Origin of the sequence: Myxococcus sp. AS-1-15 (assembly GCF_020037055.1) — a bacterium.
Taxonomy (GTDB): Bacteria; Myxococcota; Myxococcia; order Myxococcales; family Myxococcaceae; genus Myxococcus; species Myxococcus fulvus.
The window spans coordinates 793,760-907,107 of sequence record NZ_JAIQDF010000002.1; the positions used below are offsets into that span (position 1 = coordinate 793,760).

General features: G+C 70.6%; 96 protein-coding genes (2 of these 96 running past the window's edge). 61 read left to right on the plus strand and 35 right to left on the minus strand.

Annotation, left to right across the window (positions count from 1 at the left end):
- Positions 1 to 255 carry the 3' portion of a hypothetical protein gene (locus K8625_RS09010; RefSeq protein WP_223782431.1) on the plus strand. 9 nt of this gene lie to the left of the window's left edge, so only the last 255 of its 264 coding nucleotides appear in the window; the start codon falls outside the window, past its left edge; its stop codon occupies positions 253 to 255.
- Between the two features lie 3 nt (positions 256 to 258).
- Here the strand turns inward: K8625_RS09010 and K8625_RS09015 are convergent, their stop codons facing one another.
- Positions 259 to 807 (minus strand): ECF-type sigma factor, encoded by a 549-nt coding sequence (locus K8625_RS09015; protein WP_223782432.1) that lies wholly within the window; start codon positions 805 to 807, stop codon positions 259 to 261.
- 492 nt (positions 808 to 1,299) lie between these two features.
- Here K8625_RS09015 and K8625_RS09020 point away from each other — a divergent pair, with 492 nt between their 5' ends.
- Positions 1,300 to 3,381, plus strand: a complete 2,082-nt coding sequence (locus K8625_RS09020; protein ID WP_370640387.1) for a methyl-accepting chemotaxis protein — start codon at positions 1,300 to 1,302, stop codon at positions 3,379 to 3,381.
- 55 nt (positions 3,382 to 3,436) lie between these two features.
- Here K8625_RS09020 and K8625_RS09025 read toward each other — a convergent pair whose 3' ends face one another.
- Together K8625_RS09025 and K8625_RS09030 are read right to left on the minus strand one after the other, a co-directional pair.
- Positions 3,437 to 3,736 (minus strand): hypothetical protein, encoded by a 300-nt coding sequence (locus K8625_RS09025; RefSeq protein WP_223749321.1) that lies wholly within the window; start codon positions 3,734 to 3,736, stop codon positions 3,437 to 3,439.
- Positions 3,737 to 3,793: 57 nt separating this feature from the next.
- Positions 3,794 to 4,093 (minus strand): hypothetical protein, encoded by a 300-nt coding sequence (locus tag K8625_RS09030; protein WP_223749322.1) that lies wholly within the window; start codon positions 4,091 to 4,093, stop codon positions 3,794 to 3,796.
- Between the two features lie 255 nt (positions 4,094 to 4,348).
- Here K8625_RS09030 and K8625_RS09035 point away from each other — a divergent pair, with 255 nt between their 5' ends.
- The 7 genes from K8625_RS09035 (at position 4,349) to K8625_RS09065 (ending at position 10,754) form a co-directional block, all read left to right on the plus strand.
- Positions 4,349 to 5,284, plus strand: coding sequence for a 4-hydroxyproline epimerase (locus K8625_RS09035; protein WP_223782433.1), 936 nt, complete (start codon positions 4,349 to 4,351; stop codon positions 5,282 to 5,284).
- The gene (locus K8625_RS09040; protein ID WP_223782434.1) at positions 5,281 to 6,417 is read left to right on the plus strand and encodes an FAD-binding oxidoreductase; all 1,137 of its coding nucleotides are present in this window, start codon (positions 5,281 to 5,283) and stop codon (positions 6,415 to 6,417) included. Before K8625_RS09035 ends, K8625_RS09040 begins: the two co-directional genes overlap by 4 nt.
- Complete coding sequence (locus K8625_RS09045; protein ID WP_223749325.1) at positions 6,410 to 6,559, plus strand: hypothetical protein; 150 nt, start codon at positions 6,410 to 6,412, stop codon at positions 6,557 to 6,559. Before K8625_RS09040 ends, K8625_RS09045 begins: the two co-directional genes overlap by 8 nt.
- Entirely contained in the window at positions 6,552 to 6,821 is a 270-nt protein-coding gene (locus K8625_RS09050; protein ID WP_223749326.1) for a (2Fe-2S)-binding protein, read from the plus strand. The genes K8625_RS09045 and K8625_RS09050 overlap by 8 nt, the downstream gene beginning before the upstream one ends.
- A 110-nt stretch (positions 6,822 to 6,931) precedes the next feature.
- Positions 6,932 to 8,212: an FAD/NAD(P)-binding oxidoreductase gene (locus tag K8625_RS09055; protein ID WP_223782435.1), complete on the plus strand. Its 1,281-nt coding sequence runs from the start codon at positions 6,932 to 6,934 to the stop codon at positions 8,210 to 8,212.
- On the plus strand, positions 8,209 to 9,099 hold the full coding sequence (locus tag K8625_RS09060; protein WP_223782436.1) for a dihydrodipicolinate synthase family protein: 891 nt from the start codon (positions 8,209 to 8,211) through the stop codon (positions 9,097 to 9,099). The genes K8625_RS09055 and K8625_RS09060 overlap by 4 nt, the downstream gene beginning before the upstream one ends.
- 80 nt (positions 9,100 to 9,179) lie before the next feature.
- The gene (locus K8625_RS09065) at positions 9,180 to 10,754 is read left to right on the plus strand and encodes an aldehyde dehydrogenase (NADP(+)) (protein ID WP_223782437.1); all 1,575 of its coding nucleotides are present in this window, start codon (positions 9,180 to 9,182) and stop codon (positions 10,752 to 10,754) included.
- 47 nt (positions 10,755 to 10,801) lie between these two features.
- On the opposite strand, the gene K8625_RS09070 is transcribed toward K8625_RS09065, so the two are convergent.
- The gene (locus K8625_RS09070; RefSeq protein ID WP_223782438.1) at positions 10,802 to 13,039 is read right to left on the minus strand and encodes a M9 family metallopeptidase; all 2,238 of its coding nucleotides are present in this window, start codon (positions 13,037 to 13,039) and stop codon (positions 10,802 to 10,804) included.
- A gap of 135 nt (positions 13,040 to 13,174) precedes the next feature.
- Here K8625_RS09070 and K8625_RS09075 point away from each other — a divergent pair, with 135 nt between their 5' ends.
- Together K8625_RS09075 and K8625_RS09080 are read left to right on the plus strand one after the other, a co-directional pair.
- The gene (locus K8625_RS09075) at positions 13,175 to 13,975 is read left to right on the plus strand and encodes an AraC family transcriptional regulator (RefSeq protein ID WP_223782439.1); all 801 of its coding nucleotides are present in this window, start codon (positions 13,175 to 13,177) and stop codon (positions 13,973 to 13,975) included.
- A gap of 54 nt (positions 13,976 to 14,029) precedes the next feature.
- Positions 14,030 to 14,263 (plus strand): hypothetical protein, encoded by a 234-nt coding sequence (locus tag K8625_RS09080; RefSeq protein WP_223749332.1) that lies wholly within the window; start codon positions 14,030 to 14,032, stop codon positions 14,261 to 14,263.
- Between the two features lie 49 nt (positions 14,264 to 14,312).
- Here K8625_RS09080 and K8625_RS09085 read toward each other — a convergent pair whose 3' ends face one another.
- Positions 14,313 to 14,570, minus strand: coding sequence for a hypothetical protein (locus K8625_RS09085; protein WP_223782440.1), 258 nt, complete (start codon positions 14,568 to 14,570; stop codon positions 14,313 to 14,315).
- Between the two features lie 312 nt (positions 14,571 to 14,882).
- Between K8625_RS09085 and K8625_RS09090 the strand changes: the two genes are divergently transcribed.
- The 3 genes from K8625_RS09090 (at position 14,883) to K8625_RS09100 (ending at position 19,530) form a co-directional block, all read left to right on the plus strand.
- Complete coding sequence (locus tag K8625_RS09090; RefSeq protein WP_223782441.1) at positions 14,883 to 18,014, plus strand: PAS domain-containing protein; 3,132 nt, start codon at positions 14,883 to 14,885, stop codon at positions 18,012 to 18,014.
- Positions 18,011 to 19,147: a HAMP domain-containing sensor histidine kinase gene (locus tag K8625_RS09095; protein WP_223749335.1), complete on the plus strand. Its 1,137-nt coding sequence runs from the start codon at positions 18,011 to 18,013 to the stop codon at positions 19,145 to 19,147. The genes K8625_RS09090 and K8625_RS09095 overlap by 4 nt, the downstream gene beginning before the upstream one ends.
- A 167-nt stretch (positions 19,148 to 19,314) precedes the next feature.
- Entirely contained in the window at positions 19,315 to 19,530 is a 216-nt protein-coding gene (locus tag K8625_RS09100; protein ID WP_223749336.1) for a hypothetical protein, read from the plus strand.
- Between the two features lie 9 nt (positions 19,531 to 19,539).
- Here K8625_RS09100 and K8625_RS09105 read toward each other — a convergent pair whose 3' ends face one another.
- The 3 genes from K8625_RS09105 to K8625_RS09115 form a co-directional block, all read right to left on the minus strand.
- On the minus strand, positions 19,540 to 20,328 hold the full coding sequence (locus K8625_RS09105) for an FRG domain-containing protein (protein ID WP_141332834.1): 789 nt from the start codon (positions 20,326 to 20,328) through the stop codon (positions 19,540 to 19,542).
- A gap of 78 nt (positions 20,329 to 20,406) precedes the next feature.
- Positions 20,407 to 20,826, minus strand: coding sequence for a response regulator (locus tag K8625_RS09110; protein WP_223782442.1), 420 nt, complete (start codon positions 20,824 to 20,826; stop codon positions 20,407 to 20,409).
- 156 nt (positions 20,827 to 20,982) lie between these two features.
- Positions 20,983 to 21,219, minus strand: coding sequence for a hypothetical protein (locus tag K8625_RS09115; RefSeq protein ID WP_046710939.1), 237 nt, complete (start codon positions 21,217 to 21,219; stop codon positions 20,983 to 20,985).
- Positions 21,220 to 21,480: 261 nt separating this feature from the next.
- Between K8625_RS09115 and traC the strand changes: the two genes are divergently transcribed.
- A complete protein-coding gene (gene traC / locus K8625_RS09120) occupies positions 21,481 to 23,292 on the plus strand; it encodes an outer membrane exchange accessory lipoprotein TraC (protein WP_223782443.1) in 1,812 nt (603 codons plus the stop codon).
- A 312-nt stretch (positions 23,293 to 23,604) separates the two neighbouring features.
- A complete protein-coding gene (locus tag K8625_RS09125) occupies positions 23,605 to 25,071 on the plus strand; it encodes a M57 family metalloprotease (RefSeq protein ID WP_223749340.1) in 1,467 nt (488 codons plus the stop codon).
- A 71-nt stretch (positions 25,072 to 25,142) separates the two neighbouring features.
- Here K8625_RS09125 and K8625_RS09130 read toward each other — a convergent pair whose 3' ends face one another.
- On the minus strand, positions 25,143 to 26,414 hold the full coding sequence (locus K8625_RS09130) for an MFS transporter (protein ID WP_223782444.1): 1,272 nt from the start codon (positions 26,412 to 26,414) through the stop codon (positions 25,143 to 25,145).
- Between the two features lie 818 nt (positions 26,415 to 27,232).
- Here K8625_RS09130 and K8625_RS09135 point away from each other — a divergent pair.
- From K8625_RS09135 to K8625_RS09150, 4 genes are all read left to right on the plus strand, one after another.
- A complete protein-coding gene (locus tag K8625_RS09135) occupies positions 27,233 to 28,138 on the plus strand; it encodes an AEC family transporter (protein WP_223782445.1) in 906 nt (301 codons plus the stop codon).
- Between the two features lie 161 nt (positions 28,139 to 28,299).
- Positions 28,300 to 29,100 carry a nucleotidyltransferase family protein gene (locus K8625_RS09140; RefSeq protein WP_223745876.1) on the plus strand — a complete coding sequence of 267 codons (801 nt, stop codon included), beginning with the start codon at positions 28,300 to 28,302 and terminating at the stop codon, positions 29,098 to 29,100.
- Positions 29,101 to 29,224: 124 nt separating this feature from the next.
- Complete coding sequence (locus tag K8625_RS09145) at positions 29,225 to 29,899, plus strand: hypothetical protein (protein WP_223745877.1); 675 nt, start codon at positions 29,225 to 29,227, stop codon at positions 29,897 to 29,899.
- 193 nt (positions 29,900 to 30,092) lie between these two features.
- The gene (locus K8625_RS09150) at positions 30,093 to 30,482 is read left to right on the plus strand and encodes a hypothetical protein (RefSeq protein ID WP_223782446.1); all 390 of its coding nucleotides are present in this window, start codon (positions 30,093 to 30,095) and stop codon (positions 30,480 to 30,482) included.
- A 57-nt stretch (positions 30,483 to 30,539) separates the two neighbouring features.
- On the opposite strand, the gene K8625_RS09155 is transcribed toward K8625_RS09150, so the two are convergent.
- Positions 30,540 to 30,749 (minus strand): hypothetical protein, encoded by a 210-nt coding sequence (locus K8625_RS09155; RefSeq protein ID WP_141332979.1) that lies wholly within the window; start codon positions 30,747 to 30,749, stop codon positions 30,540 to 30,542.
- Positions 30,750 to 30,979: 230 nt separating this feature from the next.
- Between K8625_RS09155 and K8625_RS09160 the strand changes: the two genes are divergently transcribed.
- Positions 30,980 to 31,174: a hypothetical protein gene (locus tag K8625_RS09160; RefSeq protein ID WP_046710946.1), complete on the plus strand. Its 195-nt coding sequence runs from the start codon at positions 30,980 to 30,982 to the stop codon at positions 31,172 to 31,174.
- An 83-nt stretch (positions 31,175 to 31,257) separates the two neighbouring features.
- The gene (locus K8625_RS09165) at positions 31,258 to 31,539 is read left to right on the plus strand and encodes a hypothetical protein (RefSeq protein WP_141332980.1); all 282 of its coding nucleotides are present in this window, start codon (positions 31,258 to 31,260) and stop codon (positions 31,537 to 31,539) included.
- Here K8625_RS09165 and K8625_RS09170 read toward each other — a convergent pair whose 3' ends face one another.
- Positions 31,540 to 32,733 carry a hypothetical protein gene (locus K8625_RS09170; protein WP_370640321.1) on the minus strand — a complete coding sequence of 398 codons (1,194 nt, stop codon included), beginning with the start codon at positions 32,731 to 32,733 and terminating at the stop codon, positions 31,540 to 31,542.
- Positions 32,734 to 32,840: 107 nt separating this feature from the next.
- Here K8625_RS09170 and K8625_RS09175 point away from each other — a divergent pair, with 107 nt between their 5' ends.
- The 6 genes from K8625_RS09175 (at position 32,841) to K8625_RS09200 (ending at position 44,733) form a co-directional block, all read left to right on the plus strand.
- Positions 32,841 to 35,939, plus strand: a complete 3,099-nt coding sequence (locus K8625_RS09175) for an MG2 domain-containing protein (RefSeq protein WP_223782447.1) — start codon at positions 32,841 to 32,843, stop codon at positions 35,937 to 35,939.
- Entirely contained in the window at positions 35,936 to 38,356 is a 2,421-nt protein-coding gene (locus tag K8625_RS09180) for an alpha-2-macroglobulin family protein (RefSeq protein WP_223782448.1), read from the plus strand. The genes K8625_RS09175 and K8625_RS09180 overlap by 4 nt, the downstream gene beginning before the upstream one ends.
- A gap of 210 nt (positions 38,357 to 38,566) precedes the next feature.
- Positions 38,567 to 39,601: a trypsin-like peptidase domain-containing protein gene (locus tag K8625_RS09185; RefSeq protein ID WP_223782449.1), complete on the plus strand. Its 1,035-nt coding sequence runs from the start codon at positions 38,567 to 38,569 to the stop codon at positions 39,599 to 39,601.
- Between the two features lie 48 nt (positions 39,602 to 39,649).
- Positions 39,650 to 42,223, plus strand: a complete 2,574-nt coding sequence (locus K8625_RS09190; RefSeq protein WP_223782450.1) for a hypothetical protein — start codon at positions 39,650 to 39,652, stop codon at positions 42,221 to 42,223.
- 305 nt (positions 42,224 to 42,528) lie between these two features.
- On the plus strand, positions 42,529 to 42,723 hold the full coding sequence (locus K8625_RS09195; RefSeq protein ID WP_223782451.1) for a hypothetical protein: 195 nt from the start codon (positions 42,529 to 42,531) through the stop codon (positions 42,721 to 42,723).
- Positions 42,724 to 43,134: 411 nt separating this feature from the next.
- A complete protein-coding gene (locus K8625_RS09200; RefSeq protein ID WP_223745884.1) occupies positions 43,135 to 44,733 on the plus strand; it encodes a DUF4041 domain-containing protein in 1,599 nt (532 codons plus the stop codon).
- Positions 44,734 to 44,749: 16 nt separating this feature from the next.
- On the opposite strand, the gene K8625_RS09205 is transcribed toward K8625_RS09200, so the two are convergent.
- Complete coding sequence (locus tag K8625_RS09205; RefSeq protein WP_255652781.1) at positions 44,750 to 45,976, minus strand: hypothetical protein; 1,227 nt, start codon at positions 45,974 to 45,976, stop codon at positions 44,750 to 44,752.
- Between the two features lie 160 nt (positions 45,977 to 46,136).
- Between K8625_RS09205 and K8625_RS09210 the strand changes: the two genes are divergently transcribed.
- On the plus strand, positions 46,137 to 46,445 hold the full coding sequence (locus tag K8625_RS09210) for a hypothetical protein (protein WP_223782452.1): 309 nt from the start codon (positions 46,137 to 46,139) through the stop codon (positions 46,443 to 46,445).
- A 54-nt stretch (positions 46,446 to 46,499) separates the two neighbouring features.
- Here the strand turns inward: K8625_RS09210 and K8625_RS09215 are convergent, their stop codons facing one another.
- On the minus strand, positions 46,500 to 47,312 hold the full coding sequence (locus K8625_RS09215; RefSeq protein WP_223782453.1) for an SDR family oxidoreductase: 813 nt from the start codon (positions 47,310 to 47,312) through the stop codon (positions 46,500 to 46,502).
- A gap of 156 nt (positions 47,313 to 47,468) precedes the next feature.
- On the opposite strand from K8625_RS09215, the gene K8625_RS09220 reads away from it, so the two are divergent.
- The 6 genes from K8625_RS09220 to K8625_RS09245 all read left to right on the plus strand — a co-directional run bounded on the left by K8625_RS09220 (position 47,469) and on the right by K8625_RS09245 (position 55,460).
- On the plus strand, positions 47,469 to 48,143 hold the full coding sequence (locus K8625_RS09220; RefSeq protein ID WP_046710965.1) for a MotA/TolQ/ExbB proton channel family protein: 675 nt from the start codon (positions 47,469 to 47,471) through the stop codon (positions 48,141 to 48,143).
- A 2-nt stretch (positions 48,144 to 48,145) separates the two neighbouring features.
- Positions 48,146 to 48,571 carry a biopolymer transporter ExbD gene (locus K8625_RS09225; RefSeq protein ID WP_141333083.1) on the plus strand — a complete coding sequence of 142 codons (426 nt, stop codon included), beginning with the start codon at positions 48,146 to 48,148 and terminating at the stop codon, positions 48,569 to 48,571.
- A 10-nt stretch (positions 48,572 to 48,581) separates the two neighbouring features.
- The gene (locus tag K8625_RS09230) at positions 48,582 to 49,373 is read left to right on the plus strand and encodes an energy transducer TonB (protein WP_223782454.1); all 792 of its coding nucleotides are present in this window, start codon (positions 48,582 to 48,584) and stop codon (positions 49,371 to 49,373) included.
- Between the two features lie 167 nt (positions 49,374 to 49,540).
- Positions 49,541 to 52,261, plus strand: a complete 2,721-nt coding sequence (locus tag K8625_RS09235) for a TonB-dependent receptor (RefSeq protein WP_223782455.1) — start codon at positions 49,541 to 49,543, stop codon at positions 52,259 to 52,261.
- Positions 52,262 to 52,263: 2 nt separating this feature from the next.
- Complete coding sequence (locus K8625_RS09240) at positions 52,264 to 53,190, plus strand: hypothetical protein (protein ID WP_223745889.1); 927 nt, start codon at positions 52,264 to 52,266, stop codon at positions 53,188 to 53,190.
- Positions 53,191 to 53,285: 95 nt separating this feature from the next.
- A complete protein-coding gene (locus K8625_RS09245) occupies positions 53,286 to 55,460 on the plus strand; it encodes an LA_2272 family surface repeat-containing protein (RefSeq protein ID WP_223782456.1) in 2,175 nt (724 codons plus the stop codon).
- Between the two features lie 6 nt (positions 55,461 to 55,466).
- Here K8625_RS09245 and K8625_RS09250 read toward each other — a convergent pair whose 3' ends face one another.
- From K8625_RS09250 to K8625_RS09260, 3 genes are all read right to left on the minus strand, one after another.
- Positions 55,467 to 56,042, minus strand: coding sequence for an imm11 family protein (locus K8625_RS09250; protein ID WP_223745891.1), 576 nt, complete (start codon positions 56,040 to 56,042; stop codon positions 55,467 to 55,469).
- Positions 56,043 to 56,064: 22 nt separating this feature from the next.
- The gene (locus tag K8625_RS09255; RefSeq protein WP_223782457.1) at positions 56,065 to 57,399 is read right to left on the minus strand and encodes an AHH domain-containing protein; all 1,335 of its coding nucleotides are present in this window, start codon (positions 57,397 to 57,399) and stop codon (positions 56,065 to 56,067) included.
- A gap of 105 nt (positions 57,400 to 57,504) precedes the next feature.
- Positions 57,505 to 58,284, minus strand: coding sequence for an alpha/beta fold hydrolase (locus K8625_RS09260; protein WP_223745893.1), 780 nt, complete (start codon positions 58,282 to 58,284; stop codon positions 57,505 to 57,507).
- Positions 58,285 to 58,381: 97 nt separating this feature from the next.
- On the opposite strand from K8625_RS09260, the gene K8625_RS09265 reads away from it, so the two are divergent.
- The 6 genes from K8625_RS09265 (at position 58,382) to K8625_RS09290 (ending at position 64,160) form a co-directional block, all read left to right on the plus strand.
- Entirely contained in the window at positions 58,382 to 58,882 is a 501-nt protein-coding gene (locus K8625_RS09265; RefSeq protein WP_223782458.1) for a nuclear transport factor 2 family protein, read from the plus strand.
- Between the two features lie 242 nt (positions 58,883 to 59,124).
- Positions 59,125 to 59,544: a type II secretion system protein GspG gene (locus K8625_RS09270; protein WP_223782459.1), complete on the plus strand. Its 420-nt coding sequence runs from the start codon at positions 59,125 to 59,127 to the stop codon at positions 59,542 to 59,544.
- A gap of 236 nt (positions 59,545 to 59,780) precedes the next feature.
- On the plus strand, positions 59,781 to 60,326 hold the full coding sequence (locus K8625_RS09275; RefSeq protein ID WP_223745896.1) for an HAD family phosphatase: 546 nt from the start codon (positions 59,781 to 59,783) through the stop codon (positions 60,324 to 60,326).
- Positions 60,323 to 62,473, plus strand: a complete 2,151-nt coding sequence (locus K8625_RS09280; protein WP_223745897.1) for a lysylphosphatidylglycerol synthase transmembrane domain-containing protein — start codon at positions 60,323 to 60,325, stop codon at positions 62,471 to 62,473. Before K8625_RS09275 ends, K8625_RS09280 begins: the two co-directional genes overlap by 4 nt.
- A gap of 25 nt (positions 62,474 to 62,498) precedes the next feature.
- Entirely contained in the window at positions 62,499 to 63,248 is a 750-nt protein-coding gene (locus tag K8625_RS09285; RefSeq protein WP_223745898.1) for an NTP transferase domain-containing protein, read from the plus strand.
- A gap of 69 nt (positions 63,249 to 63,317) precedes the next feature.
- Positions 63,318 to 64,160, plus strand: coding sequence for a glycosyltransferase family 2 protein (locus tag K8625_RS09290; protein ID WP_223782460.1), 843 nt, complete (start codon positions 63,318 to 63,320; stop codon positions 64,158 to 64,160).
- On the opposite strand, the gene K8625_RS09295 is transcribed toward K8625_RS09290, so the two are convergent.
- The 3 genes from K8625_RS09295 to K8625_RS09305 form a co-directional block, all read right to left on the minus strand.
- Positions 64,089 to 65,834, minus strand: a complete 1,746-nt coding sequence (locus tag K8625_RS09295; RefSeq protein ID WP_223782461.1) for a hypothetical protein — start codon at positions 65,832 to 65,834, stop codon at positions 64,089 to 64,091. The genes K8625_RS09290 and K8625_RS09295 overlap by 72 nt on opposite strands.
- A 218-nt stretch (positions 65,835 to 66,052) precedes the next feature.
- Positions 66,053 to 68,212, minus strand: a complete 2,160-nt coding sequence (locus K8625_RS09300) for a kelch repeat-containing protein (RefSeq protein WP_223782462.1) — start codon at positions 68,210 to 68,212, stop codon at positions 66,053 to 66,055.
- Positions 68,213 to 68,364: 152 nt separating this feature from the next.
- Entirely contained in the window at positions 68,365 to 68,868 is a 504-nt protein-coding gene (locus K8625_RS09305; RefSeq protein ID WP_223782463.1) for a hypothetical protein, read from the minus strand.
- Positions 68,869 to 69,087: 219 nt separating this feature from the next.
- On the opposite strand from K8625_RS09305, the gene K8625_RS09310 reads away from it, so the two are divergent.
- On the plus strand, positions 69,088 to 70,164 hold the full coding sequence (locus K8625_RS09310) for a leucine-rich repeat domain-containing protein (protein WP_223782464.1): 1,077 nt from the start codon (positions 69,088 to 69,090) through the stop codon (positions 70,162 to 70,164).
- A gap of 4 nt (positions 70,165 to 70,168) precedes the next feature.
- On the opposite strand, the gene K8625_RS09315 is transcribed toward K8625_RS09310, so the two are convergent.
- The 6 genes from K8625_RS09315 to K8625_RS09340 all read right to left on the minus strand — a co-directional run bounded on the left by K8625_RS09315 (position 70,169) and on the right by K8625_RS09340 (position 75,822).
- Positions 70,169 to 70,960 (minus strand): ceramidase, encoded by a 792-nt coding sequence (locus K8625_RS09315; RefSeq protein WP_223782465.1) that lies wholly within the window; start codon positions 70,958 to 70,960, stop codon positions 70,169 to 70,171.
- 28 nt (positions 70,961 to 70,988) lie between these two features.
- Positions 70,989 to 71,723, minus strand: coding sequence for an urease accessory protein UreG (gene ureG, locus K8625_RS09320; RefSeq protein WP_223745905.1), 735 nt, complete (start codon positions 71,721 to 71,723; stop codon positions 70,989 to 70,991).
- 12 nt (positions 71,724 to 71,735) lie between these two features.
- Complete coding sequence (locus K8625_RS09325) at positions 71,736 to 72,398, minus strand: urease accessory protein UreF (protein ID WP_223782466.1); 663 nt, start codon at positions 72,396 to 72,398, stop codon at positions 71,736 to 71,738.
- Positions 72,399 to 72,418: 20 nt separating this feature from the next.
- Positions 72,419 to 74,134, minus strand: a complete 1,716-nt coding sequence (gene ureC, locus K8625_RS09330) for an urease subunit alpha (protein ID WP_223782467.1) — start codon at positions 74,132 to 74,134, stop codon at positions 72,419 to 72,421.
- Positions 74,131 to 74,901, minus strand: a complete 771-nt coding sequence (gene ureA, locus K8625_RS09335; protein ID WP_223745908.1) for an urease subunit gamma — start codon at positions 74,899 to 74,901, stop codon at positions 74,131 to 74,133. Before ureA ends, ureC begins: the two co-directional genes overlap by 4 nt.
- Positions 74,902 to 74,985: 84 nt before the next feature.
- Positions 74,986 to 75,822 carry an urease accessory protein UreD gene (locus tag K8625_RS09340; protein ID WP_324289123.1) on the minus strand — a complete coding sequence of 279 codons (837 nt, stop codon included), beginning with the start codon at positions 75,820 to 75,822 and terminating at the stop codon, positions 74,986 to 74,988.
- 387 nt (positions 75,823 to 76,209) lie between these two features.
- Between K8625_RS09340 and K8625_RS09345 the strand changes: the two genes are divergently transcribed.
- From K8625_RS09345 to K8625_RS44410, 3 genes are all read left to right on the plus strand, one after another.
- Entirely contained in the window at positions 76,210 to 77,400 is a 1,191-nt protein-coding gene (locus K8625_RS09345) for a GTP-binding protein (protein ID WP_223782468.1), read from the plus strand.
- Positions 77,401 to 77,681: 281 nt separating this feature from the next.
- A complete protein-coding gene (locus K8625_RS09350) occupies positions 77,682 to 78,794 on the plus strand; it encodes a saccharopine dehydrogenase (protein ID WP_223745910.1) in 1,113 nt (370 codons plus the stop codon).
- Positions 78,791 to 79,450 (plus strand): TetR/AcrR family transcriptional regulator, encoded by a 660-nt coding sequence (locus K8625_RS44410; RefSeq protein WP_223782469.1) that lies wholly within the window; start codon positions 78,791 to 78,793, stop codon positions 79,448 to 79,450. The genes K8625_RS09350 and K8625_RS44410 overlap by 4 nt, the downstream gene beginning before the upstream one ends.
- Positions 79,451 to 79,460: 10 nt before the next feature.
- Here the strand turns inward: K8625_RS44410 and K8625_RS09360 are convergent, their stop codons facing one another.
- The 3 genes from K8625_RS09360 to K8625_RS09370 form a co-directional block, all read right to left on the minus strand.
- The gene (locus K8625_RS09360) at positions 79,461 to 79,817 is read right to left on the minus strand and encodes a PilZ domain-containing protein (protein WP_223745912.1); all 357 of its coding nucleotides are present in this window, start codon (positions 79,815 to 79,817) and stop codon (positions 79,461 to 79,463) included.
- Between the two features lie 84 nt (positions 79,818 to 79,901).
- Positions 79,902 to 80,594, minus strand: coding sequence for a zf-TFIIB domain-containing protein (locus K8625_RS43710; protein ID WP_255652663.1), 693 nt, complete (start codon positions 80,592 to 80,594; stop codon positions 79,902 to 79,904).
- 57 nt (positions 80,595 to 80,651) lie between these two features.
- Positions 80,652 to 82,073: a galactose oxidase-like domain-containing protein gene (locus K8625_RS09370; RefSeq protein ID WP_223782470.1), complete on the minus strand. Its 1,422-nt coding sequence runs from the start codon at positions 82,071 to 82,073 to the stop codon at positions 80,652 to 80,654.
- Positions 82,074 to 82,272: 199 nt separating this feature from the next.
- On the opposite strand from K8625_RS09370, the gene K8625_RS09375 reads away from it, so the two are divergent.
- Together K8625_RS09375 and K8625_RS09380 are read left to right on the plus strand one after the other, a co-directional pair.
- Positions 82,273 to 83,700, plus strand: a complete 1,428-nt coding sequence (locus K8625_RS09375; RefSeq protein ID WP_223782471.1) for an ELWxxDGT repeat protein — start codon at positions 82,273 to 82,275, stop codon at positions 83,698 to 83,700.
- A gap of 44 nt (positions 83,701 to 83,744) precedes the next feature.
- Positions 83,745 to 86,498, plus strand: a complete 2,754-nt coding sequence (locus K8625_RS09380; protein WP_223782472.1) for a hypothetical protein — start codon at positions 83,745 to 83,747, stop codon at positions 86,496 to 86,498.
- A gap of 4 nt (positions 86,499 to 86,502) precedes the next feature.
- Here K8625_RS09380 and K8625_RS09385 read toward each other — a convergent pair whose 3' ends face one another.
- Positions 86,503 to 87,276: a glucose 1-dehydrogenase gene (locus K8625_RS09385; protein ID WP_223745916.1), complete on the minus strand. Its 774-nt coding sequence runs from the start codon at positions 87,274 to 87,276 to the stop codon at positions 86,503 to 86,505.
- A gap of 29 nt (positions 87,277 to 87,305) precedes the next feature.
- Positions 87,306 to 88,292 carry a zinc-dependent alcohol dehydrogenase family protein gene (locus tag K8625_RS09390; RefSeq protein ID WP_223745917.1) on the minus strand — a complete coding sequence of 329 codons (987 nt, stop codon included), beginning with the start codon at positions 88,290 to 88,292 and terminating at the stop codon, positions 87,306 to 87,308.
- Between the two features lie 196 nt (positions 88,293 to 88,488).
- Between K8625_RS09390 and K8625_RS09395 the strand changes: the two genes are divergently transcribed.
- The gene (locus K8625_RS09395) at positions 88,489 to 89,586 is read left to right on the plus strand and encodes a lysylphosphatidylglycerol synthase domain-containing protein (protein WP_223782473.1); all 1,098 of its coding nucleotides are present in this window, start codon (positions 88,489 to 88,491) and stop codon (positions 89,584 to 89,586) included.
- Here the strand turns inward: K8625_RS09395 and K8625_RS09400 are convergent.
- On the minus strand, positions 89,519 to 91,732 hold the full coding sequence (locus tag K8625_RS09400) for a molybdopterin oxidoreductase family protein (RefSeq protein ID WP_223782474.1): 2,214 nt from the start codon (positions 91,730 to 91,732) through the stop codon (positions 89,519 to 89,521). The genes K8625_RS09395 and K8625_RS09400 overlap by 68 nt on opposite strands.
- A gap of 76 nt (positions 91,733 to 91,808) precedes the next feature.
- On the opposite strand from K8625_RS09400, the gene K8625_RS09405 reads away from it, so the two are divergent.
- The 9 genes from K8625_RS09405 (at position 91,809) to K8625_RS09445 (ending at position 103,374) form a co-directional block, all read left to right on the plus strand.
- Entirely contained in the window at positions 91,809 to 92,720 is a 912-nt protein-coding gene (locus K8625_RS09405) for a hypothetical protein (protein ID WP_223782475.1), read from the plus strand.
- 141 nt (positions 92,721 to 92,861) lie between these two features.
- Positions 92,862 to 93,869 carry a 3-oxoacyl-ACP synthase III family protein gene (locus K8625_RS09410; protein ID WP_223782476.1) on the plus strand — a complete coding sequence of 336 codons (1,008 nt, stop codon included), beginning with the start codon at positions 92,862 to 92,864 and terminating at the stop codon, positions 93,867 to 93,869.
- A 313-nt stretch (positions 93,870 to 94,182) separates the two neighbouring features.
- Complete coding sequence (locus K8625_RS09415; RefSeq protein ID WP_223745922.1) at positions 94,183 to 94,734, plus strand: chalcone isomerase family protein; 552 nt, start codon at positions 94,183 to 94,185, stop codon at positions 94,732 to 94,734.
- A 128-nt stretch (positions 94,735 to 94,862) separates the two neighbouring features.
- Positions 94,863 to 95,669 (plus strand): OmpA family protein, encoded by an 807-nt coding sequence (locus tag K8625_RS09420; protein ID WP_141327593.1) that lies wholly within the window; start codon positions 94,863 to 94,865, stop codon positions 95,667 to 95,669.
- 40 nt (positions 95,670 to 95,709) lie between these two features.
- Positions 95,710 to 98,331: a TonB-dependent receptor domain-containing protein gene (locus tag K8625_RS09425; protein WP_223782477.1), complete on the plus strand. Its 2,622-nt coding sequence runs from the start codon at positions 95,710 to 95,712 to the stop codon at positions 98,329 to 98,331.
- A 2-nt stretch (positions 98,332 to 98,333) separates the two neighbouring features.
- Entirely contained in the window at positions 98,334 to 99,203 is an 870-nt protein-coding gene (locus K8625_RS09430) for a hypothetical protein (protein WP_223782478.1), read from the plus strand.
- A 236-nt stretch (positions 99,204 to 99,439) separates the two neighbouring features.
- Complete coding sequence (locus K8625_RS09435; protein ID WP_223782479.1) at positions 99,440 to 101,707, plus strand: pyridoxal-dependent decarboxylase; 2,268 nt, start codon at positions 99,440 to 99,442, stop codon at positions 101,705 to 101,707.
- Between the two features lie 168 nt (positions 101,708 to 101,875).
- Entirely contained in the window at positions 101,876 to 102,304 is a 429-nt protein-coding gene (locus K8625_RS09440) for a hypothetical protein (protein WP_223782480.1), read from the plus strand.
- 113 nt (positions 102,305 to 102,417) lie between these two features.
- A complete protein-coding gene (locus K8625_RS09445; protein WP_223782481.1) occupies positions 102,418 to 103,374 on the plus strand; it encodes a hypothetical protein in 957 nt (318 codons plus the stop codon).
- Between the two features lie 6 nt (positions 103,375 to 103,380).
- Here K8625_RS09445 and K8625_RS09450 read toward each other — a convergent pair whose 3' ends face one another.
- Positions 103,381 to 104,634 (minus strand): Hsp70 family protein, encoded by a 1,254-nt coding sequence (locus tag K8625_RS09450; RefSeq protein ID WP_223782482.1) that lies wholly within the window; start codon positions 104,632 to 104,634, stop codon positions 103,381 to 103,383.
- Between the two features lie 165 nt (positions 104,635 to 104,799).
- On the opposite strand from K8625_RS09450, the gene K8625_RS09455 reads away from it, so the two are divergent.
- The 3 genes from K8625_RS09455 to K8625_RS09465 all read left to right on the plus strand — a co-directional run bounded on the left by K8625_RS09455 (position 104,800) and on the right by K8625_RS09465 (position 107,521).
- Positions 104,800 to 106,383: a hypothetical protein gene (locus tag K8625_RS09455; RefSeq protein WP_223782483.1), complete on the plus strand. Its 1,584-nt coding sequence runs from the start codon at positions 104,800 to 104,802 to the stop codon at positions 106,381 to 106,383.
- Positions 106,384 to 106,461: 78 nt separating this feature from the next.
- Entirely contained in the window at positions 106,462 to 106,821 is a 360-nt protein-coding gene (locus K8625_RS09460) for a tenascin-X (RefSeq protein WP_223782484.1), read from the plus strand.
- 118 nt (positions 106,822 to 106,939) lie between these two features.
- A complete protein-coding gene (locus tag K8625_RS09465) occupies positions 106,940 to 107,521 on the plus strand; it encodes a DUF4142 domain-containing protein (protein WP_223782485.1) in 582 nt (193 codons plus the stop codon).
- Between the two features lie 12 nt (positions 107,522 to 107,533).
- Here the strand turns inward: K8625_RS09465 and K8625_RS09470 are convergent, their stop codons facing one another.
- From K8625_RS09470 to K8625_RS09480, 3 genes are all read right to left on the minus strand, one after another.
- Positions 107,534 to 108,433, minus strand: a complete 900-nt coding sequence (locus K8625_RS09470) for a CHAD domain-containing protein (RefSeq protein ID WP_223782486.1) — start codon at positions 108,431 to 108,433, stop codon at positions 107,534 to 107,536.
- A 4-nt stretch (positions 108,434 to 108,437) separates the two neighbouring features.
- The gene (locus K8625_RS09475; RefSeq protein ID WP_223782487.1) at positions 108,438 to 108,977 is read right to left on the minus strand and encodes an inorganic diphosphatase; all 540 of its coding nucleotides are present in this window, start codon (positions 108,975 to 108,977) and stop codon (positions 108,438 to 108,440) included.
- Between the two features lie 89 nt (positions 108,978 to 109,066).
- Positions 109,067 to 109,756, minus strand: a complete 690-nt coding sequence (locus K8625_RS09480; RefSeq protein WP_223782488.1) for a hypothetical protein — start codon at positions 109,754 to 109,756, stop codon at positions 109,067 to 109,069.
- A 1,976-nt stretch (positions 109,757 to 111,732) separates the two neighbouring features.
- Between K8625_RS09480 and K8625_RS09485 the strand changes: the two genes are divergently transcribed.
- On the plus strand, positions 111,733 to 113,348 hold the 5' end (the start) of the coding sequence (locus K8625_RS09485) for an RHS repeat-associated core domain-containing protein (RefSeq protein WP_223782489.1). The gene runs 4,801 nt beyond the window's last position; only the first 1,616 of its 6,417 coding nucleotides appear in the window; its start codon is at positions 111,733 to 111,735; its stop codon lies beyond the right edge, outside the window.

The window sequence follows — 113,348 nt, forward strand, 5'->3', positions numbered from 1 at the left end:
ACCCGGATGTCGCGCGCGCCCAGGGTCCTCATGGCGCTGGTGTGGGTCGCCGTCTTCCTGCTGCTGCACCTGGCGGGAGGCCGGCAGTATGTCGGCGTGCTGTCGGGCACCCGCGTGGGGGGCGCGCCCGAGCTCGTCTTCGGGCTCCTGTACGCGCTCACGTGGTTCGGCGCCGTGCTGCTGGCGCCCATCCTGCTCCTGGCGGGCCTCGCGGACGCGGCGCTGCCCCGGCCGCCTTCGGCGAAGCGGCGCTGAGCCTCAGTGGCTCAAGCGCTCGGTCAGCCAGACGCGCACGTAGGACCAGTCCCGGCGCGCCGTCGCCTGGGACACCTCGAGCACCCCGGCCGTGTCGGGCAGGCTCAGGCCCGCGAAGTAGCGCAGCTCCACCAGCCGCGCGAGCCGGGGCTGGAAGGACTCCAGCTCCGACAGGGCCTCCTCCAGCTGGAGCACCTCCAGCTCGGCGCCCGCCGGCGCTTCGTCTCCCAGGTGACGCAGGCTCACCCGCTCGCGCCTCGCCGCGCGACGCAGGAGGAGCGGCGCCCGGGCCCGGTCCACCAGGACCTTGCGCATGGCGCGCGACGCGGCGCACAGGAAGCGGGGACGGGACTCCAGGGGGACGCCCGCCGCGAACAGCCGCGCCCAGGCCTCCTCCACCAGCCGCACGGGGTACTGGGGCGTGAGCTCGGACACCTCCGGCGAGAGCCTCCACTGGAGCTCCCGACAGGCCGCCGCCATCAGCGCATCCCGAGCGCCCGAGTCCTCTTCCCGCGCCCCTTCCAGCAACTCCGCCAGCTCCGCCGTGCTCATGTATCCCCCTCGGTCCTACCTGGACCGCCCCCGGAACCATCTCCGTGCTCCTTCTTAACGACGGATTAGCCGGAAATCCTTGAGCGGCCGGAAGTAACCCTCACCGGGCAACAATCCCACCCGGGCAGGTGGGGAGGCGGCCCGGACCGTTGACCCGCTCGGCGGAGGGCCTCTTCGGGGCCGGCGCCCCGATACAGCGTGTCGACATGAATACATGCATGACACAGCTCGCGGTTTGTTCGTGATTGGCTCGCGTGACGCGAGTTTGTTCCATGAAGACAGTGGAGCAGTGTTCCAAGTGTCGACGTCCGTCTCGAGCCTGCTCACACGCGGGGAAGGAGCAGACGGGCGGGGTGGGGTGGACCCGTTTACAGCGATGTCTCGAACACACGAGCATCGCCATACATGTCTTGGTCTCCTGTCTCGCAGCGCGTGTCGTCGTCGTGTCGTGTCTCGCGTCGCGGTCCTGCTGTTTGCAGAGGGCGTCACCGCGTGTCGCAATCCACGCGTTGGCTGGTGGTGCTGTGCTGGATGCTGGTGCTGGCGTGGAGCTCCGCGGCCCAGGCGCAGACACGCGCCGCGAGCGTCATGGAGTTGAAGGACGGGTGGCTCCATCACTGGGGAGACTCACCGCTGGGGCCGGACGGCGTGCCCACGTGGGCGAAGGAGCCCGACAAGGTCGACTGGAAGTCGATGGAGGCGCTGAAGGTCCCGCCGGGTCGGGAAGCGCACACGATGTTGTGGGTGAGCATCCCCGTGCCTCGAGGTGGATGGGGTGAGCCCGCGCTGATGCTGGGCTCGGTGACCAACGCGTACGAGGTCTATGTCGACGGCCAGCGTGTCTACGCGAACGGGAAGCTGAACCCGTCGGGGACCGAGGTGCGCGAGTCCATCTGGGCGCAGCTGATTCCGCTGCCCGCCTCCGCGCAGGGCTCGCGGGTGCTGCTGCGCATCCAGAGCAGCACGGCGGCCATGGGCGTGAGCCAGCACGCGCGGGTGGGGCCTCGCCACGAGCTGCTGGCGCGGGTGGTGCGCACGGGGCTGGGCTGTCTCGTCACCGGCAACCTGCTGCTGGTCATCGCGCAGGTGGCGCTGGGCATGTCGCTGCTGGGGCGGCAGCGGCGCATGTTGTTGGCGCTCGGCGTGTTCTCCGGCGGCGCGGGCGTGCTGCTCGTGGGCATGAGCGGGGTGGTGAGCGCGGTGTGGGGCGTGGAGCTGTCGCTGTGGCGCGCCACGTTCCTCGCGGCCTACTGCGTGCTGCCGGGGCTGGGCTGGTTCATCCAGGAGGGCATCCTGGAGGGGCGCGCGCGCTGGTTCAGCGCGGTGGTGTGGACGGTGACGGTGCTCGCCGCGCTGCAGGCCGTGGTGGCCATGGTGGACCTGGGGACGGCGAGCCGGCTGTTCCAGGTGCTCATGCTGTACTCCATCCCGGTCCTGCTGACGTACGTCATCGTCGCGGTGGTGGCCGCGCTCCGGGGCAACGTCGACGCGCGCATCTTCAGCGCGGGCCTGGGGGTGCTCACCCTGGTCCTGGTGGCGGCGATGCTGCCGCTGTTGGGCTGGGTGAAGATGGAGGGGATGTTCATCCACTGGGGCTTCCTCGCCTTCACCGCGTCGCTGGTGGGAATCGTGGCGCGGCGCTCCTCGCATGTGGTGCGCTCGCTGTCGTCGCACGCGAGCCAGCTGGAGGCGCGGCGCAAGGACGTGCGCGAGCTGGCCGAGGGCATGGGCACCGGCGCCGGGGAGCTGGCCACGGTGGCGCAGCAGCTGCGCACCTCGAGCGAGGAGCAGACGGACGGCATCGGACGTCAGGCGACGGCGCTCAAGGAGCTGGAGCAGACGGTGCAGGAGATTCGCCAGGGCTCGCTGGTGACGGCGGACAAGGCGCGTGTGCTGGCCGAGTCCATCGTCGCCGCGGAGGAGGCGGGGCGCGACGGCGGCGCGGCGCTGGACAAGACGCTGACGAACCTGGAGGCCATCCGCGAGGAGGTGTCGGAGATGGCGCGGCGCATCCTCGCGCTCGATGAGCGGACGCGGGAGATCGCGGGCATCGTCGACACGGTGAAGGGCCTGGCGGACCAGTCCAACATGCTCGCGGTGAACGCGGCCATCGAGGCGGCGCGCAGCGGCGAGCACGGCCGGGGCTTCAGCGTGGTGTCTCGCGAGGTGCGCAGCCTCGCGGACCAGTCCATCCTGGCCACCCAGCGCATCCGCGAGGTGCTGGAGGGTGTGAGCAGCAGCATGCGCGAGGCGGCGAAGATGAGCGAGCAGGGCGAGCAGCGCGTCCGGGTGAGCGTGGAGGCGGTGCGCGTCTCCGGCACGCAGCTGCGCAAGCTCGCGGGCATCATCGGCGACACGAGCAACAGCGTGCGGCAGATCTCGGCGGCCGTGTCACAGCAGGACGCGGGCACGTCGCAGATCGCCGTGGCCATCCAGGACATGTCGGAGCAGATGCAGCAGACGCTGCGGGTCGTCGAGGAGACGCGCAACGTGACGCGCTCGGTGCAGACGCTGGCGCAGAGCATGGCCGGCTCGGCGCGCAAGGCGCTCGAGTCCGGCACGCTGGGCAGCTGAGGGAGTGCGTCTCGTCCACGCTCCTCGCGGCGTGGACGAGAGGGAGGACGCGGCCTCAGTGGGCGGCTTCACCGCCGCCGCACAGGCCACTCCAGTAGTAGTAATAGGGCGTGGGCGTGGTGTCGCCCCAGGTCTGGATGACGCCGCGGCACTTGCAGATGACCACGCCGGTGGGCTCACCGCTCATCGAGGGGTCCGCGTAGTAGTAGTACTCCCAGGCCGTCGTGCCGTCGCAGACGTCGCTGGCGCTCCGGGACGTCCCGTCCTGGACCTGCTCCTCGCCGTCGTGAGCGACTCCACAGCCCGTGAGGACCGCGGCCGTCAGCATGACTCCCAGGAAGTTGCGTGGATGCATGTCGTGCTCCTTGAGGGGTGAGGAACAGATGCTATTCCATGACGGATGCCATCCGGCTTACGGCTCGATGGGGCCGGCGCAGAGCGGGTGGAAGGGGCCACACGCGAAGCGCTGGGTGCAGAATCCACCCCCCTGGGTGGGCCAGGCGTAGGCGACCGTCTCGGGGGCGCCGGGAGGGCAGTCGAGGGTGTGTGAGTCGACCCGGCACCAGTCCGCGGGGTCACACGTCCACGGGTCCGAGATGCGCTGGTGAGTGGACGTGTCCCGGGCCTGGGGACTCCCGGCATCGGAGTCCGGACCACAGGCCGTCAGGAAGAAGGCCACCACGACAACTCCACTTCGCTTCCGAAGGTTCATTGCGTGCTCCCTTTGCGTGAGGAGGCACAGCCTCGCCCGAAGGGCTGACACGCGGCCAGGGCCGTGAGGCGGGCGCCGTGGCCGGGTGCGTCACCCGGTGCCGAGGCCATGGCGCCGCGGGGCGGGAAAGGGGGGCTCCTCGCTCCCGGCGCATTTGCGTGTTTGCCACGCGGGTGTGGTCGAATCGCGCAAGAAACCGCGCTCCAGGACTCCTAGGGTTGCATCCGGGAGGTCCGGGTGGAGGGCTTGGTCCGCATGCGGCGCATTCGAGTCATCGACAGTCATACAGGGGGTGAGCCCACGCGGGTGGTGACGGAGGGGGGCCCGGAGCTGGGCACGGGCGACCTGGCGAGCTTGCGCGAGCGGTTCCGGGAGCGCTTCGACGACTTCCGCAAGGCCATCGTCTGTGAGCCCCGGGGCTCGGACGTCATGGTGGGCGCGCTGTTGTGCCCGCCCGTCAGCGCCTCGAGCGTCGCGGGCATCATCTTCTTCAACAACGTCGGCTACCTGGGCATGTGTGGCCATGGGACCATCGGCGTGGTGAAGACGCTGGAGCACCTGGGCCGCATCGGCCCCGGCGTGCACGCGCTGGAGACGCCCGTGGGCGTGGTGAAGGCCACCCTGCACCCGGACGGGAGCGTCAGCATCGCCAACGTGCCCAGCTACCGCTGGGCGCACGACGTGAAGGTGGACGTGCCCGGGCATGGCGAGGTGCACGGCGACATCGCGTGGGGCGGCAACTGGTTCTTCCTCTCGCGCGCGACGAACCCGCCGCTGGAGCTGGCGCGGGTGCCGGCGCTGCTCGCGTACACGTCCGCCATCAAGCAGGCGCTCGCGGACCAGGGCATCACGGGGGAGGGGGGCGCGGAGGTCGACCACGTGGAGCTGTATGCGCCGTCGCCGACGCCGGGCGTGGATGCGCGCAACTTCGTGCTGTGCCCGGGGCTCGCGTATGACCGTTCTCCGTGTGGCACGGGGACGAGCGCGAAGGTGGCGTGTCTGGCCGCGGAGGGCGCGCTCGCCGAGGGCGACACGTGGGTGCAGGAGAGCATCATCGGCAGCCGCTTCCAGGCGCGCTACGTGCGTGATGGCGAGCGTGTCCTGCCCACGATTACGGGCACGGCTTCTGTCAACGCGGAGGCCACGCTGCTGGTGGACCCGAAGGACCCGTTCGCGTGGGGCATCGGATGAGCGCCTTCGACTGCGTCATCGTCGGCGGTGGCATCGTCGGCGCGGCGCTCGCGGAGGCACTGTCCACCGAGGGGATGTCCGTGGCGCTCGTCGAGGCGCGCTCCATCGGCACCGCGACCACCGCGTGCGGGATGGGACACCTGGTCGCGATGGATGACAACGCGGCGGAGCTCGCGTTGACCGCGTACTCCGTGTCGCTCTGGCGGCAGCTCGCGCAGGGACTGCCGCGCACCGTGGAGTACGACGCGTGCGGCACCTTGTGGCTGGCGGCGGATGACGAGGAGATGGCGGCTGTCTCCGCGAAGGTCGCCAATTATCGCGCCGCGGGTGTTCGGGCCGAGGTGTTGGATGCGGCCGCGTTGTACGAGGCGGAGCCTGCGTTGGCCCCCGGGCTCGTCGGTGCGCTGCGGGTGCCGGATGACGCCGTGTTGTATCCGCCGGTGGCCGCGCGGACCTTCGCGCAGAGGGCGCAGGCGCGTGGGGCGAAGGTGATGACGGGATGTCCGGTCCGGGAGCTGCGGCCCGAGGGCGTCTTCCTGACGAACGGGGAGGTACTGAAGGCCGGGCGGGTGGTGCTCGCGGCGGGCGTGGCGAGTCCCTCGCTCTGTCCGGAGCTGCCCATCTCCCCGCGCAAGGGACACCTGCTCATCACGCGGCGCGGTGCTCCCGTGGTGCATCACCAGCTCGTGGAGCTGGGGTACCTGAAGAGCGCGCATGGCACGGATGGGGCGTCGGTCGCGTTCAATGCGCAGCCCCGGGTCACCGGGCAGTTGCTGCTCGGGTCGTCGCGGCAGCCCGGGGAGGCGAGCCGTGAGGTGGAAGCCGTCATCCTGGAGCGCATGCTGAAGCGCGCGGCGATGTTCCTCCCGGGACTCGATGGCTTGCAGGCGCTGCGCGTGTGGACGGGACTGCGTCCGGCGAGCCCGGATGGACTGCCGCTCTTGGGAGCGCATCCGGAGAAGCCGTGGCTGTGGCTGGCTTGTGGGCATGAGGGATTGGGCATCACCACCGCCACGGGGAGCGCGCGGCTGGTCGCGGACCAGATGCTCGGGCGTAAGAGCGCCATCGATGTGTCGGCGTACTCGCCCTCTCGCTTCCTGGGTGGGGCGACTCGCGAGGTGGCGCATGCGTGAGTGGGTGCCGCAGGGCGCCTCGACGGACGTGCGCCGCCCATGGATGGGCGCTTCGTCGCTCTACGCCGCCGGTGGGCTGATGCATGAGCAGGAGTCGCAAGGCTCCTGGAGGCCGCGTCGTCGCGAGGTGCCCCATGGGTGAGCCGTCGCGCAAGGCACCTGCCTCCGTCACGCTGCGTATCAACGGGCAAGCCGTCACCGTTCCCTCGGGCACCTCCGTGGCCGCGGCGCTCGCGATGACGGAGCGGTTCGTCAGCCGCGCGGACCTGGGTGGACGTCCTAGGGGCCCGCTGTGCGGCATGGGCGTGTGCTTCGAGTGTCGGGCCACCGTCGACGGCGTGTCCGAGGTCCTCACGTGCCTGACGCCGTGTCGTGACGACCTGGAGGTGGTGACCGATGGGTGAGGGATTCATGCCCGGAGTTGCGCGTGTCTCCTCCTCGTTGCCGAGTGGGTGCGAGGCTCGCCGTCTCCTGTGCGTCACGGCCCGCTGTGTGTCCGAACAGGAGGGCCCCGATGCGTGAGACGTGTGACGTCGTCATCGTCGGCGCGGGACCCGGTGGGCTCGCCGCCGCCTGTCATGCGGCTGAGGCGGGATTGAAGGTCCTGGTCCTCGATGCGCAGCCCGAGCCCGGTGGGCAGATCTGGCGCGGTGAGGCACGGACGGGGAAGAACCCGCTCGCGCGCAAGTGGCTCACGCGCTTCGCGGCCTCGGGTGCTCGCTTCCGTCCTGGCGCGCGGGTCATCGCCTCGCCCGAGCCCGGTGTGCTCCTGGTGGAGGAGGGCGCCTCTTCGTTCACCGTGCACCATGGCCGCGCCATCCTGGCCACGGGTGCACGTGAGCGCTTCCTCCCGTTCCCCGGCTGGACGCTCCCCGGTGTGCTCGGTGTCAGCGGTCTCCAGGTGCTCGTGAAGGACGGCCTGCCGATTCGCGGCAAGCGCGTGGTCCTCGCGGGCACCGGGCCGCTGCTCCTCGCCGCCGCCGCGACGATTCAGTCCCACGGCGGTGAGGTCCTCTCCATCGCCGAGCAGGCTCCCGCCGCGGACCACTGGCGCTTCGCGCTCCAGCTCTGGCGCCATCCCTCGAAGCTGCTCCAGGGCGCGGTGATGACCGCGAAGCTCATCAGCGTCCCCACGTCCACGGACGCGTGGGTGCTCGCCGCCGAGGGCACGGACCGCCTGGAGTCCGTGCGCCTGTCCGTGCGAGGCCACGAGGAGCACCTGCGCTGCGACTACCTGGGCGCGTCCTATGGCCTCGTGCCCAACCTGGAGCTGCCCCGGCTGCTGGGCTGCGAGGTCTCCCACGGCGCGGTCCTCGTGGACGACCGACTGGAGACCCGCGTCCCTCGCGTGCACGCCGTGGGCGAGCTGCTCGGCATCGGCGGTGTGGACCAGGCGCTCGTCACCGGCGAGCTCGCGGGCCTCGTCGCCGCGGACCGTCCCGTCCCCGAGTCTCTCACCCGTGCCTGGCGAGGCGTGCGCGACTTCTCCGTCCACCTCGCGCGGCACGACGCACCCCGCGAGGAGCTGCGCCGACTGGCCCGGCCCGACACCCTGCTGTGCCGCTGCGAAGACGTGCCCCTGTCCGCGCTGGAGGGCTGCACGAATCTGCGCGAGGCGCGCCTGTACGCCCGGCTGGGCATGGGCGCGTGTCAGGGGCGCACCTGCGGCCCCGCGGCGCAGACGCTCTTTGGTTGGTCGGGCGAGGACGTGCGCCCGCCCTGTCTCCCCGCGCGCATCGGCAGCCTGCGCCTTCCTCCTCCCGACGTTTCCCCTTCCCACACGAGCAAGTCATGAGCCTCTGGTCCGGTGTCCTCCCCGCCATCACCACCCCCTTCAACGCGGACCTGTCCGTCGACCACGGCGCGGTGCGCTCGCACGTGCAGTGGCTCATCTCCCAGGGCTGCACGGGCATCATCCCCTGCGGCTCGCTGGGCGAGGGCGCGACGCTGACCTCCGAGGAGAAGGCCTCGCTGATGCGCACGTGCGTGTCCGCGGTGAAGGCGCCCGTCATCCCCGGCATCGCCGCACTGTCCACCGCCGAGGCCGTGCGGCTGGCCCGCGCCGCCGAGGAGGCCGGGTGCGCCGGCCTCATGGTGCTGCCGCCGTATGTCTATTCGAGCGACTGGCGCGAGATGAAGGCGCACATGTCCACGGTCCTCCGCGCCACGAAGCTGCCGTGCCTGCTCTACAACAACCCGGTGGCCTACAAGACGGACTTCACGCCCGCGCAGCTGGCGGAGCTGGCCGCCGAGCACGACAACGCGGTCGCCGTGAAGGAGTCCTCCACCGATGCCCGCCGAGTCACCGGCATCCGCGCCCTGCTGGGTGACCGGCTGACCCTGGGCGTGGGCGTGGATGACTGCCTCGTCGAGGGCGTGGAGGCGGGCGCGCGCTTCTGGGTGGCCGGGCTGGTGAATGCCTTCCCCGCCGAGTCGGTGCGCCTGCTCGAGCTGTCCCTGGCCGGCAAGAAGGACGCTGCGTTCGCGCTGTACCGGTGGTTCCTGCCGCTGTTGCGCCTGGACACCGTCCCCAAGTTCGTCCAGCTCATCAAGCTGGTGCAGCAGGAGATGGGCTGGGGCCACGAGCGGGTGCGCGGGCCCCGGATGGAGCTGGTGGGCGCCGAGCGTGAGGAGTGCCTGCGCGTGCTGCGCGAGGCGTTGGCGAACCGCCCCGCGCTGTAGGGGCGAGTCGTGGTGTGACGTAGCCGAGGTCGAAGCTTCGAGGGGCACGGCCGTGTCCCTCCCCGACGTGAGGTAGTGGCATGAGCTGGATGGGATTGTCGTTGATTGGCGCCGGGCGCGGCGAGCCCGGTGGCGCGACGTTCACCGGATGGAACCCGGCGGAGGGCGTGGCGCTGGAGGTGCGCTTCCACGCCGCGCGGCCGCATGAGGTGGAGCGGGCGTGCTCGCTCGCGGCGGAGGCGGCGCCGTCGCTCGCGGCCCTGTCCTCGCGGCAGCGCGCGGTGTTCCTGGAGCACATCGCCGAGGCGCTCCTCGCGGCGGAGGCGGACTTCCTCGCGGTGACGCCGAAGGAGACGGGCCTGCCTCCCGCGCGCATCCAGGGGGAGCTGGGCCGCGCGGCGGGACAGTTCCGCCAGTTCGCGCGACTGCTGGAGGAGGGCAGCTGGGTGGACGCGCGCATCGACCACGCGCTGCCCGACAGGAAGCCCCTGCCGCGCGCGGACCTGCGCTCGATGCTGCGCCCGGTGGGACCGGTGGCGGTGTTCGGCGCGAGCAACTTCCCGCTCGCGTTCTCCGTGGCCGGAGGTGACACCGCGTCCGCGCTGGCCGCGGGCTGTCCCGTCGTGGCCAAGGCCCACCCCGCGCACCCGGCGACCTCGGAGCGCGCGGCTCTGGCCATCCGCGCCGCCGTGTCCGCGTGTGGCCTGCACGAAGGTGTGTTCTCGCTCCTGTTCGACGCGGGCACGGAGGTGGGCGCGGCGCTCGTGCGTCACCCGGCCATCCGCTCGGTGGGCTTCACGGGCTCGCGGCAGGGAGGACAGGCGTTGATGGCGCTGGCGGCCTCCCGTCCCCTGCCCATTCCCGTCTTCGCGGAGATGGGCTCCATCAATCCCATCTTCGTGTTGCCGGAGGCCCTAGCCGCGCGACCCGAGGCGATGGCGGACTCGCTGGCCGCGTCGATTCTCCAGGGGGCGGGACAGTTCTGCACCTCGCCCGGCCTGGTCGTGGCGGTGGAGGGTCCGGGGTACGAGGCCTTCCGCGCGCGGCTGGCGGAGAAGCTCGGGGCGGCGTCGCCCGCGCCCATGCTGACGCCGAACATCGCCGAGCGCTTCCGTGAGGGCGTCGGCCGGCTCGCGGCGCGCACGGACACCCGGACCTGTGTGCGGGGTGAGTCTCGGGCGGCGCTCGGGGCCGCGGCGCTGTTCGAGGCGCCGGCCACGGTGGTGCTCGCGGAGCACGCGCTGACCGAGGAGGTGTTCGGCAGCTGTGCGGTGCTGACGCCGGCGAAGGACGCGGCGGAGCTGGTGCGCGTGGCGTCCGGGCTGGAGGGACAGCTCACGGCGACGGTGTTGATGGACGCGGGGGACACGGCGGTGGCGGCGGAGCTGTTCCCCGTGCTGACGGACCGCGTGGGGCGCGTGCTGGTGAACGGGGTGCCCACGGGCGTGGAGGTCTGTCCGGCGATGGTGCACGGCGGGCCCTTCCCGGCCAGCTCGGATGGGCGTTTCACCGCGGTGGGCACCGGGGCCATCCGCCGCTTCGTGCGGCCCGTGTGCTACCAGGACGTGCCGGACGCGCTGTTGCCGGTCGAACTGCGCGAGTCGAACCCGCTGGGCCTGTGGCGCACGGTGGATGGCGTGCTGAAGCGGGAGTGACTCGACTCCCAGGTGGCGCCACGTCCACCCGGGAGTCGTCCCTCGTCTTACGGCCCCGTGTCGAAGCGGGCCTCCAGCTTCACGCCCGAGTACGGCGTCCGGGCGTTGAGCATCAGGTAGATGTAGCTGCCGGTCGGCGGTGACGGGATGTCCACTGTCTCGTCATTGCCTGACAGGTAGGGCCGGTGGTCGTACGTCGTGAGGCTGGGCCACGTCGAGGCGCGCACGTACAGGTCCGCGTTGCCCGTGCCGCCGCTCATCTGGAAGCGCAGGTTGCGCGCGCCATTGGGCACCCACAGGTAGAAGTACTGCAACCCGCTCGTCGCGGACAGCGGCCCGCGGTAGCAGCCATTGCCCAGCATCCTGGAGTCGGAGCCCGTGCACGGTGTCCCCGTCCCTGGCCCCGGACCCGGATTCACACAGGTGCTCGGGTCGCTCGCGGTGGCCACGCACGTCAACCACTCGTGGAACTCCGGGTCGTTCGCCGTGCCCAGCGCGTCGAGTGACTGGCGATACGCGGCGTAGCTCCCCGCCCGGAACTGTCCCAGGAACGTGCCCACCTGGTCCGCGTGCCGCTCGAACATGAAGCGCACCGCGAGGTAGCCCCACGTGTACACGCGCTCCGTGCCGCTGTTGTAGTCGTTGCGCAGAATCTGGCTGAGCTGGAACGCCTTGCCGGCCCCCACCGCCACCGCGCTCGCGTTGTCGCTCTTCTTCGAGATGTACTCGGCCAGGCCCTCAATCCACCAGATGGTGGGCTGGCTCACGCTGGCGCCGAAGTCGCCCTTCATGTCGAAGCGGCCATCCAGGTAGTGCACGTACTCGTGCTCCAGGTTCCATATCTGGAACGTGGGCCGCACCCACTCCGCCTCGTAGGCGATGAACCGCGCCTGGTTGCCCGACGCGGAAGGGTCTCCCTCCAGGTACATTCCACCGTTGTTCGTGTCGATGCCGAACAGCGCGCCCGCGTATGTCTGATAGTCCAGGCTGCTGTCGAAGATGACCATCTCCAGCGCGGTGTTGTTGTCCCCGGCCACCGGCACGCGCCCCGTCTTCAGCATGTCGTGGAAGTACGTCTCCTGCGCGGCGAGCTTGGCGCAGCTCTGGCTGAACTGTGAAGAAGTCATGTCCTGCGCGCGCATGCGCAACGTCGCGCCGCAGTTGTACGTCACGCGCAACACCGCCTGCTCCAGCGTGCGACGGAAGTCACAGATGCCGTAGTACGCGCAGTTCGCGCCGTCGTAGTAGTCCGCCATCTCCGCGGCGCCCACCCAGACGCCCGCCGTGGGCCCCGTCATCTGGTGGTTCGCGATGAGCGCCCGCACCTTGGGACGCGACTTGTCCTGGAGCGCGCCCGGGTACTGGAGGAAGCGCGCCAGCTCGCGCGCGGCGTTGACCGTGAGGTACTGGTTGTCCGTGCCCAGCAGGTGCTCGGTGCGCAGGCCGAAGGACTCCAGCGCGTCGATGATGGCGCTGTCCTGCTGCACGGCCGCGATGAAGGCCGCGTCGTAGTGTCCCCGGAACAGGCCGACGAAGACGTTGTTGGTGGCGGCGCGCATGTACCAGAACGTCTCGGCGGTGGTGTTGAAGCGGTCCAGGAGCCCCTTGAACGTCGCCAGGTGCCGCGCGCTCTCCCCCGCGCTGTCGATGAGCGTGACGAACTCCCGCAGCACCGCGCCGTGCGCGTCGTTGACGTCCCGGAAGTGGCTGTTGGCGACGAAGGCCGCCAGCGCCGGACGGATGGCGTTGCCGAGCGCCGTGCCGTACGCCCCCACCACGTCCGGGCTGTAGAACTGCACGTAGTACCCGGCCCGGAGGAACAGGATGAGCTGGAGCGTCTGCCCGCTGTTGTCCCCCACGTAGCCCTGTGCGCTGGTGGTGAGCGCGTTGGCGATGGTGACCATCTTGCTCTCGATGAACACCTGCCGCGCCAGCGTGCCGGTGACACCGAACAGCGTGTTGACGCACGCCTCCGTGGAGCCCTTCACCAGGGTGACGAGCGCCGCGCCGCTGGCCGAGCCGAAGGCCGCCGTGTCACAGGCGGCCAGCAACGCCCGGGCGGGAGGCGGTGGGGCGAGCTCCTGACGGAGTTGCTCCGGCGCGACGTCGGGCGAGCGCTCTTCGGGCAGGATGCGCTGATGGGCATGCTCCAGCCCGTGAAGGCGCTGGGCGGACCCGGTCGGCGGGGGAGCCCCGGGGCGGGCGTCCGCTCCAGGGGCGAAGACTCCGATACAGAGGGCGAGGACGATGTGACAGCGACACCAATCCGTGATTGGACTGCGCATGCTCGTGCTCCTCGGGGTGGGGGCTTTGCCGCACGGTGTCGACAGGACTGGACGACGCCGACGTGGGTTTCACGCGGTGTTCAAGGTATTCCTGGGCCGGTGCGCTGTTCTTGTGTCTTTCCCACGCGGGGATGAATGGAAACGACCAAAGGGCGAGAGGCGTTGGAGCACTGGCGGGTGGAGTTCATGGGGCGGGTGACGAACCCGCTGTTCGCGGAGGCGCTGTTCGACCGGGTGCCGGACATCGTCTTCTCGGTGAAGGACATCCAGGGCCGGTACGTGTGCATCAGCGAGGCGTGCGCGGAGCGCTGCGGGCTGAAGAGCAAGGCGGCGGCGGTGGGGCGCACGGCGCACGAGCTGTTCCCCCAGCACATGGCGGACCGGTACGTGCGGCAGGACGAGAAGGTGTTCCGCACGGGGCGCCCGCTGGTGGACAACCTGGACCTGACGCTGTTCAACAACCGCGAGCCGGGCTGGTGTCTGACGAGCAAGGTGCCGCTGTTCGACGCCACGGGCGACGTGATGGGGCTGGCGTGTCTGTCAAAGGACATCCACGAGCCGGGGCGCGCGGGGCTGGTGGACGAGCGCTTCGCGGCGACCATCGACTTCATCCAGGCGAACTACGGGGAGCGGCTGCGCATCGACTCGCTGGCGCGGCGCGCGGGCATGTCCGCGGCGCAGTTCGAGCGGCGGATGCGGCGCATCTTCCAGCTCTCCGCGGGGCAGTTCATCATGAAGACGCGCATCGACGCCGCGGCGGAGCGACTGGTGGAGGACGTGCGCGAGCCCATCGCCGCCATCGCGCTGTCCGTGGGCTTCTGCGACCAGAGCGCCCTGTCACGCCAGTTCAAGCAGGTGACGGGCCTGAGTCCCCGCGAGTACCGGCAGCTCGTCGAGTCCGTCCCTGGCACCGCCGTGTCCCGGCGCAAGCGCTGAGGGGCCTGGGGGCTTCCCCAAAGCCTGGCAGGTGTGATGCGCTCCGGGCTGGTCATGAAAGCCTTCACGCTGCCCGTGTCCACCGTCCTGTTCCATGTCGTGGCCCTGGGGTTCTTCGGGGCCTGCGCGGCGTGGCTCGTCCAGGAGTCCCTGCTGCTCGGCGGACGTCGGGCGATGATGGGGTTCGCGGTGGCCGTGGCCTCGGGCGCGCAGGTGCTGTTGTCCTTGAGCACCGTGAGGGGGCTCTGGGTCGCGCGACGCTGCTGTCCGCCCGCGCGCGGGTGGTGACGTATCTTCAGTTCAGGGGTTGGTGCTGGGGCCGTCCTCTCGCTGACGCTCACTTCCGGGCGGCGGGCGCGGGGACCGCACGCTTCTTCCACGGGTCTCCGCCCACGCCGGAGTCCACGAGCTGGAAGGGACTCTCTCCGCTCATCCGCACCAGCCCGAGGCTGGGCACGGAGGCGGACCACCCGGCGGTGATGCCGCCGGAGTAGGAGTACTCGCTCACCTCCAGTGTCCTGCCGGCGAGCGTCTCCAGTTGGATGATGCCCAGCACCCTGAAGACCCTCATCGGCACGACGATGGCGGTCTCCACGGCGGCCTGTCCGGACTGCCTCCCGGCAATCCCGCGTCTGTCATTCGAGTTCGTGGCCCTCCGGCCGGTTGAACCCAGACTCGCTGGAGGCGCGTGCCGTGCTGGAGATGTCAGGCATTGGGGCGCAATGAAATGACAGGTCGCGTGTCTGGTATCAGGTATGGAGCGAGGGATTCCCAGCGGGTCGCAGCCGTCCCTCCCGGGGAGGGAGCCGCCGGGGCCTTGTCCCTGGGGACGATTGTCGGATGGTGGAAAACCCAGGGGTGCCGAAAGGGCGGTCCCTGTGCGGACTGTTAAGGTCACGTGCGCTCCATGTCCCCTCCCCACTCCCCCCCGGAGGCGCCGGTCCCCACCGTGGACCTGTCCCCGGGCGCGCTGTCCCTCCAGGTCCTGGAGAGCCTCCCCCAGCTCGTCTGGATGACCCGCCCCGACGGGCACCACGTCTACTTCAACCGCCGCTGGTACGAGTACACCGGCCTGACGCCCGAGCAGGCGCTGGGCGACGGCTGGTGGCGCATCTTCCACCCGGAGGACGCGCAGGAGGCCGGCAGGCGCTGGGCCCACTCGCTCGCGACGGGGGAGCCCTACGAGGTGGAGTTCCGCTGCCGGCGCCATGATGGCGCCTGGCGGTGGATGCTCGGCCGCGCCAGCCCCCTGCGCGATGCCAAGGGCGACATCCTCCAGTGGTTCGGCACCACCACGGACATCGAGGAGCCCAAGCGCGCCTCGGAGTCCATGCGCTTCCTGGCGGAGGCGGGGGCGCTCCTGTCCTCGTCCGCGCTCGACCTGGACGACACGCTGGCGCTGCTGGCGAAGCTGGCGGTGCCTCAGCTGGCGGACTGGTGCGCGGTGGAGCTGATGGAGGAGGACGGCGGCACGCGCCAGGTGGCGGTGGCGCACGTGGACCCCAGCCGGGTGCGGCTGGCCGAGGAGGTGCGGGTGCGCTACCCGCCCCGCGAGGACGACCCGAACGGCGTGCTGGCCGTCATCCGCACGGGCAGGCCCGTGTTGCTGGAGTCCGTGTCCGACGACGTGCTGGCCCTGGCGGCGCGGGACCGGGAGCACCTGCGCTTCCTCACGGCGCTGGGCCTGCGCTCGGCCATGCTCATCCCCCTGAAGGCGCGCGGCCGCACCCTGGGCGCGCTCACGCTGGTGACGGCCGAGTCCAGCCGGCGCTTCGGACGGGCGGACCTGGCCTTGGGCGAGCAGCTCGCCTCGCGCGCCGCGCTGTCGGTGGACACCGCGCGCCTGTACCGCGAGGCCCAGGCCTCGCTGCGCCGCAGCCAGGAGGAGCGGCGCACCGCCCAGACGCTGCTGCGCATCGGCGAGACGCTGTCGTCGGAGCTGGACCCGGGCGTGCTCGTCCAGCGCATCACCGACGAGACGGTGGCCCTCACCGGCGCGGGCTTCGGCGCCTTCTTCGAGAACCGCGTGGACGAGCGCGGCGAGTCCTACCTGCTCTACACGCTGTCGGGCGCGCCCCGGGAGTCCTTCGCCCACCTGCCCATGCCGCGCAACACCGCCATCTTCGGCCCCACCTTCCGGGGCGAGGGCTCGCGGCTGTACGACGACGTGACGCGCCAGCCCGACTACGGCGGGAGCGCCCCGTACCACGGCATGCCCCAGGGGCACCTGCCGGTGAGGAGCTACCTGGCGGTGTCCGTGAAGAGCCGCTCCGGGGAGATTCTCGGCGGGCTGTTCTTCGGGCACGCGGAGCCGGGGCGCTTTGGCGAGGAGCACGCGCGGCTGGTGGAGGGCGTGGCGTCCCAGGCCGCGGTGGCGCTGGACAACGCGCGCCTGTTCCGCGACGCGCGCCGGGCCGAGGAGCGCTTCCGCTCCCTGGTCACCGCCACCGCGCAGGCCGTGTGGGTGACGCGGCCGGATGGGTTCATCGAGGAGGACAGCCCCTCCTGGCGCGAGTACACCGGCCAGTCGTACGACGAATGGAAGGGCACCGGCTGGCTGGACGCCGTCCACCCCGAGGACCGGGAGGCGGCCAGCCGCGCCTGGACGGCGGCGGTGACGGACGTGAAGCCGTACGAGGTCGAATACCGGCTGCGCCGCCCGGACGGGACGTACTCGCCCACGCTGGCGCGCGCGGTGCCGGTGCTGCACTCGGACGGCAAGCTGCGCGAGTGGATTGGCACCAACACGGACATGACGGCCCAGCGCCGCGTGGAGGAGGGCCTGCGCCGGTTGGACCGTGAGCAGGTGGCCCGCAGGCTGGAGGCGCTGCGCGCGGAGATGAGCGGCGCCCTGGCGAAGGAGGGCTCCGTCTCCGACATCCTCCAGGGCTGCGCGGAGGCGCTGGTGCGCCACCTGGACGCGCAGGTGGCCCGGCTGTGGCTGTACTCGCGCAGCTCCGCCATGTTGGAGCTGGTGGGCAACGCGGGCGTGTTCGCGCCGCCGCGCGAGAAGTGGGCGCGCGTGGCGGTGCACGGCGGCAGCCTGGTGGCGGAGGTGGCCCGCACGCGCGAGCAGGTCTGGGTGGACAAGATGGAGCACGACGCCCGGGTGCTGGACCCGACGTGGATTCGCGAGACGGGGCTGCGCTCGTTCGCGGGCATCCCCTTGCTGGTGCGCGGGCAGCTGGTGGGCGTGATGGGGCTCTACAGCAGGACGGTGCTGGGCGAGGACAAGGTGGCGGCGCTGGCGGCGGTGGCGGACGCGCTCGCGCAGGGGCTGGAGCGCAGGCGCGCGGAGGACTCGCTGCGGCTGCGCGCCAAGGAGCTGGCCCGCTCCAACGAGGAGCTCCAGCAGTTCGCCTACGTGGCCTCGCACGACCTGCAGGAGCCGCTGCGCATGGTGGCCGGCTACACGCAGCTGCTCGCGCGGCGCTACCAGGGCAAGCTGGACGCGGAGGCGGACACCTTCATCCACTACGCGGTGGACGGCGTCACGCGCATGCAGCGGCTCATCCAGGACCTGCTGACGTACTCGCGCGTGGGCACGCAGGGCCGCGAGCCGCGCGCGGTGGACGCGGGGCGCGCGGTGGAGCGGGCGCGGGCCAACCTCCAGGTGGCGCTGCAGGAGTCGGGCGCCCAGCTCGAGACAGGCCCGCTGCCGATGGTGCTCGCGGACGAGACGCAGCTGGTGCAGCTGTTCCAGAACCTCATCGGCAACGCGCTCAAGTTCCACGGGGCCGCGCCGCCCAGGGTGGAGGTGGCCGCCGAGGTGAAGGGCGCGGAGGCGCGCTTCACGGTGAGGGACTGGGGCATCGGCATCGACGCGCAGGACTTCGAGCGCATCTTCGTCATCTTCCAGCGCCTGCACGGCAAGGAGTCGTTCGCCGGGACGGGCATCGGGCTGGCCATCTGCAAGAAAATCGTGGAGCGTCTGGGAGGTCGCATCGGCGTGGAGTCCAAGGTGGGCGAGGGCAGCACGTTCTGGTTCACCCTGCCGCTGGCGCCGTCGGTGCCCGCGTCTTCCGAGGTGTCGTCATGAGTGACATCGGCACCGAGGAGCGCCCGCTGCGGCTGTTGCTGGTGGAGGACAACCCGGGCGACGCGCTCCTGCTCCAGGAGGAGCTGCGCGAGGTCACCGCCACGCGCTTCGAGGTGCTCCACGTCGAGCGCCTGGCGGACGCGGTGCGCGTGGTGAGCGAGGGGCCGCCGGTGGACGCGGTGCTCCTGGACCTGTCGCTGCCGGACGGGCACGGGCTGGGCAACATCCCGCCGCTGCTCCAGGCCGCGCCGTCGGTGCCGCTGGTGGTGCTCACCGGCACGGACGACGAGCGCCTGGCGGTGCGCGCGGTGCACGAGGGCGCGCAGGACTACCTGGTGAAGGGCCAGGTGTCGGGGCCGCTGCTGGTGCGCGCGCTCAGGTACGCCATCGAGCGCAAGCGGGTGGAGGAGGGGCTCAAGCGCGAGGAGGCCGCGCGGCGCACGGCCACGTTCCGCGAGCAGTTCCTGGGCATCCTCGGCCATGACTTGCGAAACCCCCTGCAGGCCATCGCCGGCAACGCGTCACTGCTGCTGCGTCACGGGGGCTTGAGCGAGCCGCAGCGCAAGGCCATCAACCGCATCTCCATCTCCGCGGACCGCATGGCGCGGATGATCAATGACTTGCTCGACTTCACGCGCACGCGGCTGGGCGCGGGGTACGTGCTGGAGCGGGCGCGGATGAACCTGCACGAGGTGCTGCGGCAGGTGGTGGAGGAGCTGGAGGTGGCGCACCCGCGCCGCCAGTTCGAGCTGTCGCTCACGGGCAACGGCTGGGGGGACTGGGACGGGGACCGCATCGCGCAGGCGGCGTCGAACCTGGTGGGCAACGCCGTGCAGTACTCCCCGGAGGACACCGTGGTGCGCGTGACGGTGGCGGACGCGGAGGGCGGCGTGCGGGTGGAGGTCCACAACTGGGGCCTGCCCATCCCGGCCGAGCGCCTGGGCTCCATCTTCGACCCCTTCGGTCGCGCGCAGGACAAGCGCAGCGCGCAGCGCAACGGCCTGGGCCTGGGGCTCTACATCACCCACGAAATCGTCCGGGCCCACGGGGGCCTCTTGGGCGTGTCGTCCTCCGCCCAGGAGGGGACGGCCTTCTGGCTGAGCCTGCCGCGGCAGTTCGTCACCGAGGAGTGAAGGGACACCCCGGCAACCCCCTGGCCGCCCGCCCGCTGACTCGAGGGGCGGGCCGGGCGGGCGCGCGGCACGGGTCGCGGCGGGAAGAAGGAGGACACACCCTTCTTGGGTGCGTTCAACCTGGCCGGCGCTCTTCGGGTGGCGGCCCCCAACCTCGAGGTCCAGCGATGACCATTCTCGGCGCGGCGCTCATTGGAACGCTCCTCTTCGGCCTCATCATCTTCGCCGTCATCCTCTTCGGCGCGGCCGGCAACAAGTGGGAGAAGGACATCCGCGAGGTGACTGAAAACCAGCGGGCGCGCGGCATCGTCGGTGACGTGACGATGAACGACCAGGACGATGAGCACCACCACCCCGGCCCCCACGTGCACGCGCACGCCTGAGGCGGCGGCCTACCTGGGCCGCGGGCTGTAGTAGCGACGCAGCCAGCGGCTCAGCCCGTCCAGGCCGGGGAAGAGCACCCGCTCGGTGAGGTTCGCCTGGTCCAGCTTGTCGCGCACCTCCCACTTGAGGTCCGCGGGGATGATGAGCCGGCGCACGCCCTGCTTGCGCCGCTCCAGGAAGCTGTCCAGGCGCGCGTCCGGCCCGTTCATCACCGAGAAGAGCGCGAACTGGTTGACGATGCGCGCGTCCAACGACGGCGGCTCGAAGAAGAGCACGAACGGGTGGCGCGCCAGCCGGTCCAAATCAGAGATGGACGGCGCCACCTCCGCCAGCATCTCCCCGGAGAACACGTCCGCGCCCTCGCGCTTGAGCAGCGTCTTGAGCGGGCGGGGCAGCAGCCGGTTCGTCTCCCGGTAGTCCACGCACCACACCACGCCGTCCTCGTGCGCCAGGTCCGAGTCCTCGGTGAGGAAGTGCAGCGCGACGTAGGGGCTGAACGTCCAGTCCAGCATGCGCGTGGGCAGGCCGTGGTGCTGCGCCAGGGCGAGCCAATCCCAGACGGAGTCCAGGGGCTCACGGGGCGTGCCGCGCGCGTACTTGCGGAAGGCGCGCAGCAGGTCCTTCTCCTTGCGGACGAACAGGCCCCGGCGGTTGAGCGCGGTGGACAGGTCGTGCTCGGCGTGGGGCATGCCGCGGAACACGTAGCTGGCGCGGTGGCGGCCCAGCGCCTCGTTCCAGGAGTCCGCGAACAGCGCCTCCTGGAGCTCCAGCCATGAGCTGACCCGGTGCTCTTGCATGCGAAGGCCCGTGTCCCCACGACAGGGGACACACGGCCTTCAAGATGCGGCGCGAGGGGCTGCTTGGGAAGCCGCGCGTCAGACGACGCGCGAGTCGGTGGGCGCGAAGGACCGGGCCGGCGTCGTGGAACGCGTCGGGTGGGTGAGCCGGTGGAGGATGCGCGACAGCTCGGTCGAATCGAAGGGCTTGCGCAACAGGCACACCGCGCCCTCGAAGCTGGGCAGCTCCAGCTCCAGCCCCGTGGTGAGCACCACCGGCAGGTCCGACAGCTCACGCTGCGCGTGCAGGAGCCGGATGAGGTCCCGGCCCTCGATGTCGGGCAGGAGCCAGTCGAGCACCAGCACGTCCACGCGGGGCTCGGCGAAGAAGGCCTTGAGGGCCGAGAAGCCGCTGTCGCACGGCACGACGCGGTAGCCCTCCATCTCCATGGCCTCGGCCACCGCCTCTCGAAGGAGGCCATCATCCTCGGCCAGGACGACGACGGGACGGTAGGTCATGCGCTCGGGCTCACAGCGGCCGGAAGGAGACATCCAACGAGCGGCGCGTGGGTCCGGCGCTCCCACCGCCTTGCGAAGGACAAGAACCCCGGAGGCCCCCGGCCCTCCTCCCGCACCTGGAGGGAGGGCCGGTCCAGCGGAGTCCGGACGGGCGGCCTAGGGCCTGCCGTTCTCCGCGGGCTGGTTGAAGGCGTACTGGTCCGCGCCGGGCGCGGTGTCCTGCTGGAACAGGGGGCACCTGGAGCAGGTGAAGCTGTCCCAATCCTGGCGCACCGCCACGTCGATGCAGCCGCCATAGAAGCGGCAGTGCACGTTGCGGTGCTCCTCGATGGAGAAGGACTCCGCGCGCATGGGCAGGCGGAACTCGGTGGGACGTGGCTGTGGACAGGACATGATGACTCTCTTGCCCCCCTCGTGGGTGCGATGAACCGTTTACCGGCTGGTGCGACGCGTCATTCCCATCTGCGAGTCCGGAGCGCGGGCACCACGAGGTGCACCTGATAAGGGCCAGCAGCAAGGGTTGCCAACCCGCGGGGTCGTCCGTTCGAGGGGCGAGGTGCCAGGCGTGTGGGAGGGGCCTGACGGGCACGGGCGGGGAGGGCTGGCTTCATCCGAACACTTCACCCGGTGGCGCCTTTCCCGGAAGATGCGGGCGTGTCCGCCCCCCTCCGTCCCCCTCGTCCGGCTCCCTCGTCGTCCCGCGGCGCGCTCGGCGCCTTCGCCCTGGCCGCGCTGCTGGCCCTGACGGCCTGCTCGGCCTTCTCCCGCGCCGTGAAGGAGGGCGACACCGCCAGCCAGCAGCAGAAGTGGGCGGAGGCGGAGGCGGCCTACCTGCGCGCGCTCGCCGCGGACCCGGAGGCCTCCGAGGTGACGGTGAAGCTGCGCGAGGTGCGCCGCGCCTGGAGCCAGGTGGTGCTGGAGGAGGCCCGGAGCGTCCATGACGCGGGCGACCTGGACGGCGCCATGAAGCGGCTGGTGCGCGCCCTGGAGCTGGACGCGGAGAACGTGGCGGCCAGGGAGCTGCTCAACGTGACGCTGGACGAGCGGGTGGCCGTGGCGCTCACCGCGCTCAAGGCGGACAAGCTCCAGGAGGCGCGCGCGGAGCTGGACGCGGTGCTGGCGGTGGCCCCGGACCACGCGGGCGCCAAGAAGGCCCTGGACGCGGTGCAGGTGGCGTGGGCGAAGCGCTGGTTCAACACCGGGGACGGGCTGGAGAAGGCGGGCAAGCTGGGCAACGCGCTCGTCGCCTACGTGCGCGCGGACCAGGAGCGCGTGGGCGCCACCGCGGCGCGCGAGCGGGCGGAGGCGGTGCGCCAGAAGCTGCGCGACGAGGTGGCCTTCCTGGTCGTGGCGACGCCGGTGGAGGACCGCGCGGGCGCGCCCGACGTGGCGCAGCGGCTGGCGGCGGGGCGGCTGGCGGCCATGCTGCCCACGCACCTGCCCCTGCGCGTGGTGACCGAGGCCCCCGAGGGGCGCGAGGGCGTGAAGCTGGACCTGTCGCTGGAGCGCGTGCTGCCGCTCAAGGCGGTGGAGGACTCGCAGCGCTCGCACCGCTACCTCGCGGGCAAGACGTCCGTGCCCAATCCCCGCCGCGCCGGCTTCGAGACGAAGCTGCTGCAGGCCGAGCGCACCCAGGAGGAGGTGGACCGCAAGCAGGCCCAGGCCCTGCGCGAGTACCTGCGCCTGCAGACGGAGCTCAACCTGCTGCGCGCGGGGACGGAGCGCTGCCGCGAGCGCGAGCGCCGCGAGTGCCTGGAGGCGCTGAAGGAGTGCGGCGAGGCCGCGCGCGAGGCGGAGAAGCCCGGCACGCTGCCCGGGGAGTGCAGCCCCGCCCGCTGCGCCTCCAGCTCCTGCGCGAAGGAGGAGCAGGCGCTGGCGCTGCTGCTGGCGGCGGTGAAGGTCAAGGAGGCCAGCCTGGAGGCCGCGCTGGAGAAGTCGGAGACGCAGCGCATCGAGGTGCAGCGCCACCGCGACACCACGTTCCGCGAGCCCGTCACGGTGGAGGAGCCGATGTACTCGGACTTCGTCTACGACGTGCAGCTCCACCGGCTCACCGTGACGGCCTCCGTCACCGCGGTGATGCGGGACCTGCTCAAGTCCCAGGTGCCCGCGCCGCACACGGATGACTTCTCCGTGATGCACGAGGACCTGGCGCACAAGGGCTACGACCGGTACGGCGTGCTGGCGGACCCGGTGCAGCTGCGCAACGAGCTGGAGCTGCGCGTGGAGGTGGGCGACAAGGCCGTGTCGGACCTGGCCCGCCGGGTGAAGGAGCGCTTCGATGCGTACCGGGGCAAGCGCGTGGAGGACGCGCGCCGGGGCATGGTGCGCCCGGGCGCCGAGGACGTGGTGGAGACCGCCGTGCGCGCGCTGCTGCTCACCGCGGACGCGCCCCCCGCGGATGTCCTCCAGCCCCTGGCCCGCGCGCGCGGCCTCAACCGCCCCGAGACGCTGCTGGGCCTGTAAGTCGCCGCTGCCCCTGTAACCAGAGTCCGTACGGACCCGCGACACCTTTCGACTCAGGTGTCCTGTCCCAGGACACTTTGGTTACGGGGTTGTAACCATTTGGAATCAAAGGACACGGACTTCAAAGTGTCATGAGTCTTTACGCCGTGGTCCCCGAGGCGTGGAGTCCAGGCGCTCCGTGGATACCGGGTGTTTTAGTGGGAAGCTAAGGGAAATCCGCTAGTTACCTGGATGGCATGACACCTGCTCAGGGCAGGGGTCCCCGGGCTGTGGGAGTCCGGGAGCCTCATTCCTCTGCGAAGAAGGATGTTCATGTCCCAGTCCAAGATTGTCGGTGCCCTCGCGGGCCTGGCGCTGCTGGCCGGTTGCGGCGGCGAAAACACCACCCCTCCCCCCTCCGAGGAGGTCAGCCAGGGAATGTCGTGGGAGGAGTTCCTCGCGGGCGTGTACCAGGAGCCCGACACCGGCATCTTCATCGCGGATGGTGACACGCCGTTCGCCAGCGAGAAGCACCTGCGCGAGTTCTATGAGAACAACGTGCGCAACGGGCAGCTCATCGTCCACACCGCGGGCGGCGTGGACGCGGCCTGGAACGCGACGCAGAAGAAGAACATCACCTACTGCGTGAGCTCCTCGTCGTTCGGCACCCGGTACAACACCGCGGTGGCGGCCATGAAGAGCGCGGCCGAGGCCTGGGAGGCCGTGGCCAACGTGGACTTCGTGCACGTGGTGGCGCAGGACGGCAACTGCACCGCGAGCAACGGCAACGTCGTCTTCGACGTGCGCATCGTGAACTCGGGCAACCAGTACCTGGCCCGCGCGTTCTTCCCGAACGACACGCGCGCCAACCGCAACGTGCTCATCGACACGTCGGCCTTCGGCAGCATCCCGCCGTGGACGCTCGAGGGCATCCTGCGCCACGAGCTGGGCCACACGCTGGGCTTCCGCCACGAGCACACCCGTCCCCAGGCCGGCACGTGCTTCGAGGACAACAACTGGCGTCAGCTGACGGCGTACGACTCCGCGTCCGTCATGCACTATCCGCAGTGCAACGGCACCCAGAACGGGGACCTGGTCATCACCGCGCTTGACGCGCAGGGCGCCGTGGCGCTCTACGGCGCGCCGGGCGGCACGGACCCGGAGCCGCCGGGTCCTGGCACGGGCACCCCGACGACGACGACGCTCACGGGCTCCGTGGCGGCGAGCACCAACAACGCCTTCCCGGCCATCAACGTGGTGCCCGGCACGGCCTTCAACGTGACGATGACGGGCACGGGTGACCCGGACCTGTACGTGCGCTTCGGCGCGGCCCCCACCACGACGACGTACAACTGCCGCCCGTACCTCAGCGGCGCGTCGGAGTCCTGCAACCTGACGGTGCCCGCGGGCGTGACGACGGCGTACGTCATGGTGCGTGGCTACACGGCCGCCACCTTCACGCTGACCATCAACTACACCCGTCCGGACGCGGGTGGCACGCCCGCGACGGACACGAAGTCGGGCTCGGTGGCCTCGGGCAGCGTCACCGACTTCCCCGCGTACACCGTGGTCGCGGGCAGCACGTTCAAGGTCGTGATGACGGGCTCGGGTGACCCGGACCTCTACGTCCGCTTCGGCTCCGCGCCCACCACCACGGCGTACAACTGCCGCCCGTACCAGACGGGCGCCGCCGAGACGTGCGAGCTGACGGTGCCCGCCGGCCAGACGAGCGCGTACGTCCAGGTCCGCGGCTACACGGCGGGCACGTACAACCTGGCCATCAGCTACACCAAGCCGTAGTCCACGCTCCCGACACCCGGGAGTGAAGCACGGGCGGTCTTCCCGAGTCGGGGAGGCCGCCCGTGGTCTTTTCAGTCGATGAGCGGGCTCAGCTGCGCGCCCACCGCGCGCCGGGCATCCAGGCGGCGCCGGCGGGCCGGGGCGATGACGAGCTGCCACACGGCGCAGACGAGCCCCAGCACCAGACACCCGAGCCACAGCGCGGACGTGCCCGCGCGCCCCAGCACCCGCCCTCCGAGCGCGGGCGCGGCGCTGGAGGCCAGGCCCCAGAGCATGTGGTACGCGCCCTGGTAGCTGCCGCGCAGCCGCGTGGGCGCCAGGTCCGCGACGACGGAGGGCGCGACGGGGGCCTGGGCCATCTCGCCGAGCGTCCAGATGGCCACCGCGAGCGCCGCGAGCGCGACGTTGCCCGTCAGCGCGTGCAGGCCGAAGCCCAGGCCGGTGAGGGCCGCCGCCAGCGCGAGCGAGTGCGCGCGGCGCAGGTGCTTGAGCGCCCGGTGGGACAAGGGCTGGAGCGCGACGATGAGCAGGCCGTTGACGGACAGCACCGCGCCGAACTGCGCCTCGCTCAGGCCGCGCGCGCTCAGGTCGAGCGGGAGCGACACCTGGCTCTGATGGAAGATGATGGCCACGCCGAGGATGGGCAGCGCGAAGGCGACGAAGGTCGGGTCCAGGAAGGGCGTCAGGAGCGAGCGCAGGGCGCCGGGGGCCTGGGCGTCCTCCGACGCGGTGCGGGCGGGGCGCGTCTCCGGCAGGAGCAACCAGATGCAGCACCCGTAGGTGAACGTGGTGATGGCGTCGGCCACGAACAGCGTCACGTAGCCGAAGCGGACCATCAGCCCCGCGAGCGGCAGCGCCACGGCGAAGCCCACGTTGATGACCCAGTAGAGCAGGCCGAAGGCGCGCTGCCGGTCCTCGGGCGTGACGACGTCCGCGACCGCGGCGGACACGGCGGGACGGTAGAGCTCTCCGAGGATGCCCAGGCAGAAGGCGGCGAGCGCGATGGAGGAGGGCTCGCGCGCGAAGCCGAGCAGGAGCATGCCCACCGAGCCGAGCCACAGGCCGCCCGCCAGCGTCAGGCGCCGGCCCACGCGGTCCGCGAGCATGCCGCCCAGGGGGCTCGCGATGACCGCGCCCACGCCGTAGAGCGACACGGTGAGGCCCGCCTGCTCCACGCTGAAGCCCCGCTCGCGCGTGAGGTACAGCGCGAGGAAGGGCACCACGAAGCTGCCCAGTCGATTGACCAGGGTGCCCACCCACAGCACCCAGTAGGTGCGCGGCAGGCCGCCGGCCATCTCATGCACGGCCCTGCCCAGCGCGCTCGTCGTCCATCGCGAACTCATGTGCGCACGCAGCATGTGTCAGCGCGAACGCCCTTGCACGAGCGGCCGCGGGAGCCCGTGGAACGTGGTGCTGCTTGGTGCTCCGAGGAGTTCAGGTGGGGCGGATGGGGGAGGTCGGGCATGGGCGGGAGGGCGGTGGGAGTAGGGGGCTTCGCGCTGGGCTAGAGGCTTCGGGGACGACCTCTCGATGAGGCCCTGACGGAGGCAGGGGCGAACCGAGTCCACGGGGTGTGCTGGGCTCCCGAGTGGGTGTGGTGCGCGGGCCTCGTTGGGGCGCTGGCGAGGGTTGCTCGCCTTGAGTGAGGTGGCGCGGGCCGCTTGCCGGGGCGCTGGCGCGGTTGACTTGCCGGGGCCTATGAGTGAGCGCGGGGTGGCGTGGGCCTCGCGGACACTGACGGCTGAACTTGCCGGAGCCTGTGAGTGAGCGCGGTGGCGTGGGCCTCGCGGACACTGGCGCGGCTGAACTTGCCGGGGCCTATGAGTGAGCGCGGGGTGGCGTGGGCCTCGCGGACACTGGCGAGGCTGACTTGCCGGGGCCTATGAGTGAGCGCGGGGTGGCGCGGGCCTCGCGGACACTGGCGCGGCTGAACTTGCCGGAGCCTATGAGTGAGCGCGGGGGGCGCGGGCCTCGCGGACACTGGCGCGGCTGAACTTGCCGGAGCCTGTGAGTGAGCGCGGTGGCGTGGGCCCATGGTGGCGCTGGCGCCGTTGGGTCGCGAGGGCGCTGGCGTGGGCCCGCCCTGCGCGCTATCAGCGCGGGACGTCATCGCCCGCGAGGCAGGGGTGGGACGGTGGCGAAGCCGGAGGGCGTGGGCGTCATGAGTCAGGTCATCGGGTTGCTGGGCACGTGTCTGGTATTGGGTGTGCTGGCCCGCCGGAGCGGGAAGTTCCCGGAGGGCTCCGCGGGGCCGTTCAACACCTTCGTGCTGTACGTGGCGCTGCCCGCGCTGGTGCTGCGCGTGATGCACCGGCTGGAGTTCGTGCCGTCGCTGCTGGTGGCCGCGGTGGTGCCCTGGCTGTACTACCTCGCGGCGGGGCCGTTCTTCCGGTGGCTGGGGCCGAAGCTGGGGCTGTCCAAGGAGTCCGTGGCCGCGCTGGTGCTGACGGGCGGCCTGGGCAACACGGCCTTCGTGGGCCTGCCGATGGCGGAGGCCCTGCTCGGCTCGGAGGGGCTTGCCGTGGCGGTGGTGGTGGATCAGCTCGGCTCGTTCCTGGTGCTGTCCACGCTCGCGACGCTGGCGGCGGCGAGGGCGAGCGCGGAGGTGGCGCTGCCCCTGGGCGCGCTCGCGAAGAAGGTGGCGACCTTCCCACCGTTCGTGGCGCTGGTGCTGGCGCTGCTCCTGCGCCCCGTGGGCTACCCCGTCTGGGTGGACTCCGTGCTGGAGCGGCTGGGCGCGCTGCTCACTCCGCTGGCGCTGTTCTCCGTGGGCCTGCAGCTCCGACTGTCGGGCGTGAAGGCGCGGCTGCCGGCGCTGTCCCTGGGCCTGCTCTACAAGCTGGTGCTGGTGCCGGGCGTGGTGATGCTGGGCCTGTGGGCCCTGCCCGGCCTGTCGCCCATGGTGGTGCAGGCCACGGTGCTCCAGGCGGCGATGGCGCCCATGGTGAGCGCGGCGATTCTGGCCGCCGAGCACCGGCTGGACCCGGAGCTGGCGGTGTTGATGGTCGGCGTGGGCATCCCCCTGTCCTTCGTCACCGCGCCAGTGATGCTGTGGCTGGTGCGCTGAGTCATCCTCGGGGGGAGGTGAGCGGGCGTCTGGTCTGCCCGCCTGCTCTGCGGGCGGGTGCGCGGACGGCTCACTGACGTGTAGCCGCAGCTCCCCTATCTTCCGTCATGGCCGAGCAACCACCGAAGGCTTCCGGGGCACCCGGAGGAGACCCGAGGCGGATGGAAGTGCGGCGCTCCGTGGCGGAGCTGGGCGCGCGCACCTACGCCATCCAACTTCTCACCGACGCAGGCATCCCGTTCCTCGTGGGTGGGGCCTACGCCTTCGCCCACTACACGGGCCTCTACCGCGACACGAAGGACCTGGACCTCTTCCTGCATCGCAAGGACGGGGACCGCGCCGTGGAGATGCTCGCGCGCCACGAGTGGCGCACCGAGAGCGAGGTCCACGGCTGGCTGCACAAGGCCTTCTGGGAGGACTTCCTCGTCGACCTCATCTACGGCTCCGGCAACGGCTTCACCGCCGTGGATGACGCGTGGTTCGAGCACGCGGTGCCGGCCCAGGTGCTGGGCTGTCCGTGCCGTGTCCCGCCCGCGGAGGAGATCTTCTGGAGCAAGGCCTTCGTCCTCGAGCGCGAGCGCTTCGACGGCCATGAGCTCACCCACCTGCTGCTCAAGGCGGGGCCCACGTTCGACTGGCAGCGCCTGCTGCGCCGCTTCGACCGGTACTGGGAGGTGCTGCTCTCGCACCTGCTCTTCTTCCGCTTCGCCTACCCGTCCGACCGCGCCACCGTGCCGGAGTGGTTGATGCGCGAGCTGCTCTCGCGCGCGAACGGCTCCGTGGACGCCGGCAACTGGCAGGAGCGCATCTGCCGGGGGCGCATCCTGTCCAAGGTCAGCTACCAGGTGGACGTGGACGAGTGGGGCTTCCAGGACGGGCACAGCTGGGACAGGGAGGAGCGTCAGCGCGAGGCGGACTCCGTCGCGAGCGGCGAGGCGCCGGGCCTGCACGGGCCCCACTGAGCGCCCTCACTCGGGGGGCTCCACGTCCCACCGTGCGAGCCCCCGAGTCGTGGGCCCATGTGCCTTCCGGGCTCACGGCCCTACCTTGCTTCCAGTGTCCCTTCGCGAACAAGGCAGGTGTCCCGTGGCCCGTTCCCCGTCAGGACCCCGACGCGCGCTCGGCCGCTTCGGCGCGGTGCTGCTGTCCCTCGGCGTCGTCGCGCCCGCGAGCGCGCAGCTCGCCACCTCCCAGCGCTCGGGGCCCATCCGCCTGCAGGTGGGCGACCAGTCCCTCGCCATCTCCCTGGGCAAGGAGCGCCTGAGCGGTGGCGGCTTCGACCTGCGCCGCACGGGTGCGTCCTTCCGTGGCCAGCTTCGCGGCGGCGACGTGGAGCTGGGCTGGCGACGGGGCCCCATCGTGGGGCGCGTGGGCGTGGAGGACACGCGCCTGGAGCTGTCGCGCTTCTCCTCCGAGCAGGGCATGCGCGTGGACGGTGAGCTGTCGAACTGGCCCACCTCGCTCGTCTTCTCGCCCGTGGGCATCTCCGGGGACGTGGGCGGGTGCAGCTACTCGCTGACGGTGGCGGGGGGCCGCTACACCGGGTGGCGCACCTGTCAGCCGGACCTGGAGGGCGAGCCGACCGCCGTCACGCTGAGCCTGCCGGAGACGGTGCTCGCGCTCGACACCGCGGAGCAGGCCGCGCTCCTGTCGCTGCTGCTCTCCGCGAAGGGCCTGCCACCCGCCCCGCCGCGCGAGGCGCCCGCGAACACCGGGCGCACGCTGGAGGGGCCTGGCCTGAACGAGACACCTCGGCGTTGAGGTGGGCCCGGTGCGGGCCGGTCGAGCCGCTCCGCGCGGAATCGTGCAATCCAGATGCATCCGTCATGGTGAGTCACGTGGCACTCGCGGGAGTCTCCGCGCGGCCCGTGCTTCAATCCCTGACTTCCGCTCGCGCACGTCGGCGCGTGGATGGGCATGCGGGCCCATCCCTGGCGGAAGAAGGAGTCCCACCATGAAGCTGTGCCTGGGTGTGTTGTCGGCCCTCGTCGTGTCCGGCCTCTTGGCCTGCGGTGGCACCGGAGCCGTGGAGCCGGAGGAGGAGACGCTGGGGCAGGTTTCGAGCGCGGTCGTCTGTTCGACGACGTGTCCGAACGGCTCGACGGTGACGTGCGAGGGCACGACGTGCAACACCTACCCGGGGGAGTCGGTGGAGTGCGACGGGCTGCACAACATCTGCCTCCCCACGATTCCCAGCGTCTGCCTGTCGCCCAACAGCGCTTGCTCGTACCTGGCGGGACGCACCTGCTCACCGGTGGGCGGCACGCGCTCGTGCTGCATCAACCGCCGCGCGGGCAACTGCTACTGCATGCCGACGGGCCAGTGGGCGTGTAGCGCGTCCTGAGTCGTCGGCAGGTGGATGCGTCGAGCCCGCTCTCGGGCTCGACGCGAAAGAAAGACTTCAGGCGGTGGCGGTCGCGCCGAAGGACAGCTCCACGCCGTTGTCCTTCACGCGCATGCGCGGCTTGGACAACCAGTGGCAGTGCGCGCAGTAGCTGTTCGCGCCGGAGGGAGTGGCGCGCACGCTCACCGCTCCGCCGCAGAGCACGCAGCCGTCGGGAAGGACGAATTCGGCGAATCGCTCGCCGAGGTTGCTCTCGATTTCGGTCATGTCCCACAAGTAACGCAGGAATCGCGCGGCACAAGCAGACCGCACCAGGCCACCCGCATCCTCCTGGCCCTCCCCCCGCAAGAGGCAGGCGGACAGGCGAGCGCACCTGCATTCCTTACGGGCTCGGACGCGAGTGACGTCCTGACGACATCGCAACCCCCGGCTCCGACGTGGCGCGACTGGCACGTGGATTGATCTGCCCCGCGCCGGGAACACGAGAGGGGGAGGGCATGGGTGGTGTGGAGCGTGTGGATGTGCGCGAGGAGAAGAAGGGGTGGGGCGTCGAGGTCGTCACCTCGGACGGCGAGGTGAGGCGCTACCGGTACGCGAGCGAGGCGCAGGCGCGCTACTTCGCGGCCATCTTCGAGCTCGGCCCCCGGGTGTGGCCGCCCGTGCGACGGGGGAAGGCCCGGAAGGCCGCCTGAGGAACCCTCGTGCCCGGGCGTGGGGAGCCGGGCACCGTGGCTTCCCACTACCCTTGGGGCCGGGTTTCGGAGAGGCTTGTGCCATGAGCGACGCGAGCAAGAACTTCCTCCACCGCCCGAACCGGGAGCACATCACCCAGGAGCCGGACCCCGCGGGCCGCTGGAGCACGCAGTTTCCGGACATGATTGGCTACCGCAGCCAGGGTGGCGGCAAGGTGCCGGCGGACTTCGGCTGGAACACCAGCCCCAAGCAGTGGCAGGAGGAGCTGACGCCGCAGACGCTGGCGGAGCGCTTCAACGAGCTGCGCGTGCTGCCGCCGAAGCCCGAGGCGCCCGCGCTGCCCGCCGACACGCAGCCGAAGTAGTCAGCTGAAGGGCAGGGCCGCCAGGCGCTCGCGGAAGCGCTCGAGCAGGCCCCATGAGCCCGCCTCGTCCAGCCCCTCGGCGGCCTCCTGACGCGCCTTGCGCAGGAAGCCGTCGAAGGGCGTCGAGCGGCCGTAGAGCGCCGCCGCCGTGTCCACCGCGTCCGCCAGCACGCGCGCCGCGCCCTGCGAGCCGAGCGTCAGGTGCATCTCCGCCTGCTCCAGCTTCGCCCCGCACGACGCCCACAGCTCGCGGTCATGCACGGTGAGCCACGTGCGCGTCACCTCGTCCATCGCCTCGTCGAGGAAGCCGAGGAACGGTTCGACCAGCTCCGGCAGCGCCTCCGCGGGAAGCTCGCTCCTGCCCGCGGCCTCCTGGATGCGCGCGCGCAGCGTCAGCACGTGCTGCTTCTGCGGCGTGCGCAGCGCCACCGAGGCGGGCAGGGTGATGAACGCGGACAGGCTCTCGGCCGCCTGCCTCGCCAAGGTGGGCCGTGACGGCGCCTCCGCCTTGGCCGCGCGCTCCAGTCTCCCCTGCAGCGAGCGGCGCAGGTCCGCCGCCGCCGCGCGCAGGGCCGCGCGGGCGCCCACCTGGTGCACGTAGCCGGGCACCACGTCCTCGCGCCGCACGTCCTCGAAGGCCGCGGCCGTCAGGTAGACGAGGTCGCCGATGCGCACGCGGAAGTCCGCGCGGAAGGCCTGCAGCTTCGCCATCAGCGTCCACTGGTCGCTGACCACCTCGGGTCGCCGCATCTGCTGGCCCAGCTCCGACACGCGCTTGGACAGCCGCTCCGCGATGGCATGCAGCACCGTCTCCACCTCCTGCGCCAGCCGCTCGTCGGAGCTGGCCGGGGGAGGTGCCCAGCCGCCGTCCGAGGCGCCTCGCGTGGGCGGCGGGGGGAACTCGTGGTGGATGGCGGTGACGAGCTGGTTGACGCCCACCAGCGTGTCGCCGATGGCGGGCGCCATCGTCTCCCACAGGGCCAGGTCCGCGCCGCCCTCGGGCTCCACCGTGGTGGGCTCGTACTTCGCGATGCTCAGGTGCCCCAGCCGGTCGATGGCCACCGCCGCCGCGCGGTGCACGCGCTCCAGCCGGTCCGCCAGGTGTCGGTCCGTGAGCGAATGCAGCAGCGCCTCCAGGCGGGAGGGCAGGGCATCCTGGGGAACACGGGGCGCGCGGGGCTTGGGTGGCGACACGGGCATGGAGCGCTCGACGCTACCGCATGGGTGCCGTGTACGCGAAAACGGACGCTGGGAACGGTTTGGGGGTTTCCCGGCGTACAGTAGGGACTCGGGGAGGATGCATGACAGAGCGGTTGCGACGCCGTCCATGGCTGACGGGGGGCCTGGTGGCGTTCCTGCTGGTGGGCCTGTGGGCCTTCACGGCGTGGGACGTGTGCGTGTCCACGTGGATGCTGCGAGGCGTGAAGCTCGCGCGCTGTCCGGTGGGGACGCTGCGTCAGACGGTGAGCCTGGGTGCGCAGGGACTCGGTCGGAACCTCCCTGGCGAGGTCTTCGCGTGGGCGGATGCGCACGGCATCGACTCGCGGGGCGAGCGGATGACGGCGCGGGTGCGGCGCGGCTCGGTGTCGCTGTTCCTGGTGGATGCCGAGGGCAAAGAGACGCCGCTGACGCCCGAGAAGGACGGCCCCTGGAAGCGCGACGGCGGCGAGGTGTCGCGGGCCACGGTGAAGCTGCCCGACGTGCCGGATGGTGACTACCGGCTGAGCGCCCGGCTCTCCACGCCATTGGGCGAGGACACGGTGGAGATACCGCTGCCGCTCTATGCGCCCGCGGTGGCGCACGTGCTGACGGACCGGCCGCTGTACGAGCCCGGCAACGAGGTGCGTTTCCGCGCGGTGGCGCTGCGCGCGAAGGACCTGGCGCCGCTGGATGGGCGGCCCGGGACGTGGTTCTTGAAGGACCCCTCGGGTGAGGTGGTGCTCGAGGAGCGTGCCCCCGCGGGGCCGTGGGGCGTCGTCGCGGGAGGCTTCCCGCTGGACCGGGGCGCGCCCACGGGAGCGTGGACGGTGGAGTGGGCGAGCGGCGAGACGGTGGCCCGCGCGCAGTTCACGGTGAAGCCGTTCACCCTGCCGCGCTTCCGCGTGGAGGCGCAGAGCCCCCGCCCCTACTGGCGCGCGGGCGACGTGCCCCAGGTGGAGGGACAGGTGGTGTACGCGTCCGGCGCGCCGGTGGCGGACGCGGAGGTGGAGCTGTCGTGGGACGTCTCGGGCGCGTGGCCGCCGCCCCCCGAGTGGGGCACGGGCGGGCTGCCAGGCCAGGCGCGTACGGACAAGGCGGGCCGCTTCCAGGTGACGCTGCCGCGCGTGCCGGAGGACCTGCGGGGCCAGGCGCGGCTGTCCGCGAGCGTGGTGGCCAAGGACGCGGCGGGGGACCGCGTCGCGAGCGGCGTGTCGTTGCTGCTGTCCGAGGACGCGCTCGCGGTGTCGTCGGTGACGGAGCTGGAGGACGGGCTGGTGGAGGGCTTCAGCAACCGCGTGTACCTGCGAGCCACCACGCCGGACGGGCGGGTGCTGCCGGGCGCGGAGCTGACGGTGACGCGCGCGTGGGACCCCCAGGACGAGGGCGTCCGGGGCGTGACGGACGAGGACGGCGTGGCCGCGTTCCAGCTGGACCCGGGCCCGCCCGTCAACGTGGTGGTGCCGCCGATGCCGGTGCGCCGCCCGCCGCCGGCGCCGTCGGTGACGCTGACGGAGGTGCGCAGCCTCCTGGAGGAGGACGGCGAGGAGTCGCTCCAGGACCGCGTCGCGGTGGAGGCCTGGCTGCCCGCGCTCTTGCCGTGCGCGCGCTTCGTGCTGCCGGAGGACCCGGTGCGCGAGGTGCCGCTGGCCGTGCGCGTGGGCACGGGCGGCGCGGTGGTGGACGTGGTGGGCGCGAACGACGCGCTGTCCCGGTGTCTGGCCCAGGCGGTGCGCACGCGTGCGCTGCCGGCGGGGCGTGAGCGGATGCTGGCCCTGAGCCTCGAGGTGCAGGACCCGGGGCTGCCGTGGGTGGAGCTGGCGGTGCATCCGGCCTTCGGCACCGCGACGGCGTTGATGGACTCGCTGGGCACGGCGGCCCGGGATGCGCGCGCCTGTGTGTCCTCGACGCAGTCCACGAGCAGCCTCTTCCCGATGTCGCTCACCTGGAGGTTGGGCGCGAAGGGCGCGCTGACGACGTCCTGGTCCTCGCGGCCGTGGGTGAAGAGCGAGCTGGGGGCGTCCACGGTGGCGTGCATCCAGGAGCGCTTCTCGCGGCTGAAGGCCTCCGCGTCCGCCTTCGGCTCCGGTGAGGACGCGGGGCTGGAGGCGATGGGCATCGCCGAGCTCACCGTCCACCCCGCCGGAGGTGAGGGGGAGGACGACGGCGAGGGACAGGCCACCACCTTCCTGGGCTACGAGCTGAAGGTGGTCGCGACGGTGGAGGGCAAGCCGGTGGGTGACACGAAGTGGCTGCTGCGCCCCGCGCGCCTGCCGCCCTTCCGCCTGCGCGCGACGCCGGTGCTGGCGCGCGGTGGCGACGAGGTGCGCATCGACCTGATGCGCGGTCCGTCCTTCCAGGGGAAGCTGCCCGAGGAGCTGCGGCTCCAGGCCGGCAAGCAGACGCTGGTGACGAAGCTGGAGAAGGGCGCCACCTCGGCGCGCTTCCGGCTGCCGGACGACTTCGAGGGCTGGGCGGAGGCCGAGTGGGCGGGGACGCGGGCGCGGGTGTACGTGGCGCCGCGCGCGCGGCTGTCCGTGGAGGTGTCGCCGGAGAAGCCGGCGTATGCGCCCGGGGACCTGGCGCGGCTGCTGGTGCGCACGCGGGTGGATGGCAAGGACGGCCCGGCGGCGGTGGGCCTGGTCGGCGTGGACGAGACGCTGGGGCAGTTGGTGCCGCTGCCGGGGGGCGACGCGCTGGCGAGCCTGCGTCCCGCGCCGGCGGTGTCCTCGCCCGCCTTCGGGGTGCTGGATGGCGTGGCGCTGGCGCAGGGCCGCATCCGCGGCTCCAACGCGGCCGCCGCGGCGCTGCTGCGGGTCAGCTCGGTGCCCACGCTGGTGGACACGGAGACGCGGGTGCGGGGCCTGCAGGTGGGCGAGTTCGACCCGGACGTGGAGCTGACCGAGCCCTTCTACACGGTGCTCGGGGAGCTGCACGCGCGGGTGCGTGAGTGGGAGGAGAAGGCGCCCGAGGGCGAGACGCTGGCGCCCGAGGGCCTGGCGAAGCTGTGGGCCCAGGCGCTGTCGGCGTGCGAGGCGCGCGGGGAGAAGGTGACGGATACGTATGGCCAGCGGCTGCGGTTGTCGCGGCTGCCCCAGGCGCTGCTGGAGCTGACGGACCCGCGCGCGGTGGTGTCGCGCGGGACGCGGCTGCCGGAGGACGTGGAGAACTGGAACGCGTGGGTTGCCCGGGAGGCGCCATGAAGCGCACGGTCATCGTCGGAGTGGTGTGCTTCATCGCGGGCGTGGTGGCGGTGTTCGGGGCGCTCTTCGCCGCGCGGCCGCTGATGGGCATGTCGGCGGACGCGCTGAGCGGCTCGGCCGAGCCGGAGATGATGGTGAGGCTTCAGTCGCCGATGAAGGCCCAGGCCGCCCCGGCGCCCATGGAGGCGTTGGCCGAGCCGGTGATGGAGGAGGTGGAGGGCGGTGCCCCGGGCGCCGTGGCCGTCGGCGGCCTGGACGATGCCTTCGGCGCGAAGAAGAAGGGCGCCTCGCGAGGGGGCCCGATGAAGGATGAGGCCTCGCCCCAGGCCGAGGGCGCGCCGAGCCGCGCGTGGTTCCCCGAGACGTTCCTCTTCGAGCCGCTGGTGCTGACGGACGACTCCGGCGCCGCGACGCTGCCGGTGCGCGTGCCGGACCGGCTCACCCGCTGGCGGGTGCTGGCGCTGGCGCACTCTCGCTCGGGCGCGCAGGCCGGCGCGGTGACGAGCTTCGCGGGCACGCTGCCCACGTACGTGGACCCGGTGGTGCCGGCCTTCCTGCGCGCGGGGGACACCGCGCGGGTGCCGGTGCAGGTGGTGAACACCACGGAGTCCGCCGTGGAGGCGCCGCTGAAGGTGGCCGCGACGGGCGCGGTGGTGGAGGGCGGCCTTCGCACCGTGCGCGTGCCGGCCCGGGGCAGCGTGGTGGAGTACGTGACGGTGCGCGTCTCGGGCCCCGGGCCCGTCGCGGTGCGCGCGTCGCTGGGGGACGCGGACAGCGTCGAGCGGCCGCTGGAGGTCTGGCCCACGGGGCGGCCGGTGGTGCAGACGCGCAGCGGCACGCTGGCCACGCCGCGCACCCTGTCGCTCACCGGCCCCGCGGACGCGCAGGAGGGCAGTGAGCGCGTGCGGCTGCAGGTGTACCCGGGCGGCCTCGGCGTGCTGCGCTCGGAGCTGTCGTCGGCGGGCGCGCGCGAGAGCGTGGAGGACGTGGCGCACGCGCTGCTGCTCGCGGGCAAGGCGCCCGAGCTGCTCACGGCGCTGGGCGAGCCCGACGCGGCGAAGGTGGTGCGCTCCGCGCTCTCGCCGAGCCAGGGCCGGGTGGCGATGCCTCCGGAGTCCTCGGGAGGGCTGGTGGACGCGGAGTCGATTCGTGTCCTGGTGGCGCGGGCCACGCAGCGCGCGTTGAGGATGTCGCGCACGCCGGACGTGGCGACGGGGACGCTGCTGGTGGAGGGCGCGCTCGCGCATCCGGACAACCCGGTGCTGGCGCGGCTGGGCGAGCGGCTCGCGGGCTGGGTGGCGCAGGCGCAGCGGCCGGACGGCACGTGCCAGGGCGGTGATGGCTGGACGCTGCAGCGGCTGCTGGTGGCCACGGCGGACTGCGCTCGCGCGGTGGTGGCGGCGTCGGGGAGCCCCGCGGGACAGCGGCGCGCCTCGCGCTTCACGGCGCTGGCGGAGGGCGCGCTGGAGCGCAACCGGGCGCACGTGAAGGACGGCTACACGGCGGCGGCGCTGCTGTCGAGCGGCGTCGTGAAGGGCTCGCTGCGGGAGGCCCTGCGGGCGCAGGTGCGCGACGCGCTGAAGAAGCGCGAGGACGGCGCCGTGTACCTGCCGGTGGAGTCCGGCGTGGTGGCGGCCAACGGCCAGTCCCCCACCGAGGCGGAGGCCACGGCGCTCGCGGTGCTGGGCCTGGAAGGAGACCCCCAGGCGCCCCTGGCGGACCTGGGCGCGTCGCTGCTGTCCGGCTACGCGCCGTCGACGGGCTGGGGCAGCGGCCGCGCGAACCGGCTGGCGCTGCGGGCCGTGGTGGCGCTCTTCAAGGAGCCGCTGCCCGCGCGGGTGAGGGTGGTGCTGGAGCGCGACGGCCAGGCGGTGACGGAGGGCACCTACGACGCGAAGGCGCTGCGCGAGGTGCTGGTGATGGAGGCCCCGGCGACGGGCTCGGCCGGAGCGCACGCGTGGACGGTGCGCGCGGAGCCAGCGGTGCCGGGGCTGGGCTTCGCGCTGGCGCTGTCCGCCGCGGTGCCGTGGGCGAAGGAGGACGCGCGAGGGCTGGAGCTGGCGGTGGCCTCGCCCCAGGAGGCGAAGGTGGGCCAGCCGGTGGAGGTGACGGTGCAGGCGACCACGCCCTCGGGGCTCGCGCTGGAGCTGCGGCACGGCCTGCCGGCGGGGGCGCAGGTGGACGCGGCGAGCCTGGATGCCCTGGTGGCCTCTGGCAGCGTGTCCTCGTGGACGTCCGAGGACGGCGCGGTGATGTTGAAGCTGCCGCCGCGCGGTCCGGGGGCACCCTTCCAGGCGCGCTTCCGTGTCATCCCCACGCTGGGGGGCACGCTCCAGACGGGCGCGTCGTCGCTGCGCGTGGAGGCTCGGCCGGACCTGGTCTCCTACGTACCTCCCGCCACCTGGGCGGTGCGCTGAGACCGGTGTCCGCGTGGACTCCCGGCCCCGGGCCCCAGGGGCTGGGGCTGGGGGGTGGGGTGTCCTGCCAGCCGGTGGGGCCCTGCACGTCAGGGCATGCGGGCTGCTTCCACTGGGAATCCCGTCGCGCCGTGCGGAGAATACGGAAGCGTCACGGCGGCGGCGGCGGGCCGGGGCAGGCCTCGTCAGCGGTTCTTCACGGGTGGCACCATGGAGCTCGACGGCGCGGAGAGAGACGAGTTGCTGCTGGCGCTGCTGGGGGCCTTCCCCTCGGTGGAGGAGCTGCGTCGGGTGGTGGCCAATGTCTGTCACCGGGACTTGGAGTTGCTCGTGCCCAGGGGAGGCCCGAGGGAGCGGGCGTCGGGGCTCATCCTCCGCGCGGAGTCGGAGGGGTGGACGCGCGAGCTGGTGACGGGCATGCACGGCGCCCAGCCGCGCCATCCCCGTCTGAATCGCTTCATGCAGGGCTACCTCGCGTCGGTGCAGCGCAGCGTCCCGCGTCGCAGCCTGGAGCGCATCGTCGGCCCGACGTGGGAGCAGGGCGCCGCGGACGGGTGGCGCAAGCGCCTGTCCGCCATCGAGCGGCGCGTGTGTCGGGTGGAGCCCGTGGTGGGGGCCTCGCTGGGCACGGGCTTCCTGGTGTCGCGCGACGTGGTGCTCACCAACTTCCATGTCATCGAGAACCGGCTGTTGGAGTCCTTGCGCGTGCGCTTCGACCACAAGGTGCTGCCGGACCGGACGCTCCTGCAGCCGGGCAGGCAGTACGTGGTGAAGCGCTGCATCGCGCGCAGTCCGTACAGCCCCGCGGACCTGATGCACCCGCGCCCGAGGGAGGCGATGGTGAGCGAGCTCGACTACGCCTTCCTCCAGGTGGAGGGCTCGCCCGGTGACGAGCAGGTGGAGGACGCGCCGCGGGGCTGGTTGGAGTTGCCCGAGGAGCCGACGCCCATCATCCCTGGCCAGCTGGCGCTCATCGTCCAGCACCCGGAGGGGCAGCCGATGAGCGTGGCGCTGGACGAGTTCCTGGGCGTCAACGCCTCGCGCACGCGGGTGTCCTATCGGACGTCCACGAGCCCGGGCTCCTCGGGGGCGCCCTGCTTCACGCAGGAGCTGCGGCTCGTCGCGCTGCATCACAGCGGTGGGCCGCGCATGCCGTCCGCTACTGGTCACAACGAGGGCATCCCCACGGACACCATCCGCCATGGGCTGTCCCCGGAGGTGAAGGCGCTGCTCGGCTGGACGTGAGGGCGGGTGTGAACTGGAGGCGGGGGGCGCGCCTGCTATCGTCGGTGGATGTTCGTCCTCGATGCCCGCTTCCTCCGTGGTCGGGGCTTCTGCGTCCTGGCCCTGCTCGTGTTGTTCGTCGCGCCGTGGCGTGGCGCGAGCGCCCAGTCGCGGCTGCGCGTGGCCGGCGCCACGGCCAGCAACGAGGTGAAGCTGCGCACGACGTCGGAGGACTTCCGCGCGGTGCTGCGGGTGGACCTGCTGTCGCCTCCCTCCGCGGACGCGGGCGTGCAGGACGGGCTGCCCGGCGGCGTGACGGTGCTGGTGGACCCGCTGCAGGCGAGCGACGGCTCGCAGGTGGCGCTGGCGGCGGTGGTGCGCGAGACGGCCTCGGCTGACGCGGGCGTGGCGCCGTTGTCCCCGCGCTCGCCGCTGCACGTGGAGGTGTCCGGGAAGCTGCCGGCGGCGGGAGACTACACGGGGCAGGTGGTGTTGGTGCACGAGGGCGGGCGCGAGACGACGTCGCTGCTCGTCACGCGGGTGCAGGCGGTGCCGGCGGTGCAGTTCGTGGCGACGTCGCCCGCGGTGGCGGCGCCGGGGTGGGGCTTCGGCGCGGTGGACGCGACGGTGCGCCTGCCGTTCAAGGAGACGGCGGGGGTGACGGGGAAGGTGTCGGTGCCGAGGCTGCTCCAGCTCTCGCACAAGGCGCCGGACCTGGGGGCCACGCTGGTGCAGCCGCGCTTCGGTGGCGCGGACTTCTGGTTGGAGGGTGGGGGCAAGGACGGGGCGGACTTGGACCTGGCCACGGTGGAGGGCGTCACGGTGGCGGCGAATGGCAGCGGCACGCTGCTGATGCGGCTGAGGGGGCTGGACGGGCCGGGCGAGTACACGGGCACGGTGCGCATGGCGGTGCCGCAGGGGGTGGCGGTGGAGCAGCCGTTCACGGTGTGGGTGAGGACGCCGTGGCTGTGGGGCGCGCTGCTCATCGCGGCGGGCGCGGTGTCGTCGTATGGCGTGCGGCTGTACACGCAGAGCATCCGGCCGAGGGCGCAGCAGCTCCAGCGGGCGCGCGTGCTGCGGCGGCGGATGAGCGTGCTGTTGGAGGGGCAGGAGGAGGACGCGCGCAAGGTGGGGCTGGAGGTGCGCGGGCGCATCGACGCGCTCATCTCGCGCATCCGCTCGCCGGTGAGGGGTGGTCGGGTGGCGGACGGGGAGCTTGCGCGAGTGGAGTCCGAGCTGCGGCTGTACGAGGCGTGGCGCGGCTGTTCGCGCGAGCTGCGGGCGCTTCCGCCGGAGATGCGCCCCGAGTCGGCGAGCGCGGCGCTGGAGGAGGCGGAGACGTCGCTGCGGCTGGGCACGGTGCCGGCGGAGCGGCTGGAGGAGCAGCTCAAGGTGCTGCGCGGGCAGAACGTGCAGGAGCTGGCGCGGGCGGGGCTGAAGGCGAAGCTGGAGGAGTTGGAGGCGCAGGCGCGAGCGCTGGCGCAGAAGCTGGGGGAGGACAGCCTGGGGTTCCGGCTGACGTACGAGTTGTTGCCGTTGCTGCAGGACGTGAGGGCGCGGCTCGGGCAGGGGGATGTGGCGACGGCGCGGCAGCAGTTCGAGATGGCGCGTCGCTCCTACTTCGATGTGCTGTGCGCGGAGCTGTCGCAGGCGGTGGCTTCGCCGCGCAATCCCCGAGGCTTCTCGTTGGAGGAGTGGCGGGAGCTGACGTCGGACGTGAAGGAGCGGCTGAAGCAGGCGCGAGCGCGCGCGGACGTCAACGTGGACGAGGGCTTCCGGCTGTACCAGGGGGCGTACGCGCACTACGTGCGGCGGTTGTTGTTGGAGCTTCGCGGCGCGGTGGAGGAGGCGCGGAGCGTGGCGATGGAGGCGCAGAAGACGGACCTGGACGCGGCGGAGGCGAAGCTGCGCGAGGCGATGTTGGCGCTGGCGGCGGAGTCGCCGCACGAGGCCTCGGCGAGGTATCGCGAGGCGCGGGACGCGCTCCACCGTGCGCAGACGGGACAGGTGCGTGTGCGGATTGCCGGGTTGCGCGCGGAGGTGTCGCGCAAGCGGGGGGAGGCGGAGGGCGAGGGGCAGTTGCATGAGCTGGGGCACATCAACGCGTTGCTGAACGAGGCGGAGCTGGCGCTGACGCCCGAGACGTTGCAGGACGCGGAGTACAAGGCGGACAAGGCGCAGCTGGCGTTGGAGGGGTATCCGAGCTCCCAGGGGGTCGGGATGGGGCGACCGGGGACTCCGCTGTCGTTCGTGGAGCGGGGCTCGACGGCGTCGGTGCCGGAGGTGCCCTCGGCGAGCGCGCCCACGGGAGGCAGCCTGCCCGCGTTGCCGGAGGCGCCCGTGGGGGCGGAGGACGCGGGTGGGTCGCTGGGGGAGCTGGAGGGAATGCCGTTGCCGGCGGCGCGCCATCTGTGGCTGGTGGAGCTGGCGATGTTGGTGTTGCTGACGGGCGTGGCGGTGGTGTTGGGGCTTCAGTTGCTCAATGTCTTCTCACCGACGTGGGGAGGCTTTGGCGCGGGGATGACGGCGTTCCTTTGGGGCTTTGGCTTGCATCAGGTGGGCAACGCCAGCTTCGAGGGACTGGCGGGCCTGTTGACCCGCGTGGACCGACGGGGCGGCGCGAGCGCGGGTGGGGACTCCTGAGATGCTGCAATGGTGAGTATGCGGGCGTCTCTGTATCTGCGTCATGACGTGTATGAGCGCATGGGTGACGGGGATGTGATTGTCTACCGCTGCCTGGAGTTGATTCCGGGTGGCGGGTTCGTGGTGCAGAGCGCGGACAGGATGCGAGGAGGGGACGGTCATGAGCGGCAGTTTCTCGAGCTCATGAGTGAGAGCGCGCCCGAGGAGCGGTCGGAGCCGTGCGCCAGTCTTGTCGAGGCGATTGCGAAGTTCAGGGCAGGGTTTGGTATTTGACTGGGCATTGTGAATCACAGGGACGGCGGCGCGTGTCGGGGGAGGCGACGGACCGCTTCCACCCTGCGCTGAACGCGGCGGGGGTGCCGCATCACTGCGAGATGTATGGCTGGCCGTTGCCGGGACAGAAGCCGTTCGGCTGTGACGGGGGTCACAACTTCAGCTGCTGGAACTACGCGTTCTACGACGTGCTGCCACGGAGGCTGGCGGTGCTCGACGGACCGTGAGTCGAAGGCGGTCCTGGAGCGAGGTCAGACCTCTTCGAACTCGGCGCCCGTGACGTTCGCTCGCTCCAGGGCCGTTTTGATGTCCTCGGAGACAATGAGGGCAACACAGGAATCGTCAGTCGGCCCCTCGGATGGGCGGCGCGCCCCGACGTGAACTCCCGGAGGTCTTCCAACTCGTGCCCGCGCTCATCCAACGGGGTCCCCAGGTACCAGTTCCCTGCCTGCACGGCTTCGTTGAGCCTGAAGTATCGATGGGGAGTCGGCATGGAGGAGGTCTTCCTGGCGTCCTCATTCCAGCAGGTCCCCGAAGGACCTGCCACCCGCTCTCTGTCTCTACCCCTCGGGTGGTATGGCTGGTGATGAGGCTCCGCTCGATGCTGGCGTGACTCATTGCTGGAAGGGGGCCCCTGTATGACCGGGTGGTGTCTGCTGCTCCTGGCGGTGGCGTTCGCGGAGTTCATCGCGATCTCCGTCCTCGTCGGGCTGAAGAAGGATGCGGAGGCGACACTTCGTTCGGTGAAGGATGAGGGTGAGCGGCAGCTCTCCGCCCTGCGTGAGCGCAATCGCGTGCTCGAGAAGTACCAGGCCATCATCGACGTGGAAGCCCACGTGGCGACGCTGCGAGACGAAGCCGAGAAGAGCGCCGCCGAGGTCCTGGCCAGCGCTTCAACGGAAGCCGCTTCCCTGCGAAGCCGTGCCGATGTGGACGCGGCGGAGATTCGCAAGCGTGCCGAAGGCTCCCTCGCGGATGCGAGCCGCGAGGCCAGCCGGCTCATCGAGTCCGCGAACAAGCGCGCACAGGAGATCGCCGGCGAGGCCTTCACGGCCATCCAGAAATCGAAGCAGCTGGAACAGACCGCCACGGCGATGCGCAACATCATCGAGGGATACGGAGACCGCTACCTTGAACCCACCCAGGGCGTGCTCGACGAACTGGCAGAGCAGTTCGGCTTCACCGACGCCGGTGCCAGGCTCAAGGCCTCCCGCGAGAAGATGCGCTCGATGATTCGCACGGGCAAGGCGGCCACCTGCAACTACGCGGAGGCCCACCGCCGCGCCACCGCCATCGAGTTCGTCCTCGACGCCTTCAATGGCAAGGTGGACTCCATCCTCGCGGACGTCCGCCACGACAACCACGGCACGCTCTCACAGAAGGTGCGCGACGCCTTCAGCGTCGTGAACCACAACGGGCAGGCCTTCCGGGAGGCACGAATCCAGCTGGACTACCTGAACGTACGCCTCGATGAGCTCAAGTGGGCCGTGGTGGTCAACGAGCTGAAGCTGAAGGAGCGCGAGGAGCAGCGGCTCATCAAGGAGCGCATCCGCGAGGAGGAGAAGGCCCAGCGGGAATTCGAGCGCGCCCAGCGGGAGGCCGAGAAGGAAGAAGACGTCCTTCGCAAGGCGATGGAGAAGGCCCGGAGCGAGTTCGAGAAGGCGGGGGACGCGCAGAAGGCCAGATACGAGGAGAAGCTCGCCGAGCTCGCCCTGAAGCTCCAGGAGGCGGAGGAGAAGAACAAGCGAGCCCTCTCCATGGCCCAGCAGACGAAGACAGGCCATGTCTACGTCATCTCCAACATCGGCTCCTTCGGCGAGGACGTCTTCAAGGTCGGGCTCACCCGCCGGCTGGAGCCGCTGGACCGCATCCGGGAGCTGGGGGATGCGAGCGTGCCCTTCGAGTTCGACGTGCACGCCCTCATCCACAGCGAGGACGCCCCCTCCCTCGAGCGCGAGCTGCACAAGCGCTTCGTCCGGGCCCAGGTCAACAAGGTCAATCCCCGCAAGGAGTTCTTCCGGGTCGCGCTCCGTGACATCCGACAGGTCGTCGACGAGATGGGCCTGCAGACCCAGTGGACGATGACCTCCGAGGCCCGGGAGTACCGGGAGACGCAGGCCGTCGAGCGCTCCATGCAGAGCCAGTCCTTCGAGGAGAGCACCTGGCTCAAGAAGCAGCTCGAGGCGCAGGACGCGATGCGCCTCGAAGCCACCCGTGGCGCCGAGCTCGCGGGATGACGCTCCCGCGCCCCGCCTACGGCGCCGGCAGCGGCTGCCAGTTCGGGTCCGGCCAGACGAACGGATTGCCCCCCTGGCCCGGATTCGCGTTGCCGAAGTACCGCTGGCAGCCCGCGGTGTTCCCCGGCTCCCCCCGAGACTCCCAGAAGCCCGGACATACCTCCGCCGGGATGCGCGTGCGGCAGTCCGCCATCGTCCGCTCGCCCGCGCTCGGCTGCGCGTAGTACGCGCTCACGAAGTTCCACGCGATGCGCTGGAGCGCCTGCACCGTGGCCGCGTTCGCACCCGCGGGCCCCGCAGCCCCCTCGGGCGAGGACCGGAACACGGAGGCATGGTGGACCGCGGCCATGAAGTACGCGCCCAGGTTCGTCAGGTGGACGTTGTCGCTGAAGAGCACGTTGAGCCGCTGCGACGTCGTCCCCGTGATGCCCGGCACCTCGCCCGCGATGACCCGCTCCACCAGGTCCACCAGCGCCGCGCCACCCGGAAGCGCACGCACGCGGTCCGCCCGCCCCTCGGCCTGCAGCGTGAGGTTCACCTTCGAAGACACACACTCCCACGCGACCTGCGCGTTCTTCTCATAGGCAATCCACCGCGAGGGGTTGGCTTTATCGATGTCCAACCACGTGTGATAGAAATACGTGACGGCCCGCGGGTTGCCGGCAATCAACCGGTCATGGAAGTGCCGCAGATAGCCGATGGTGTTCTCCCACTCGATGGTGCCCAGCAGGTCGTGCCGCTCGGTGATGAGCAGGGTGTCGTACTTCTCGCCCGTGCCCAGCGTCCGGGGGGACAAGAGCTCCTGCACCACGTCCATGCCGGAGCCCTCGCGGTTCTTCCCGCTGCGATACCCCTCCCAGCTCCCGTTGCCCCAGGTCCGCACCCGGATGGGTGAACCAATCACATTCTGCTGGTTCCACTTGGAGTCCTTGCCCTTGCTCGCGGCGATGTCCGCGAAGTGGTCGGGCATGGGGTTGTCGAGCAGGCTGTGTCCGGAGAAGAAGACCCGGGCGCTCGTGATGGGCGCGGAGTCGGGCCCGCCCGCGTCCGGAACCCCCGCATCCGGAGTCCCCGAGTCTGGAGCACCGGCATCACCCGGACCGGCATCAGGCCCGCCCCCGTCCGGTGGCTGTGTGCCCGAATCCACGACATCGGGCGGGTCCTTCATGATGTTGGCCTCGCCACAGGCCAGTCCGAGGGAGCAGAGCAACAGGGCGCACAGGCCCCGACGTGATGCGTTCATGGTCCAGGCCTCATCTCGTGAACGTGAACGCTCTATCGCGGGCCTGAAGAGGAAGTCAGTACGTCAGCCGGCCTGCGATTTCGCACGGGACAGAGGTCTTCAGCCGGACTGTGATGCCCGGGCCGCGGACGCCTTGCAATACCCCGAGTATGGGTTCGTAATGTCTGACGTCCGCACGGATGCGGACGGCACGGGAGACACGATGAAGAACCTGCGATGGCTGATGTGCGCGGTGGCGCTGTCTGTCGTTGGCTGTGGTGGCCCTGTCCCGGAGGAGGAGGCGCTCTCCGAGGACCTCTCCGAGGGCCAGGTGTCCCAGGCCGCGGTGACGTGCACGGAGACCTGGGGCACGTGCAACGTGGGACGGTGCGAGCTGGGAGCGCTCGACCGGTTCGCGATCCTCACCACGACCTGTTGTGACGAGAACGGCGCCTGTACCACCACGCGCAAGCGCATCTGCGGCTGCTAGCCACGGACGGCCTCCCGGTCCACCGCCGTCACGGTGGACCGGGGCCCGCGCGCCCTACCGCCGCCGGTCCTGGATGGTCTTGAACACGATGCGGTCCAAGAGGCCCGGGGTGAACAGCTTGAGGTACTGACCCACCTTGCCCTTGGTGGTCATCACCACCTCGCGCTCGCGCTGGTCCATGGCGCGCAGGATGATGGCCACGCAGGTGGCCACGTCCATGTTGTTGCCCTCGCTCTCGTCATGGGCGCTCACCTGGAGCGGCTTGCCGTCCTTGCCCAGCGCGTTGGCGCGCACGTTGGTGGACACGAAGCCGGGACACACCACCGTGACATCCACCCCCGTGCCCATCAGCTCCACGCGCAGCGAGTCGAAGAACCCGTGCATCGCGTGCTTGCTCGCCGCGTAGCCCGTGCGCGTGGGCACGCCCGTCTTCCCCGTCAGGGACGAAATCGCCACCAACAACCCACGCTGCGCCTTCAGATAGGGCAGCGCCGCGTGCGTGCAGTACACCGCGCCCAGGTAGTTGATGCGCATCAGCCGCTCGAAGATGCCCAGGTCCGTGACGTCCTCGAACTTCGCGTCCATGGAAATGCCCGCGTTGTTGACGAGCACGTCTACGCCGCCGAAGGCCTCCACCGCCTTCTCCACCATCCGCCGGCACGCCTCCGGGTCCCCCACGTCCGTGGCCACCGCCACGGCCTTGCCCCCCGCCGCCTCGCACCGCTGCTTCACCCGCTGGAGCGCCTCCTCGCTCCTGGCCGCCAGCACCAGGTTCGCGCCCCGCGCCGCCAGCGCCACCGACAGCTCCTCGCCGATGCCCATGGAGGCACCCGTCACGACCACGCACTTGCCTTGCATGGCCCGCATTCTCACCTCGCAGGAACGGCCCGTCGAGGTCGCCTGCCCTGGGTCCTACACCCACGCACAGAAGATTCAGATCCTCCGTGAATCGACCGGGTGACACTTCCTGGCGCCCCCGGTGTTCCAGTCGCGCCAACGCATTTCACGAGGGGAAGGAACACCATGTCGTCCATCGCGGTCATCGCCCAGGCTCATGCGGAGAACCTCGGGTGGCTCAGCAGCAAGCTGCTCGGCTTCACGCTCACCTCCGCCGAGTGGGTGCTCTGGATCCTGGTGTGCCTGTCGGTGCTGTCCATCGGCATCATGCTGGAGCGCGCGGTGTACTTCGCCCGGTACCGGCTGGCGGACTCGGAGGCGCTGGCGGTGCGGCTGGCGCGCGGCGAGCACGAGGCGGTGCGCGTGGCCATCCAGGGCAAGCGCGGCATGGAGGCGGCCATCATCCGCGAGGGCCTGGCCTCCAGCGAGCAAGGCGCCGACACCGTGGAGCAGGTCATCGCCTCCACCATGGCCCGCGAGCGGCCCCAGTACGAGCGCTTCCTCTCCTTCCTGGGCACGCTGGGCAACAACGCGCCGTTCATCGGCCTGTTCGGCACGGTGCTCGGCATCATCAAGGCCTTCAATGATTTGGGCGCCAGCAACGTGAAGGGCGCGGCCATCCAGCAGACGGTGATGGGCGGAATCTCGGAGGCGCTCGTCGCCACGGCGGTGGGCCTGGCCGTCGCGATTCCCGCCGTCGTCGCCTTCAACATCTTCAACCGTCAGCTCAAGACGCTCACCAGTCGCGCCAACGCCCTGGGCCACGCCCTGGTCGGCAGCCTGCGCGCGGAGGCCCGCTAGCCATGGCCGGAGGTGCGCAGGAGAACGAAGAGGAAATCACGGGCATCAACGTCACGCCGCTGGTGGACGTGGTGCTGGTGCTGCTCATCATCTTCATGGTGACGGCGAACTTCATCGTCCGCGAGACGGTGGAGGTGGACCTGCCCCGCGCGGCCAACGGCGGCGAGACGGTGCAGGGCCTGGTCAACGTGGTGCTCGACAAGGAGGGCAAGCTCTACTTCGACGGCGCGCTCGTCACCGAGCCGGAGCTGTCCGCCAAGGTCGCGGAGGCGGTGGCCAAGGACAAGGACACGCGCGCCATCATCAGCGCCGACCAGACCATCGCGTACGGCCAGGTGATGCGCCTCATCGACACGGTGAAGGGCCAGGGCATCGCCAAGTTCGCCCTCAACATCGAGAAGGACGCCGCGCCCGCGCCGCGGGGCTGACGTGAAGGCCATGAGTACGAGCGCGCTCGACAGTGAGTTCGTGTTGCCCCGCCGGGGCGGCAACGGGTTGTTCGTGGGGTTCGTCGCGGGCTCGCTCGCGCTGCACGGGTTGGGGTTGGTGGTGCTGCACACCCGTCCTCCCGAGCGCGCCGCGCCGCAGCGGCCCGTGGAGTTGGTGATGGTGGAGGTGACGAAGCCGCCGCCTCCGCCGCCCGAGGTGAAGGAGGAGCCCAAGCCCGAGCCGCCCCCGCCGCCCAAGGTGCGCGTGAAGCCCCCGCCGGTGAAGGTGGCCCAGGCCCCCAGGCCCCTGCCGCCTCCGCCCACGGAGGCCCCGCCGCCGCCCAACGAGACGCCGCCGCCGAGCGCGAAGCCCGCGCCCCTGGTGGTGGGCATGTCCCTGTCCTCCACCACCAGCGCCGGAGGCTTCGCGGCCCCGGTGGGCAACACGCTCTACGGTCGCACCGCCGACAAGGCCAAGGCGCCGCAAGAGGTGAAAACCTACAGCGCGCCGAAGTACACGCCCATCTACCAGGTGGACCGTGAGCCGCAGCTCGCCAGCGAGGTGAAGGTCCCCTATCCCGAGGAGGCGCGCCGGCTGGGCGTCGAGGGCACGGTGACGCTGTCCATCACCATCGACCCGGAGGGCCGCGTGGTGAATGCGCGCGTGCTCAACGGGCCGGGGCACGGACTGGAGGAGGCCGCGCGCAACGCCATCCTCCGCTTCCGCTTCCGTCCCGCCTTCAAGGGCGGCGAGGCCGTGTCCACGGAGATGAAGTACGCCTATACCTTCCTGCTCGATTGAACCCCCGCTCCCGCTGGGAGAGGGCCGGAGCGAGGAGATGCATCGGTGGGCCTCATCCACATCCACGGCCCGGAACTGCCCGCCGACTCCTCCAGCACACCCTCACTCCGTCCCTTTGCCGGCGGGAGCCCACAACCCGTCTCCACGTCCCCGCTCCTGAAAGACCTATGTCCTCGAATGTGAATGCCCGCGCCGCGCTCGCCGCCGCCTCCCTGTGGGTGGCGACTCCGGTGCTCGCCCAGGCGCCCACGCCTCCGGCCCCGGGCGCGCAAGCCGCGGCCCAGCCTCAAATCACCAGGCCGCCCGCGCTGGTGCAGCCCGTGGAGGCCGTGTATCCGCCGGAGGCGCTCGCGCAGGGGCTCACCGCCTCGGTGCGCCTCATCATCACCATCGCCGAGGACGGCAGCGTCTCCGACGTGCAGCCCACCGAGCCCGCGGGCCACGGCTTCGACGAGGCCGCGCTCGCCGCCGTGCGCCAGTTCCGCTTCTCGCCCGCCGAGGTCGACGGCGTGCCTGCGCCCGTGCAGGTCGAGTACGTCTACCACTTCACCCTCACCGCGAAGGCCCCCGCCGAGAGCGCCGCCACCGAGGAGCCCGAGCAGCCCAAGGCCGTCCTCACCGGTCAGCTCATCTCGCGAGGCAGCCGCTCGCGCGTGGCTGGCGCCACCGTGCGCTGTGGCGACGACGCGGACGCGGCCGAGGCCGTGTCGGATGCGGACGGCCGCTTCACCCTCGAGGTGCCGCCGGGTGAGTGCGCGGTGCGCGTCGTCGCCTCCGGCTACCAGCTCTACCAGACGAAGGAGACGCTGAAGGAGAACGAGACCACGGAGGTGAACTTCTACCTGGCCCCGGCCGGGAGCGCCTTCGAGACGGTGGTGCGCTCGGACCGCCCGAAGAAGGAGGTGGTCCGCCGCACGGTGACGCGCGAGGAGGCGCAGAAGACGCCGGGCACCTTCGGTGACCCCATCCGCGTCCTCCAGACGCTGCCGGGTGTCGCGCGCGCGCCGTTCATCTCGGGGGACCTGCTGGTGCGCGGCTCCAACCCGGGCCAGACGGCGACGCTGATGGACGGGGTGCGCATCCCCAACCTCTTCCACCTGCTCGGCGGCCCGTCGGTGGTGAACGCGGAGTTCATCGACTCGCTCGACTTCTTCCCGGGCGGCTACGGCAGCCAGTACGGCCGCGCGGTGGGCGGCGTGGTGGATGTGACGACGCGCAAGGGCGCGGCGGACACGGTGCACGGCTCGGTGAAGGTGGACCTGCTCGACGCGGGCTTCTTCCTCGAGGCACCCATCACCGACGGCATCAGCGTGGCGGCGTCCGCCAGGCGCTCGTACATCGACACCATCCTCCCCGCGGTGCTGCCCAAGGACGAGGGCACCACGCTCTCCATCGTCCCGGTGTACTGGGACTACCAGCTCCGGCTGGACTTCGGCGCCCCGCGCGGCTCCACCCCGGAGCCCGGCGCGGCGCGCAGCACCGGCTACGTCATGGCCTTCGGCAGTGACGACAAGCTGCGCCTGGTCACCGGCGGCGAGGAGTCCTCCGCGGACATCGAGCTGAACACGCACACGCGCTTCCACCGCGTGAAGGGCGACTGGACGTACCGCAAGGGCAACTTCAGCTCCGTCTTCACGCCGTACGTGGGCGTGGACTACTTCGACATCTCCTTCGGCAACTACATCGAGGACGACACCATCTACTCGCTGGGCGCGCGCGAGGTGATGGCCCTGGACGTCTCCTCGCTGCTCACCGTGCGCACGGGTCTGGACGTCTACTTCGACCACGTGAAGATCGATGTGCAGGCCCCCTCCGTGGGCGGCGCCGAGTACGTGCCCTTCCCGGGCTCGGAGCCCGTCTCGGAGCTCATCTACGAGAAGCGCACCATCAACGGCTTCGACGGCGCGCTCTTCGCGGAGGCGGACCTGAAGCTCGGCCCCGTCACCGTCACGCCGGGCGTGCGCGGCAACTTCCAGAAGGTGGGCGGCACGCGCAACTTCCTGTTGGACCCGCGCCTGTGGGTCCGCTACGGGTTCAGCGAGCGCACCGCCTTCAAGGGCTCGCTCGGCCTCTACAGCCAGCCGGCGGACACCTTCCAGTTCGTCTTCGCCCCGTACGGCAACCCGCTGCTCGGCTACCAGCGCGCCTTCCAGTCCAGCCTCGGCGTGGAGCAGCGCCTCACCGACGTGTGGAACGTGGACGTCACGGGCTTCTTCAACCGCCGCTTCGAGAACGTGGTGTCTCCGGGTGACGTGCGCCCCTCGGACAACGGCAGCTTCGTCCAGGACCGCTTCGTCAACATGGGCATCGGCAAGGCGTACGGCGTGGAGTTGATGGTGAAGAAGGAGCGCGCCTCCGCCACCGACAAGTGGTACGGCTGGCTGTCGTACACCCTCAGCCACGCCGAGGACGGCCGCGCGGGCCCCAAGCCCCGCGCCGAGGGCCCCCTGGGCGGCGACGGCCTGCCGGGCGTGGGCGAGGAGACCTACGGCCCCAGCCCCTGGGACCAGACCCACATCCTCACGCTGGTGGCCAACTACGTGCTTGGCAACGGCTGGGAGCTGGGCGGGCGCTTCCGCCTCACCACCGGCCGTCCGGTGACGCCCCTGGTGCACCCGCATGACATCTACAACTCGGACTCGAACAACTACTCGCCGTCGTACGGGCGCTATCTCTCCGGGCGGGCCTCGAGCTTCCATCAGCTCGACGTGCGCGTGGAGAAGGGCTGGCGCTTCGACAACTGGACGCTCGCGCTCTACCTGGACGTCCAGAACCTCTACAACGCGGAGAACGTCGAGTTCGTCTTCAACGACTACCGCTACCGCAAGGAGATGGAGATTCCCGGCATCCCCATCCTCCCCGTGCTGGGCGTGAAAGGGAGCTTCTGACCATGGGGACCTGGTTCAAGTGTGGCGGACTGTTGTTGATGGCGCTGGGCGCGGTGGCCTGCGTCGACCCGGATGACCACTCGTCCCACGTGCGCGACCTGCGCGTGCTGGGTATCGCCGTGGAGCGTCCGGAGCTGATGGCTCCGACGTGCGAGCCCACCGCGGAGGCGCTGGAGGTGCTCACCGAGCAGGTGTCCTACCGGGCGCTGCTGGTGGACCCGTTGGGGCAGGGGCGCTCCATCGCCTACACGCTGACGGCCTGCGCGGACCCGGAGGACTCGCTCTGCGAGGACGCCTCGAAGCGCGTGGAGCTGGCGCGGGGCACCACGACGGCGGGCGAGCTGGTGCTGCCCATCCGGCCGGGCGCCTCGCAGCTCGCGGACGGGACGCTCTTGCTGGACGCGGTGCGCGAGGCGGACCCGTACCAGGGCTTCGGGGGCCTGCGCATGCCGCTGGTGCTGCACGTCACCGCGGGCGAGGAGGGCGTCTACGCGCAGAAGCTGATGGTCTTCACGTGTCCGCTGGTGCCGGGCATGGCGCCCAACCAGCAGCCTCGGCTGCAGGGGCTCACGCTGGACGACGCGGCGTGGGACGCGGAGGCGCTGCCCGAGCTCCAGGGGCAGGGGCCTTTCGTGGTGCGCGCCAATGACATCTCCGCGCTCGAGGAGTCGTACGTGGTGCCGGGGTTCCGCAAGGAGGCGGTGCAGCTCAAGGAGTCCTGGGCCATCACCTGGCACGCGACGTTGGGGAAGTTCTCCGTGGAGGAGACGGAGAGCGTGGAGTTCAACGGGCAGCCGGGCCGCCACCGCACGGAGTGGGAGCCGCCGGAGAAGGACGGGGTGGCACAGGAGGTCACCTTCTGGGCGGTGGTGCGAGACGGGCGGGGAGGCAGCTCCTGGCTCGTCCGTCGGGCGCGCTGGACGCCGTGACGTGGTAGCGGATGGCTCGCAAGGGGGCGGCCATCCGGGGTATGCCCGGTGCTCGCGCGAGGCCGGGCCGGAGCTGGAGCGGAAGTGGGACGCGGATGATGAGTGGGAGCACAGCGCGCCGGTGGGGACGCGTGGCCTGCGTGTTGGCCATGTGGGTGCTGGGAGTGTGGACGCGTGAGGCCCACGCGGCCCGTCGTGACGAGGCGCCCGACGCCACGTTGCGCCGCTTCGCGCTCATCGCGGGCTCCAGCGAGGGCGGCCCGGGGCGCGAGCGCTTGCGCTACGCGGGCTCGGATGCCCTGGCGATGTCGCGGGTGCTGCAGGAGCTGGGCGGCGTGGCCTCGGCCGACCAGGTGCTGTTGCTGGAGGCGGACAGGGGCGCGTTGCTGGCCGCGCTCGAGCGGCTCGTGACGCTGGTGGAGGCCGCCGCCGTGCCGGGGCTCCGGCGCGAGCTGGTGGTGTACTACTCGGGCCACTCGGACGCGGACGGGCTGTTGCCGCGCGGCGAGCGCGTCTCCTACGACGATTTGCGCAAGCTCATGTCCCGCGTGCCGGTGGACGTGCGCATCGCCATCCTGGACTCGTGCGGCTCGGGCGCGCTCACGCGCTACAAGGGTGGGCTCCGGCGGCCCGCGTTCCTCACGGATGCGTCCGCGCAGGTGCGGGGGCATGCGTACCTGGCCTCAAGCTCCGCGGATGAAGTGGCGCAGGAGTCGGACACCATCGGCGCGTCGTTCTTCACGCACTTCCTGGTGACGGGGCTGCGCGGGGCGGCGGACATGTCCGGGGATGGGCGCGTCACGCTGCACGAGGCGTATCAGTTCGCGTTCCACGAGACGCTGGCGCGCACGGAGCGCTCGCAGGGTGGGCCGCAGCACGCGGCCTATGACATCCAGCTGGCGGGCAGTGGGGACCTGGTGATGACGGACCTGCGCGGCTCGAGCGCGCGTCTGGGGATTGCCGAGGAGGTGCACGGGCGGCTGTTCGTGCGCGACTGGGGCAACCAGTTGGTGGCCGAGCTGCGGAAGCCGTTGGGGCGCAGGCTGTCGTTGGGGTTGGAGCCGGGGCGCTACCACGTCACGTTGGAGCGTCCGTCGCAGCGCTTCGAGGCGGAGCTGGTGGTGGGGGTGAAGGGAGGTGCGCAGCTGCGGGTGGGGGACTTCGTCCCGGTGACGCTGACGCGCACGGTGTCGCGAGGAGGCGCGGTGGCGGATGCGCCGCTCGCGCGGGAGTCCTCGGGCGCGCGGGAGGATTTGCCGTCGGTGCCGGTGAACCTGTCGCTGGTGCCTCCGTTGTCGACGACGTCGCTGTGGGGTGGGGGTGGGCTCAACCACGTGGCGCTGGGGGGGCTGGCGGTGCGCTCGTTCCAGTTGCGTGGGGTGGGGGTGGCGGGAGGGTTGGGGTGGGTGGATGGGACGATGGAGGGGGCGCAGGTGGCGGGCATCGCCAACGTGACGGGGGGCGAGGTGCTGGGGCTCCAGCTGGCGGTGGGTGGCAACCTGGCCTTCGGCGGGGCGACGGGGGCGCAGATGGCGGCGGTGGTGAACTACTCGGAGCGGGCGTTCAGCGGGCTGCAGCTCTCGGTGGTGGGCAACCGCGCGGACGAGCAGATGCAGGGCTCGCAGCTCGCGGTGGGCGTCAACATGGTGGAGCGGCTGACGGGAGCGCAGGTGGGGCTCTTCAACCTGGCGGGCAGTGTGTCGGGCGCGCAGGTGGGCTTCATCAACGTGGCGGGGAACGTGAAGGGGGTGCAGCTGGGGCTCATCAACATCGCGGACGACGTGTCGGTGCCCATCGGGTTGTTGAGCCTGGTGCGCAAGGGGCGCATCGCGTTCGAAATCTGGGCGGACGAGGTCTCTCCGTTGTCGGTGGGAGTGAAGTACGGCAGCCGCACGGTGCATGTGATTGCGAGCGCGGGGGTGTCGCCGTGGAAGGATTCGTGGCGGACCTTCAAGTCGTTGGGCGTGGGGGTGCACCTGCCGGTGGGGGCGGCGGACCGCTACTACGTGGACCTGGACCTCTCGCTGGGAGGGTGGACGCCGCAGTTGTTCGAGGAGGGGAGGCCGAACAACCTGTATCGGCTGCGCGCGAGCTTCGGCTGGGAGCTCAAGCGGCGCTTCGCGGTGTTCGGCGGGTTGTCGCTGAACGCCTACAAGCCGCCCGAAGAGGACCCGGACCAGGACGTGACGTGGATGCCGCAGTGGCAGACGGGCCGAGGGGCCTCCGGCACGCGCATGTGGCCCGGCCTGTTCCTGGGCGTGCGCATCTGACGCGCGTCAGACCTCCTCGAACGCGGCCCCGGTGACCTTGGCCTGCTCCAGGGCCACCTTGAGGTCCTCGGAGACGATGAGGGCGATGGTCCATCCCCAGGTGCGGAACACCTTGGCTCCGCCCACTTTCGTCGAGTCGATTCGCATGCCGAAGACACTGCGGTACTGGTCGAGCTTGTCCGGACGTTCATCCTCCGGCTTCCAGTAGAGGACCTCTTCGGTGGCCTGGTCGTCGATGCAGCGGATGAGCTTGGTGGCCACGAGCATGACGTACTGCTCTGGAGTGCCTTCGACATCGACGGGGAAGAGCTGAACGTCGTCGGGCGCCAGCTCCGCGAAGAGGTGGGCCACGCGGACATGGACGATGGGCGCGCTCCCGACGCCTGCCATACAGAAGTCCAATCGTCGTCCAGGCTCTCTGATGGGAAACGTCAGACGGCCTGGAGGCGGGATGGGCTGTCCCATCGCGAAGGCCCAGATGTCCTCGACCTCCTGACCCGTCTCGCCCGAGGGGTCTCCCAGGTACCAGTTCCCGCCTTGGACGTCTTCGCTGAGCCTGAAGTAGCGCGGTGGGTTCGGCATGACGGATGCTCTAGCTATCACACTAGCCCTGCGTCAGAAGCTTATGGAGTCGTGTCCCGGGCGTCTGTGCTTCCTGGGCGAGTTTGCGCAGCTCGCTGGTGAGTGCCTTGCGACAATCCACCACGGTTCGACATCCTGACAAAGCCTGCCTCAGTCGCTCGTCGATCTGCTTGTGATAACGCATGGGATGGGGGCCTTTATGGCCTGCGACCTTGACGATGTTCTCCGGGTCCTTGAGTTCCATCCCGGCGCGGGTGAAGAGCTCTCGGAATCGTGGTGTCCAAGGTCCTCCTCGCGCCGTGGAGACATCGTTCTTGTTCGTGGCGATGTGATGCTTCTGGGGCTTGCCCATGCCCTGGTTCGCCATGGCCAGCGCATTCGGCGCGAGTGCGACGGTGAATCCCTCCGAAGTGAGCGCGATGGACCGGACGCTTCCCACCGCCGCATATTGGAAGCCGGCCTGGGTCTCCACGGCGAGGGCTGCCTGCGCCGAACCTGGGAGTCGAGGGGCCTTCGCCGCGAGTCCGGCCGTGTTGCCGATGGCGGCCGTGGCCAACATCAAGAAGACGCGTGCTGAGTTCTCCCCGAGGACTTCGCCGTAGGACTCGCCGGCCGAGTGGAGTTGCTCGAAGGTCCTGGCCTGGTCGACCGCGCGGACCAGCGTCAGCCATCCATCCAGCAGGCTCCACACCGTGTCCACGCCGAGGTAGGCGATGGCAAGGGCCGTCAACGTGGCCGCGACGCCCTTGGACACGGGCTCGGGGAGCGCCCAGAGCAGCAGGTACATGGTCACCGCGGAGGTGAGGGTGGCCATGACCGCGCTCGGGTCCGTCATGTCATCGAGGGCCTCCAGCGACGCTTCCCATACGGAGCCGAGGGCGATGGCCAGCGCCAGCGTGTACTTGCCATCGCTGGCCAATAGAGGGCCTTCATCGAGCAGACGTAAGCAGTCTCCAGGCTGGTCACGTCGTTCGCACCACTGGCCATAGGCGCGCGTCAGCTCGTCGTCCGCATAGGACTCGAGCAGGTGGGGGCCCGCTCCATTCTCCTGGGACTGGGGAATGAGCCGTGATGGGCCGCGCTCGTACCGGTACACACCGCTGCGTGTGGGCACGCCGAAGAGCTCCCGTGCCTCCTTCATGGGATGGCGGAAGGGCGGAACGTCCCGGGCCAGCGCCGCCAGTGACTCCTCGAACTCAGCGTCGTCGATTCTGGCCTCTTCGACCTCTCCGCCGACGTCTTCGTACGGGGTGAGCGTCACGGAGCCGTGCTCCGTCTCCAGCCGCACGACCCGGCTCGTCGCACAGCCAGGGATACACATAATCACGAGCAGCGGTAGTGCTCTGCGGAGCCACATGGAGAATCCCCCGGCGAGTCGCCAGCAATGCGCGGGCATCATCGTTGAGTGCCGGGTGTGTGCTCCACATGTCGCCTCCTCAAGGCCCTGGCTTCGAGCAGGGCCTCACTCGCGCAGGAGCCACTCCAGCAGTTCCTTGGCCGAGTCCACGTGGACGAAGTGGCCGGCGTTGGGGAACGTCGTCACCGGGCAACCAGCGGCCTCCAGGCGCGCGGCCTCGGCGTCGGAGACGTAGCGCGAGCGGCCTCCTCGGACAGCGCGCATGGGCGGACGGTCCGGACGCTCCACCGCGACCCACAGGTCCGTGCCGTTGACGCGCGAGTGCAGCTCCGCGAGCGCCTGCCGGTCGAAGCGCCAGCGCACCCCTTCTCCCTCCGGCATCAGGTTCATCACGAGCCAGTCGGCCAGGTGGTCGGACAGCCCACGCGAGGTGAGCTCGGCGCGCATGTCCTTGCGGTTGGGCGCGCGCGGCGGCGCCTGGAGGAGGATGCCCAGCACCATGCCGCTGTCGGACAAGTCGTACGGCACGGGGCCCGGCGCGATGTCGAGCAGCGAGACGTGGGCGACCGCCTCCGGGACGTGGAGGCTGGCGGCGAGCGACACGCGGCCTCCGAGCGAGTGGCCCACCCAATGGAGCGCGCCGCTGAAGCCCTGGGCCCGCGCGGTGTCCACCACGTCGCGCGCCACGCTGAAGAGGTCCGAGCTGGGCGGCGGGACAGGGGAGGCGCCATGGCCGGTGAGGTCCGGGAGGAGGAAACGGCGCCGAGGGTCCGCCGCGCTCCACGCCGTCGCCAGCGAGCGCAGGTTGCGCCCCGTGCCCAGGAAGCCGTGCAGCAGCACCGTGGGCACATCCCCCTCACCGACCTGGAAGCTCTCGAGGACCACGCGACTCACACCTTTCTGGCCAGCCCGGGTGCGCTTGACCCGGGGGTGGGCCGTGCCGCTTCATACCCCGAACTTCTCATCGACGAGGTCGCTTCGCGTGTCCACTGTCTCCCTGTTGTTGTTCGTGCTCTCCGCCGCCCCCGTGACGGGCAAGGCCGCTGACCCGAAGGCCGCCATCACCACGGTGCTGGATGACTGGCACCTGGCCGCCGCCCAGGCGGACGAGGCGCGCTACTTCAAGTACTTCACCCCCGACGCCATCTACCTGGGCACCGACGCCACCGAGCGCTGGACGCGCGACGAGTTCCGCGCGTGGGCCAGGCCCTACTTCTCGAAAGGCAAGGCGTGGACCTTCAAGGCCACCTCGCGCCACATCACCGTGTCCAAGGACGGCAAGGTGGCCTGGTTCGACGAGGTGCTCGACACGCCGAACCTGGGGGCCAGCCGTGGGAGCGGCGTGCTGGTGAAGGACGGCTCCACCTGGAAGATCGCCCAGTACAACCTGTCCATCCCCATCCCGAACGACATCGTCGATGACGTGGTGAAGCGCATCGCGGAGGCGTCGAAGCCCGCGGCGGCGCCCGCGCCGAAGAACTGAGTTGTCGCAGAGCCCCTGCGTGGGAAATCTCGGCCTGGGGGCCATCGCCGACAGTGGACCTGGACAGGGTGAACCTCATGCCGGCACGAGGTCTGCACTGGCCTCCTCGTGGCGCTTCTCTCCGGTGGTCGGAGGAAGGGCCGCGGGTCAGCGCCACGTGTGAAGCCAGACGCTGCAACGACATGGCGACGCACGCGACGAAAGCGACCCTGCCAGAACGTCACATGAGGTGAAGAACAGTCATGAACCGGAACAAGTCCAGGCAGCACCGCCGTCACCGTCGCGGCATGACGCTCATTGAAATCATGGTGGTCATCACCATCCTCGGGCTCATCGCCGCGGCGGTCGGCGTCGCCGTCATGCCCATGCTGGGAGAAGCGAAGGGAGACAGGGCCTCGTTGGACATCAAGAACATCGAGACCGCCCTCAAGCTCCACTACACGAAGACAGGACACTTCCCGGACACGAGCGCGGGGCTCGGCGCACTCGTGGAGAGCCGGGTCCTGGAGCAGCTCCCCAAGGACCCGTGGCAGAACGACTACGTGTACCTCAACGAGGGCGGCCGCCCCGTCGTCCTCTCCTACGGCGCGGACGGCGCCGCGGGCGGTGAGGACGAGGCCGCGGACATCTCGTCCAATGCCACGCTTGCTCCGCAGGGGTGATGGGCGAACGGAGAGGGAGGGGTTTCCCCCTGGGAAGGGGTTGAAGACGAACTGAGCCCCTCGCGGGCCGCCAGGGCGTCATGGCTGGAGATTTCACTCCTGGCATGTGGGGCCAGGCAGGCGACGCCTCCAGCGCCCTTCTCTCACCTTGCATCCAAGGCACACGCCAAAGTATCTGGCCCGAACCTGGTGTGCTGCGGAATCCGGGCACTCATGGGGGACGGATGATCCGCTGCATGTTGTTCGACATGGATGGGACGTTGCTCTTCACGGAAGAGGCGAACTTCATCTCATATCGCCGCGCCTTCGCCGACGTCGGCTTCACCCTGGAGCAGGCTGCCTACCAGCGCGCCTTCGGCCTCCGCTTCGACGCCATGGTGAAGGAGGTCGGCGCGGAGTTGAGTCCGGAGGACGCACGGCGCGTGCGTGAGGCCAAGGCCCGCTACTATCCCGAGTCGTTCGACCAGGTGCGCCCCAATGTTCCCCTCATCACCTTCCTGCGCTCGGTGCGCGCCCAGCACAAGACGGGGCTGGTGACGACGGCCGCCACGGCCAACGCACGGGCCCTGCTTCGACACTTCGACCTGGCCCCCCTCTTCGACGTCACCGTCTTCGGCGAGGACGTGGCGCGCCCCAAGCCCGACCCGGAGGGCTACCTGCGCGCGGCGACGCTCGCGGAAATCCCCCCCTCCGAGTGTCTCGCCTTCGAAGACAGCCCCAGCGGCATCGCCGCCGCCCAGGCCGCGGGCATCCGCGTGGTGCGCATCCAGGAGCCCACGTGAAGCGCTCGCGCCTGTGGCCCCTGGCGCTGGTGGCCGTGGGGCTGCTCATCAGCGCCGCCTTCCTCGGGCGCTTCCTGACGGAGTCGCGCGAGTCCGGTCAGTGGGTGCCCTCCGGGCATGTGCCCTTCTGGGCCGTCCCCATCGCCGTGCTCTGTCAGGGAATCGCCCACTCGCTGCGCACCAAGAACGCCCAGCGCCTGCTGCGCGTGGTGCGCCCCACCACCTGGCGCATCCTCTTCTCGGGCCTGTCCGTCGGCTACCTCTTCACCGCCCTGCTCCCGTTCCGTCTGGGCGAACTGGTGCGCGCGCACCTCATCGGCACGCGCATGCGCATCAGCCGCGCGGTGGTGCTCTTCACCATCCTCTTCGAGCGCGCGGTGGATGGCCTGTTGTTGGGCCTGTGCGCGCTCGGCGTGGTGCTCGCCACGTGGTCGCGTGCCCCGGACGCCGCGGCGTTGATGCTCCGGCTCGCGGTGGGCGTGGGCGCGGTGAGCCTGGCGGCCGCGGCGCTCACCTGGCTGCTCTACACGCAGAACCGGCGCATGCTGAGTGCCCTGGGCCGCCTCACCGCGCTGCTCAACGACAGGCTGAGGGACCGCAGCCGCTTCGTGCTCTGGTCCCTCATCTATGGCACGCACGTCATCTTCCGCTCCGCGCGGCTGGGCCGCTTCGTGCTCACCGCCATGAGCATGTGGCTGCTCTACCTGACCTCCATGGCGGTGCTGGTCTGGGCCTACCTCCCCACCCGCGACCTGCTGGGCACGCTGGGCGCCTCCGTCGCCGCCTATCTCTCGGTGGGCGTCCCCTCCGGCCCCGGCTTCCTGGGCACTTTCCACTACTACTACTCGACCATCGCGCGAGGGTTGCTCGGCCTCACCGGCGTGCCGCTGGGACTGTCGCTGGTATCCTGGGCAGTGCTCATCGGACCGTTCTCCCTGGTGGGCCTGTACTTCCTGCTGGAGCGTCGCCGCGAACGCTCGGCCACCGCGGCCGAGCCCGCGCTGGAGCCGCTGAAGAACAAGCTGCACCGTGACTCCGACATCAGCCGCGAGTTCAGCCACTTCCTGGACGAGTACTTCTCCGGGCAGGCCCTCAGCCATGTGCTGTCCACAGGCGAGTTGCACGGGGACTTCCGCATGGTGCGCACCTTCAAGGGCGGCTCCAACGCCAGCACCCTGCTGGTGTGGGTGGAGCAGGCCCTGAGCGTGCGCAAGGTGACGCTGCCTCAGCACGCGGAGAAGCTGAAGGTGCAGCACGACTGGCTGCAGTCGCGTCGCCACCTGCCGCACCTGCCCCGCATCCTGCGCGAGCTGCGCGACGAGCGCTCCTACGCCTTCGACTTGGAGTACCGCGAGCAGTACGTCCCGTTCTTCCAGTTCATCCACTCGGAGGAGGTGGCGCGCTCCAAGCAGGTGCTGGACCAGGTGCTCGACTTCGTGGGGACCCACATCTATGCCCCGGTGGAGCCGCGCGACGAGCCCGCGGTGCTGGAGCGCTACCTGCGTGAGAAGGTCGAGGACAAGGTTCGGGACGCGGCCGCGCTCAGCCCCGTGCTCGCGGAGCTGCTCGTGCACGACACGCTCACCATCAATGGTCAGCGCTACGAGAACATCCTCCCCGCGCTCGCGCGCCTGCGCGCCAACCCCCAGGCGCTGGCGGAGCTGTCGCGCATGCGCGACACCCCCATCCATGGCGACCTGACGGTGGACAACCTCATCGTCCGGCGCGAGGACGCGGACTTCCTCGTGTTGGACCCGAACAACGAGAACGCCATCAGCGACCCCGTGGTGGACCTGGGCAAGCTGTGCCAGTCCCTGCACTCCGGCTACGAGTTCCTCTGCCAGCTGTCGCGCGCGCGGGTCATCGGCGCGGTGGTGGAGTACGAGGAGGCCACCTCCTCCCGCTACGCGGAGCTGTATGCCCATCTCCAGCATCGCTTCGAGACGACGCTGCCCCCCGAGGTGCGCCGCACCATCCTCTTCCACGAGGCGGTGCACTACTGCCGCATGCTCACCTACCGGGCCCGCATCAACCCGGACAGCCTGCCGGCCTTCTTCGCCACGGCCGTGCGCCTGTTCAACGCCTTCAATGCCCAGTACGCGCCGGTGACGTCCACCGGGCCGTCGTCCCTCCAGCGCTCGGCTTGAGCGCGCCTCCCCGGAAGCTCTCCCCATGCGTCCGCTCCACATCCTGCTCCCCATGGCGGGCCTCGGCTCGCGCTTCACCGACGCGGGCTTCACCACCCCCAAGCCGCTCATCCCCGTGGATGGCATGGCCATGGTGCTCAAGGCCCTCTCCAGCGTGTCCGACTGGGGTCTGGAGGTGGTCCACACCGCCGTGGTGCGCCGCCCGCACGAGGAGCAGTTCCAGTTGGCCACTCGGCTGCGACAGGCCGTGCCCGGGCTCCAGGTCGTGATGCTGGAGGAGATGACCCGGGGCGCGGTGGAGACGGCGCTCGCCGCCGCCGGGCGGATGACGGGCGAGCGGGGCCTGCTCGTGATGGACTGCGACTTGTGGTTCGACAGCCCCGCGTATCGCGAGCTGGTGCGAGAGGCGCTCGCGAGCGACGACCCGACCCTGGCCGGAGGGTTGCTCACCTTCCCCTCGCAGCTGCCGCGCTACAGCTATGCGAAGTGCGAGGGGGCGCGGGTGGTCCGCACCGCGGAGAAGGTGGTCATCTCCGACGCGGCCATCATGGGCGCCTACTTCTTCGCCACCGAGCGCCACTTCCTCACCGCGGGTCGGCTCCTGATGGACCGCCCGATTTCGGAGGGCATGCGCGAGTACTATCTCTCCCTGCTCTACAACCTCCTGCTGGAGTCCGGCGGCACGGTTCGCGCGGCGAAGGCGGCGCGCTACGCCTCCTTCGGCACGCCGGAGGAGCTGCGCCAATACGAGGCCTCGGGCCCCACGGTGCCTTGAATGGCGCGAGGCGTCGCGGTAGGGGAGCCGCGACGCAGCACCCGCGCGCCTCGCGCGAAGGAGCCTCTCGTGGCCGCCGAACGCATCCTCGTCTTCATCCCCATGTACAACTGCGAGCGGCAGATTCCGCGCGTGCTCGGCCGCTTCGGGGAGGACGTGCAGCGCCGCTTCGCCGAAATCATCGTGGTGGACAACGGCAGCCGCGACAACGGCGTGGAGGCCGCCGCCGAGGGCCTGGCGAAGCTGAAGCACCTGCCGGGCAAGGTGCTCGTCAACGACGACAACTACAACCTCGGCGGCTCACACAAGGTGGCCTTCGAGTATGCGCTCGCGCACGGCTTCGACCGGGTGGTGGTGCTGCACGGCGATGACCAGGCGGACATCAACGACCTGATTCCCATCCTGGATGCGGACGAGTACCGCGAGCGCGACTCCCTGCTGGGCAGCCGCTTCATGAGCCAGTCGCGCCTGCAGGGCTACTCGCGCTTCCGGACGCTGGGCAACCACGTCTTCAACCTGTTGTTCTCCCTGTCGGCGCGGCGGCGCATCCATGACCTGGGCTCGGGCCTGAATCTGTACTCGACGCGCTACCTGGAGCCGCGCTTCTACCTGGGCTTCCCGGACAACCTCACGTTCAACATCCACCTGCTGCTCGCAGGCATCCACCGGGGCTCGTCCTTCGGCTTCTTCCCGCTGAGCTGGCGCGAGGAGGACCAGGTCAGCAACGTGCGCATGGTGCGCCAGTCGTTGCAGACGGGCCGCATCGCGCTGGAGTACGCGAAGTCCCCGGGCGCCTTCCTGGCGAAGGACTGGAGCAGCCGCCCGGGTCGGCCCTACACCTCAACCGTTGTGGCGCAGGTGAGCGGGGGGAACATCGAGCGCACCCGCGTCCCGGCCTTCCCCTCCCGCTGACGGCGGCAGGGCGGCGCGGGCGCGCAGCACTCGGGCCTCGAACCAGGCCAGCGGCACGGCGAGGTGGCCGAACATCCACAGGTCGGCGACGTAGGATGGGTGGCTGGCGGGGCCGGCGACGAACACCAGGCAGGCGGGCGCGAGGACGGCGCCCGCCGTCACCGCGGAGGCGGGCAGGGTGCGCCAGCGGGACACCAGCCACAGGGCGAGCAGCAGCGCGGGCACGCCATTCCAGGGGAAGAACAGGGACTTGCCGCCCCGAGCCGGCCAGCTCTCGTCACGCAGCCAGTGGGTGATGCGTGCAAGCGATTGAGGCGCCCGCGCCGGGTCCAGGTTCAGCTCGGCGAGCAGCCGCACGCCGTGTGGCGGGTACTGGTCCTCGGGCTTCCACTTCTCCCGCATGTAGAGGAAGGGCGGGGGCGTCTTCGGGCTCAGGCCCAGCGTGCCCGCGAAGGTGTAGACGCGGTTGGACAGCATCAGCGCGGGGTTGTCGCGCACCATGCGCAGGAAGCGCTTCTTGAGCTCCGCCATCTTCTCGTCGGAGATGGGCGGGTTCAGGGAGTCCCAGTAGCAGGGGGACTCCTCCGCCTTGTAGCGGTCCCTCAGGCAGGAGTACGCAATCACCGCGTCCATCGCGGCCTGGTCTCCCTCCGGGTCGGGCGAGTAGTACCTGTTGGTGACCAGGTAGCCCAGCGGGTTGAGGATGAGCGACAAGGCGTAGCGGTTGCCGCGCTCGGGGGAGGGGGGCGCGATGCGCGGCTCGACGGCGCGGCGGAACACCTGCATGAGGCCCAGCGTGCCGACGAGCAGGGCCACGGCCACTCCCACGCGGACCTGCCGCGAGGCGACGAGGACGGCGGGCACGTAGAGCACCAGCGCCATGCTGTCGCCGCGCAGAAGGGTGGCGGTGGCCGTCAGCAGCACCAGCGCGGGGAGCGTCACGGGCGTGAGGCCGGAGGCGCTGGTGAGCGCGCGGCGTACCATGGCGCGCATCAGGATGAGCGCGATGGACAGGCGCAGCAGGCCATTGATGATGTCGTGCGAGAGGTAGATGGCCAGCAGGCCCAGGGGGATGGACGTCACGACCAGCGCGACGAAGAGTCCCCCCACACGGCGTGACAGGCCCTGGCTGAGCAGCAGGGAGAAGAAGTCCGCGAGCAGCGCGCTGAAGAGAAAGAGATTGAAGAGCGAGAGGCTGGAGAACTGGCCGGTGGCGCGGTGGATGCCGTGGGCCCAGATGCCCCAGAAGGTGCTGAGCCAGGGTTCCACCTGATACTGGCTGGAGACAGACAGCGATTGGAGCGCGTCGCTGTAGTAGTGGCCCGGCCACTCGCCTGCCCACCAGAGCAGGAAGACCGCGGCGAACAGGGCCCACAGGCCGAGGAAGGAGCGCCAGCGGTGGCGCACCGACACGGGGTCCACGCGCCCGGCGCCTCGGGTGAAGCACCAGGCGAGGAAGAAGGTGCAGAGGGCGCTGACGAGCGAGAGCAGCGTGTCGCTCGTCTGGAGGACCCGCCGCTCCGGACGGGCAGGGAGCGGCGTGGGCCAGGTCGACCGCATCAGGCCGAAGACGACCGCGCCGACGAGCAACGCCAGGGCGGCGAGCCCCAGCTCCACCCGGTATCGGCCCACCCAGGAGCGTGCCTTGCCCCCCAACCCGCTGCGCACCTGCATCGCGTTTCACCTCAACGGCAATCCGTGCCGCTCGATTCGAGGGAGCGCAACGTATCCCCAGTTTCACCTTTCCTGTCGAGTGCTGTTCACCGCGAAAGCACCCGACGAATCCGGGCACGCCCCACGCGGGTCATCGGTGGGGACGGGCTCATCGTCACCCTCGCGAAGCCATGGCGTGGGGCGACGGGCCAGGAGAGCCGTCGCCCCGTGACACGCCGCTACGGCGTGTACAGCTCCGCCGAGGGCTCACCGGCGGGCCCGCAGCCCACCGCGAGCACCTCCTGGGTGTAGAGCGGCGTCAGCGTGAAGCCCGCGCGGGCGACGCGCATGCCCGCCGTCTCCTTCCAGGTGTTCGTCGCCGGGTCGAACAGCTCCGCGCTGGCCAGCGTGGTGGTGACGGGCTGTCCGCCCCCCACGCGCGACAGGCCTCCCGCCGCCATGAGCGCGCCCGACGCGAGCAGGGCGCTCGAGTGCTCGTGGCGCGTGGTGGCGAGGCTCCCCACCGGAGTCCACGTGCCCGTGGTGTGCGAGTACACATCCGCCACCTTCACGGAGAACGCGCCGAAGTTGAGCGAGTTGCCCGTGCGTCCGCCCGCGGCGAGCGCCAGCCCGGAGCCCAGCACGTCCAGCGTGAAGTCGCTCCTCCCGGCCCAGGCGATGTTGGTGGTGTACGTCCACGCCCCCGTGGTCGGGTCATAGAGCTCCACCGTCGGCGTCTGCGTCGTCATGGAGTTGGCGAAGTACGTGCCGCTCGCCGCCATCACCTTGCCATCCGGGAGCAGCACGGCGCTGTGGTCCGCGCGGCCGAAGTTGAGGCTGCCCGTGACCGACCAGGTGCCCGTGGCCGGGTCGTAGACCTCCGCGCTGGTCAGGTAGTTGATGGTGTTGATTCGTCCACCGGCCACGACCACCTTCCCGGTGGGCAGCACCGTCGCGGTGAAGCCCTCGCGCGCGTTGTTCAGGCTGCCACGCGCCGTCCACGTGTGGGTGTCCGGGTCATACAGCTCCGTCGTGGTCTGCGTGGTGGACGCATTGCCGCCGATGACCAGCACCTGTCCCCACGGCAGCCGCACGGCCACGTGTCCGCTGCGCGCCTGCGTCATCGAGCCCAGCGACGTCCAGGTCCTGGTGGCCGGGTCATACGACTCCACGCTCGCGAGCGGGGTGCCGGAGCTCGAGCCGCCCGCCACGAGCACCGCCCCCGAGGGCAGCTCCGTGGCGGTGTGCTGGCAGCGTCCCACCCACAGCGAGCCGGTGGCGCTCCACGACTGCTGTCCTGGCTCATACAGCTCCGAGGACGCCGTGGGCGTGGCGCCGATGGCGCCGCTGGAGAGCAGCACCTGCCCGGAGCGCAGCAGCGCGGACACGCCGCCGGTGCGGCTGGAGAGCAGGGGCGCGGTGGTGCTCCAGGTGCCCGTGGCGGGGTTGTACAGCTCGCTGGTGCCGCTGCTGTCGAAGACGAGCACCTTGCCGGACGGCAGCAGCGCGGCGTGGTGGCTGGAGCGGGCGCGGGACATGGAGCCGGTGGGCGTCCAGGTGTTGGTGGCCGGGTCGTACAGCTCCGCCGTGTTGGTGCCGCTGCCACCGGCGATGAGCACCTTGCCGGAGGGCAGCATCGTAGCGGTGTGGCTGTGGCGCGCCCGGCTCATCGGGGCGGCATGGGTGAAGCTGTTCGTCGCGGAGTCGAACAGCTCCGCGGTGCCCAGCGTGCTCAGCCGGCTGCTGCCACCCGCGACGAGCGCCTTGCCGCCGGGCAGCGCGGTCAGCGTGTGCCGGTAGCGACCTCCGTTCATGCTCGTGGCCGTCCAGCTGTTGGTGAACGGGTCATAGAGGTCCGCGCTGGAGAGGATGCCGATGGCGCCCGAGTAGCCGCCGGTGATGAGCACCTTGCCCGTGGTGAGCTTCGCGGCCTGCCCCACCGTGCGAGTCGAGGGAGAAGCGGCCGCGGCGGTCCAGGTCCCCGTCGTCGGCCAGTAGATCTCCGCGGTGTTGAGCACGACGCCCGCGCCCCCGCCGCCGTAGCCGTTCGCCACCAGCACGCGGCCGTTGTCCAGCAGGGTGGCGGTGTGCTCGCTGCGAGCGCCCGTCATCGAGCCCGTGGACGTCCACGAGGCGTTGGCCGGGTTGTACAGCTCCGCGGTGGTCGTCACGGCGCCGGAGATGCTGCCTCCGACGACGAGCACCTGCCCGGTAGCCAGCCGCGTGGCGGTGGCGTTGCCCCGCGCATACAGCGCCGAGGTGGTCGGGAGCCATTGTGGCGTCGCGAGGGCCGCGGTCTGAGAGTCCGTGGCGGGAGGGGGTGACTCCACGGTCGCGGGACCACAAGCCGCGCAGGCAATGAGCGTGAGCAGGGCAGGAAGGAGCGCAATTCGTTTCATGGGAGCGCCCGACGGCGCGGGAATCGCTCTCCGCTCGGGCGCGGCGAATCCTGGACCCTTATCCCAGTCAGTTCAAACGGACCCTGACCGGGTCGGTCGCTACCTCGGCGCTCGAAGGAAAGTTTTGAGCGTGGTGTGTCAGGAGTTGCAGCTCATTGGATGTAGGTGACGACCTGGCTCCGGCAGGTGGAGGGGTCGAAATAGGATTGCGTCGGGTCGATGGTGCAGAGGACCCCCTGATTGCCGGCGGAGGCCTGGTTGATGACGCCGGAAAAGACTCCGTTGCTGTCGCGGGTGACAGAGAATTGCCAGATGCACGTCTTCGCGGCGCCCAACGGATCCGAGGGGTTGGTCGTGAAGAGGTACTGGTGGGTTCCCGGAAGGTTGGTGAACACTCCCGCCGAAGCGAAACCGCCGGCGGCGACGAAGTTCGGGAAGGGAGGGGTCAGGGTCCCGGATGACGAGACCGTGACGCCGGTGAGGTTCAGGACGTAGTACTCCTGCCACGCCATGCACAGCAGGGGCATGGCACCCGGAGTCGAGGGGCGCGCAGGCAGCACGAAGGTCTCTGTCCAGGATGGCTCGGCGAGGCCGCTGGTCGGGGCAAGGGACAGCGGCAGGGCGAAAGCCAGCAATCGCTTCACGTTCCGGGTCACGAGAACCTCCTGGAATGCCATTGCGGGGATGGGCTCAATTCCTAACATGGTTGCCGTTGGCGCGGCAAACGAGGTGGGATTGAAGTGGGAGCAGATGTTTTCGAGGAGGCGTGGACTGGCCTGGAATACAGGGAGGTCGGGCGCGCCGGCGTCACGCGCCGGGCTCCGGGATGAATTCGCGCTTCCCCCACGGATTCGGATGCGGGTAGGGAACAGGACATGCCGAAGAAGTCCGTGTCGCCGACGACGCAGTGGAAGAAGGTGGAGAAGCAGGCCACCCAGGTGCTGGGGAGGGGCGCCGTGGGGCGCTACGCGGAGGACCTGGAGCCGCGCGTCGTGCCGTTCTCGGCCGTGCCCGACATCGCGTCGCTGCTGCCCGCCGAGTACGTCGAGTTCATCGAGGCGCTCGGCTATCGGTGGCTGTCGACCTCCGAGTCCACGCTGGGCTTTCTCCCGCCGCGCTGGCGGGTGAGCCTGTCCCAGCAGACCGGTGTCCCCGACCGGAACTGGAGCGAAGTCCGCGCCGAGCGCGAAGCGGGGACGCACACGTACGCGTTCGTGATGTTCGCCGCTCGCGACCTGGAGGACGTCAACGGCTTCGCCTTCGGCCAGGGCACCCAGGGCGACGGGCTGGTCGTCTGGAGCGTGGAGGAGAGCCTCCCCGTGGACGAACTGGGGCCGTTCTCCGCCTGGCTCGCGGAGGAGCTGGGCTCGATGGCCGAGTCACTCCAGGGCGCGGAGGAGGGCGCCACCTCCCAGGAGCCGCCGGACCTCGCGCAGGCCTCCCTCCCGAGGGCGGCCGCGTCCAAGGCCAAGGGCGCCTTCGTCCTGTTCGACAGGTTCCCGCGCGACTCCAAGGAGCTGCTGTTCAACGGCCGCAAGCTGGGGGAGCTGCCGCCGGTCATCGGCGAGTTCACCGAGCTGGAGTCCCTCTGGGTGCGCACCACGGGCATCCAGCAGGTCCCACCGGAGCTGGGGCGACTCACGAAGCTCAAGAAGCTGGACCTGTCCTTCAACCCCGCGTTGGCGCAGCTGCCGCCGGAGCTGGGGAACCTCGAGTCACTCGAGTCGCTCAACCTGCGGCAGACCGGCGTGACGACCTTGCCCGACTCGCTGGAGCGGCTGCGTCGCCTGACCTTCCTCGACCTCCAGTCCACGCCCCTGACGACGGTGCCGCCGGTCCTCTTCCGGATGCCGTGGCTCAGGACGCTGGACCTCTACTCGACGACGCTGCCGCCCCAGGAGCTCGAGCGGCTCCGGCTCGCGCTCCCCGAGTGCAAGCTGGGCCTGAGCTGACGCCTCACGTTCCGGGCGGCGTCAGTTTCACGCGCGGGACCACGCCCAGCAGCCTGCCGAGATGTGAGTCCTTCCCCAGCGTCCGCAGTCGCTCCTTCGCGATGACCAGGAGGAGCGCGTTGAACCCGAAGGCCACCAGCACGTGCCACCACGCATGGAACTGGGGGTTGGGGATGCCGTGCGCGGGGAGCGTCTCGTTGAGCGTGGGGCAGAACTGGATGTCGCTGACCCACAGCACGATGGCGAGCGCATAGGACGCGATGCCGAGCTGGAACAGCCGCTTCGTGCTCGCATCCGGGCTGCGCCGCTGGAGGACGTAGGTGCGGCCGAGCGCGAAGAACTCCAGCGACGCGAAGCTCACCTGGAAGAGGAAGAACTGGAGCGCGCCGCGCGTGAAGGCCGTCAGGTACGTCACCAACACTGCGTGACAGAACAACAGCCACGGGAACCAGCGCCCGAAGCGCTGCTGTGGGCGGTCCTCGAGCAGGATGTAGACGATGACGATGGCCAGATAGAGCATGGGCAGCTCGTCCAGCATCTGGTGCTCGCGGCGCAGCGTGGTGTGGAACGCGGTGCTGCCCACGCCCACCAGCGCGAGCAGCCCGAAGGCGAGCAGGAACCGTCGCTCCAGCACGCGCCAGTGGAGCACGACGCCCAGCACGCCGACGAGGACCAGCACCAGGCTGGAGGCCGAGTTGAACAGCTCGCCGATGTGGAAGAAGTGCTGGTAGTTCGTCTCGCACCAATCCACGGTCGAGGTGCTCGGGCCCCAGTAGCCCGTGGGAATCGCGGACATGTGGAGCGGAGCGTAGCACCTCGCGGCCTCAGCCCGTCCGGGCCCCGGTGCGCTGCTTCCACGCGGTGAGCAGGTGCTCGACGACGACGTCCAGGCCCACGCCCTGGGTGACCTGGGTGAAGACGAAGGGGCCGTCGCCGCGCATCTTCTTCGCGTCGCGCTCCATGACGCCCAGGTCCGCGCCCACGTGGGGCGCCAGGTCCGTCTTGTTGATGATGAGCAAGTCGGACTGGGTGATGCCCGGGCCTCCCTTTCGCGGCACCTTGTCCCCGCCCGCCACGTCGATGACGTACACGGTGTAGTCCGCCAGCTCCCGGCTGTACTGCGCCGCCAGGTTGTCGCCGCCGCTCTCCACGATGAGCAGCTCCGGCGTCAGCTCCTCCATGAGCTGCTCGAGCGCCAGCAGGTTGTGGCTGATGTCCTCGCGGATGGCCGCGTGCGGGCAGCCTCCCGTCTCCACCGCCTTGATGCGCTCGGGTGAGAGCGCGTGGTTTCGCACCAGGAACTCCGCGTCCTCCTGGGTGAAGATGTCGTTGGTCACCACGCCCAGCCGGTGGCGCTCACGCAGCGCGCGGCACAGCGCCAGCACCAGCGCCGTCTTCCCGCTGCCCACCGGCCCGCCGATGCCGATGGTGAAGGCGCGCGCCTGGTAATCACGCCGCTTCGGCTCCTCGCGCTCGTGGAAGTGGCCCGGATGCTCCCACTCCTCATGCGTGTGGTCGTGCTCATCGTCGTGGCCGTGGCCCCTGTGGTCGTCGTGCATGTGCGCTTCACCTCAGGACAGGAAGAGCCTCGAATAGAGGCGGTCGTGCGTGGAACCCAACAAGTCCAACAATGGCGAGGGCTGCGCGAGCGCCTCCAACCCCAGCCCCGCGCAGCGCTCCAGCACCGCGTCCAACAGCGGCGTCGCCTGGTGCTGGAGCTGGTGCGACTCGTGCGTGCCGACGATGCCCAGTCGCACCGCCGCCGACAGCGCGCCGCGCAGCGTGAGCGACAGGTGCAGCCGCTGCGCCTCCGACAGCTCCACCTCCAGCGCGCGGACCACCGCCCCGAACACCGGCGCGTGGTGGAAGCCAATCCCCGCGGCCCTCGCCGACTCGCGCAGCGGCCCCACCGGCCCGGGGAAGATGCGCGCGCACGTGTCCAGGAAGGCCCGGCCCTGCGTGCGGCTGGCCCGGTGCGCGACATGGCTGGTGAGGAACGCGTCCGCCCGCGCGTCCAGCTCCGGCAGCCGCGAGGGCTCGCGGTGCGCCGCGCTCAACAGCGGCAGGGCGCCATGCCCCGCCTGCCACAACAGCTCCCGCGTGAAGCGGCGAAGCTCCGGCGCGCCGCGCACCTCGCCGGCCTGCACCGCCGCCTCCAGGCCTCCCGAGTGGGCGAAGCCCCCCGTGGGAAAGCCCGAGTCCGCCAGCTGGAGCACCTTCCAGGACGAGCCCATGCGCGGAAGTCCCCGTCCTTTCAGAACAGCGAGTAGCGCTGCGCCAGCGGCAGTCGGACGGCGGCCTCGCAGCGGAGCAGCTCCCCGTCCGCGCGCACCTCGTAGGTCTCCGGGTCCACGGTGATGACAGGCAGGGCGTCGTTGAGCCGCATGTCGCGCTTGCCCAGTCCCCGGCACCGCTTCACCGCGACGGCGCGCTTGCCCAGGCCCAGCTCGCGCGTGGTGCCCTCGGCCAGCGCGCGCGGTGAGACGAACACGAGGCTGGTGGCCCCGAGCGCCCGGCCCCTGGCGCCGAACATGGGCCGCATCATGAACGGCTGCGGCGTGGGGATGGACGCGTTGGCGTCCCCCATCTGTCCCCAGGCGATGAAGCCGCCCTTGAGCACCAGCTCCGGGCGGATGCCGAAGAAGGCCGGGCGCCACAGCACCAGGTCCGCCAGCTTCCCCACCTCCACCGAGCCCACCTCGTGCGACAGCCCGTGGGCGATGGCCGGGTTGATGGTGTACTTGGCCACGTAGCGGCGGATGCGCAGGTTGTCGTTGTCACCCTGCTCGCCGGACAGCCGCCCGCGCTGCTCGCGCATCTTGTGCGCCGTCTGCCACGTGCGACAGATGACCTCGCCCACCCTCCCCATGGCCTGGCTGTCCGAGGACATGATGCTGATGGCGCCCAGGTCGTGGAGGATGTCCTCCGCGGCGATGGTCTCGCCCCGGATGCGGCTCTCCGCGAAGGCGACGTCCTCGGGGATGCCCGGGTCCAGGTGGTGGCAGACCATGAGCATGTCCAGGTGCTCGTCCAGCGTGTTCACCGTGTACGGGCGCGTGGGGTTGGTGGACGAGGGCAGCACGTGGTCCACGCCGCACACGCGGATGATGTCCGGCGCGTGGCCGCCGCCCGCGCCCTCCGAGTGGTACGTGTGGATGGTGCGGCCCTTGATGGCCGCGAGCGAGTCATCCACGTAGCCCGACTCGTTGAGCGTGTCGGTGTGGATGGTGACCTGCACGTCCTCGTCCTCGGCCACGGCGAGGCAGGTGTCGATGGCGGCGGGCGTGGTGCCCCAGTCCTCGTGCAGCTTCAGGCCGATGGCGCCCGCGCGAATCTGGTCCACCAGGCCGTGGGGCAGGGACGTGTTGCCCTTGCCGGTCAGGCCGATGTTGAGCGGCAGCGTGTCGGTGGCCTGGAGCATCCGCTGCAGGTTCCACGCGCCCGGCGTGCACGTGGTGGCCTTGGTGCCGGTGGCGGGGCCGGTGCCGCCGCCCACCCAGGTGGTGATGCCGCTGGCGAGCGCCTCGTCCGCCTGCTGCGGGCAGATGAAGTGGATGTGCGTGTCCAGGCCGCCCGCGGTGACGACGTGTCCCTCCGCGGAGAGGGCCTCCGTCGTCACGCCCACCACCATGCCGGGCGTCACGCCGGCCATGATGTCCGGGTTGCCCGCCTTGCCGATGCCGACGATGCGGCCCGCCTTGACGCCGATGTCCGCCTTGTAGATGCCCGTCCAGTCGAGGATGAGCGCGTTGGTGATGACCAGGTCCAGCGCGTCCGCGTCGCCCACGCCCGCGCGCTGGCCCATGCCCTCGCGCAGCACCTTGCCGCCGCCGAACTTGCACTCGTCCCCGTAGACGGTGGCGTCGCGCTCCACCTGGGCCCACAGGCCCGTGTCGCCCAGCCGCACCTTGTCCCCGGTGGTGGGGCCGAACATGTCCGCGTAGTGGCGACGGTCCATCTTCCGGCTCATTCGCGCTCCTCCTCGTGGCCGAAGCCCTGCTCGCGGACCTGCGCCATCGCGCGCTCACGGTTCTCGGCGGACACCTTGCCGCTGCCCAGCGCGTTGCCGCCCCGCACCACCTGCTCGCCCGCGATGGCGACCAGGCTCACCGTCTTCGTCTCCCCCGGCTCGAACCGCACCGCCGTCCCCGCGGGGATGTCCAGGCGGTGGCCGTAGGCCTTCTCCCGGTCGAACACGAGCGCGCGGTTCGTCTCGAAGAAGGGGTAGTGGCTGCCCACCTGGATGGGGCGGTCTCCCCGGTGCGTGACGCGGAGAAAGACGCTGTCGCGGCCCGCGTTGAGCTCCACCTCGCCGGGCAGCACGCGCACCTCGCCGGGGATGCCGTCGTCCGCCGCGGTGGAGGCCGTGAAGCGCTCCCGTGGGGGCACCGGCAGGAAGCTGCCGTACAGCGCGAGCTCCAGGTCGCCGTGCTCGGCGACGATGGGGTGGTGCACCGTCACCAGCTTGGAGCCGTCCGGGAAGGTGCCCTCCACCTGCACCTCCGCGAGCATCTCCGGCACCCCCCGCATCACCTGCGCGCGCCCCAGCAGCTTGCGCCCCAGGTCCATCAGCTCCGCCACGCTCCTGCCGTCACGGATGAACTCCAGCAACTGCGTGGCGATGAGCGCGACGGCCTCCGGGTAGCTCAGCCGGACGCCTCGGGCGAGCCGCTTCTGGGCCAGGAAGCCCGCCTGATGCAGCAACAGCTTGTCGACGTCTCGAGGGGACAGGTGCACGCGCGCGACTCCCGGGGTTCGACGGCGCCATGACTTGATGCGTCAACACTAGTGCAGGGCCGGGGTGCGCCGCCAGGAGGGGGCTCACACGCGGCGGGCCCAGGGGTCGTCCCCGAGGAGGGCGGGGAGGAAGGACAGCCAGTCGTGGGTGGTGCGCACCAGGGACTCGACGGAGACGGCGGCGGCGCGCAGGAGCAGGCCGTGGGGGCCCAGGGGGCTGGCGGAGGGGACGAGGTCGGCGCGTGGGGTGACGGGCAGCGCGGTGACGCGGGCGAGCAGGGCCTCGCGGGCGGTGGCCAGGGCGGGGCCGACGAGGAGGAGGGAGGCCATGGCCTCGAAGCGGCCGAGCCGCTCGCGCAGGGGGCCGTGGGTGGGGTCCAAGAGCCAGCGCTCGTCGACGAGGGCGCGCTCGCCCACGTGGACGCGCAGGGTGGAGGCGTAGTGGGAGAAGGCCCAGCGCTCGCCGCTGGCGCTGCGGCCGGAGGTGACGATGTCGGCGAGGACGAGCGACGCGGTGGGCGCGAGCCGGAAGGCGAGTGTCTGGGCGTAGCGCGCGCCGGAGAAGCACGCGGTGGGGTCCGGCACCCACGCGAGCAGGGCGTCGTCGCCCACGCGGGCGGACACGTCGCTCGTGCAGCCGGAGGGGGAGCGGTAGACGCGGTTGGCGCCCTGGGAGGACAGCCACGCGGTGGCGCCGGGGGCCACGTCGAGGTCGAGGCGGAGCGAGTCTCCGTCCACCAGCCCGCCGCCGAACGAGCTGGTGTACGCCCACGCGGCGTGGCCGTGGTTGCGCGGGGTGAGCAGTCGCAGCGGGCTGTGCGCCAGCGCGGTGCTCACCACGGTGCGCCCCCCCGCGCGCTCGAAGGCGAGCCGGGCGAAGCCCGCGCGTCGGGGTGTCTCGGAGGAGGGGACCTGGCTCACGTGGCTGGAGCCTGGACCAGTTGGCGCCGGAGGGAAAGGGGCCACCTCGCGTCAGACCTCCAGGGGCGTCGCGCGACGTTGCTCCCCTTGGACAGGCATTCTCCCGAGCCCCCCGCCGCATCACCTCTCTGCGGGGCTCCCGTGGCGACACGGGGGCCGGGGCTCGGGGAGCTCATGCGGGTGATACCCAGACACGATGTCTGGTGTTGCAGCGAAACGGCAGGCAGGGAAGCCCAGGGTCGGTCCAGTCTGCGGGATGGCGGACGCCTCGTTCGTTCCGGTTGATGCAGTTCTCCTGAATTGACAGACAACCTGTGTCTCCCAGTGATTTTCCTGGGATTTATCGCGGGCCGGCGCATCGGCGGACCGGTCACGGTGAGGAATGTCATGCGTGTGCAGGCGGAGCTCGAATCTCTCAAGCCCCGAGTGAACATCGGCGTGCTGGGCCACCAGGGCCACGGCAAGACGACCCTGACGGCGGCCATCACGAAGCTGCTGGCGAAGTCGGGTGATGCCCCGGTCTGGTCGCCGACGGGGTGGGGCACGGCCAGACAGACGCGGGCCCGGGGAATCTCCCTCTCGATGATGCACATGGAATGTCAGACGTCGAATCGGCGCTACTCGCACGTGGACCCTCCGTCGCATGTGGACTGCGTGAAGGGGCTGCTGACGGGGGCGACGCCGATGGATGGGGCCATCCTGGTCGTGTCGGCGGACGAGGGCCCCATGCCCCAGACGCGCGAGTACATCCGCCTGGCGCGCGAGGCCGGCATCAAGTCCATCGTGGTCTTCCTGAACAAGTGGCGCCTGATGGACGACCCGGAGATCCGCGAGCTGGTGGAGCAGGATGTCCGGACGCTGCTGAAGTCGTATGACTTCCCGGGCGATGAGACGCCCATCGTCATCGGCTCGGCGCAGAGGGCGCTGGCGGGCGACACGGGGGCGTGGGGGGAGCCGGCCATCCAGCGACTGCTGGAGGTGGTGGACCGCTCCATCACCCCGCCCAGGTGCGCGACGCGCGAGCCGTTCCTGATGCCGGTGCAGGGGGTGCGCTTCATCATCGGTCGCGGCGCGGTGGTGGGAGGGCGGGTGGAGCGCGGCACGCTCCATCTCCACGAAGAGGTGGAGGTGGTGGGCCTGGGGCCGACGCTGAAGACGGTGGTGACGAGCATCGGGCGGTTCCACGAGCCACTGCGTGAAGGCCGGGTGGGCGACAAGGTCGACGTGCGGGTCCGCGGCCTGGAGAGCTGGAGCCTGAAGCGTGGGCAGGTGCTGGCCAGGCCCGGCAGCATCCGCGCGCACCACCGGTTCATCGCGCGGGTCTACCTGCTGCCCCGGGCCGATGGGGGGCGACACGGCGTGCTGCTCGACGATGACCGCCTGCGGTTCTGCCTCCATGGGACGGACATGATGGGGGCGGTGAAGCTCTTGGAGGGGGAGCGGTTGGGGAAGCCGGGCGACAGCCTCCTGCTGCTGGTGGAGCTCACCGACCCCGTCGCGCTGGAGGAGACGCTGCGCTTCGAGGTGCGCGACGGCGGCCGCACCGTGGGCGTCGGCATCGTGACGAAGGTCTGCTGAGCCGCCCCCTCGCGGTCATCTCCAGGTACCGGGTTGCTGGCTTCCTTGTCGAGGCCGGGGGGAGAGGTGCGTCGTGTCCTTCGTTCCGGTCGCCCCGATGCGCTCCAAGGCTGCTTTGCTCTCCTCCGAGACGATGATGGCGATGGGCCATCCCCCTGTCCGGAACACCTTCGCCCCGTCCGCCTCCGGCTCCCGGGCGATTGTCGTGAAAATTAGGTCGAACGACCTATATTGTCCTCCCGTGAGGCACGGACGGTCCGTGTCCGTGCACGGGAGTCTTCATGGAGTCCGAGGGAAGCGTCGTCCTGGTGGGTGGCTATGGCGTGGTGGGAGTCCGGCTCGCCCGGCTCTTGAGGGAGCGGCACCCGAAGCTGCCGCTGGTCATCGCCGGACGCCGGCAGGAGCAGGCCGCCGCGCTCGCCTCCCAGCTCGGGCTGGCCCAGGGCGTGGCGATGGACATCCGCGCCAGGGACCCGCTGGCCGTGCTGAAGGGCAGGCCCGCCGCCGTCGTCACCCTGGTGAACGACCCCGAGGACCACCTCCTCGTCTGGGCCGCGCGCGCCGGGGTGCCGCTGTTGGACATCACCCGATGGACCTCGCGCATGCGCTCCGCGATGTTGCGCCTGTCGGGCACGCCCCCTCGCGCGCCCGTGCTGCTGGGCTCCTCGTGGATGGCGGGGCTGGTGCCTCGCCTGGTCGCCGTGGCCGCCGCGCGCGTGGGGGCGCTGGCCCAGGTGGACGTGGGCATCCGCTTCGCGCTCGCCGACGTGGCGGGACCGGACTCCCTCGAGTACATGGACCGGCTGGCCCTGTCCTTCGAGGTGAAGGAGGACGGCCAGGAGCGCCACGTGCTGCCGCTGACGGATGGACGGAAGGTGACCTTCTCCGACGGGAAGAGCACGCGGGTGTTCCGCCTGGACACGCCCGAGCAGGCCACGCTGCCCGCGGTGCTGGGCGCGCGCGGCGTGGCGACGCGGATGGGCTTCGACGCGGACTCCGCCACCTGGGCCCTGGTGGTCCTCCAGCGGCTCGGCGTGCTCAAGCTGCTTCAGCATCCCCGCCTGACGCGCCTGCGCCGCGCGCTGCTCGCCACCAGCAACAAGGGCGGTGACGCGGCCTGGGTCGCGGACGTGGTGGGCGAACGCGGCCGCGTCCGGGTCGAGGTGGTCGACCCCAAGGGCCAGGCCCACCTGACGGCCGTGGGCGCGCTGCTCGGCGTGGAGCGGCTGCTCGGCGTCGACGGCGCGCCGCCGCACGCCCCCGGCGTGTGGTTCCCCGAGCACGAGCCCCGCGCCGAGCACGCCCTCGCGGCGCTGCGCGCGTGCGGCGTCCAGGTGCGCCTCGACGAGTCGCTCGTCGGCGCCGCCCCCGTCCCGTCGATGGTGGCCGCGTGAGCCCCCGCCGCGCGAGCAAGCCGCCCGGCACGCTCCCCTCCGCGAGGCCCCGCGCGGGCACCGCCGTCCACGCGAAGGGCCACGAGCGCGTGGAGCGCATCCTCGACGCGGCCATGGACGTCCTCGTGGAGGAGGGCTCCGCGGGCCTCGCCCTGCGCGGCGTGGCCCAGCGCGCGGGGCTGAGCCTGGGCAACCTCCAGTACTACTTCCCCACCAGGCAGGACGTGGTGCGCGCGCTCCTGTCGCGCTACCTGGAGGCCGCCATCCGCCACGTCCGCGAGCGCATGGACGGCGCGGGCACGCACCCCGACCAGCGGCTGCGACACGCGCTGGACGCCATCCTGGAGGACCAGGAGTCCCCCCGGCACTTCCAGCTCTTCGCCGAGCTGTGGGCCCTGGCCGCGAGGGACACCATGGTGGCCGAGGCGCTCGGGGTCTTCTACGCGGGCTATCGCGAGGGGCTCGTCGAGCTGCTCACGCCGCTGACCCCCGGGCTCACGCCCGCGCGCCGTGAGCGGCGAGCCGCCCTGTTGATGGCCTTCTTCGAGGGCCTGTCCCTCTTCCGCGGCGGCGGCAGCCTGCGCTCCGTGGCGGTGCCGGGACTGGAGCAGGAGCTGCGCGCCCTCTGGGCCGACTGGACGACCCCGCCCGAATGACGGCGCGCCTTCAGTCCTCGGCGACGAGCACCGACTTGAGGCGCTCGAGCGCCTCCGGGGGGACGTCCATGAACGCGAGCCCCACCTCGTAGACGGCCGCCGCGTCCTTGGGCAGCTTGCGCAGCCACGCGACGCGCGCGCGACACTCCAGCGTCGTGCCGTCCCCCAGGAACAGGTCCACCTCCAGGTTGCTGCCCTCGGTGTACGCGTCGTCGGAGTAGATGCGCACGCCGCCGAGGCTCGCATCCAGCACCCGCTGCTTGTCCCCGAACTTCAGTCGCGCCGGGCGCGCATAGAGCGGCGCCTGGAGGCGAGGGAACGAACGGCGGTCATCCGCCAGGCTGCTCTTCTGACTTGCTGGGTTCATCATCGGCGCTCCCCCCGTCAGGATCCGGCGGGTCTCACGGGCCTGTCACGAGCATAGGGGATTCAGACGCGCCGTGCAGGTGGGTCACTGGAACAACCCCGCCACCACCGCGAGCAGCCCGCCCACGGCCGCGGAGACGACCTCGCCCCCCTCCACCGCGGCTTCGACGGCCGTGCCCACCCCCTCGGCGGCGCTGCCCGCCAGGTCCACCGCCCCCACCGCCAGCTCCACCACGTCCACCGATTCGGCCGCCTGCTCCATCGTGGACTGAAGGACTTCCGTCACCCGGGTGCGGGTCGGGGTGTCGCCCGCCACCTGGGAGAGCGCGACGGCCGCGGCCGCCGTGGTGCCCGCCGCCGTCAGCCCCACCACCAGCGGACGCTTCCAGCGGCGGTGCCAGTCCATCAGCTGCTTCAGCTCGTTCGCGTCCAGCCACAGCCCGTGGCAGCGCGAGCACACATCCACCGCGCAGACCTCCGTGCGCACCTGGGACAGCGTCTCGTCGCAGGACGGACAGCGCGCGGCGGGTGAGCCACACAGGCCACATTCTTCGCGCGTGGCCGGAACATGGTGCCGCGCGTGGCGGCAGCGCCGGGTCGCGGAGGGCAGCGCGGCCTGGAGCGCCTCCGTCCTCCAGCCCGGCGCCAGCCGCTCCAGCTCGCCCGCGTCCAGCCAGTGTCCCTGGCAGCGCGCGCAGGTGTCCACGGGGACACCGCGCAGGTCGATGACGCGCAGCGGGGGCGCGGGGGGCGGGCAGACGGGGCAGGAGCGTTCCATGACCCGGGCATCCTTCCATGAATCCGCCGGGGCCCGCAGGGGGTGTCGACGCGGGGCTCACGGGGGCGGGATGCGCAGCCTGCGGCCGTACGAGGGCACGCCCGCGTCGTTCACGATGAAGAGCTGGTAGTAGCCCGGCGGCGCGAGGTTGCGGTTGGGGGGCGCGGTGACGGTGAGGGCGCCGGAGGTCCGGGTGAAGGCCAGGGTGAGCAGCCGCTGGTTCATGTCGAAGGTGTGCGTGGTGGAGTTGAGCGCGATGAGCGACACGCGGGTGATGCGGGCCGCGTCGGGTGTCGTGATGGAGAAGGTGGCGCCGGGCTGGGACGTGGTGGGCGCGGCGGTGATGACGGGGCGCGCGCCCTTGAAGAGGTAGGGCGGGGAGAAGACCTCCGCGGTGCGCTCGTTCGCGCCGCCGGCCGACAGCACGCGCCCGTCCGGCAGGAGCGCCGCGGTGGAGTGATAGCCGCGGTAGCGCACCTGGCTGGCCAGCGAGGTCCAGGTGTTGGTGGCGGGGTTGTAGAGCTCCGCGTGGCGGACGGGCGAGGTCGCGTCGTCGAAGCCGCTGCCGCTGCTGCCGCCGACGATGAGCACGGTGCCGTCCGGCAGCAGCACCGCGTTGTGCTGGCGCCGGCGGATGCTCATGGGCGCCACGTACCGCCAGCTCGGCGCCGCCACGGTGAGGTCTATCTGCTCCACGGTGGCGGTGGGCGGCTCGCCTCCGCCGAAGAGCGTCACCTTGCCGTCGATGAACACCGCGGGCCCATAGCTGCGTCCGCCGAAGTTGCTCAGGGGGCCGGTGGTCCAGGCGCCGTTGCCATTGGGGTTCAGCCAGAGCGAGCCGCGCAGCGAGCCCGCGTAGAAGAGCTGGCCGTTGGGCGCCAGGAACATCTTCGGATAGAAGGGCAGGTTGCGCCGGGCGCCCGTCAGCGTGCGCCACGTGTTGGTGCCCGCGATGAAGCGCTGGGGAATCTCGTTGATGTCGCCCGCTCCGGCGATTTCTCCGGAGATGACCACCACGTCGCCGTTGGAGAGCGTGGTGTTGGTGGGGTACCAGCGCCCGGCGTTCATGTCCGGCAGCCGGGTCCAGGTGTTGGTGTTGAAGTCGAACGCGCTGGTGTCGGGCAGGCCCACGTGGCTGGCGATGTGGCCGCCCGTCACCAGCAGCTTGCCGTTGGACAGGAAGCTGTGGCCGCTGCAGAAGATGTTGTAGCCCGCGTACGGATACGTGGTGAGCGCCCCGGTGGACGGGTCCCAGCGGCGGGGTGGCAGCGCGCCCTCGTCGAACTCGCCGAAGAAGAGCACCTTGCCGTCCGGCATCAGCGACAGGTGCGTGGCGGAGATGGGCCAGGTCAGCACGCTCGACCAGCGCCCCGTCAGCGACGGCACCTGTGCCCTGGCCGAGGTGGCGCCCAGCACCACGAGGCCCAGCAGGTGGACGGCGAGGACCGCGCACCGACGAGGCAGGGGAGGGTGGCGCATTGGCGGGCTCCAGGCGGGGTCGGGCGGACGAGGGGCCAGAACCTAGGGACGTCGCGCGCGGGCGCGAGCTGTCCGCCCGTCGCAAGTCACTGACGGCTGGGTGACGAGCCGTGCCACCGGAGGACCGTTGTCCGCGGAGGGCGCGAGGTGGCTTGGTCCTCTGTCTGGCTCGATTCGTGTCGACGAAGGAGATGTCCCGATGAGGTGCCGTTGGCTGCTGTGGGTGGGTCTGCTCGTGGGGTGTGCCCCGGCCTCGGGAGCGCCGGAGCCGGTGGAGGCGGCGGCTTCGCCCTTGTTGGAGTCCTGGGAGTACTGCTCGCGCACGGCGGTGTCGCTGGGGGTCACGCTGGTGGAGGACAGGCCCTACACCCCGCCGATGGCGCCGAGCACGGGCGGCATGGTGTTCAGCGCGGAGGACGCGGAGCGCGGCCGCGAGCCCTGGGTGAGCTCGGGCGCGCCGGGCGCGGGGACGCGGCTGTTGAAGGACGTGTTCCCGGGGGGAGGCGGCTCGGAGCCGACCTGGTTCACGCGGGTGGGCGCGAAGGTGTTCTTCGCCGCGAACGACCCGGCGGCGGGGCGGGAGCTGTTCGTCTCGGATGGGACGCCGGAGGGCACCGCCCGGGTGAAGGACATCTGGCCCGGCGAGGTGGGCTCGTTCCCGAACGCGCTCTTCGAGTACCAGGGGCTGTTGTACTTCACGGCGGGAGACCCGGCGCATGGGCGGGAGCTGTGGCGCAGCGACGGCACGGCGGCGGGAACGGTGCTGGTGGAGGACCTGGAGCCGGGGGTGGAGGACTCCTCGCCGGACCAGCTCACCCGGGGTGGGGACGGCGCGCTGTACTTCGTCATCTCGTCCCGGGGGTTGTTCACGCGGCTGATGCGGCTGGGGGTGGGGCCGAACGCCGCCGAGGTGGTGCGTGTGCCCAGTGACCTGGGCTTCCAGTTCCCGTTGGTGCCCGTGGGCCGCAAGCTGTTCTTCGTCAGGAGCCAGCAGCACCACGGCGCGGTGGGGTTGATGGTGTCGGAGGCGGGAAGGGCGCCGGTGATGCTGGGCACCTTCGCGCGCGTGGGGGAGCTGGCGGCGGTGGGGGAGCGACTGGTGTTCAGCGCCGCGGCGCACATGGAGGACGAGAACCTGGAGTTGTGGCGCAGCGACGGCACGGCGGCGGGCACGGTGCTGGTGGAGGACGTGCGCGCGGGCAACGTCGGCTCCAATCCGCAGAACTTCGCGGTGCTCGCGGACACGCTCTTCTTCGCCGCGGACGACGGCACCCACGGCGTGGAGCTCTGGGACAGCGACGGCACGGCCGCGCGCACGCGCATCTTCGGGGACCTGGAGCTGGGGCCGGGCGGCTCGTTTCCGCAGGCGCTGACGGTGGTCGAGGACCACCTGTTCTTCAGCGCGGACATCCGGGGGCGGGGCCAGGAGCCGTGGGTGAGCAACGGCTTTCGCGTGGGCACGGTGCCGCTGACGGAGCTGGCGCCGGGGCCTCGGGGCTCGTCGCCGAGGAGCTTCCGGCGCTCGGGGTGGAGCGTCTTCTTCTCGGCGGAGGATGCGACGGGGGTGCGGCGGCTCTTCACGCTGCCGTTCCGGCCGGACGGCAGGTGCCTTGTGCCGGGGCCGTGAGCGCCTGGAGGAAAACAGGTCCCGGGACGTTGTAGACAGGGGGCATGGCTCCCTTCTGGGACAATGGCGCCGTTCGCGGCGCGCGGGTGCGGTGTCCGGGTTGCACCCGCTTCAATCCTCCCGGTGTCCGGTGTCCGAGCTGCGCCTGTGGTCCGGTGGCGCCCGAGCACTACGGCGCGGCGCGCATGCTGTTGCACGCGGGGGTGGACCGCTTCGCGCTGACGGGGCGACTGGAGGCGCTGGAGCCTGGGCTGGCCCGACAGCTGGAGGCCCAGTACTCCGGGCAGTGGGCGGGGGTGTTGCGCATCGTCGAGGACGCGCGGCGCTGCGAGCCCTTCCTGACGCTCGGGGGCTTCGTCGAGGAGGCGGAGGACCGCTGGGCGGACGTGGTTCCTTGGAGCCAGCCGCCGGTCTCTCGTGACGCGGCGGCGGAGGCGGATGACTCGCTGGATGCGCTCTACCAGCGGAGCGAGGACCCGGGCGTGCGACAGCTCGCGGCGCTCGCGGCGGTGAACCGGGGGCGGCCGTCGCGAGAGCTGTACTCCGCGGCGCAGGGGGCGCTGTATGCGGATGGGCTCGCCCGCCTGGAGGCCGCGCTTGCGTTGACGCGCTGGCGGGTCTGGTTCGTCGCGCCGGCGGGCCGGCCGCAGCGGGAGCTCATCGCGCGCCATGCGCGCGACGTGTTCGCGAATCATCCGGAGCATGCCGCCCGTGCCGCCGTGGCCTGGGTGCGCGCCACCGGCAAGGCGCCGGAGGTGGACCTGTTGCTCGCGCTGCGCGAGGGCCTGCGCGCCGAGGACAAGGACATCGCCTTCGAGTGCGCGCTCGTGTTGGGGGACGAGAGAGGGCTGCTCGCCGCGCTGCGCTCGGACGCCGAGGCCAGGGCCGCGCAGGGCTCAGACGACAAGGCCAGCGCAGCGCAAGGTTCGGCCGTTGAGGCCAGAGCCGTCCAGGGCGCGGACGATGAGACCAGCGCAGCGCAAGGCTCGGCTGATGAGGCCAGAGTCGTCCAGGGCGCGGACGAAAAGGCCAGAGCCGCGCGTGGCTCGGACGACAAGGCGAGGGGCGCGCTGAGCTTGGACGGTGAGGGCAATGCCGCGCAGGACTCGGATGCCGAGGACCGGGCCGCGCTGGCGGCGAGGACGCTGGCATCAATGGGTGCCCCCGCATTACTCACGGTCCTGCGGGAGACGCGGAGCGCGGTGCTCGCGCGCGAGGTGATGCGGCGCTGGCCCGCGCCCGCCTCGTGGGAGGTGGTGGACGCGCTGCTGACGGTCTCCGCTGGATTCGATGACGGGCTCATCGAGCCGCTGTCCCAGTGGGCGCGCCAGACACCCTTCGCGCACCTGTCGCCCGAGGTGCGCGAGCGCTGGCGGCAGTGGGCCGATGACCGCCTGGGGACGTTGCCCGCGGCGCGTGTGCTGAAGATGCTGGAGTGGGTGCGCGATGGCGACGAGGCCCCGGACGATGCGTCCGCGACAGCCTTCCATCGCGCCGCCGCCCAGGCCCTGTCCTCCGCGTCTTCATCCGAGCGCGCGGAGTTGCTCCACTCACGCGCGCTCGTGGACTTCCTCGTCCACGGAGACGTGGAGGAACTGGCCCTGGTGCACACCTGGGCGCGGGACGCGGCGTGCGCGGCGCCGCTCCTGGAGTTGCTCGTGTCGCTGCCCGGACGCCTGCGTCGCGAGCGCCCGGTTCCGGGGCGGTGCGCGCGGCTGCTGATGGCCGCGTGGGAGCGCCCCGCGCGCTCGACGATCCTGGCGCCCTTGAACAAGGCGGTGCGCTCCTGGAGCGGCATCTCCGGACGCGAGGAGCTCATCGACGCGGTGTGGCTGCGCTTCCAGCGTCACCCCGTCGAGCGCGCGGAATTGCTGGCCGTGTTCGAGCCCTGGCGACAGGAGCTCTGGGAGCGTCAGCTCGCGGCACAGCCGGACGCCATCGCCATCTTCGAGACGTGGTGGCGCGTGGACTCACAGAAGAGGCTGCCCGACCTGGTGTCCTTCCTCGTGGAGAACGCGCCCGTGGACACGCTGTCCGCCAGGCTTCCCTCCATCTGGGCGGCGGCCGAGGCGCGCGTGGACACGTGGCCTCGCTCCACGTCACACGCCGTCTTCCTCGCCGCGGCGCCGCTGGCCGGGGCCCTGCGCTCGGGACACGACGCCCTCGTCCCCGACGCGGAGCGCTTCCTCGCGTGGTTCCCCGGCTTCGAGGCGCGGGTGCTCGCGGCGTCCTCGCCCGAGGCCGAATCCAGCTACCAGCGGGACCTGCTCGAGGACCTGCACGTCGAGGTGCGGCTGATGCGCGAGGCCCTCGAGCGTCGAGCCGAGGAGGCAGAGGCCCTGCGCCAGGCCGAGCTGCGCAAGCGGGTGGAGGAGTCGCGGCGCCGCGACCAGGAGCGTCAGCTCGAGCTCGCCCGTCTCGAGGTCGAGGCCGCCGCGCTCGAGGCCGCACAGGCCCGCGCGGAGCAGGAGGCACACCAGGCCCGCCTGGCGGAAGCGCTGGCGCGGTTGGGGCCGCGTCCCACGCAGCTGCGACGGTTCGACGCGAACCCCCAGGTGGAGCTCCTCCCCATCGACGTGGAGGTCATCTTCCCCGGCGCGACGATGGCCTCGGTGCTGGACTACTCGCGCATCCTCAAGGCCCTCAGCATGGGCGACGACGCACTGGAAGTGTTCGCCGCCAATGGCCTGTCCGTGACGTCGTGGGGCACGGAGGGCCGCGCCTGGGGCGAGGCGATGATTCGACGCCCGGAGCTGGGCCTGCGCTTCTCCCAGCTCTTCCACGCGCCTTGGAGCTGAAGCGCTACTGCGCGGTGGAGCCGCCGTCGAGAATCATCTCCGCGCCCGTCATCAGCTTCGACTCGTCCGAGGCGAGGTAGACCACGGCGTTGGCCACGTCATCCGGCTCCCCCATCGCGCCCTGCGGAATCGTGCGCCGCAGCCCCTCGCGAGCCCGCTCCGGCGAGCCCGAGGACGCAATCAGCGCCTTCACCATGTTCGTCTCGATGAACGTGGGGTGGATGGAGTTGCACCGGATGCCGTAGCCGTGGTGCGCGCAGTGCAACGCCACCGACTTGGTGAACATGTGCACGGCGGCCTTCGCGCTGCCGTACGCCACCAGCGTGGGCACGCCGATGAGCCCCGCCACGGAGGAGATGTTGATGATGGAGCCCCTGGCGCCTGACTTGCGCATGGCCTGGATGCCGTGCTTGCAGCCCAGGAACGTGCCGTCCAGGTTGACCGCGTGCACCAGCCGCCACTCGGCCAGGGTGATGTTCTCCACGTCCTTGGGCACGCCCAGGCCCGCGTTGTTGACGAGCACGTCCAGCCGGCCGAACTTCTCCAGCGTCACCTCCATCGCGCGCACCCAGTCCTCCTCGCGCGTGACGTCCAGCGGGACGAACAGGCCCATGCCCTCACCCAGGGATTTGGCCACCTCGACGCCGGCCTCCTCCTGCTGGGGCCGGTCCGTCACCACCACCCTGGCGCCCTCGCGCGCGAGCATCCGCGCCGCCGCGCTGCCCAGCCCGCCCGCCGCGCCCGTAATCAGTGCCACCTTGCCTTCCACGCGCTTCATCGTCGTGCCTCCCGTCGAACAGCGTGTCTTCAGACAGGTCCATTGGGCGTGAGCAGCACCTTGCCGCCGCGTCCACCCTCCATCGAGCGCGCCAGCGCCTCCTGGATGGCGTCCAGCGTGAAGGTGCCCTCCACCGCCGTCTTCAGCGTGCCGTCGGCCACCAGCTTCGCCAGTCGGCCGAACGTCTCCTGCTGCTGCTCGCGCGGGGCGCGCTTGAGCCACAGCACCAGCCAGAAGCCGCGCAGGGTGATGTCCTTGAAGATGGAAGCCGCGGCCGACAGCTTGGGGCCCTTGCCGGACATGACGCCGTAGTTCACCACCGTGCCGCCGGTGGCGAGCGAATCCCCCAGCCGCCGCGTGGAGTCGCCGCCCACCGCGTCGATGGCCAGCCGCACCTTGGCGCCGCCCGTCGCCGCCTTCACGCGCTCGGGCAAATCATCCGTGTCCGTCAGCACCACGTCCGCGCCCAGCTCGGTGAGCTCCTTTGCCAGCTCCTCGCGGCGCACCACGTTGAGCGTCTTGTAGCCGGCCTGCTTCGCCAGGGTGATGAGGTAGCGGCCCACCGCGGAGTTGGCGGCGTTCTGCAGCACCCAGTCCCCGGGCTTCAACGCGCCGAACTCGCGCAGCAGGATGTCCGCGGTGGGCGGGTTGACGAACAACATGGACGCCTGCTTCAGGTCCGTGCCGGGGGGCACCGTCACCAGACCCTCGGCGGGCGCCACCAGGTGCGTGCGCCACGTGCCCGCGCCCAGCGGCAGGAACACCAGGTCTCCCACCTTCACGGCCGAGGTGTCCTTCACCTCCACCACGCGGCCCACGCCCTCGTTGCCCGGCACCGCCGGCAGCTTGGGCAGCGAGCCGTACTGACCCGACAGGGTGAGCACGTCCGACGGGTTGATGGGCGTGGCCAGGACCTCGATGCGGACCTGCCCCGACTCGAGCGCCGCGTCGGGCTCCTCCACCAGCTCCACCACCTTCAACGGATGCCCGAACTTCGAAAACCGGACCGCTTTCATGGGTTGCTCCGAGTGCGCGCGGGAATTCGGGTCCGCACCCTAGCGACCTTCGGGCCCGGAGCCGAGCACGCACTCCAAGTCGTCGCGGCAACCCGTTCGCCAGGGTGGGGGCGCCAGGCACGGTGTCCACCGGCGGACGCGAGGGGAGGGGCAGGGGAGCACGAGGGCCTCGCATTCCCGCGTCGCGCTGCTCACCTTGCGTGGTGACTCGGGGCGGCTGGGTGGCGAGGAGGCGACAGTGGGCAGCAACGTGCGCGCGGGGATGACCCTGGGCCGACCGATGGAGGCCGCGACGGTGGCGGCTCCGCTGGCCGTTCCGTGGAGACGCAGGATGACGGGGCTCCTACGGCCCCTCTTCGCGGTGGCCGGGGTGGGCATGCTGGCGCTGCTGGTGCGCAAGGTGGGCCCGCATGAGCTCGGGAGCGTGCTGCTGGGCGCCGCGCCGTGGCTGCCGTGGGTGGTGCTCCTGGAGGTGGGACGTCAGGGCATGGACGCGCTCGCCACGCGCGCCTCCTATGGCGCGAGCGCGGAGCGGGTGCCCCTGAGGGTGCTGGCGCGCGCGCAGCTCATCGGCACCGCGGTGTCCAGCATGGCGCCCGCGGGCCGCGCGGCGGCGGAGGCCACCAAGGCCGCGCTCCTGTCACCCCACATGGGTGGCGGCACCGCGGCGGCCGCGGCGGCCACGTCCCAGGCGGCCTCGCTGGCGGCCGGCGGCCTCATCTCCTTTCCCTGCGCGGCGGCCTCGTTCCTGCTCACGGGCTGGTCCGTCTTCACGCTGGCGATGCTCGGCCACGGCGTGGTGCTGGTGCTGGCCTCCACGGGCGTGCGTGCGTGCATGCGCGCCCAGGGACCGTGCGCGTGGCTGGCGAAGCGCTCGCGCAGGTGGGCGCAGCTCACGGAGCAGTTCCGCCAGACGGCGTGCCACGGCCCGCTGCTCCCGAAGAGCCCCGTGCTGGCCTTCCTGGGCAGCCGCACGCTGCAGGTGGCGCAGTACGCGGTGCTGACGCACGCGGTGGGCATCGACACGTCGGTGGTGCAGGCGCTCTTCTCGCAGGGCCTCTACCTGTGCGCGCTGGCGGTGGGCTCGCTGGTGCCCGGCCAGGTGGGCGTGAGCGACGGCGCCTTCGCGCTGGCGGCGGGCGTGCTGGACACCACCGCCGCGCGCGCCATGTCGGTGGCGCTGCTGGGCCACCTGGTGCAGCTGGTCTTCGTGCTCGCCGGCGCGCTCACGCCGCTGGTGTGGCGGATGCCTGGGGTGGCGCGGCCGGCCTCACCCTCACCGGCGTGCCGTTGAAGGCCGCGTTGCCGCTGACGGCGTCCACCGCGTGGTCGTCCGTCAGGTCGTTCTGGCTGATGCCCGCGTGCTCGCTGGCCACGCGCAGCTTCGTGCCCTGGCGGCGATGGCCATAGCCGTGCGGCAGGCTCACCACGCCCGGCATCACCTCGTCCGTCACCGCCACCGGCACCGTCACCTCGCCCACGCGGGAGGTGACGGTGGCGTCCACGCCGTCCGCCAGCCCCAGCCGCGACGCGTCCTCCGGGTGCACCATCAGCGTGCAGCGCGGCTTGCCCTTGAGCAGGCCCGGCACGTTGTGCATCCAGGAGTTGTTGTCGCGCAGGTGTCTGCGGCCGATGAGCAGCAGCTCGCCCGCGCGCGCGTCGGGCGCCCCGCCCTCCGGGAACGTCTGGGCGAGCCGCTGCACGTCCGCGACGAGCAGCGGAGGGGCCAGGTGCAGGCGCCTGTCTTTCGTCTGAAGCCGCTCGGGCAGGCACGGCTCGAGCGGGCCCAGGTCCACGCCGTGCGGTGAGGCGCGCAGCTTCGACAGCGACAGGCCCTGGCGCAGCGGATGGAACCGGCTGCCGTGCGGGCCCAGTCGCAAACCGATGTCCAGCATCCGCTCCGGCCCCAGCCGCGTGAGGGTCTGGTAGCGCAGCGTCTGGCGCACGGACGGACGGCCCTTGCGCAGGGTCTCCAGGCGGTGCTGCAGCGCGAGGACGATCTGCCAGTCGTGACGCCCCTCCGGCCCGGGCTCGAACAGCGGCGGCGAGTACTTGGCGGTGTTGCGCACGGCCAGCGCGTGGAAGGCCACGTCGTAGTGGCCGCGCTCCAGCGGGGACACGGGCGGCAGGATGATGTGCGCGTGGCGTGTCGTCTCGTTGAGGTACGGGTCCACGCTCACCATGAAGTCCAGCCCCTGGAGCGCGCGCTCCAGCTGCGCGCCGTTGGGTGTGGACAGCACGGGGTTGCCCGCCATGGTGACGAGCGCGCGCACGCGGCCATCACCTGGGGTGAGCATCTCCTCGGCGAGCACGGCCGAGGGCAATTCGCCGCCCGTCTCCGGCAGCCCACGCACCCGGCTCTTCCACCGGCCATGGCTGCCCCGGCCGAGCGCCATCGCCTTGGGGCCGCAGATGATGTCGAAGGCGGGCTGGGTGAACATGGCGCCGCCCTCCTTGTCCAGCTGGCCCGTCACCGCGTTGAGCACGTTGATGAGCCACTGGCACAGCGAGCCGAAGGGCTGCGTGGACAGGCCCATGCGCCCGTAGCAGACGGCCGCGTCGGCGGCGAGGAACTCGCGCGCGACTGTGCGCACCGTCTCGGCGGGGACTCCGGTGTGCGGCGCCACGCGCTCGGGCGGGAAGTCGCGCGCGAGCGCTCGCACGGTGTCGAGCCCGTCCGTGAGCGCGTCCAGGTGCCCCGTCCTTGGCGGGTGCTCGTGGAGCACGACGTGCAGCAGCGCGAGGAGCAGCAGCGCGTCCGTGCCGGGGCGGATGAAGACGTGGGTGTCCGCGATGGCCGCCGTCTCCGTGCGGCGCGGGTCCACCACCAGCTTGCCGCCGCGCTGCTGGATGGCGCGCAGCCGGGTGCGCACGTCCGGGGCCGTCATCAGGCTGCCATTGGACGCGAGCGGGTTGGCCCCCATCACCAGCAGATAGCGCGTGCGGTCCAGGTCCGGGATGGGCACCAGCAACTGGTGGCCGAACATGAAGTACGACACCAACTGGTGGGGGAGCTGGTCCACCGACGTGGCGGAGAAGCGGTTCTTCGAGCGCAGCGCGCGCACCAGCTCCGAGCCGAACACCATGTTGCCCAGGTTGTGCACGTTGGGGTTGCCCAGGTACGACGCCACCGCGTCGCGCCCGTGCGCCTCTTGCACCGCGTGCAGGCCCTTCGCCGCCTGGTCCAGCGCCTCGTCCCACGACACGCGCTCCCAGCCCGTCTGGGTCCGCCGCATCGGGTGGCGCAGCCGGTCCGGGTCCTCGTGCAGGTCCTTGAGCGCCAGCGCCTTGGGACACACGTGGCCCCGGCTGAACGGGTCCTCGTCGTCTCCCCGGATGGAGGTGATTCGCTCCTCCCGGAGTTCGATGCGCAGGCCGCACATGGCCTCGCACAGGTTGCACGTACGGAAGTGGACCCGGGACGTGGCCTTGGCGCTCATGCCGCGCACTCTACACAACGCCAATGCCTGACGCGGATGGCGGTGCCATGAAAGGATTGTGTCACGAGGAGAACACATGCGCCGGATGGAGCCGTGGGTCATCGCCGTGGGGTTGTTGGCATTGTCGCCGCTGGACGTGGGGGCCACCGAGCCGCCCCGAATCGTCGTGTCCAAGGCCCGGGCGCTGAGCTTCACCCTCCAGGACGCGGTGGTGGGGCGGGCCGAGGAGGTGCGGATGGGGATGACGATGCAGCAGGATTTCTACATCACCGCGCCCTTCATGGAGCCGGAGCCCATCGACGTCTCCACCGAGATGTTCCAGGCGCAGGTCTTCACCCCGCTGGAGGTGAAGGGGCCCCTCGTCACCAAGGCGAAGCTCGCCTATGGCGACGTGGTGGACGTGATGAAGGACCCGCAGGGACGGCAGAAGCGGCAGGTCACCGTCGTCCACCAGAAGACCTACGTGGGTGAGGCCAGGGCGGGCCGTGTCGAGGTGACGGACGCGAACGGCCAGCCGGTGCCGCCGGAGGAAGCCGAGCTGGTGCGCAAGGACCTGGACGGGCTGGGCGCCGAGGACCCCCTCGCCGCCGCCTTCCCCCGGGGCCCGGTGAAGGTGGGCGCGAAGCTGGACGGCGTGGCGCGCGCCTTCGAGAAGCTCCTGCAGAAGGGCAACCCCGCGAGCGTGAAGTTCCGCAAGACGCGCGTCCAGCTCCAGGAGATCCACGAGGACCCGCGCGGCCTCGTCGGACTGTTCCTCGTCTCCACCACGATGGAGCTGGCCCCGGACGAGCAGAACCCCATGACCACCACCATCGCCTACCAGGGGACGATGCACGTGCTGGGCGAGGGCACCGAGCTGACCGCCTTCAACCTGCAGGGGCCCGTCGTCTACACCCCCATCCCCGCGATGAAGGCCAAGGGCATGCAGGTGAAGGGCAAGGGCGACTCGGTCCTCTTCTTCTCCGTCCAGCCCGTGAAGAAGCCCTGACGACACGTCGCGTCAGTCCCCGTCGCGTCGGGACTGGAATGGCCCGGCGCGACGCCCGCATGGCCGGCTGCTCCGCGGAGCAGCGCGGGCGTGACAGCACGCTGACAGAGAATGGGCAGGGTTGGGCGTTAGAGGGTTCCCATGTTCCTGCACGCGCTCGGTCACTTCCATCCGCCCAACCTCCTCACCAATGCCTTCCTGGAGGAGCTGGGCCTCGAGACCTCGGACGCGTGGATATTGGAGCGGGTGGGCATCCGCTCCCGCCACACGGTGCTGCCGCTCGACTACCTGCGGCAGACGCGCAACCGGGACGTGCGGGCCGCGCAGGAGGCCGCGCTCTACAGCAACGCGCAGACGGGTGCCCACGCCGCGCGCCTGGCGCTCACGCGCGCGGGGCTGAAGCCCTCCAACATCGGCCTCGTCGTCGCGGGCGGGTGCAGCCCGGACGAGTGCATCCCGGCCGAGTCCAACCGCGTGGCGCAGGAGCTGGGCATCGACGCGCCGGCCGTGGACCTGCAGAGCGCCTGCTCGTCCTTCTGCACGCAGCTGCACTTCCTGACGGGCATGCGCCCGGAGCGGCTGCCGGAGTACGTGCTCGTGGTGAACATGGACAACTCCACGCGCGTGGTGGACTACGCGGACCGCTCCAGCGCGGTGCTGTGGGGCGACGGCTCCTCGGCGGCGGTGCTGTCCCCCCGCGTGCCGGGCCGCTGGCGAATCACCGAGACCCGCCTCGCCGGAGACCCCTCGGGCGCGGACAAGGTGCGCGTGCCGCGCATCGGCCACTTCACCCAGCACGGCGCGGAGGTGCAGAAGTTCGCCATCCGCCGCGCGGGAGAGACCTTCCTGGACCTGCGCGCCGACTACCTGGCCCGACACCCGGACCAGGGGCCCGGCGACGTCACCTTCATCGGCCACCAGGCCAACCTGCGCATGCTGGAGGCCGTCCAGCGCCGCTGCGAGGTCCCCGAGTCACGCCACTTCTTCAACGTCCACGTCCGGGGCAACACCGGCGCGGCGGGCGCCCCGGGCGTCCTGAGCGAGCACTGGGACGACCCCGGCCTGGGCGACGCCCTGGTCCTGAGCGTGGTGGGCAGCGGGCTCACCTGGGCCGGCGCCCTGCTCGAGCGCACTCGCGCCGCCCCCTGACGCACCCTGGCACCCCGGTCCGAAGTGTCCGACCGGGCGCCCGTCATGCAGCCTCCTTCCCCGCACGTCGGAGAGCGCTGGTATGTTCTCCAACGAGCGTCATGGCCCCGACACCCCGCGACATCCCCCTCCCGAGCTCCCCGTGGCTGACGGCCCCGGGCCCGTGCGCCTCGACGCCGGGCGTGGGCGGGGCCTCACCCCGGGTCCGCTCCGTCCACTGCTCCACAGGGAACTGGAACGATCTGCTGGCGGTCGCGTCCAGGCATGCGCACCTATCCGGGCACCGTACTCGGACGGGGCGGGGGTCGGACGCATGAGAGAGCAGGCGTGGAAGAGCGCGCGGTGGCTCGTGCTGGGGTGGGTGCTGGCAACGGGCGCGGCGCAGGCGGGACAGAAGCAGGTGGGTGGAGTCCACATGCCGGACTCCCTGCAGCTCCAGGGGCGCACGGTGGAGCTGGCCCACATGGAGCTGCACAAGCGCTTCTTGTTCAAGGTGTACGTGTGGAGTCTCTATCTGGAGTCGCGGCCGAGGAGCGCCTCGGAGGCCATCGCCTCCAACTCCGTGAAGCGGCTGCACTTCCGCTTCCTGCGAGACATCACCCGCTCGCAGCTGGTGGACAGCCTGCGCAACGGCCTGTACCGCAACCCGGAGCTGCGCGAGGGGCCTCTGTCCCAGCAGCTGGGCGTCATGCTCGCGTCGCTGCGTGACGTGGAGAAGGGCGGGGACCTCATCATCACCTACACCCCGGATGGCGGCCTGGAGGTCGGCGGCGCGGCCAGCGGCGGCGTGTTCATCCCCGGCAAGACGTTCGCCGACGCGCTCTTCGCCGTCTGGCTGGACGTGCACCCCATCTTCCCTCGTTGAAGCTTTACACCCGGGCCCTCTGGCGGGGGTCCAGTCTGGCGAAATGCCCGTGTGGGTTCTTCCTGACCTTGGAACTTCCAGGCAGTAGGCTGGAGCTCCAACCATCGCTGTCAGGAGAATACATACACATGCGGACACGGCTGATTCTGGCTGCGCTCGTCGCGCTCTCCACCACGGGATGCGTCTCGCAGGGCAAGTTCGACGCGAAGGCCCTGGAGGCGGAGAACCTCACCAAGGGCCTCAACGACGAGAAGGGCGCGCGTGAGGCCGCCGAGGCCAAGGTCAAGGAGCTGACGGAGAAGATCGCCGCGCTGGAGGAGGAGAAGAAGGCGCTGGAGACCCGGCTGACCACCTCCGAGTCGCGCCTCACGGCGGGCGCCGCCGAGCGCCGCGCGTTGCAGGACCAGAACGCGCAGCTCGCCGCGCTCAACGAGGAGCTGGCGCGCAACTCCAAGAAGCTGGCCCAGGCCAAGGAGGAGCTGGAGAAGAAGAGCTCCGAGTACGAGAGCCTGGCGCAGAGCCTCAAGTCGGAGATCTCCGAGGGCAAGATTGAGTTGTCCGAGCTGAAGGGCCGCATGACGGTGCAGCTCAAGGACAAGATCCTCTTCGCGTCCGGCTCCGCGCGCGTGGGCAAGGAGGGCGGCGAGGCGCTGAAGAAGATCGCCGACGCGCTCAAGAGCGTGCAGGGGAAGATCATCCGCGTCGAAGGACACACGGATGACGTTCCGACGGGCGGCGGCCAGTTCCCCACCAACTGGGAGCTGAGCCTGGCGCGCGCCATGGCGGTGGTGCGGGCGCTGCAGGACGCGGGCGTGGACCCGACGACGCTGTCAGCGGCGGGCTACGGGCAATACCAGCCCATCGCGGTCAATGACTCGCCCGAGAATCGCAGTCTGAATCGTCGTATCGAAATCGTTCTCGCACCCAAGTTGTGAAAGCGTTAGGGAGGTCGGGCGCCTTCGCGCCCTTCCCCCCATGAGAACGTTCCTGGCCGTTTTGTGTTTCTGCCTCGCCGCCGGAGCCTGGGCACAACAGGCTCCGGACGGCGGTGTCGCCGACCCCGACGCGGGCGTCCCCACGGGCGTGTTGACGAAACCGCCCGAGCTCTTGCGTCAGGTCGAGGCGCCCTATCCACCCGAAGCCGCCGCCCAGCAGCTCGAGGGCACGGTGGTGATGTTCATCGACATCTCGGAGACGGGCGCCGTCACGAATGTCGAAATCACCCAGCCCGCCGGCCACGGCTTCGACGAAGCCGCCGTGGAGGCCGTGAAGCAGTTCGAGTTCTCCCCCGCGGAGGTCGACAACGTCCCCGCCCCGGTGCGCATCCAGTACGCCTACCAGTTCGTCTTCCGGCCGGTGGCCCCGCCCACCGACGCGGACGGCGGCACCGTGGAGCCCGAGGCCCCGGTGAACTTCAGCGGCCAGGCGCTGGAGCGCGGCACGCGCAAGCCGCTCAACGGCGCGGAGGTGGTGCTCCCGGAGCTGGACCGCTCCACCGTGGCGGACTCGGAGGGGCGCTTCTCCTTCCGGGGCGTGCCGCTGGGCACCCACGAGGTGCTGGTGGTGCAGGGCGGCTATGACCGCTTCAAGACCCGGGAGACGGTGTCCGAGGGCCGCGAGACGCGCGCCACGTACTACGTGCAGAAGCGCATCTTCAGCCCCTTCGAGACGGTGGTGCGCAGCGACCGTGAGCGCAAGGAGGTGACGAGCACCACGCTCCAGGTGGCCGAGGTGCAGCGTGTGCCCGGCACCCAGGGCGACACGCTCAAGGTGGTGCAGAACCTGCCCGGCGTGGCGCGCCCGGCCTTCAACGGCGGCGCCCTGGTCATCCGCGGCACCAGCCCCCAGGAGTCCGGCGTCTTCCTGGACGGCCAGCGCATCCCCCTGCTGTTCCACTTCGGCGGCCTGACCAGCGTCTACAACTCCGAGCTCCTGGAGTCGCTGGACTACCTGCCCGGCAACTTCTCCTCGTACTACGGCGACATCACCGGCGGCGTCATCAACGTGAACAGCCGCGAGCCGAAGATGGACCGCATCCATGGCACCGTGGGCGTGAGCCTCATCGAGTCCAACGCGGTCATCGAGGGGCCCATCACCGACACGCTGGGCTTCGCCATCGGCGGCCGGCGCTCGTACATCGACCTGGTGCTGGGCGTGATTCCGGAGGGCGACGACGGCCCGAGCCTCCAGGTGGCGCCGCGCTACTACGACGCGCAGCTCAAGCTGGTGTGGAAGCCGATTTCACGCCACACCTTCACACTGCAGGGCATCACCTCTCGGGACCGGCTGGGGCTGGTGTTCGACCGACCGTCGGACGACGACCCGTCCGTCAACGGCAACCTGGACGTGACGACGGGCTTCAACCAGCTGCGCCTGCGTCACCAGTACCGCGGGGAGCGGCTCACGCTGGACACGCACGCGCTGGTGGGCAACACGCTGGTGGAGTTCGAGATTGGCGAGCGCAACCTGCGCATCGCCTCCACGGACCTGAACCTGCGCGCCACGGCGGAGTACGCGCTGGTGGAGCCCTTCACCCTGGCGGGTGGCGTGGACGTGACGAGCAGCTTCGCGAACGTCAAGGCGCGCATCCAGCGGCCGCCTCGCGAGGGTGAGCCGCCCAGCCCGCTCGTCACCGAGGACCTGCTCGACACCGATGGCGACTTCCTCCAGTACTTCCCCTCGCTGTGGCTCGAGGGGCGCTGGCGTCCGTTCAAGGGGCTCTTGGTGGTGCCGGGCGTGCGGTACGAGGGGTATGTCTTCACGGACCAGAAGAAGGCCAAGCGCACGCTGAACCCGCGTCTGGCGGTGCGCTACGCGCTGACGGACACGCTGACCCTGAAGGGCGGCGCGGGCGTGTACCACGGGCCTCCGGTGCAGGATGAGCCCAGCCTCGCGTTCGGCAACCCGGACCTCTCCGCGAAGCGCTCGCTCCAGTACGGCGTGGGCGCGGAGTGGCAGCCGGTGCAGGAGTGGTTCGTCAGCGGCGAGGTCTTCTACAACGATTTGGACAACCTCATCAGCCGCTCGGACGCGCTGGTGGAGCGCGACGGGGAGCTGGTGCCGGAGCGGCTGAAGAACGGCGGCATCGGCCGGGTCTACGGCTTCGAGCTGCTCGTGCGCCGCGCGCTGACGGAGCGCCTGTTCGGCTGGATTGCATACACGCTCAGCAAGAGCGAGCGCCGGGACGCGCCCGGGGCGAACTGGCGCCTGTTCGACAACGACCAGACGCACGTGCTGACGGCGATTGCGTCCTACAAGCTGCCGAGGGGCTGGGAGGTGGGCGCCAGGTTCCGCTTCGCGTCCGGTAACCCGACGACGCCGGTGGTGGGCTCGGTGCGTGACGACGGCACCGACGTGTTCCTGCCGCTGTTCGCGGCGGTGAACTCGCGGCGGCTGCCGTCCTTCAACCAGCTGGATGTCCGCGTCGACAAGATCTTCGTCTTCGACAAGTGGACGCTGGACCTCTACCTGGACTTGACGAACGTCTACAACAACGCGGCGGTGGAGGGCATCGCCTACAACTACAACTACACCCAGAGCGCCTACTTCGAGGGACTGCCCATCCTCCCCGTCATCGGCGCCAAGGGGAGCTTCTGACCATGCGCGCGTGCGTCTTCCTCTCCCTGGCCGCGGCGCTGCTGGCGTGTGGCCCCGACTTCGAGCTGCAGAGTGAAATCCGGCGGGTGCGGGTGCTCGGCATCCGCGCGGAGCCGCCGGAGCTGGTGCTGGACCCGGACACGGGCGCCTTGCCTGGGCCCACGTCCTTCACCGCGCTGGCGGTGGCGCCGGACGCGCGGCCCGTCACCGTCACCTACGCGCTGTGCCGGCTCAACGGCAACCCGTACGACGGCCGCTGCCCCGGTGAGAACGGCGTGCCGCTGGCGGATGGCACCCTGTCCTTGCAGAACCCCGACGTGCAGGCGGTGCTGCTGCAGGCCATCCAGGCCGCGAACCCCAACGGCGGCGCCACGCCCGACCCGGACGACCCGCGCACGCGCGCGGCGCTGGAGAAGGGCATCCCCCTGTTCGTGGGCTACGAGGCGACGGACGGCTCCGGCACGCCCGAGGGCACCGAGCGCGGCGTGCGCCAGGTGCTGGTGCGCATGACGCGCGAGCCGAACCACAACCCGGGCGTGGCGGACATCCTGTGGAACGACGCGCCGCTGGTGGGGCCGCTGCCCTTGGACCAGGAGGTGGTGTTCCGCCCCACGCTCACCGAGGGCAGCCTGGAGGTGTTCACCGGCGAGGAAGGCGCGGAGACGGAGCAGGTCTTCTACAGCTGGTTCGTCACGGGTGACGGCGAGGTGAAGGAGTTCCGCTCGCTGGAGCCGGTGGACGGCAAGCCGGGCGACCCCACGTCGAAGTACGAGACGCCCAAGACGCCCCAGCGCCTCACCGTGTACGTGGTGGCGCGCGACGGTCGTGGCGGCGTGGGCTGGCTCAGCCGCGAGGTGGACGCGGGGCCGTAGTCGAGCACCTGTCGATGGGGAAGCGGCCCGCCTTCGAGCGGGCCGTCTGCCTTTGAGGGAGGGGTCAACGGCTCCCGGCCCCGGAGGGCGGTGGGACTGTCTGGAATTGTCGCCACGTCGCGAGCGTGATGGGCCCGGGACACGGGTCCTGTATGTCTGGCGCGGACCGTGGCCCTCCCCCAGCGCGCGCCCCACGTCGCGCCACGGTCCTTCCCCGTCGGCAAGGAGCGTCCCTCATGGCTAACAAGTCCCAACCGGACTACGCCGGTCGTGCCCTCGACAGCTTGAAGCAGGCGTTGCGCGAGCGATTGGACCGCAATCAGCTCGTGCACCGAGAGGTCCCCTGGGATTCGGCGCGCACGGAGGTGTCGCCGCTCGCGGGCGGACGCGACGTGGAGGCGTGGTTCCTGGGCCCGCGCGCGGAGAACGCGGAGCTGTTCGAGCAGCTGGTGCTGGAGGCCCTGAGAGACCACTCCTTCTGGCGCCGCAACTTCCACCCCACGGACCCGCCTGCAATCACGCAGAGCATCAAGAGAGACCCGGGCTACCTGCGCGCGCTGGACACGCTGCACACGGAGTTCGACACGCTGCTGGCCGAGCTGAAGAAGTCCGCCCCGTTCTTCAGCATGCGCTACCAGGGCCACATGACGTGGGATCAGACCTTGCCGGGCATGGCGGGCTACTTCGCGGCCATGCTCTACAACCAGAACAACGTCGCGCTGGAGGCCTCGCCGCAGACGACGGTGCTGGAGGTCCGCGTCGGCGAGGACCTGTGTCGCATGGTGGGCTACGCCGAGCAGGGCCAGGTGCGGCCGTGGAGCCACCTGACGTGTGGCGGCACCACCGCCAACATCGAGGCGATGTGGGCCGCGCGGAACCTCAAGTTCTACCCGCTGTCCCTGCGCGAGGCCCTGGGCAAGGAGCCCGCGCTCGCCGCCGCGAAGGGGCTGGAGGTCACCCTGCCGTCCGACACGAAGGCGCGCCTGTTGGACCTGAGCCCGTGGCAGGCGCTCAACCTGGGGGTGGACGAGGTGCTGGGGCTGCCCACGCGCATCCAGGAGCAGTTCGGCATCCCGGTGGAGACGCTGACGGCGCGGCTGTCCGACTACACGCTCCAGGACCTGGGCCTGGTGGAGTTCACCCGGCGCCACCTGGGGGACGTGAAGGCGCCGGTGTTCCTGGTGCCGGGCTCCAAGCACTACTCGCTGCCCAAGGCCGCCGCGATTCTCGGCCTGGGCGCGGACCACATGTACAGCGTCCCGCTGGATGAAGCCGGGCGCATGGACCTGGAGAGCCTGGAGTCGCGGCTGGACCAGTGCCGCGCGGACAAGCGGCCGGTCATCGCGGTGACGGCGGTGATGGGCACCACGGAGGAGGGGCTGGTGGACCCGCTCGCGTCGGTGGTGGCCTTGCGCAAGCAGAAGTACCACCCGCTGGACATGTCCTTCTGCGTGCACGCGGACGCGGCGTGGGGCGGCTACTTCGCGTCGCTCTTGCGCCCGGCGCCCGGGCCCAAGGGCGCGCGCTCGGGCCCGCCGGCGCCGGTGCTGCAATTGAGCACCTACGCGATGAAGCAGTTCGAGGCGCTGCCGGAGGCGGACACCATCACCGTGGACCCGCACAAGACGGGCTACCTGCCGTACCCCGCCGGCGCGCTGTGCTATCGCAACCAGGCCATGCGCAGCCTCGTCGCCTTCGAGGCGCCGTACATCAACACCGCGGGCAGCCAGGAGGACCTCACGGTGGGCAAGTACGGCATCGAGGGCTCCAAGCCCGGTGCCGCCGCGGCGGGCGTGTACCTGAGCCACGCCGTCGTGCCGCCGGACCAGCGCGGCTACGGGAAAATCCTCGGCAGGGCGCTCTACAACTGCAAGCTGTTCCACGCGCGCCTCCTGATGATGAACGCGGTGGCGGACGACTACCGGGTGGTGCCCGGCCCGCGCTTCGAGCTGCCGGAGAACCTGCGCAAGAAGTACGGCGGCACGCAGAAGGCGCTGGAGACGCTGCGACACCAGCTCTCCAACAGGCGCCACGAGGAACTGCTCGCCAGCGCCCAGCCCGAGGAGCTGGAGCTGCTGCGCGAGATGGGCGCGGACCTCAACATCCTCACGTATGCCTTCAACTTCCAGACGGCGGACGGGCTCAATCCCAGCCTCGCCAAGGCCAATGACTTCAACCGGGGCATCTATGACAGGCTCGGCGTGAAGGCGGATGGCCGCGACATCTACGGCTACCGGCTGCTCGTGAGCACCACGGACTTCATCGAGGCGGACTACGGCAAGAAGTTCTTCGCCGACTACGAGGAGCGGCTGCTCGGCACCGCCACGCCCGAGGATGCCGAGGAGGGGCGCATCACCGTGCTGCGCTCCGTCATCATGGACCCCTGGATTACCGAGGACCTGGAGGGCCGCCCCTTCCTCGACACCATCATCCAGGAGCTGCGCGCCGCGGTGGAGGACACCCTCCACGAGCTCAAGGGCACCGCCACCCGCCGCACCCGCTAGCCCGGGGCTCCGGCCACCTCGGAGGGCTCCGAGGTGGCCGATGTAACCCGAGTCAACGGAAACCTTGTTTTGTCACTGTAAATAAGAATTTGCGAGAAGGCCTCTTGGCTCCCTTCGCGGGGAATGCTTGTTTGCGCGCTCCCCCTCACCTGGAAAGGTGCGCATCGAATGCGGAACTTCCTCGCAGTGACGGCTTCCATCCTCTCGCTCTCGCTGTTCGGCTGCAGCAACGCGCCGGCGGAGCAGACCCCGGCCGAGCCGACGCCGGAGACCACCGAGCAGACCCAGAGCCTCTATCCCACGGGCAGCGGCTGTCAGTATGACTCCGAGTGTGGTTCGGGCCTGTGCTGGCAGGAGGCGGACTCCTACCCGCTCTACAACCCGTACTGGATTCGCGCGAGCTCCTGCACGGAGGAGTGTGGCGAGGGCGACCACCAGAGCTGCCGTGACCTGGCCGCGTCCCTGAACGCCCCGTCGCCCAACACGGCGCGCTGCATCCCCGCGCGCGGCGTCTACGACGACTACCCCTACGACGACATCTTCTACGTGTGCGACATGGTCGCCGCGGGCCTGGGCCACGTCGCCTGGGTGGAGTGATGTCCCTCGCGCCGTCCGGAGCGGGTGTCTCCGGGCGGCGCGGTGCTGTCGGGAAATCCATGCCGATTCCATGATTGGCGTGAGGGGCCTTCCGCGCGGAATGCTCCGAGCCCATGGAACGCAGGCTCCTGGTCGTGGGTGTGATTGCAGGGCTCGTGCTGGGCGCGTGTGCCCCGCGCGGGGTGCGTCCGGTGCCTCCCCTGGGGAGCGAGTCCGACGTGCGGACGCGGCCGGGGACGTACGACGGCTACTCCGTGAAGGTGGCCTTCAAGCAGGTGGCCCGCCATCAGGGACACGTGGGGGAGGTCGTGGTGACGGGCCTGGGGGATGTGCCCCTGGTGATGACGTTACGGCGGCAGGGCGATGACGCGCTGGAGCGGCGGCTCGCACCCGGCCTGCGCATCGAGCACCCCGTGATGATGGCGCCCCAGGAGCCCTCCGCGGCGCGGGACGAGCGCGTGCGGTGGCGCGTCGAGGGGCTCGACTACGAGTACCTGCGCAAGCAGGGGTGGCTGTTCGAGGGCTGCCAGCCCGACTTCCAGCCGCTCTGCGAGCTCGGCGGCACGGCGCTGGTGACCTCCAGCTTCCAGGCGGTGGATGCGCTCGTCGCATATCTGGGGCACTGGATGACGGAGGGCCATCGCCGGGGCTCCATCCTCATCGAGGTGTGGGCGCACCTGGGCACGGTCGACCAGGTGAAGACGCGCATGGGCGCGCAGGATGGCTACACCGTCGCGTGGTGCAAGCTGGAGGAGTCCGCGGACCACCGTCTCCTCGTGCTCACGGGGCAGGGGACGCGGGTCTTCGCGCCGCTGGTCGACGGTCAGCCCGAGGCCATCGAGCAGCGCGGCAACACCGGCGTGTTGATTGGCGCGCCCGGGACGGAGCGTGGGGTCACCACGGTGTCCCGGCCCGGCTGCCATGCGCCCCATGCGGCCTGGGTCGACGTCGTCGGTTATGGACAGGTCGACGCGGCCATCGCGTGGTGGGGCCGCCGCCTGAAGGAGGGCGACCACGCGGGAGAGGTCTTGCTCCGGGTGTCGGGGCCCGAAATCCTCTACCTCGAGTGAGCGGGCTCAGCCCAGGGTGGCGGAGGCTCGGCCGAGGCCCTCGGCGACGGAGGTGAAGGCGTCCGCGGTGCGCACGCGCTCCTCGCCGAAGCGGCGCACGTAGAGCTGGCGCACGGCGGGAATCTGCGACGAGCCACCGGTGAGGAACACCGCGTCGATGTGCTCGGCCTCCGGGTGGCGCGCGAGCAGACCCTGGGTGCACTGCTCCAGCTCGTCGAGCAGCGGCTGGCTGAAGGCGTCGAACTCGGCGCGGGTGATGGGCTCGTGGAGGTTGATGCGGGCCTCCTCGAAGTCGATGGTGGCGACGTCGTCGCGGGACAGGCGCACCTTGGCGGCCTCGATGGCGCGGAAGAGGCGGTAGCCCAGGTTGTCCACGACCAGGTCGTGGAGGGCCTCGATTTCGGCCGGCTTGTCGCTGGTCTCCATCATCGTATTGAGCAGCTCCTGGGTGGACTTCTCACGGATGAAGGACATCTCGTGCCAGGACAGCAGCTTGGCCATGATGTGCTGTGGAATGGGCAGGCGCTTGTCGCTCAGGCCGCGCACCCGGTACGTGGAGCCGGCGCCGAAGCGGGGCAAGAGCTTGTGGCGCATGATTTCCGCGTCGAAGCGGTCTCCGCCGATGCGCACGCCAGTGGAGCCGACGACGTCCGGGCGGCGGTCCTTGGCGCCCCGGCGCGAGGGGCCCAGGCGCATCAGGGTGAGGTCGGTGGTGCCGGCGCCGAAGTCGGCCACGAGGACCAGCTCGTCGCGGGTGAGCTGGGCCTCGTAGGCGAGCGCGGCGGCGATGGGCTCGATGAGGAACTCGATGTGCTGGAAGCCGGCGAGCTCGGCGGCGCGGTGCAGGCGCTTCTGGGCGAGCGCGTCCGCGTCCGGGGCCGGCGTGAAGACGGCGGGGCGGCCGAGGATGACGGCCTCCGGGGGCGTGCCCATGTGGGCGCCGGCGGCGTCGCGCACGCGGCGCAGGAGGATGGCGACCAGGTCCTCGATGGTGAAAGTGCGGCCCTTGACCTGGGTGGCGCGGAAGGAGCTGGAGTGGAGGAAGGACTTCACGGACTGGATGAAGCGTCCGGTGTTGTCCTCGAGGTAGCGGTTGATGGCGTCGGCGCCCGTGTAGATTTCGCGCTCGTCGTCCGGGAAGAACATGACCGAGCGATAGAGGCGGGGCTCCGAGGTGTGGGGTTGCAGGGACAGCACCGTGCCGTCGGGCAGGGCCGCCGCGGTGTTGCTGGTTCCGAAGTCGAGTCCGCAGGCGTGCATGGGGGTGCGCCCCTTATCCCCAAAGTCCCGGAAAGGGTAGGGCGTCGTGAGGTGGGCTGCCCGATGCAGGACGGCCGAGTGGACGGCCGCCCGGAGAGGGCGTGGGTTGGCGGAGTTCGATGACTTCCCATGTTTCTTGTTCGGGCAGTCACGACAGGAGGACTCATGAAGCTCCGCGCGAAGTGGGCGGTGGCCGCGGGCGCCGCGTTGCTCGTCACGGGATGTCGGTCGAAGTCGTCGCAGGAGGACGCGCAGCAACAGCAGGCCGCCCAGGCTCGCGAGGACGTCCAGCGAGAGCAGCGCGAGCTGGACGAAGCGAAGGGTCGGGCCGAGCGGGAGTCGGCGGAGGCCCAGCAGGCCGGCGCGTCCGGGCAGGAGTCGGCCGAGGCTGGTCAGCAGCCGGGCCAGGGACAGGCGGGGCCGCAGCAGGGCGTTCAGGCGGGGGCGGATGCACGGCAGCAGGCCGCGCAGGCGGGACAGCAGGCGACCGAGGCGCAGCGGAAGGCCACACAGGCGGGACAGCAAGCCATCGCGGCTCAACAGGCCACCGAGGCTCAACAGCAGGCCACGCAGGCGGGACAGCAGGCCACCGCAGCTCAGCAACAAGCCGCACAGGCGGGACAGACACAGCCGCAGGCTTCGCAGGCGGGTCAGGTGGACCCGACACGGCAACAGGCGCAGGCGGGACAGCAAGGCGCCGTTGCGCAACAGCAGTCCGCACAGGCGGCTCAATCGGGCCAGACACCGCAACAGACAGCACAGACGGCACCGCAAGGCGCGGACGCTCAGCAGCAAGCACAGGCGGGACAGCCAGGCGCGGATGCACAGCAGGCCAGTGAGGCGCAGCAGCAGGCACAGGCTCAGCAAGGCGCGGGCGCCACGGGGACGCTGACGGACGACGCCAGCGACATCGAGTCGGAAAGGCAGGCGGAACGCGCGGCGGAGCGGCAGGCCGAACTGCGCGCGGAGCAACAGGCGCGACAGTCCAGCGCGGCGGCGGTTGGTGGCTCGGGCTCGGAGACCTCATCATCGAGCCCTTCGGTCTCGTCCCAGTCCCAGTCCACCACGGAGCCCGGAATCGGAGGTTCCTCCGCGGCGGGTGAATCGCAGACGTCACCCTCGACCGATTCGAGCAGCTCGGCGCAAACCTCGCAGCCGGTCGAGGAGCCGCCCCAGCCGCTCTCTCCCCTCGAGCAACTCGATGCACGGCAGCAGCAGGAGCAGATTCTCGGAACGGCGGAGCCTCAGCAGCCCACCGCGGACACCCAGCAGCAGCAGCCCATGGCCACCGCGCCCTCCACCGACCTCCAGACACAGTCGCAGCCCGGAACCTCCACCGGAACCACTGGCACCCAGTCTCAGAGTGGGACCGCCACCCAGCAACCCATGGTCATGCTCCCCGTCCCGTCCACGGGGACGTGGCAGGGCAGCACGGCCTCCTCCGGGGCCCAGCTCGGCGCCGAGCAACAGTTCATCGGCGAGGTGGTGCGCGCCTCCGACACGGAGGTGCTGCTCAGCGAGAACGGCGAGCCCCAGCTGCGCTTGACGGTGAGCCCCTCGACGCTGGTCATGGTGAACGGCATGCAGTCGGTCGCCGAGGACGTCCCGGAGGGCGCCCAGGTTCGCGCCGCGTACACCATGGATGAGTCAGGCGAGGCGACGGCCACGCGCATCGAGGCCACCTCTCCAGGTGGGCCCACCGGCTCCAGCGCCCCACTCCAGGAGTCGCAACCCACACCACAGCAGTAACCCCATCGCTCCGGTGACGGAGTGTCGGAAGGCGCCTCGTGATACGAAAGGCCTCCTCACATCCGAGGAGGTCTCATCATGAAGCAGTGTCTCGTCGTCATCCTGGGAGCACTGGGGTTGGGCGTGGTGATGGGCTGTGGTGGAGCCGTCGAGCAAGCCCCCGAGCCGACCGCCAGCGCGTCCGCGTCCCTGTGGGACGAACCCCAGGAGCCCGCGCTCTGCAAGAAGGATGGGGAGTGTGGCTCCGGCGAGGACTGGGTGACGTGTCCGGCGGACTGCGAGCCTCCAACGGACACGTGCGGGGACGGCGCCTGCCTCGGTGCGGAGACGCACCAGAGCTGCCCTTTGGACTGCGACGCTCCGGTTGACGGGTGCGGTGACGGCTATTGCACCGGTGCGGAGACGCACCAGAGCTGTCCCTTGGACTGCGACGGCTGAGCGTCGGGCCGCGGGTACCTATCGTCCGCCGGACAGTGGCAACGGTTCCCGCGCCCATACCGCTCGCACCTGCCCCTCCCCAACCTCCGCCAGCCTGGGTGGGAGACGGGGAGGGGACATGCACGGGGTGAGAGGGTGGATGGGCGCGCTGCTGGCGGGCATGGTGGTGTTGGCGATGGGCTGCATGAACGAGTCGAGCCAGAGCCCGGTGCCGGGGCTCAGCACGCGGACGGTGGAGCTCACGGACGCGCAGATCCTCCGGGTGATGCAGGTCGCGAACGAGAGCGAGATTGCCTTCGGGGCGCTCGGGCAGTCGCGAGCGAGCACCGCGTCGGTGCGGGACTTCAGCGTGAAGATGGTCAGCGAGCACACCGTGGCGCGCGAGGAACTGGGCCTGTTGGCCGTGGACCAGGAGCTGCGGCCCGCGGACAGTGAGCTGTCCTCGATGCTGATGGCGGATGCCCAGCACATGATGGCGGAGATGGACTCGCTGGAGGGAACGCGCTTCGACCTGGCGCTGATGGACGTGCAGCTCGCGCTCCATGCGCGCACGGCCATGCTGCTGGACTCACTGCTGCTGTCCCAGTCGGGCAACGAGGCGCTGCGGCAGACGCTGACGGCGCAGCGCAAGGCGGTGCAGGCACACCTGGAGGAGGCCCTGCCCATCCAGAAGGCCCTCTTCGACGCCCCGGCCCCCTGAGCCCGCCCCGCGTTACGAGAGGACCTGGAGCAGCCGCCGGGGGATGTCCTCGGCGTGCCAGCGCTGGAGCTCGCGAGCAATCTCGGCGGAGCGCTTGGCGCGGCCCTCGCGGATGAGGGGGAGCAGGGCGCGCGCCGCCTTGCGCTCCTGGGGCTTGCCGCCCGCGGCGAGTCGCTCGAAGACCTCCAGGCGGACATCCGCGTCGTGCAGCTCGCCGAGTCCTTCCTGGAGCGGGACGAGCATCTCGGTCAGCGCGCCGAGCGTGCGTCGGAAGGCGGGCTGGAAGATTTCGAGCTCGTAGCGCAGCTTCTTCAATTCCTTGCGCAGCACATGGGCGGAAGTCGCGTCGGGCGCGTCCATGTAGACCTTCATCCGCTTGTGCACGCGGCGCACGCGCCAGTGCAAGGGCTCCTTCACGCGGCGCCCGCCGAAGCGGTGGTCATCCTCCAGTCCATCCACCTTGCGCAGCATGCGAGGCAGGGTGCGGGACGACCAGCGCTTGAGCTCCGAGCGCAGTCGCTTCTCCCGCGACTCCAGGCCGGACAGCCGGGCCTTGCCCAGCGCGGCGATGCCCTTGCGCGTCTCGGGCTTCTCCCGGCGCGCCTTCTTCGCGACGTCCTCCAGCCAGGAGGCCTGGACGTGCAGGTCCCTCACATCGCCCAGCGCGTCCTGGAGGCGCTTCACCTCGTGCTCCAGCTTCGTCAGGCCTCCGAGCGGGCGGAACACCTGGAGGGCGGCGCGGAGCCTGCGGGTGGCGACGCGCATGTCGTGGACGGCGTCGTCGTCGATGGTGCCGTTGAGCTTGGACTCCGGCTTGCGGACATCGGCGAGTCGTCCGGCGAGGATGCGGCGCGCGGCCTGTCCCAGCTCGCTGTCGGGGCCGAGGCCTCGGATGGGCGTGGGTTGAGCCATGGGGTCAGCCTCCCTTCGCGGCGTAGGTGCGAATCATCTGCTCGGCGGCCTCGGGGCCTTCCCAGCCGAGGACGCGGGCGTCCTTGTCGGCGAAGTGCACGACGGTGAGGAAGAAGTGCGCGAGCTCGTCGCGCTCGCGATTGGAGATGTCCTGGTAGGTGCGCAGCTGTTCGGCGCGGGGCGCCTGGGTGGGGATGGCGAGGATGCGGTCATTGCGCTCGCGCTCACCGGGCTGGCCGTCCTTCTTCTTCTGGTCGACCTGGAGGACGCCGAGGGCGCGGCAGGGCAGCACGACGCCGGGCCAGGTGGAGTCGTCCCACAGGACCATGGCATCGAGCGGGTCGCCGTCCGGGCCGAGGGTGGAGGGGATGAAGCCCCAGTCGAAGGGATAGCGCAGTCCCCGGGTGAGGGGGCGCGAGAGTGAGAAGGCCGAGAGCGCGGTGTCGTACTTGAGCTTCACCGTCGAGCCGCGAGGCGACTCGACGACGACGTGGAAGGCGCCCTGGGGCCCGCGTGTGGGCAGGCGGGAGAGGTCCGTCGTCATGGAAGGTGAAAGGTCATGCCGGAGGTGCGGCCCGGCAAGAGCCCTGTGGGCGACGTTACGGGTCGCCAACCTTCCGAGTGTCGGGAAGTCTACCGGGCCTGGGTGGGCTGGCCCTTCCAGAGGAAGCGGCCGACGTCCTGGAAGGAGGCGCCCCTCCACTTGAGGATGCGCTCGGGGCGGGCGGTGGGTTCGCGGGACTGGCGGAAGACGATTTCCGGGAGGCCATCGCCATCGACATCCTGGAGGGAGCCCACGGAGCAGGCGCTGGAGGTGCAGCCGTTGGTCCATTGCTCGGAGGTGAGGCGCTTGCGGTTGGGGACGTCGTAGACGCGCACGTAGGTGGTGGAGTTGCCGACGTCGTAGTGCTCCACGGCGATGAGGCCCGTGCCGAGCTCATGCAGGCAGGTGGTGATCCGCGCGGCGCAGGGCGTGGCGTCGACGATGGTGGCGTCGGGCTTGCCGCAGCTCGACAGGGTGAGGCTCTTGATGGCCTGGTTCTGGCCGCACGCCTTGGAGCTGCCGCGGATGAGGGCGTCGTTCTTCTCGAGGAACCAGAGCGCGTCGGGTTGCCGGGAGAGGGTGCAGAGTCCCCAGGTGACGCGGCCGCTCCAGTCCTTGTCGCACGAGCGTTCGGGGGCCTTGTCGCGGGCGTCGTCGAAGTTCGGAATCAGGGACGAGGGACGGGCCGTCTGGGCCTGGGCGAAGGAGGCCAGGAGCACGGCGAGGAGCAGCAGGGCGCGCATGCGGACATCCTGGGCGAGCGCGGGGCGGGAACTCAAGTGCCCCATCATGCAAGGCAGTCCAGGTGGCTGGACTGCCTGTCCGAGGTTCGGACCCTGTTCTCCTGACGCTCGCTCTTCCTCGCGCACCTTTTGGGGCGTGTCAGTGCATGGATTTCAATGAATTCTCATTTCGATGGGTCGGCGCCTCGCCGAGCTCGTCTTGGCAGTCCACGCGATTCCTTGTCAGACCTGTGTGGTTGAAGTGTCTGCGCTGGGCATGCGCATTGCTGTTGGTTTGAATTGGTAAGGGACGAACTCATGAGGTGCGTGTCTGTGCGTTTCCACTGTTCGCGGCTGGCAGGAATCATTCTCCTGGTGATGGTGCTTGGGGGACGAGAGGGCTGGGCTACATGTTTCCCAGAGGGATCCATCCAGGCTTGCAGCAAGGGCGCATGCGTGGGTACGCAGACGTGCAACGAGCAATGGAGTGAATGCTCGTACGTGGCAAATTCGACCCAGTCTTGCTCTGTCTGTGGTCGCTCCGGCTTTCTCCAGTGTGACTCGGATGGCGACGTGCTCGCGGGTTCATGTACGGCCTTGGGGGCGGAGGTCTGCAACAACTGCGATGATGACGGGGACGGTCTTGTGGACGAGGGGCTCACGGCGGGGGCGTGTGACCCTCAAGGTAATGGTTGCACAGGAACGATGACCTGCGTAGCTGGGGGGTGGGCCTGTATCATTCCCGCTGACAAGCAGGTGCCGTGCAGCGGTCAATGTGGCGCCGAGGCTTATCGACAGTGTGGCCAGGACGGCTCGCTGGGGGCGTGTACGCGACTGATTCCCTCGAGTGAGGTGTGCAACGGGTGCGACGACGACCGTGATGGAATCGTCGACAACGCGCCCGGTCAAGGACCGGATACGTTGACCACCGTTTGCGTGGGCCCCAACGGCGCCTGTCCCGGATCGACGACTCACTGCACGGGGGGAGCGTGGTCCACCCAATGTGAAGCGCCTCCTGAACAGTGCAACGGGGTGGACGACGACTGTGACGGAGAGTTCGACGAAGGCGGCGTTTGTCGTTCGGACACGCTCGTGTGTCAGTGTGAGCCCTGGACCTGTGCGCGTCTGGGGGCCAACTGTGGCTCTACGCCAGATGGTTGTGGTGGGACGCTCGAATGTGGCGCCTGTCCTCAGGGACAGATCTGCGGTGCCGAGGGCCTCGCCAATGTGTGTGGCGCTGCCAACGGGTGTGCCCGCGTGCCGCAGTCTACTGCGTGTGCCGGTCGGGACTGTGGCTCCGCCGCGGATGGCTGTGGTGGTGAGTACCCTTGCGGAGTTTGCACCGGTCATGACTCGTGCGGGGGCGGTGGGACTCCAGGGGTGTGTGGGTGCACCCCGTTGTCCGCGCCAACAGCTTGCGTTGGCAAGAACTGTGGCTGGGTCTCCGATGGTTGTGGCGGCGCGGTTCCGTGTGGCTCTTGTGGCAGTCCCCAGACGTGTGGCGGTGGAGGTACGCCGAACGTTTGTGGATGCACCGCCGTGTCCAAGGCGTCAGCCTGCGCGGGAAGGAACTGTGGGCAGGTCTCCAATGGGTGCGGAGGCTTCCACGACTGCGGTTCCTGCGTCAGTCCTCAATCGTGTGGAGGAGGCGGCACGCCCAACATCTGCGGGTGCACCGCCATCCCCAAGGCACTGGCTTGCACAGGGAAGAACTGTGGCCTGGTGCCCAACGGCTGTGGCGGGACGCATGACTGTGGTGCTTGCTCTGGTACGAACTCGTGCGGAGGTGGGGGAACCCCGAATGTCTGTGGATGCACGCCAATGCCCAAGGCCGAAGCTTGCGCCGCTGCGGGACGCCAGTGTGGCTCGGCGACGAACGGCTGCGGAGGCACTGTGACCTGCGGCCCGTGCCCGACTGGCACCTTCTGCAAGGCGGGCGTGTGTGAAGGCAACGTGGAGACTCGGCAGAGTCAAGACTAGGTGTTTGATTCTGTTTCTGGATGAAGACTCGTGGTGATGGTCGAGGCTGCCCGATGAAACGATTGATTCTCTCCGCATGGTGCGTGGCCATGGCCACGGGGTCCTGTGGGCCCGCTGATATGTCGACGTGGGAGCGCCAGGACGCCCTGGGGCGCAACAACGGACGGATGGTGGAGGCCCCGAGTGATACCCTCCTTCCGACCGAGGTCGGTGCGGATGGCTACGCTGCGGAGCGTGTGACGGGGATGTCCGGGGTGGGGCCGGATGGCTCCGCCACCTATGCGCTGCCCTTGTGGCTGCCGACGGGGCGGGCGGGCATCCAACCTGACCTCGCGCTGCGTTACAGTAGCAATGGCTCCAATGGCTCGCTCGGGCGAGGGTGGAGCCTGTCGGTGAAGTCTAGAATCACCCGATGTTCCAAGACCGTGGCCCAGGATGGGGACGCCGCGGCAATTACCTTCACAAACTCAGATGTCTTCTGTCTGGATGGCCAGAGACTCGTTGCCGTCCAGGGGGCTTATGGTGCCTCCAACACGGAGTACCGTACAGAAGAGGAGAGCTTCGCGAAGGTGGTGTCGCTCTCCTCCGACGCAGGGGGGCCACTCCAGTTCAGGGTCTATGAGAAGAGCGGTCGCATCCTGACCTACGGCCTGCTCCATGGTTCGACGTTCGCAGGTCGGCGCGTCAGTGTTCGGCCTGCCGGGTTGGAGGGCGTCTCCACCACTGTGGAGGCACACGACAGTCGCTTTGCCTGGGCGCTGGCGAAGGTCGAGGACCGCAGCGGTAACGCCATCACCTACCACTACACCGTCCATCAGGACGCCGCGGGGGCAGGCTATGAACAGACACTGGATCGCATCGCCTATACTGCTTCCTCCATTGGGGCGGGGGTGGCTGCTACGCGCTTTGTCGAACTGGACTATGAGCCTCGGCCCGATACTGCGGTCATCTATGTTTCGGGCCTTTCGCTGAAAATGTCGCGGAGGCTGCGCGAGATTCATGTGAGTGCGCCGAACCCCGCCGCTGTGGGGCTCGTTCGCATCTACCGTTTCACCTATACACAGGACGCCCTGAGCAACCTCAGCCTGCTGCAGAGCTTCCAGGATTGTGATGGTGCTGGGGTCTGTCTGCGCCCCATCACGTTCAACTACACCCAGAATGACCCTGGCTTCGACGAAGTGGACACGGGGTTCACGGACCTGACCCAGGGAGTCACCTACAATCGCTTCTGGGTGCTCAACCCCGTGGACGCGAACGGAGATGGTCGCGACGACCTTCTCTATCGCACTCCCTATGACTCGTCGGGGCGCTACAGGTGGAACCTCCGCCTTTCAGCCGGGACGGGGCAGTTCACGACAGGTGAGGTGGGCAATCTCCCCCTCGCGTGCTGGGAGGCTTCATCGGGGCTGGATGGGCGCTGGGTTGACACCAATCTGGATGGCTTCATCGATGTCAGCCTTGAGGAGTACGAGGGCTGTCTCTTGAGCCCGCCGCGCCGCTTGAAGCACTTCCAGAAAACCAATCAGCCTCCCCCGTCCTACAACTGGTACTCGGAGACGGGCGACGATGGCCGGGGTGGGAACTTCTGGTACGCCGAGCTCAATGGTGACGGCTACCCGGACCTGGTCCGCGAGGGACAGGTGAATGGCTCCATGCAACTGGGCTACCG

Bases quoted from the DNA above. Each gene is read 5' to 3' on its own strand.
- K8625_RS09015 (WP_223782432.1), bottom strand. From the start codon at position 807: ATGAGCACGGCGGAGCTGGCGGAGTTGCTGGAAGGGGCGCGGGAAGAG.
- K8625_RS09025 (WP_223749321.1), bottom strand. From the start codon at position 3,736: ATGCATCCACGCAACTTCCTGGGAGTCATGCTGACGGCCGCGGTCCTC.
- K8625_RS09030 (WP_223749322.1), bottom strand. From the start codon at position 4,093: ATGAACCTTCGGAAGCGAAGTGGAGTTGTCGTGGTGGCCTTCTTCCTG.
- K8625_RS09035 (WP_223782433.1), top strand. From the start codon at position 4,349: ATGCGGCGCATTCGAGTCATCGACAGTCATACAGGGGGTGAGCCCACG.
- K8625_RS09040 (WP_223782434.1), top strand. From the start codon at position 5,281: ATGAGCGCCTTCGACTGCGTCATCGTCGGCGGTGGCATCGTCGGCGCG.
- K8625_RS09045 (WP_223749325.1), top strand. From the start codon at position 6,410: ATGCGTGAGTGGGTGCCGCAGGGCGCCTCGACGGACGTGCGCCGCCCA.
- K8625_RS09050 (WP_223749326.1), top strand. From the start codon at position 6,552: ATGGGTGAGCCGTCGCGCAAGGCACCTGCCTCCGTCACGCTGCGTATC.
- K8625_RS09055 (WP_223782435.1), top strand. From the start codon at position 6,932: ATGCGTGAGACGTGTGACGTCGTCATCGTCGGCGCGGGACCCGGTGGG.
- K8625_RS09060 (WP_223782436.1), top strand. From the start codon at position 8,209: ATGAGCCTCTGGTCCGGTGTCCTCCCCGCCATCACCACCCCCTTCAAC.
- K8625_RS09065 (WP_223782437.1), top strand. From the start codon at position 9,180: ATGAGCTGGATGGGATTGTCGTTGATTGGCGCCGGGCGCGGCGAGCCC.
- K8625_RS09070 (WP_223782438.1), bottom strand. From the start codon at position 13,039: ATGCGCAGTCCAATCACGGATTGGTGTCGCTGTCACATCGTCCTCGCC.
- K8625_RS09075 (WP_223782439.1), top strand. From the start codon at position 13,175: ATGGAAACGACCAAAGGGCGAGAGGCGTTGGAGCACTGGCGGGTGGAG.
- K8625_RS09080 (WP_223749332.1), top strand. From the start codon at position 14,030: ATGAAAGCCTTCACGCTGCCCGTGTCCACCGTCCTGTTCCATGTCGTG.
- K8625_RS09090 (WP_223782441.1), top strand. From the start codon at position 14,883: ATGTCCCCTCCCCACTCCCCCCCGGAGGCGCCGGTCCCCACCGTGGAC.
- K8625_RS09095 (WP_223749335.1), top strand. From the start codon at position 18,011: ATGAGTGACATCGGCACCGAGGAGCGCCCGCTGCGGCTGTTGCTGGTG.
- K8625_RS09100 (WP_223749336.1), top strand. From the start codon at position 19,315: ATGACCATTCTCGGCGCGGCGCTCATTGGAACGCTCCTCTTCGGCCTC.
- K8625_RS09105 (WP_141332834.1), bottom strand. From the start codon at position 20,328: ATGCAAGAGCACCGGGTCAGCTCATGGCTGGAGCTCCAGGAGGCGCTG.
- K8625_RS09110 (WP_223782442.1), bottom strand. From the start codon at position 20,826: ATGACCTACCGTCCCGTCGTCGTCCTGGCCGAGGATGATGGCCTCCTT.
- K8625_RS09115 (WP_046710939.1), bottom strand. From the start codon at position 21,219: ATGTCCTGTCCACAGCCACGTCCCACCGAGTTCCGCCTGCCCATGCGC.
- K8625_RS09125 (WP_223749340.1), top strand. From the start codon at position 23,605: ATGTCCCAGTCCAAGATTGTCGGTGCCCTCGCGGGCCTGGCGCTGCTG.
- K8625_RS09130 (WP_223782444.1), bottom strand. From the start codon at position 26,414: ATGAGTTCGCGATGGACGACGAGCGCGCTGGGCAGGGCCGTGCATGAG.
- K8625_RS09135 (WP_223782445.1), top strand. From the start codon at position 27,233: ATGAGTCAGGTCATCGGGTTGCTGGGCACGTGTCTGGTATTGGGTGTG.
- K8625_RS09140 (WP_223745876.1), top strand. From the start codon at position 28,300: ATGGAAGTGCGGCGCTCCGTGGCGGAGCTGGGCGCGCGCACCTACGCC.
- K8625_RS09150 (WP_223782446.1), top strand. From the start codon at position 30,093: ATGAAGCTGTGCCTGGGTGTGTTGTCGGCCCTCGTCGTGTCCGGCCTC.
- K8625_RS09155 (WP_141332979.1), bottom strand. From the start codon at position 30,749: ATGACCGAAATCGAGAGCAACCTCGGCGAGCGATTCGCCGAATTCGTC.
- K8625_RS09160 (WP_046710946.1), top strand. From the start codon at position 30,980: ATGGGTGGTGTGGAGCGTGTGGATGTGCGCGAGGAGAAGAAGGGGTGG.
- K8625_RS09165 (WP_141332980.1), top strand. From the start codon at position 31,258: ATGAGCGACGCGAGCAAGAACTTCCTCCACCGCCCGAACCGGGAGCAC.
- K8625_RS09175 (WP_223782447.1), top strand. From the start codon at position 32,841: ATGACAGAGCGGTTGCGACGCCGTCCATGGCTGACGGGGGGCCTGGTG.
- K8625_RS09180 (WP_223782448.1), top strand. From the start codon at position 35,936: ATGAAGCGCACGGTCATCGTCGGAGTGGTGTGCTTCATCGCGGGCGTG.
- K8625_RS09185 (WP_223782449.1), top strand. From the start codon at position 38,567: ATGGAGCTCGACGGCGCGGAGAGAGACGAGTTGCTGCTGGCGCTGCTG.
- K8625_RS09190 (WP_223782450.1), top strand. From the start codon at position 39,650: ATGTTCGTCCTCGATGCCCGCTTCCTCCGTGGTCGGGGCTTCTGCGTC.
- K8625_RS09200 (WP_223745884.1), top strand. From the start codon at position 43,135: ATGACCGGGTGGTGTCTGCTGCTCCTGGCGGTGGCGTTCGCGGAGTTC.
- K8625_RS09205 (WP_255652781.1), bottom strand. From the start codon at position 45,976: ATGAACGCATCACGTCGGGGCCTGTGCGCCCTGTTGCTCTGCTCCCTC.
- K8625_RS09210 (WP_223782452.1), top strand. From the start codon at position 46,137: ATGTCTGACGTCCGCACGGATGCGGACGGCACGGGAGACACGATGAAG.
- K8625_RS09215 (WP_223782453.1), bottom strand. From the start codon at position 47,312: ATGCGGGCCATGCAAGGCAAGTGCGTGGTCGTGACGGGTGCCTCCATG.
- K8625_RS09220 (WP_046710965.1), top strand. From the start codon at position 47,469: ATGTCGTCCATCGCGGTCATCGCCCAGGCTCATGCGGAGAACCTCGGG.
- K8625_RS09225 (WP_141333083.1), top strand. From the start codon at position 48,146: ATGGCCGGAGGTGCGCAGGAGAACGAAGAGGAAATCACGGGCATCAAC.
- K8625_RS09230 (WP_223782454.1), top strand. From the start codon at position 48,582: ATGAGTACGAGCGCGCTCGACAGTGAGTTCGTGTTGCCCCGCCGGGGC.
- K8625_RS09235 (WP_223782455.1), top strand. From the start codon at position 49,541: ATGTCCTCGAATGTGAATGCCCGCGCCGCGCTCGCCGCCGCCTCCCTG.
- K8625_RS09240 (WP_223745889.1), top strand. From the start codon at position 52,264: ATGGGGACCTGGTTCAAGTGTGGCGGACTGTTGTTGATGGCGCTGGGC.
- K8625_RS09245 (WP_223782456.1), top strand. From the start codon at position 53,286: ATGATGAGTGGGAGCACAGCGCGCCGGTGGGGACGCGTGGCCTGCGTG.
- K8625_RS09250 (WP_223745891.1), bottom strand. From the start codon at position 56,042: ATGCCGAACCCACCGCGCTACTTCAGGCTCAGCGAAGACGTCCAAGGC.
- K8625_RS09255 (WP_223782457.1), bottom strand. From the start codon at position 57,399: ATGTGGCTCCGCAGAGCACTACCGCTGCTCGTGATTATGTGTATCCCT.
- K8625_RS09270 (WP_223782459.1), top strand. From the start codon at position 59,125: ATGAACCGGAACAAGTCCAGGCAGCACCGCCGTCACCGTCGCGGCATG.
- K8625_RS09275 (WP_223745896.1), top strand. From the start codon at position 59,781: ATGTTGTTCGACATGGATGGGACGTTGCTCTTCACGGAAGAGGCGAAC.
- K8625_RS09285 (WP_223745898.1), top strand. From the start codon at position 62,499: ATGCGTCCGCTCCACATCCTGCTCCCCATGGCGGGCCTCGGCTCGCGC.
- K8625_RS09295 (WP_223782461.1), bottom strand. From the start codon at position 65,834: ATGCAGGTGCGCAGCGGGTTGGGGGGCAAGGCACGCTCCTGGGTGGGC.
- K8625_RS09300 (WP_223782462.1), bottom strand. From the start codon at position 68,212: ATGAAACGAATTGCGCTCCTTCCTGCCCTGCTCACGCTCATTGCCTGC.
- K8625_RS09310 (WP_223782464.1), top strand. From the start codon at position 69,088: ATGCCGAAGAAGTCCGTGTCGCCGACGACGCAGTGGAAGAAGGTGGAG.
- K8625_RS09315 (WP_223782465.1), bottom strand. From the start codon at position 70,960: ATGTCCGCGATTCCCACGGGCTACTGGGGCCCGAGCACCTCGACCGTG.
- ureG (WP_223745905.1), bottom strand. From the start codon at position 71,723: ATGCACGACGACCACAGGGGCCACGGCCACGACGATGAGCACGACCAC.
- K8625_RS09325 (WP_223782466.1), bottom strand. From the start codon at position 72,398: ATGGGCTCGTCCTGGAAGGTGCTCCAGCTGGCGGACTCGGGCTTTCCC.
- ureC (WP_223782467.1), bottom strand. From the start codon at position 74,134: ATGAGCCGGAAGATGGACCGTCGCCACTACGCGGACATGTTCGGCCCC.
- K8625_RS09345 (WP_223782468.1), top strand. From the start codon at position 76,210: ATGCGTGTGCAGGCGGAGCTCGAATCTCTCAAGCCCCGAGTGAACATC.
- K8625_RS09350 (WP_223745910.1), top strand. From the start codon at position 77,682: ATGGAGTCCGAGGGAAGCGTCGTCCTGGTGGGTGGCTATGGCGTGGTG.
- K8625_RS09360 (WP_223745912.1), bottom strand. From the start codon at position 79,817: ATGAACCCAGCAAGTCAGAAGAGCAGCCTGGCGGATGACCGCCGTTCG.
- K8625_RS43710 (WP_255652663.1), bottom strand. From the start codon at position 80,594: ATGGAACGCTCCTGCCCCGTCTGCCCGCCCCCCGCGCCCCCGCTGCGC.
- K8625_RS09370 (WP_223782470.1), bottom strand. From the start codon at position 82,073: ATGCGCCACCCTCCCCTGCCTCGTCGGTGCGCGGTCCTCGCCGTCCAC.
- K8625_RS09375 (WP_223782471.1), top strand. From the start codon at position 82,273: ATGAGGTGCCGTTGGCTGCTGTGGGTGGGTCTGCTCGTGGGGTGTGCC.
- K8625_RS09380 (WP_223782472.1), top strand. From the start codon at position 83,745: ATGGCTCCCTTCTGGGACAATGGCGCCGTTCGCGGCGCGCGGGTGCGG.
- K8625_RS09385 (WP_223745916.1), bottom strand. From the start codon at position 87,276: ATGAAGCGCGTGGAAGGCAAGGTGGCACTGATTACGGGCGCGGCGGGC.
- K8625_RS09390 (WP_223745917.1), bottom strand. From the start codon at position 88,292: ATGAAAGCGGTCCGGTTTTCGAAGTTCGGGCATCCGTTGAAGGTGGTG.
- K8625_RS09400 (WP_223782474.1), bottom strand. From the start codon at position 91,732: ATGAGCGCCAAGGCCACGTCCCGGGTCCACTTCCGTACGTGCAACCTG.
- K8625_RS09405 (WP_223782475.1), top strand. From the start codon at position 91,809: ATGCGCCGGATGGAGCCGTGGGTCATCGCCGTGGGGTTGTTGGCATTG.
- K8625_RS09410 (WP_223782476.1), top strand. From the start codon at position 92,862: ATGTTCCTGCACGCGCTCGGTCACTTCCATCCGCCCAACCTCCTCACC.
- K8625_RS09415 (WP_223745922.1), top strand. From the start codon at position 94,183: ATGAGAGAGCAGGCGTGGAAGAGCGCGCGGTGGCTCGTGCTGGGGTGG.
- K8625_RS09420 (WP_141327593.1), top strand. From the start codon at position 94,863: ATGCGGACACGGCTGATTCTGGCTGCGCTCGTCGCGCTCTCCACCACG.
- K8625_RS09425 (WP_223782477.1), top strand. From the start codon at position 95,710: ATGAGAACGTTCCTGGCCGTTTTGTGTTTCTGCCTCGCCGCCGGAGCC.
- K8625_RS09430 (WP_223782478.1), top strand. From the start codon at position 98,334: ATGCGCGCGTGCGTCTTCCTCTCCCTGGCCGCGGCGCTGCTGGCGTGT.
- K8625_RS09435 (WP_223782479.1), top strand. From the start codon at position 99,440: ATGGCTAACAAGTCCCAACCGGACTACGCCGGTCGTGCCCTCGACAGC.
- K8625_RS09440 (WP_223782480.1), top strand. From the start codon at position 101,876: ATGCGGAACTTCCTCGCAGTGACGGCTTCCATCCTCTCGCTCTCGCTG.
- K8625_RS09445 (WP_223782481.1), top strand. From the start codon at position 102,418: ATGGAACGCAGGCTCCTGGTCGTGGGTGTGATTGCAGGGCTCGTGCTG.
- K8625_RS09450 (WP_223782482.1), bottom strand. From the start codon at position 104,634: ATGCACGCCTGCGGACTCGACTTCGGAACCAGCAACACCGCGGCGGCC.
- K8625_RS09455 (WP_223782483.1), top strand. From the start codon at position 104,800: ATGAAGCTCCGCGCGAAGTGGGCGGTGGCCGCGGGCGCCGCGTTGCTC.
- K8625_RS09460 (WP_223782484.1), top strand. From the start codon at position 106,462: ATGAAGCAGTGTCTCGTCGTCATCCTGGGAGCACTGGGGTTGGGCGTG.
- K8625_RS09465 (WP_223782485.1), top strand. From the start codon at position 106,940: ATGCACGGGGTGAGAGGGTGGATGGGCGCGCTGCTGGCGGGCATGGTG.
- K8625_RS09470 (WP_223782486.1), bottom strand. From the start codon at position 108,433: ATGGCTCAACCCACGCCCATCCGAGGCCTCGGCCCCGACAGCGAGCTG.
- K8625_RS09475 (WP_223782487.1), bottom strand. From the start codon at position 108,977: ATGACGACGGACCTCTCCCGCCTGCCCACACGCGGGCCCCAGGGCGCC.